General features: G+C 66.2%; 117 protein-coding genes and 4 tRNA genes (2 of these 121 running past the window's edge). 59 read left to right on the forward strand and 62 right to left on the reverse strand.

Annotated elements, in window-relative coordinates; all coding sequences use genetic code 11:
- Both ACLIMP_RS00870 and ACLIMP_RS00875 read right to left on the reverse strand, forming a co-directional pair.
- On the reverse strand, window positions 1-875 hold the 5' end (the start) of the coding sequence (locus tag ACLIMP_RS00870) for a molybdopterin cofactor-binding domain-containing protein (RefSeq protein WP_324696920.1). Its footprint begins 1,381 nt before the window's first position; 875 of the gene's 2,256 nt are visible here — the first part of the coding sequence; the start codon lies at window positions 873-875; its stop codon lies beyond the left edge, outside the window.
- Complete coding sequence (locus ACLIMP_RS00875) at window positions 875-1,843, reverse strand: Mrp/NBP35 family ATP-binding protein (protein ID WP_324696922.1); 969 nt, start codon at window positions 1,841-1,843, stop codon at window positions 875-877. Before ACLIMP_RS00875 ends, ACLIMP_RS00870 begins: the two co-directional genes overlap by 1 nt.
- A 156-nt stretch (window positions 1,844-1,999) precedes the next feature.
- Here ACLIMP_RS00875 and hflK point away from each other — a divergent pair, with 156 nt between their 5' ends.
- From hflK to ACLIMP_RS00890, 3 genes are all read left to right on the forward strand, one after another.
- Entirely contained in the window at window positions 2,000-3,244 is a 1,245-nt protein-coding gene (gene hflK / locus ACLIMP_RS00880; protein WP_443477996.1) for a protease modulator HflK, read from the forward strand.
- Window positions 3,244-4,083, forward strand: coding sequence for a protease modulator HflC (gene hflC, locus ACLIMP_RS00885; protein ID WP_054439538.1), 840 nt, complete (start codon window positions 3,244-3,246; stop codon window positions 4,081-4,083). Before hflK ends, hflC begins: the two co-directional genes overlap by 1 nt.
- 126 nt (window positions 4,084-4,209) lie before the next feature.
- Complete coding sequence (locus ACLIMP_RS00890) at window positions 4,210-5,751, forward strand: Do family serine endopeptidase (RefSeq protein WP_197283087.1); 1,542 nt, start codon at window positions 4,210-4,212, stop codon at window positions 5,749-5,751.
- Between the two features lie 84 nt (window positions 5,752-5,835).
- Here ACLIMP_RS00890 and ACLIMP_RS00895 read toward each other — a convergent pair whose 3' ends face one another.
- The 7 genes from ACLIMP_RS00895 to ACLIMP_RS00925 form a co-directional block, all read right to left on the reverse strand.
- Window positions 5,836-6,471 carry a MarC family protein gene (locus ACLIMP_RS00895; RefSeq protein WP_054439535.1) on the reverse strand — a complete coding sequence of 212 codons (636 nt, stop codon included), beginning with the start codon at window positions 6,469-6,471 and terminating at the stop codon, window positions 5,836-5,838.
- A gap of 5 nt (window positions 6,472-6,476) precedes the next feature.
- The gene (locus tag ACLIMP_RS00900) at window positions 6,477-7,199 is read right to left on the reverse strand and encodes a hypothetical protein (protein ID WP_324696926.1); all 723 of its coding nucleotides are present in this window, start codon (window positions 7,197-7,199) and stop codon (window positions 6,477-6,479) included.
- A complete protein-coding gene (gene folD, locus ACLIMP_RS00905; protein ID WP_324696927.1) occupies window positions 7,196-8,095 on the reverse strand; it encodes a bifunctional methylenetetrahydrofolate dehydrogenase/methenyltetrahydrofolate cyclohydrolase FolD in 900 nt (299 codons plus the stop codon). The genes ACLIMP_RS00900 and folD overlap by 4 nt, the downstream gene beginning before the upstream one ends.
- Window position 8,096: 1 nt before the next feature.
- Complete coding sequence (locus ACLIMP_RS00910; RefSeq protein ID WP_054439534.1) at window positions 8,097-8,378, reverse strand: YggT family protein; 282 nt, start codon at window positions 8,376-8,378, stop codon at window positions 8,097-8,099.
- Window positions 8,379-8,505: 127 nt separating this feature from the next.
- Complete coding sequence (locus ACLIMP_RS00915) at window positions 8,506-9,063, reverse strand: hypothetical protein (protein ID WP_185998633.1); 558 nt, start codon at window positions 9,061-9,063, stop codon at window positions 8,506-8,508.
- A 48-nt stretch (window positions 9,064-9,111) separates the two neighbouring features.
- Window positions 9,112-10,011: an acetylglutamate kinase gene (gene argB, locus ACLIMP_RS00920; protein WP_054439530.1), complete on the reverse strand. Its 900-nt coding sequence runs from the start codon at window positions 10,009-10,011 to the stop codon at window positions 9,112-9,114.
- Window positions 10,012-10,076: 65 nt separating this feature from the next.
- The gene (locus ACLIMP_RS00925) at window positions 10,077-10,754 is read right to left on the reverse strand and encodes a queuosine precursor transporter (protein ID WP_054439528.1); all 678 of its coding nucleotides are present in this window, start codon (window positions 10,752-10,754) and stop codon (window positions 10,077-10,079) included.
- A gap of 102 nt (window positions 10,755-10,856) precedes the next feature.
- Here ACLIMP_RS00925 and ACLIMP_RS00930 point away from each other — a divergent pair, with 102 nt between their 5' ends.
- On the forward strand, window positions 10,857-12,194 hold the full coding sequence (locus ACLIMP_RS00930) for a NupC/NupG family nucleoside CNT transporter (protein ID WP_054439526.1): 1,338 nt from the start codon (window positions 10,857-10,859) through the stop codon (window positions 12,192-12,194).
- 1 nt (window position 12,195) lies between these two features.
- Here ACLIMP_RS00930 and ACLIMP_RS00935 read toward each other — a convergent pair whose 3' ends face one another.
- A complete protein-coding gene (locus tag ACLIMP_RS00935; RefSeq protein WP_443477997.1) occupies window positions 12,196-13,656 on the reverse strand; it encodes a carboxylesterase/lipase family protein in 1,461 nt (486 codons plus the stop codon).
- Between the two features lie 218 nt (window positions 13,657-13,874).
- Between ACLIMP_RS00935 and ACLIMP_RS00940 the strand changes: the two genes are divergently transcribed.
- From ACLIMP_RS00940 to ACLIMP_RS00950, 3 genes are all read left to right on the forward strand, one after another.
- Window positions 13,875-14,237: a DUF4870 family protein gene (locus ACLIMP_RS00940; protein WP_054439523.1), complete on the forward strand. Its 363-nt coding sequence runs from the start codon at window positions 13,875-13,877 to the stop codon at window positions 14,235-14,237.
- Window positions 14,238-14,344: 107 nt separating this feature from the next.
- The gene (locus ACLIMP_RS00945; RefSeq protein WP_054439521.1) at window positions 14,345-14,698 is read left to right on the forward strand and encodes a PilZ domain-containing protein; all 354 of its coding nucleotides are present in this window, start codon (window positions 14,345-14,347) and stop codon (window positions 14,696-14,698) included.
- A 15-nt stretch (window positions 14,699-14,713) separates the two neighbouring features.
- Entirely contained in the window at window positions 14,714-15,223 is a 510-nt protein-coding gene (locus ACLIMP_RS00950; RefSeq protein WP_324696935.1) for a thermonuclease family protein, read from the forward strand.
- 96 nt (window positions 15,224-15,319) lie between these two features.
- On the opposite strand, the gene ACLIMP_RS00955 is transcribed toward ACLIMP_RS00950, so the two are convergent.
- A complete protein-coding gene (locus ACLIMP_RS00955; RefSeq protein ID WP_054439516.1) occupies window positions 15,320-16,372 on the reverse strand; it encodes a ribonucleotide-diphosphate reductase subunit beta in 1,053 nt (350 codons plus the stop codon).
- Between the two features lie 333 nt (window positions 16,373-16,705).
- Here ACLIMP_RS00955 and ACLIMP_RS00960 point away from each other — a divergent pair, with 333 nt between their 5' ends.
- From ACLIMP_RS00960 to ACLIMP_RS00970, 3 genes are all read left to right on the forward strand, one after another.
- Window positions 16,706-16,966: a DUF2171 domain-containing protein gene (locus tag ACLIMP_RS00960; RefSeq protein WP_185998630.1), complete on the forward strand. Its 261-nt coding sequence runs from the start codon at window positions 16,706-16,708 to the stop codon at window positions 16,964-16,966.
- 118 nt (window positions 16,967-17,084) lie between these two features.
- The gene (locus ACLIMP_RS00965) at window positions 17,085-17,312 is read left to right on the forward strand and encodes a DUF2171 domain-containing protein (RefSeq protein WP_054439513.1); all 228 of its coding nucleotides are present in this window, start codon (window positions 17,085-17,087) and stop codon (window positions 17,310-17,312) included.
- A 260-nt stretch (window positions 17,313-17,572) separates the two neighbouring features.
- Window positions 17,573-19,999 carry a PQQ-dependent dehydrogenase, methanol/ethanol family gene (locus ACLIMP_RS00970; RefSeq protein WP_324696939.1) on the forward strand — a complete coding sequence of 809 codons (2,427 nt, stop codon included), beginning with the start codon at window positions 17,573-17,575 and terminating at the stop codon, window positions 19,997-19,999.
- A gap of 114 nt (window positions 20,000-20,113) precedes the next feature.
- Here ACLIMP_RS00970 and ACLIMP_RS00975 read toward each other — a convergent pair.
- Window positions 20,114-20,200, reverse strand: a tRNA-Leu gene (locus tag ACLIMP_RS00975).
- A 247-nt stretch (window positions 20,201-20,447) separates the two neighbouring features.
- Between ACLIMP_RS00975 and ACLIMP_RS00980 the strand changes: the two genes are divergently transcribed.
- Window positions 20,448-21,398, forward strand: coding sequence for a complex I NDUFA9 subunit family protein (locus ACLIMP_RS00980; protein WP_185998571.1), 951 nt, complete (start codon window positions 20,448-20,450; stop codon window positions 21,396-21,398).
- Window positions 21,399-21,445: 47 nt separating this feature from the next.
- On the opposite strand, the gene ACLIMP_RS00985 is transcribed toward ACLIMP_RS00980, so the two are convergent.
- Window positions 21,446-22,117 (reverse strand): glutathione S-transferase family protein, encoded by a 672-nt coding sequence (locus ACLIMP_RS00985; RefSeq protein WP_054439511.1) that lies wholly within the window; start codon window positions 22,115-22,117, stop codon window positions 21,446-21,448.
- Window positions 22,118-22,315: 198 nt separating this feature from the next.
- On the opposite strand from ACLIMP_RS00985, the gene ACLIMP_RS00990 reads away from it, so the two are divergent.
- Window positions 22,316-22,702 carry a VOC family protein gene (locus ACLIMP_RS00990; protein WP_054439509.1) on the forward strand — a complete coding sequence of 129 codons (387 nt, stop codon included), beginning with the start codon at window positions 22,316-22,318 and terminating at the stop codon, window positions 22,700-22,702.
- A gap of 93 nt (window positions 22,703-22,795) precedes the next feature.
- Window positions 22,796-23,185, forward strand: a complete 390-nt coding sequence (locus tag ACLIMP_RS00995; protein ID WP_054439508.1) for a VOC family protein — start codon at window positions 22,796-22,798, stop codon at window positions 23,183-23,185.
- A gap of 10 nt (window positions 23,186-23,195) precedes the next feature.
- On the opposite strand, the gene metW is transcribed toward ACLIMP_RS00995, so the two are convergent.
- From metW to metX, 3 genes are read right to left on the reverse strand one after another with little or no spacing between them, the layout of a single operon-like run.
- Window positions 23,196-23,789 (reverse strand): methionine biosynthesis protein MetW, encoded by a 594-nt coding sequence (gene metW, locus ACLIMP_RS01000; protein ID WP_185998570.1) that lies wholly within the window; start codon window positions 23,787-23,789, stop codon window positions 23,196-23,198.
- Complete coding sequence (locus ACLIMP_RS01005; protein ID WP_324696945.1) at window positions 23,786-24,232, reverse strand: GNAT family N-acetyltransferase; 447 nt, start codon at window positions 24,230-24,232, stop codon at window positions 23,786-23,788. The genes metW and ACLIMP_RS01005 overlap by 4 nt, the downstream gene beginning before the upstream one ends.
- Complete coding sequence (metX, locus tag ACLIMP_RS01010) at window positions 24,229-25,344, reverse strand: homoserine O-acetyltransferase MetX (RefSeq protein WP_132469179.1); 1,116 nt, start codon at window positions 25,342-25,344, stop codon at window positions 24,229-24,231. The genes ACLIMP_RS01005 and metX overlap by 4 nt, the downstream gene beginning before the upstream one ends.
- Before the next feature lie 211 nt (window positions 25,345-25,555).
- Here metX and ACLIMP_RS01015 point away from each other — a divergent pair, with 211 nt between their 5' ends.
- The 3 genes from ACLIMP_RS01015 to ACLIMP_RS01025 all read left to right on the forward strand — a co-directional run bounded on the left by ACLIMP_RS01015 (window position 25,556) and on the right by ACLIMP_RS01025 (window position 28,472).
- Window positions 25,556-26,674, forward strand: a complete 1,119-nt coding sequence (locus tag ACLIMP_RS01015) for a pyridoxal phosphate-dependent aminotransferase (RefSeq protein ID WP_324696947.1) — start codon at window positions 25,556-25,558, stop codon at window positions 26,672-26,674.
- Complete coding sequence (locus ACLIMP_RS01020; protein WP_132469159.1) at window positions 26,671-27,597, forward strand: prephenate/arogenate dehydrogenase family protein; 927 nt, start codon at window positions 26,671-26,673, stop codon at window positions 27,595-27,597. The genes ACLIMP_RS01015 and ACLIMP_RS01020 overlap by 4 nt, the downstream gene beginning before the upstream one ends.
- 95 nt (window positions 27,598-27,692) lie before the next feature.
- Window positions 27,693-28,472, forward strand: a complete 780-nt coding sequence (locus ACLIMP_RS01025; protein ID WP_443477998.1) for a transglutaminase-like domain-containing protein — start codon at window positions 27,693-27,695, stop codon at window positions 28,470-28,472.
- 2 nt (window positions 28,473-28,474) lie between these two features.
- On the opposite strand, the gene ACLIMP_RS01030 is transcribed toward ACLIMP_RS01025, so the two are convergent.
- The 4 genes from ACLIMP_RS01030 to ftsE are packed head-to-tail and all read right to left on the reverse strand — an operon-like array spanning window position 28,475 to window position 31,399.
- Entirely contained in the window at window positions 28,475-29,170 is a 696-nt protein-coding gene (locus tag ACLIMP_RS01030; protein ID WP_054439502.1) for a lysophospholipid acyltransferase family protein, read from the reverse strand.
- A complete protein-coding gene (locus ACLIMP_RS01035; protein WP_054439500.1) occupies window positions 29,170-29,736 on the reverse strand; it encodes a YdcF family protein in 567 nt (188 codons plus the stop codon). Before ACLIMP_RS01035 ends, ACLIMP_RS01030 begins: the two co-directional genes overlap by 1 nt.
- Window positions 29,737-29,762: 26 nt before the next feature.
- Window positions 29,763-30,689, reverse strand: a complete 927-nt coding sequence (locus ACLIMP_RS01040) for a cell division protein FtsX (protein WP_292635652.1) — start codon at window positions 30,687-30,689, stop codon at window positions 29,763-29,765.
- The gene (gene ftsE / locus ACLIMP_RS01045) at window positions 30,686-31,399 is read right to left on the reverse strand and encodes a cell division ATP-binding protein FtsE (protein WP_054439499.1); all 714 of its coding nucleotides are present in this window, start codon (window positions 31,397-31,399) and stop codon (window positions 30,686-30,688) included. Before ftsE ends, ACLIMP_RS01040 begins: the two co-directional genes overlap by 4 nt.
- A gap of 156 nt (window positions 31,400-31,555) precedes the next feature.
- Between ftsE and ACLIMP_RS01050 the strand changes: the two genes are divergently transcribed.
- A complete protein-coding gene (locus tag ACLIMP_RS01050) occupies window positions 31,556-32,536 on the forward strand; it encodes a zinc-ribbon domain-containing protein (protein WP_324696954.1) in 981 nt (326 codons plus the stop codon).
- A 312-nt stretch (window positions 32,537-32,848) separates the two neighbouring features.
- Window positions 32,849-32,935, forward strand: a tRNA-Leu gene (locus tag ACLIMP_RS01055).
- A 198-nt stretch (window positions 32,936-33,133) separates the two neighbouring features.
- Here ACLIMP_RS01055 and ACLIMP_RS01060 read toward each other — a convergent pair.
- Entirely contained in the window at window positions 33,134-34,006 is an 873-nt protein-coding gene (locus ACLIMP_RS01060; RefSeq protein ID WP_324696956.1) for an NTP transferase domain-containing protein, read from the reverse strand.
- Between the two features lie 157 nt (window positions 34,007-34,163).
- Between ACLIMP_RS01060 and ACLIMP_RS01065 the strand changes: the two genes are divergently transcribed.
- The 3 genes from ACLIMP_RS01065 to ACLIMP_RS01075 are packed head-to-tail and all read left to right on the forward strand — an operon-like array spanning window position 34,164 to window position 36,049.
- Entirely contained in the window at window positions 34,164-35,642 is a 1,479-nt protein-coding gene (locus tag ACLIMP_RS01065; protein WP_443477999.1) for a helicase HerA domain-containing protein, read from the forward strand.
- A gap of 9 nt (window positions 35,643-35,651) precedes the next feature.
- Entirely contained in the window at window positions 35,652-35,843 is a 192-nt protein-coding gene (locus ACLIMP_RS01070) for a DUF4169 family protein (protein ID WP_324696959.1), read from the forward strand.
- Entirely contained in the window at window positions 35,843-36,049 is a 207-nt protein-coding gene (locus tag ACLIMP_RS01075; RefSeq protein ID WP_324696961.1) for a hypothetical protein, read from the forward strand. The genes ACLIMP_RS01070 and ACLIMP_RS01075 overlap by 1 nt, the downstream gene beginning before the upstream one ends.
- Before the next feature lie 4 nt (window positions 36,050-36,053).
- On the opposite strand, the gene ACLIMP_RS01080 is transcribed toward ACLIMP_RS01075, so the two are convergent.
- Window positions 36,054-36,545, reverse strand: a complete 492-nt coding sequence (locus ACLIMP_RS01080; RefSeq protein WP_132469162.1) for a hypothetical protein — start codon at window positions 36,543-36,545, stop codon at window positions 36,054-36,056.
- A 233-nt stretch (window positions 36,546-36,778) separates the two neighbouring features.
- On the opposite strand from ACLIMP_RS01080, the gene ACLIMP_RS01085 reads away from it, so the two are divergent.
- Entirely contained in the window at window positions 36,779-37,813 is a 1,035-nt protein-coding gene (locus ACLIMP_RS01085) for an MBL fold metallo-hydrolase (RefSeq protein WP_443478000.1), read from the forward strand.
- Here the strand turns inward: ACLIMP_RS01085 and ACLIMP_RS01090 are convergent.
- Window positions 37,804-38,883, reverse strand: a complete 1,080-nt coding sequence (locus ACLIMP_RS01090; RefSeq protein WP_443478001.1) for a L,D-transpeptidase family protein — start codon at window positions 38,881-38,883, stop codon at window positions 37,804-37,806. The genes ACLIMP_RS01085 and ACLIMP_RS01090 overlap by 10 nt on opposite strands.
- 196 nt (window positions 38,884-39,079) lie before the next feature.
- Here ACLIMP_RS01090 and ACLIMP_RS01095 point away from each other — a divergent pair, with 196 nt between their 5' ends.
- From ACLIMP_RS01095 to ACLIMP_RS01115, 5 genes are read left to right on the forward strand one after another with little or no spacing between them, the layout of a single operon-like run.
- Window positions 39,080-40,273 carry an aminotransferase class I/II-fold pyridoxal phosphate-dependent enzyme gene (locus ACLIMP_RS01095; protein WP_324696966.1) on the forward strand — a complete coding sequence of 398 codons (1,194 nt, stop codon included), beginning with the start codon at window positions 39,080-39,082 and terminating at the stop codon, window positions 40,271-40,273.
- Entirely contained in the window at window positions 40,270-40,890 is a 621-nt protein-coding gene (locus ACLIMP_RS01100; RefSeq protein WP_324696967.1) for an alpha/beta fold hydrolase, read from the forward strand. The genes ACLIMP_RS01095 and ACLIMP_RS01100 overlap by 4 nt, the downstream gene beginning before the upstream one ends.
- A complete protein-coding gene (locus ACLIMP_RS01105) occupies window positions 40,887-41,627 on the forward strand; it encodes a methyltransferase (RefSeq protein ID WP_324696969.1) in 741 nt (246 codons plus the stop codon). The genes ACLIMP_RS01100 and ACLIMP_RS01105 overlap by 4 nt, the downstream gene beginning before the upstream one ends.
- 7 nt (window positions 41,628-41,634) lie before the next feature.
- Window positions 41,635-42,279, forward strand: a complete 645-nt coding sequence (gene bioD / locus ACLIMP_RS01110) for a dethiobiotin synthase (RefSeq protein WP_197283085.1) — start codon at window positions 41,635-41,637, stop codon at window positions 42,277-42,279.
- Window positions 42,276-43,529, forward strand: a complete 1,254-nt coding sequence (locus ACLIMP_RS01115; RefSeq protein ID WP_324696973.1) for an adenosylmethionine--8-amino-7-oxononanoate transaminase — start codon at window positions 42,276-42,278, stop codon at window positions 43,527-43,529. The genes bioD and ACLIMP_RS01115 overlap by 4 nt, the downstream gene beginning before the upstream one ends.
- A gap of 99 nt (window positions 43,530-43,628) precedes the next feature.
- Here ACLIMP_RS01115 and ACLIMP_RS01120 read toward each other — a convergent pair whose 3' ends face one another.
- On the reverse strand, window positions 43,629-45,164 hold the full coding sequence (locus ACLIMP_RS01120) for a catalase (protein WP_054439486.1): 1,536 nt from the start codon (window positions 45,162-45,164) through the stop codon (window positions 43,629-43,631).
- A gap of 142 nt (window positions 45,165-45,306) precedes the next feature.
- On the reverse strand, window positions 45,307-45,783 hold the full coding sequence (locus ACLIMP_RS01125; RefSeq protein ID WP_324696975.1) for a hypothetical protein: 477 nt from the start codon (window positions 45,781-45,783) through the stop codon (window positions 45,307-45,309).
- 142 nt (window positions 45,784-45,925) lie between these two features.
- Between ACLIMP_RS01125 and ACLIMP_RS01130 the strand changes: the two genes are divergently transcribed.
- The 5 genes from ACLIMP_RS01130 (at window position 45,926) to ACLIMP_RS01150 (ending at window position 51,608) form a co-directional block, all read left to right on the forward strand.
- Window positions 45,926-46,945, forward strand: coding sequence for an NAD(P)H-dependent flavin oxidoreductase (locus tag ACLIMP_RS01130; protein WP_054439482.1), 1,020 nt, complete (start codon window positions 45,926-45,928; stop codon window positions 46,943-46,945).
- An 11-nt stretch (window positions 46,946-46,956) separates the two neighbouring features.
- Entirely contained in the window at window positions 46,957-47,811 is an 855-nt protein-coding gene (gene purU, locus ACLIMP_RS01135; RefSeq protein ID WP_054439481.1) for a formyltetrahydrofolate deformylase, read from the forward strand.
- Window positions 47,812-47,869: 58 nt separating this feature from the next.
- Complete coding sequence (locus tag ACLIMP_RS01140) at window positions 47,870-48,271, forward strand: VOC family protein (protein ID WP_324696978.1); 402 nt, start codon at window positions 47,870-47,872, stop codon at window positions 48,269-48,271.
- 95 nt (window positions 48,272-48,366) lie between these two features.
- Window positions 48,367-49,251 carry a dienelactone hydrolase family protein gene (locus ACLIMP_RS01145; RefSeq protein ID WP_324696980.1) on the forward strand — a complete coding sequence of 295 codons (885 nt, stop codon included), beginning with the start codon at window positions 48,367-48,369 and terminating at the stop codon, window positions 49,249-49,251.
- Between the two features lie 116 nt (window positions 49,252-49,367).
- Entirely contained in the window at window positions 49,368-51,608 is a 2,241-nt protein-coding gene (locus ACLIMP_RS01150; RefSeq protein ID WP_054439475.1) for a PBP1A family penicillin-binding protein, read from the forward strand.
- A 91-nt stretch (window positions 51,609-51,699) separates the two neighbouring features.
- On the opposite strand, the gene ACLIMP_RS01155 is transcribed toward ACLIMP_RS01150, so the two are convergent.
- Both ACLIMP_RS01155 and ACLIMP_RS01160 read right to left on the reverse strand, forming a co-directional pair.
- Window positions 51,700-52,314, reverse strand: coding sequence for an LON peptidase substrate-binding domain-containing protein (locus ACLIMP_RS01155; protein WP_054439473.1), 615 nt, complete (start codon window positions 52,312-52,314; stop codon window positions 51,700-51,702).
- A gap of 2 nt (window positions 52,315-52,316) precedes the next feature.
- Window positions 52,317-53,219: a tetratricopeptide repeat protein gene (locus tag ACLIMP_RS01160; RefSeq protein ID WP_324699081.1), complete on the reverse strand. Its 903-nt coding sequence runs from the start codon at window positions 53,217-53,219 to the stop codon at window positions 52,317-52,319.
- Window positions 53,220-53,443: 224 nt separating this feature from the next.
- Here ACLIMP_RS01160 and ACLIMP_RS01165 point away from each other — a divergent pair.
- The 5 genes from ACLIMP_RS01165 (at window position 53,444) to ACLIMP_RS01185 (ending at window position 57,564) form a co-directional block, all read left to right on the forward strand.
- Window positions 53,444-53,518, forward strand: a tRNA-Gly gene (locus ACLIMP_RS01165).
- A 46-nt stretch (window positions 53,519-53,564) separates the two neighbouring features.
- Window positions 53,565-53,639 (forward strand) — tRNA-Gly (locus ACLIMP_RS01170).
- A 129-nt stretch (window positions 53,640-53,768) separates the two neighbouring features.
- Window positions 53,769-55,994, forward strand: a complete 2,226-nt coding sequence (locus tag ACLIMP_RS01175; RefSeq protein ID WP_324696984.1) for an O-linked N-acetylglucosamine transferase, SPINDLY family protein — start codon at window positions 53,769-53,771, stop codon at window positions 55,992-55,994.
- A gap of 131 nt (window positions 55,995-56,125) precedes the next feature.
- Entirely contained in the window at window positions 56,126-57,421 is a 1,296-nt protein-coding gene (locus ACLIMP_RS01180; RefSeq protein WP_324696986.1) for an acetyl-CoA hydrolase/transferase family protein, read from the forward strand.
- A gap of 53 nt (window positions 57,422-57,474) precedes the next feature.
- Window positions 57,475-57,564, forward strand: coding sequence for a hypothetical protein (locus ACLIMP_RS01185; protein WP_324699082.1), 90 nt, complete (start codon window positions 57,475-57,477; stop codon window positions 57,562-57,564).
- A gap of 56 nt (window positions 57,565-57,620) precedes the next feature.
- On the opposite strand, the gene ACLIMP_RS01190 is transcribed toward ACLIMP_RS01185, so the two are convergent.
- Window positions 57,621-58,880, reverse strand: a complete 1,260-nt coding sequence (locus tag ACLIMP_RS01190) for an aspartate kinase (RefSeq protein WP_054439468.1) — start codon at window positions 58,878-58,880, stop codon at window positions 57,621-57,623.
- Between the two features lie 83 nt (window positions 58,881-58,963).
- Here ACLIMP_RS01190 and ubiG point away from each other — a divergent pair, with 83 nt between their 5' ends.
- Window positions 58,964-59,713: a bifunctional 2-polyprenyl-6-hydroxyphenol methylase/3-demethylubiquinol 3-O-methyltransferase UbiG gene (gene ubiG / locus ACLIMP_RS01195; protein ID WP_054439467.1), complete on the forward strand. Its 750-nt coding sequence runs from the start codon at window positions 58,964-58,966 to the stop codon at window positions 59,711-59,713.
- A gap of 37 nt (window positions 59,714-59,750) precedes the next feature.
- Here ubiG and ACLIMP_RS01200 read toward each other — a convergent pair whose 3' ends face one another.
- Genes ACLIMP_RS01200 through ACLIMP_RS01215 form a run of 4 tightly spaced genes read right to left on the reverse strand, consistent with a single transcriptional unit; the run spans window position 59,751 to window position 61,534 of the window.
- Window positions 59,751-60,266 carry an ATP-binding protein gene (locus ACLIMP_RS01200; RefSeq protein ID WP_324696988.1) on the reverse strand — a complete coding sequence of 172 codons (516 nt, stop codon included), beginning with the start codon at window positions 60,264-60,266 and terminating at the stop codon, window positions 59,751-59,753.
- The gene (pnuC, locus tag ACLIMP_RS01205) at window positions 60,263-60,829 is read right to left on the reverse strand and encodes a nicotinamide riboside transporter PnuC (RefSeq protein WP_054439466.1); all 567 of its coding nucleotides are present in this window, start codon (window positions 60,827-60,829) and stop codon (window positions 60,263-60,265) included. Before pnuC ends, ACLIMP_RS01200 begins: the two co-directional genes overlap by 4 nt.
- A gap of 47 nt (window positions 60,830-60,876) precedes the next feature.
- Window positions 60,877-61,224 carry an ArsC family reductase gene (locus ACLIMP_RS01210; protein WP_324696991.1) on the reverse strand — a complete coding sequence of 116 codons (348 nt, stop codon included), beginning with the start codon at window positions 61,222-61,224 and terminating at the stop codon, window positions 60,877-60,879.
- 4 nt (window positions 61,225-61,228) lie between these two features.
- Window positions 61,229-61,534 (reverse strand): antibiotic biosynthesis monooxygenase family protein, encoded by a 306-nt coding sequence (locus ACLIMP_RS01215; RefSeq protein WP_054439462.1) that lies wholly within the window; start codon window positions 61,532-61,534, stop codon window positions 61,229-61,231.
- 181 nt (window positions 61,535-61,715) lie between these two features.
- On the opposite strand from ACLIMP_RS01215, the gene aroC reads away from it, so the two are divergent.
- Window positions 61,716-62,783 (forward strand): chorismate synthase, encoded by a 1,068-nt coding sequence (aroC, locus tag ACLIMP_RS01220; RefSeq protein ID WP_054439460.1) that lies wholly within the window; start codon window positions 61,716-61,718, stop codon window positions 62,781-62,783.
- A gap of 18 nt (window positions 62,784-62,801) precedes the next feature.
- Here aroC and ACLIMP_RS01225 read toward each other — a convergent pair whose 3' ends face one another.
- Window positions 62,802-64,484, reverse strand: coding sequence for a sulfatase-like hydrolase/transferase (locus ACLIMP_RS01225; RefSeq protein WP_443478002.1), 1,683 nt, complete (start codon window positions 64,482-64,484; stop codon window positions 62,802-62,804).
- Window positions 64,485-64,612: 128 nt separating this feature from the next.
- Window positions 64,613-64,987, reverse strand: a complete 375-nt coding sequence (locus ACLIMP_RS01230) for a hypothetical protein (protein ID WP_185998549.1) — start codon at window positions 64,985-64,987, stop codon at window positions 64,613-64,615.
- A 198-nt stretch (window positions 64,988-65,185) separates the two neighbouring features.
- On the opposite strand from ACLIMP_RS01230, the gene ahpC reads away from it, so the two are divergent.
- Window positions 65,186-65,752 carry an alkyl hydroperoxide reductase subunit C gene (gene ahpC, locus ACLIMP_RS01235; RefSeq protein ID WP_054439453.1) on the forward strand — a complete coding sequence of 189 codons (567 nt, stop codon included), beginning with the start codon at window positions 65,186-65,188 and terminating at the stop codon, window positions 65,750-65,752.
- Window positions 65,753-65,899: 147 nt separating this feature from the next.
- The gene (gene ahpF / locus ACLIMP_RS01240) at window positions 65,900-67,489 is read left to right on the forward strand and encodes an alkyl hydroperoxide reductase subunit F (RefSeq protein ID WP_324696997.1); all 1,590 of its coding nucleotides are present in this window, start codon (window positions 65,900-65,902) and stop codon (window positions 67,487-67,489) included.
- 125 nt (window positions 67,490-67,614) lie between these two features.
- Here the strand turns inward: ahpF and ACLIMP_RS01245 are convergent, their stop codons facing one another.
- From ACLIMP_RS01245 to ACLIMP_RS01255, 3 genes are all read right to left on the reverse strand, one after another.
- Window positions 67,615-68,190 carry a Smr/MutS family protein gene (locus ACLIMP_RS01245; RefSeq protein ID WP_324696999.1) on the reverse strand — a complete coding sequence of 192 codons (576 nt, stop codon included), beginning with the start codon at window positions 68,188-68,190 and terminating at the stop codon, window positions 67,615-67,617.
- Window positions 68,191-68,197: 7 nt separating this feature from the next.
- A complete protein-coding gene (mltA, locus tag ACLIMP_RS01250) occupies window positions 68,198-69,448 on the reverse strand; it encodes a murein transglycosylase A (protein ID WP_324697001.1) in 1,251 nt (416 codons plus the stop codon).
- Between the two features lie 151 nt (window positions 69,449-69,599).
- Window positions 69,600-70,298: a Tim44/TimA family putative adaptor protein gene (locus ACLIMP_RS01255; RefSeq protein WP_054439449.1), complete on the reverse strand. Its 699-nt coding sequence runs from the start codon at window positions 70,296-70,298 to the stop codon at window positions 69,600-69,602.
- A 330-nt stretch (window positions 70,299-70,628) separates the two neighbouring features.
- On the opposite strand from ACLIMP_RS01255, the gene secB reads away from it, so the two are divergent.
- From secB to trpS, 3 genes are all read left to right on the forward strand, one after another.
- A complete protein-coding gene (gene secB, locus ACLIMP_RS01260; protein WP_054439447.1) occupies window positions 70,629-71,141 on the forward strand; it encodes a protein-export chaperone SecB in 513 nt (170 codons plus the stop codon).
- A gap of 159 nt (window positions 71,142-71,300) precedes the next feature.
- Entirely contained in the window at window positions 71,301-72,872 is a 1,572-nt protein-coding gene (gene murJ, locus ACLIMP_RS01265) for a murein biosynthesis integral membrane protein MurJ (RefSeq protein ID WP_054439445.1), read from the forward strand.
- Window positions 72,873-73,069: 197 nt separating this feature from the next.
- Entirely contained in the window at window positions 73,070-74,086 is a 1,017-nt protein-coding gene (gene trpS / locus ACLIMP_RS01270) for a tryptophan--tRNA ligase (RefSeq protein WP_054439443.1), read from the forward strand.
- A gap of 46 nt (window positions 74,087-74,132) precedes the next feature.
- Here trpS and ACLIMP_RS01275 read toward each other — a convergent pair whose 3' ends face one another.
- On the reverse strand, window positions 74,133-74,813 hold the full coding sequence (locus ACLIMP_RS01275; RefSeq protein WP_324697004.1) for an MOSC domain-containing protein: 681 nt from the start codon (window positions 74,811-74,813) through the stop codon (window positions 74,133-74,135).
- Window positions 74,814-75,016: 203 nt separating this feature from the next.
- Between ACLIMP_RS01275 and ACLIMP_RS01280 the strand changes: the two genes are divergently transcribed.
- From ACLIMP_RS01280 to ACLIMP_RS01290, 3 genes are all read left to right on the forward strand, one after another.
- A complete protein-coding gene (locus ACLIMP_RS01280; protein ID WP_185998544.1) occupies window positions 75,017-75,688 on the forward strand; it encodes a DUF4136 domain-containing protein in 672 nt (223 codons plus the stop codon).
- A gap of 159 nt (window positions 75,689-75,847) precedes the next feature.
- Entirely contained in the window at window positions 75,848-76,015 is a 168-nt protein-coding gene (locus tag ACLIMP_RS01285; protein WP_443478003.1) for a hypothetical protein, read from the forward strand.
- 7 nt (window positions 76,016-76,022) lie between these two features.
- Window positions 76,023-76,199 (forward strand): hypothetical protein, encoded by a 177-nt coding sequence (locus ACLIMP_RS01290; RefSeq protein WP_324697007.1) that lies wholly within the window; start codon window positions 76,023-76,025, stop codon window positions 76,197-76,199.
- A gap of 6 nt (window positions 76,200-76,205) precedes the next feature.
- Here ACLIMP_RS01290 and dut read toward each other — a convergent pair whose 3' ends face one another.
- From dut to ACLIMP_RS01320, 6 genes are read right to left on the reverse strand one after another with little or no spacing between them, the layout of a single operon-like run.
- Complete coding sequence (gene dut / locus ACLIMP_RS01295; protein WP_324697009.1) at window positions 76,206-76,676, reverse strand: dUTP diphosphatase; 471 nt, start codon at window positions 76,674-76,676, stop codon at window positions 76,206-76,208.
- Window positions 76,660-78,138 carry a bifunctional phosphopantothenoylcysteine decarboxylase/phosphopantothenate synthase gene (locus ACLIMP_RS01300; protein WP_324697011.1) on the reverse strand — a complete coding sequence of 493 codons (1,479 nt, stop codon included), beginning with the start codon at window positions 78,136-78,138 and terminating at the stop codon, window positions 76,660-76,662. Before ACLIMP_RS01300 ends, dut begins: the two co-directional genes overlap by 17 nt.
- 49 nt (window positions 78,139-78,187) lie before the next feature.
- Window positions 78,188-79,381: a hypothetical protein gene (locus ACLIMP_RS01305; RefSeq protein ID WP_324697013.1), complete on the reverse strand. Its 1,194-nt coding sequence runs from the start codon at window positions 79,379-79,381 to the stop codon at window positions 78,188-78,190.
- Entirely contained in the window at window positions 79,348-80,913 is a 1,566-nt protein-coding gene (ubiB, locus tag ACLIMP_RS01310) for a 2-polyprenylphenol 6-hydroxylase (protein WP_324697016.1), read from the reverse strand. Before ubiB ends, ACLIMP_RS01305 begins: the two co-directional genes overlap by 34 nt.
- A gap of 8 nt (window positions 80,914-80,921) precedes the next feature.
- On the reverse strand, window positions 80,922-81,653 hold the full coding sequence (locus tag ACLIMP_RS01315; RefSeq protein WP_054439431.1) for a class I SAM-dependent methyltransferase: 732 nt from the start codon (window positions 81,651-81,653) through the stop codon (window positions 80,922-80,924).
- A gap of 50 nt (window positions 81,654-81,703) precedes the next feature.
- Window positions 81,704-82,585, reverse strand: coding sequence for a DMT family transporter (locus ACLIMP_RS01320; RefSeq protein WP_443478004.1), 882 nt, complete (start codon window positions 82,583-82,585; stop codon window positions 81,704-81,706).
- A 153-nt stretch (window positions 82,586-82,738) separates the two neighbouring features.
- Here ACLIMP_RS01320 and mutM point away from each other — a divergent pair, with 153 nt between their 5' ends.
- The 6 genes from mutM to ACLIMP_RS01350 all read left to right on the forward strand — a co-directional run bounded on the left by mutM (window position 82,739) and on the right by ACLIMP_RS01350 (window position 88,576).
- Window positions 82,739-83,551 carry a bifunctional DNA-formamidopyrimidine glycosylase/DNA-(apurinic or apyrimidinic site) lyase gene (mutM, locus tag ACLIMP_RS01325; RefSeq protein WP_324697021.1) on the forward strand — a complete coding sequence of 271 codons (813 nt, stop codon included), beginning with the start codon at window positions 82,739-82,741 and terminating at the stop codon, window positions 83,549-83,551.
- Window positions 83,552-83,685: 134 nt separating this feature from the next.
- The gene (gene rpsT, locus ACLIMP_RS01330) at window positions 83,686-83,949 is read left to right on the forward strand and encodes a 30S ribosomal protein S20 (protein ID WP_054439428.1); all 264 of its coding nucleotides are present in this window, start codon (window positions 83,686-83,688) and stop codon (window positions 83,947-83,949) included.
- Between the two features lie 768 nt (window positions 83,950-84,717).
- Window positions 84,718-86,151 carry a chromosomal replication initiator protein DnaA gene (gene dnaA / locus ACLIMP_RS01335; RefSeq protein ID WP_054439426.1) on the forward strand — a complete coding sequence of 478 codons (1,434 nt, stop codon included), beginning with the start codon at window positions 84,718-84,720 and terminating at the stop codon, window positions 86,149-86,151.
- 252 nt (window positions 86,152-86,403) lie between these two features.
- Window positions 86,404-87,288, forward strand: a complete 885-nt coding sequence (locus ACLIMP_RS01340; RefSeq protein ID WP_292635606.1) for a GGDEF domain-containing protein — start codon at window positions 86,404-86,406, stop codon at window positions 87,286-87,288.
- An 83-nt stretch (window positions 87,289-87,371) separates the two neighbouring features.
- Window positions 87,372-87,794 (forward strand): DUF983 domain-containing protein, encoded by a 423-nt coding sequence (locus tag ACLIMP_RS01345; RefSeq protein ID WP_324697025.1) that lies wholly within the window; start codon window positions 87,372-87,374, stop codon window positions 87,792-87,794.
- Window positions 87,791-88,576 (forward strand): HesA/MoeB/ThiF family protein, encoded by a 786-nt coding sequence (locus ACLIMP_RS01350; RefSeq protein ID WP_324697027.1) that lies wholly within the window; start codon window positions 87,791-87,793, stop codon window positions 88,574-88,576. The genes ACLIMP_RS01345 and ACLIMP_RS01350 overlap by 4 nt, the downstream gene beginning before the upstream one ends.
- Here the strand turns inward: ACLIMP_RS01350 and ACLIMP_RS01355 are convergent.
- Complete coding sequence (locus ACLIMP_RS01355; RefSeq protein ID WP_324697029.1) at window positions 88,555-88,893, reverse strand: GFA family protein; 339 nt, start codon at window positions 88,891-88,893, stop codon at window positions 88,555-88,557. The two genes, ACLIMP_RS01350 and ACLIMP_RS01355, sit on opposite strands and share 22 nt — an antisense overlap.
- Window positions 88,890-89,591 carry an NAD-dependent deacylase gene (locus ACLIMP_RS01360; protein WP_054439576.1) on the reverse strand — a complete coding sequence of 234 codons (702 nt, stop codon included), beginning with the start codon at window positions 89,589-89,591 and terminating at the stop codon, window positions 88,890-88,892. The genes ACLIMP_RS01355 and ACLIMP_RS01360 overlap by 4 nt, the downstream gene beginning before the upstream one ends.
- 36 nt (window positions 89,592-89,627) lie before the next feature.
- On the opposite strand from ACLIMP_RS01360, the gene dapB reads away from it, so the two are divergent.
- The 3 genes from dapB to ACLIMP_RS01375 are packed head-to-tail and all read left to right on the forward strand — an operon-like array spanning window position 89,628 to window position 91,428.
- On the forward strand, window positions 89,628-90,356 hold the full coding sequence (gene dapB, locus ACLIMP_RS01365; protein WP_324697031.1) for a 4-hydroxy-tetrahydrodipicolinate reductase: 729 nt from the start codon (window positions 89,628-89,630) through the stop codon (window positions 90,354-90,356).
- Window positions 90,353-91,012 (forward strand): endonuclease III, encoded by a 660-nt coding sequence (gene nth / locus ACLIMP_RS01370; protein ID WP_054439419.1) that lies wholly within the window; start codon window positions 90,353-90,355, stop codon window positions 91,010-91,012. The genes dapB and nth overlap by 4 nt, the downstream gene beginning before the upstream one ends.
- A gap of 14 nt (window positions 91,013-91,026) precedes the next feature.
- Entirely contained in the window at window positions 91,027-91,428 is a 402-nt protein-coding gene (locus tag ACLIMP_RS01375; RefSeq protein WP_054439574.1) for a hypothetical protein, read from the forward strand.
- Between the two features lie 116 nt (window positions 91,429-91,544).
- Here the strand turns inward: ACLIMP_RS01375 and ACLIMP_RS01380 are convergent, their stop codons facing one another.
- Window positions 91,545-92,864, reverse strand: a complete 1,320-nt coding sequence (locus ACLIMP_RS01380) for a dicarboxylate/amino acid:cation symporter (RefSeq protein WP_185998531.1) — start codon at window positions 92,862-92,864, stop codon at window positions 91,545-91,547.
- 82 nt (window positions 92,865-92,946) lie between these two features.
- Window positions 92,947-94,077, reverse strand: a complete 1,131-nt coding sequence (dapE, locus tag ACLIMP_RS01385) for a succinyl-diaminopimelate desuccinylase (RefSeq protein ID WP_443478005.1) — start codon at window positions 94,075-94,077, stop codon at window positions 92,947-92,949.
- A 70-nt stretch (window positions 94,078-94,147) separates the two neighbouring features.
- On the opposite strand from dapE, the gene ACLIMP_RS01390 reads away from it, so the two are divergent.
- The gene (locus ACLIMP_RS01390) at window positions 94,148-94,609 is read left to right on the forward strand and encodes a cupin domain-containing protein (protein ID WP_324697036.1); all 462 of its coding nucleotides are present in this window, start codon (window positions 94,148-94,150) and stop codon (window positions 94,607-94,609) included.
- A 4-nt stretch (window positions 94,610-94,613) separates the two neighbouring features.
- Here the strand turns inward: ACLIMP_RS01390 and ACLIMP_RS01395 are convergent, their stop codons facing one another.
- The 8 genes from ACLIMP_RS01395 to rpmH all read right to left on the reverse strand — a co-directional run bounded on the left by ACLIMP_RS01395 (window position 94,614) and on the right by rpmH (window position 101,230).
- Window positions 94,614-95,276, reverse strand: coding sequence for a glutathione S-transferase family protein (locus ACLIMP_RS01395; RefSeq protein ID WP_324697038.1), 663 nt, complete (start codon window positions 95,274-95,276; stop codon window positions 94,614-94,616).
- A gap of 172 nt (window positions 95,277-95,448) precedes the next feature.
- Window positions 95,449-96,450, reverse strand: coding sequence for an inorganic phosphate transporter (locus ACLIMP_RS01400; protein WP_054439411.1), 1,002 nt, complete (start codon window positions 96,448-96,450; stop codon window positions 95,449-95,451).
- Window positions 96,451-96,466: 16 nt separating this feature from the next.
- The gene (locus ACLIMP_RS01405) at window positions 96,467-97,603 is read right to left on the reverse strand and encodes a DUF47 family protein (protein ID WP_082370457.1); all 1,137 of its coding nucleotides are present in this window, start codon (window positions 97,601-97,603) and stop codon (window positions 96,467-96,469) included.
- A gap of 222 nt (window positions 97,604-97,825) precedes the next feature.
- Window positions 97,826-98,467, reverse strand: a complete 642-nt coding sequence (gene yihA, locus ACLIMP_RS01410) for a ribosome biogenesis GTP-binding protein YihA/YsxC (RefSeq protein ID WP_054439408.1) — start codon at window positions 98,465-98,467, stop codon at window positions 97,826-97,828.
- Window positions 98,468-98,475: 8 nt separating this feature from the next.
- Window positions 98,476-100,245, reverse strand: coding sequence for a membrane protein insertase YidC (gene yidC / locus ACLIMP_RS01415; protein WP_324697043.1), 1,770 nt, complete (start codon window positions 100,243-100,245; stop codon window positions 98,476-98,478).
- A 59-nt stretch (window positions 100,246-100,304) separates the two neighbouring features.
- Window positions 100,305-100,550 (reverse strand): membrane protein insertion efficiency factor YidD, encoded by a 246-nt coding sequence (gene yidD, locus ACLIMP_RS01420; protein ID WP_420719849.1) that lies wholly within the window; start codon window positions 100,548-100,550, stop codon window positions 100,305-100,307.
- Complete coding sequence (gene rnpA, locus ACLIMP_RS01425; protein WP_054439403.1) at window positions 100,547-100,930, reverse strand: ribonuclease P protein component; 384 nt, start codon at window positions 100,928-100,930, stop codon at window positions 100,547-100,549. Before rnpA ends, yidD begins: the two co-directional genes overlap by 4 nt.
- Window positions 100,931-101,095: 165 nt before the next feature.
- On the reverse strand, window positions 101,096-101,230 hold the full coding sequence (gene rpmH / locus ACLIMP_RS01430) for a 50S ribosomal protein L34 (protein ID WP_021233512.1): 135 nt from the start codon (window positions 101,228-101,230) through the stop codon (window positions 101,096-101,098).
- Window positions 101,231-101,506: 276 nt separating this feature from the next.
- On the opposite strand from rpmH, the gene ACLIMP_RS01435 reads away from it, so the two are divergent.
- Window positions 101,507-101,746: a hypothetical protein gene (locus ACLIMP_RS01435; protein WP_324697047.1), complete on the forward strand. Its 240-nt coding sequence runs from the start codon at window positions 101,507-101,509 to the stop codon at window positions 101,744-101,746.
- On the opposite strand, the gene ACLIMP_RS01440 is transcribed toward ACLIMP_RS01435, so the two are convergent.
- Together ACLIMP_RS01440 and ACLIMP_RS01445 are read right to left on the reverse strand one after the other, a co-directional pair.
- Entirely contained in the window at window positions 101,743-102,837 is a 1,095-nt protein-coding gene (locus tag ACLIMP_RS01440; RefSeq protein WP_185998525.1) for an acyltransferase family protein, read from the reverse strand. The genes ACLIMP_RS01435 and ACLIMP_RS01440 overlap by 4 nt on opposite strands.
- Window positions 102,838-103,009: 172 nt before the next feature.
- Window positions 103,010-103,750 (reverse strand): alpha/beta hydrolase, encoded by a 741-nt coding sequence (locus tag ACLIMP_RS01445; protein WP_132469171.1) that lies wholly within the window; start codon window positions 103,748-103,750, stop codon window positions 103,010-103,012.
- Window positions 103,751-103,902: 152 nt separating this feature from the next.
- Here ACLIMP_RS01445 and ACLIMP_RS01450 point away from each other — a divergent pair, with 152 nt between their 5' ends.
- Entirely contained in the window at window positions 103,903-105,411 is a 1,509-nt protein-coding gene (locus ACLIMP_RS01450; protein WP_443478006.1) for a YifB family Mg chelatase-like AAA ATPase, read from the forward strand.
- Between the two features lie 139 nt (window positions 105,412-105,550).
- On the opposite strand, the gene ACLIMP_RS01455 is transcribed toward ACLIMP_RS01450, so the two are convergent.
- The 4 genes from ACLIMP_RS01455 to ACLIMP_RS01470 form a co-directional block, all read right to left on the reverse strand.
- Window positions 105,551-106,318, reverse strand: coding sequence for an enoyl-CoA hydratase/isomerase family protein (locus ACLIMP_RS01455; protein ID WP_054439395.1), 768 nt, complete (start codon window positions 106,316-106,318; stop codon window positions 105,551-105,553).
- Between the two features lies 1 nt (window position 106,319).
- Entirely contained in the window at window positions 106,320-107,591 is a 1,272-nt protein-coding gene (locus tag ACLIMP_RS01460) for an acetyl-CoA hydrolase/transferase family protein (RefSeq protein ID WP_324697050.1), read from the reverse strand.
- Between the two features lies 1 nt (window position 107,592).
- Window positions 107,593-108,483: an HpcH/HpaI aldolase/citrate lyase family protein gene (locus tag ACLIMP_RS01465; RefSeq protein ID WP_324697052.1), complete on the reverse strand. Its 891-nt coding sequence runs from the start codon at window positions 108,481-108,483 to the stop codon at window positions 107,593-107,595.
- 115 nt (window positions 108,484-108,598) lie between these two features.
- Window positions 108,599-108,884 carry the 3' end of an acyl-CoA dehydrogenase family protein gene (locus ACLIMP_RS01470; RefSeq protein WP_132469173.1) on the reverse strand. The gene runs 881 nt beyond the window's last position, so 286 of the gene's 1,167 nt are visible here — the last part of the coding sequence; its start codon lies off the right edge, out of view; its stop codon occupies window positions 108,599-108,601.

The following is a 108,884-nucleotide window of genomic DNA, read 5'->3' on the forward strand; positions in this document are numbered from 1 at the left end:
TCAGGCCCGCGCACGAAACGGCTGAAACCCTTGAGGCCCTTCCCCGCGCTTTCGTCAAAGCCCGAGAGTTCCGCCTTGCCGATGGGCGCGTGGCGGATCGCCGCGCGCAACATGTCCGGCAGGCGCACGTCTCCGGCAAAAGTCCACGATCCATCGACCTTGGACGGCAGGTCGAGGCGGGGCCAGCGCAAAGGAGCACCGGGCGGAAACTCTCCGGGCTTCTCCGCCATGGCATCCGCGCGCAGGGGCGGCGGATCGGGCGGGGAGAACCCTGCTGCCTCGGCGGCGAGCGGCCCGAAGGGCAAGCGCTTGCCCTCATGCAGGACAAGGCCGTTCGCCGCTTCGCATTGTTCCGGGGCAACGCCCCAGCGGGCAGCCGCCGCCTGCACGAGCAGCGCGCGGGCCGAAGCGGCGGCGGCGCGGGCCGGACCCTCGTATGCGGCCAGCGAGGTGCCGTCGGCTGTGACGTTGAAACGATGGTCCTGCGCAAAGCGGCGCGCGGCGAAGCCATCGGGATTCTCGGCGATCTCCGGCAACAACGGGAGCCAGAGCGGCGCCCATTTCGCGGCGAGCACGGCATTGGCGTAGATCGCGCTTACAGGCGCGGGCTCGACGGCCACCTGCCGCCAGTCGGCGCCCAGTTCGTAGGCCACCACTTGCGGCAACAGCGTGGTTATTCCCTGCCCCATTTCCACCTGGGGCACGGCCACGCTCACCACCCCGTCAGCGGCGATCTTGATCCAGGCCCCGAACGCATATTCGTCCCGGCCCGGTTCCAAGGGCATCGGAAAGCGGCGCGGGCGCAGGAGATATCCGACTGCGAGCCCGCCGCCTGCCAGCGCGCCGATCAGGACACCCCGGCGCGTGACCGCCATCAGGGGCGGTCCAGCCAATCGGCGACCTTGAGCGCAAGCCCCGCGAAAGCCTCTGCTTGCGGCCCCTGTCCGGCGGCCGGAGGCGTGCCTGCGTCGCTTTCACGCCGGATCGCGATATCGAGCGGGATACGGCCGAGGAAGGCCTTGCCCATCTCCGCGGCAGCAGCCTCGGCCCCGCCAGCGCCGAAGGGGTCGCTCACTTCGCCGCAATGGGGGCAGGCATATCCGGCCATGTTCTCCACCACGCCGACGATCGGCACCCCGCTCTTCTCGAACAGTTCGATGGCGCGGGTCGCGTCCATGAGGGCAAGGTCCTGCGGCGTGGACACGATGACCGCGCCCGCCGGCTTGAACTTCTGGAGCATGGTCAACTGGACGTCGCCGGTACCGGGGGGCAGGTCGACGACGATGATTTCGGCGTTGTCCCAGTGCCCTTCGAGCAGTTGGGTCAGCGCACCTGCAACCATCGGCCCGCGCCAGGCGATCGCCTGCCCCGGCTCCAGCAGATTGGCCATCGACAGCACCGGCACCCCAAAGGCGCTGGCGATCGGGACCAGCCGGCTTTCGTGCGCCACCGGACGCTGCCCCTCGATGCCGAGCAACCGCGCCTGCGACGGCCCGTAGATGTCCGCATCGACCAGCCCCACCTTGCGCCCCATGCGCGAAAGCGCGACCGCCAGGTTTGCGGCCAGCGTCGACTTGCCGACCCCGCCCTTGCCCGAGCCCACCGCGAGAATGCGCTGCACCGGCTTTTCGGCCGTGATCGCCACGCGCACGTCGGCGACGCCCGGCTTGCCTTCCAGCGCACCGGATACGATCTGCTCAAGCCCGGCGCGGTCCTGCACGGAAAGGCCGGTGGCATCGATCACGACGCTCGCCCTGCCGTCGGCGAGCCGCAACGACTGCACTCTGCGAGCCACCTCCGGCGGCAGGAGCGCTTTCAGTCGATCGGCATCCGGGCTTGTCATTTCGTCCTTTCACATGTCACATGATGGTGAATTTGCCGCTCAGGTGAAGCAGTCGAGGAAAAAGGGCAAGAGAGGCACTGTTTTTGTGCGAATAGCGCACCTATAGATAAGCCTATGAAAGCTATTGGTGGTGCAATCACGCGCGCAGGCCTCGCCATGACCGGACGTCAAAGCCCTTGGGGCGGCGGCGGAAATGACGGCAATGGTCCTGCGGGAGATCCCGGCGAAGGCGGCAACGAAGGCGTGCCCGAGGGTCAGGACGAAGGCCGTAACGACGAGCCTTCAGGCGAAGCCCCCGGCAGCAGGGGCGAACAGGGCAAGCCGCCGGAAAGCCGTCCCGATGATCGCAAGGGCCCTCGCAACCCGTGGCTTCCCAGCGGCAGTGAAACCCCGCCGCGCCGCTCCGCCGGCATCGAGGACATCTTCCGCCCGCGCGATCCGCGCCGCCCCGGCGGCGGAGGCGGCGGCTTCGGACCCGGCGGCGGATTCCCCAACTTGCCGCGCCGCCCCGACGGCAAGTCGTGGCTGCCGCTCGGCATCGGCATCGCGGTTGCCGCGATGCTCGGCATCTCCATGGTCCACATGCTCGGCCCCAAGGAGCAGGGCATCGTTTCGCGGCTGGGCCAGTATTCCCGCACGATCGATTCCGGCCTTTCGCTCACCCTCCCCTGGCCGATCGAACAGGTCGACGTGAAGGACGTGCGTTCGTTCACCGTCTACACGATCCCAGAGGGCGAGGGCGAAAAGCTGATGCTGACGGGCGACAAGAACCTCGTCGATCTCAGCTATCTGGTGCGCTGGAACATCAAGAACCTGAAAGACTACACCTACCGTCTCGCCGATCCTGACGAAACGGTGCGCGAAGTGGCGGAAGCGGCAATGCGCGCGTCTATCGGCCAGATCACGCTGAACGAGACGCTGTCCGGCGCCGGCCGCGCCGTGGTCGAGCAGGACGTGCGCGACCGGACCCAGCGCATTCTCGATTACTATCGCTCGGGCGTCTCGATCCAGGGCGTGGAAATCAAGAAGGCCGATCCCCCGGCCAAGACCAAGGAAGCGTTCGACCAGGTCAACGTCTCCCAGCAGGAAGCGGACCGCGATCGCTCCAAGGCTCGTGCCTGGGCGCAGCAGACGCTTGCCCGCGCCCAGGGCGAGGCCGCCTCGTTCGACAAGGTCTATGAACAGTACAAGCTCGCGCCCGAAGTGACCAAGCGCCGCATGTACTACGAAACGATGGAGCGGGTGCTGCGCGACAACGACACCGTCGTCGCCGAAGCCAAGAACATGAACACGTACCTCCCCCTTTCCGAGATGAAGCGCCGGGCCCCGGCCGCCGAGGAAACCGTGGTTGCCGCGCCCACGCCGGCCGCCACCGTCGACGCATCCAAGGGAGGCCAGTGATGAATCGCCTCTGGCAGGACTACAAGGCCGCCTGGTTCCTGGGCGGGGCCGCCGTTGTCGGGCTGATGCTCAGCATGATCGTGGTGCCGGAAACGGAGCAGGCGGTCATCGTTCGCACCGGCAGGCCCATTGCGGTGTACAACCCCTATGTGCCCAAGGCCGACTACGGCCAGACCGGCGCGGGCGTTCACTTCCGCATTCCGATGGTGGACCGCGTGATCCGCATCGACAAGCGCCTGCTGTCCGTGGACATGCAGCAGCAGCAGGTCCTCTCGACCGACCAGCTTCGCCTGAACGTCGATGCCTATGCGCGCTATCGCATCATCGATCCGGTCAAGATGGTCGAAACCGCGGGCACCAGCGAACGCGTGACCGAACAGCTCGAACCGATCCTTTCCTCGGTGCTTCGCCAGGAACTGGGCAAGCGCACGTTCCAGTCGCTGCTGACCGCCGAACGCGGCAAGGCGATGGAGAACATCCGCGACGGGCTCGACCGCGAGGCGCGCGAATATGGTGCGCAAGTCGTCGACGTGCGGATCAAGCGCGCGGATCTTCCCGAAGGCGCGCTCGAAAGCGCCTTCACCCGCATGCAGGCCTCGCGCGACGAGGAAGCCAAGACGATCACCGCGCAGGGCCAGAAGGACGCGCAGATCATTCAGGCCGACGCGGAAGCGCAGGCCTCGAAGATCTATGCGGCCGCCTTCGGCAAGGACCCGCAATTCTACGATTTCTACCGCTCCATGCAGAGCTATGGAATTTCGTTCGCCAAGGGAGAGGCCGGGAAGACCATCCTGCTTTCTCCCGACAATGCCTATCTCAACCACTTCAGGGAACCGTGACCGGCGCGAAGCGCTTGAAAGGCCGCCTATTCAAATCCGGTTAAGCTCCCAGAGCTTCAATCGGCATCAGTCGGCGGATGGTGACGCTGCACCGCCAAGACGGAGGAATCAAAGGACGTGAAGCCCGTGCGATACGCTTATGGACTGACCACAGCGCTCCTGCTGGGAGGCGCCACCGCCACGCTGGTGACCGGCTATCCCGCAGGGGCCCAGGTTGCCCAGAACGAAGCCAGCCAGATGGCCAACGTGGTGCCCCGCGCCGGCGCGCCCAGCGGCTTTGCGGACCTGACCGAGCAGCTTCAGCCTGCGGTAGTCAACATCTCGACGCGCCAGCGCGTCCAGGTGCAGGGCGGCGGCAATCCCTTCGCCGGAACCCCGTTCGAGGGTCTGTTCGGCGGCGGCGGCGGTGGCGGCGCCAGCCCGCAAACCCGCGAAGCCCAGTCGCTCGGCTCGGGCTTCATCGTCTCGGCCGACGGCTATGTGGTGACGAACAACCACGTCATCACCGCGGAAGGCAAGGGTCAGGTCGAATCGATCACCGTGACCATGCCGGACGGCACCGAGTATCCCGCCAAGCTGATCGGCAAGGACGCCGCATCCGATCTCGCGGTGCTCAAGATCACTTCCAGCAAGCCGCTGCCCTACGTGAAGTTCGGCGACAGCTCGAAGGCCCGCGTGGGTGACTGGATCATCGCCATCGGCAATCCGTTCGGCCTTGGCGGAACGGTGACGGCGGGCATCATCTCGGCCGTCTACCGCAACACCGGCTCGGGCTCGGGCGCCTATGATCGCTACCTCCAGACCGACGCGGCGATCAACCGCGGCAACTCGGGCGGGCCGATGTTCGACATGAACGGCCAGGTCATCGGCATCAACAACGCGATCTTCTCGCCCACTGGCGGCAGCGTCGGCATCGGCTTCGCGATTCCCGCCGAAACCGCCGCTCCCATCGTGCAGAAGCTGATGAAGGGCCAGGCGATCGAGCGCGGCTACCTTGGCGTGACCATCCAGGCCCTCAACGAGGATCTTGCCGATTCGATGGGCCTCGAACACAACAAGGGCGAATTCATCCAGGCCGTCGTGCCGGACGGTGCCGCGGCCAAGGCCGGAATCCAGGCGGGCGACGTCGTGGTGAAGGTTGACGGCAAGGAAGTGACGCGCGACCAGAACCTCTCGTTCCTCGTCGCCAACACCGCGCCGGGAACGCGCATCCCGATCGAGCTGATCCGCAACGGCCGCCGCATGACGCTGACCGCCACGGTCGACAAGCGCCCGAGCGAGGACGAACTCCAGCAGACCTTCGATCCCAGCACCGATCAGGACAGCGATCCGTTCAACAATCCGCCCAAGGAACAGGGCCAGAGCGTTGTCGAAAAGTCGCTGGGTCTCTCGGTAACGCCGCTGACTTCGCAGATCGCGCGGCAGCTCGGGGCCTCGGAAGGCACCAAGGGCCTCGTCATCGTCGCCGTCGATCCGAGCTCGGATGCCGGCCAGAAGGGCTTTGCCCGCGGGTTCATCATCCTCTCGGCCAACAATGCGCCGGTTTCGACGCAGGCCGACCTCGAAAACGCCATCAAGGCCGCCAAGGCCGATGGCCGCTCGGCGATCCTGCTGCGCGTGCAGCCGCGTGGTCAGCCCGCCGCCTTCGTGCCGCTGCGCCTGCGCTGAGGCTTAGGGGCTTCGACAAAAAAGGCCCGCCGGAGCGATCCGGCGGGCCTTTTCATTGCCTGCTCATGGCTTGCTGCGGGAAGGTCAGTTCAGCAGCACGGCCTTGACGCCGTCGATCACGTATTGCGCCGCGAGCGCCGCCAGCAACACGCCGAGAAGCCGCGTGATAACCGCCTCCACCTTGTCGCCCAGAATGCGCATCAGCGGGCCGGCAGCCGCCAGCGCGGCAAAGCTCAGCACCATGACCGCGACCATCGCCGCGAGGATCGCCATGGTCTGCTCCGCGCCGTGCGCGCGCGAGGTGAGCAGCATGATCGTCGCGATCGAGCCCGGCCCCGCCAGCATCGGCATGGCCATGGGGAACACCGAAACATCGTCCACCTCGGGCGTTTCGGCATTATGGGCGATGATCTTCTCCGCCCGCTCCTCGCGGCGCTGGGTGCGCTTCTCGAACACCATGTCGATGGCGATCATGAACAGCATGATGCCGCCCGCGATGCGGAAGGCATTCAGTTCGATATGCAGCGCCCCCAGAAGCCGCGCGCCGAAAAGCGCGAAGACCACCAGAATGGCGGTCGCGATCACGCAGGCACGCGCGGCCATGGAGATCGCCTGAGACCGGCTGGCATCGGCCGAGAGCCCGGCATAGATCGGTGCGCAGCCCGGCGGATCGATCACCACGAAGAGCGTGACGAAAGCACTCAGGAAAAGCTCGTACATGCCGGTTATTGTCCCTTCGGGGCCGCTACATCGCTGCGCAGAACTTCGGCCATGCCCCCATTCTTCATCAGCGAGACGACCAGCGAGCGCGAATGGTCGGCGTTCACGTGATAGCTCCAGGTCAAAGTGCCGTCCTTCGAACGCCCCTTGCCATCCATGCCCGGCGCCGCCTTGGCCGAATCCCGCTCGACCAGCAGCTCATCGCCGGGCGAGGCGCCGTTCCCGCCCCGCGCGCAGTCCGCCACGGAGGCAGACAGCATCTCCGGCTCCTGCATCGGCTGGGCGAGCGTATCGCCCTGGTCGAGCACCCAGCGAAAATCGCCCTTCTTGCGCTGCTGCCAGATCGTGGTGAAATAGCCGACCGAACCGTCTGCCTGCTGCCAGGCACCCCTGGTCACGCCCATCGTACCATCGCAGCTCATCCAGACCTGGTGAGCCTGCCACTGCACGGCGGCGGCCGGTTCCTTTCGGCCGCTCAGCCATTCTTTGGCGCGAACCGGCTGCGGCACGAACATCACTGCCGCGTCATCCGCGAATTCGTCGAAGGCCTTCCACTGGCCTTTCTCGCGCGCCATGCGCGCGAAGGCGATCTCGGACGCGATCAGTGCGCTGGGATTGGCGGTGCCTACGCCGGGTGCGCGCGGCGGGCGCCGCTCGGCCACGGCGGGAGCGGCGATCAGCAGAAGCGTCGCGACCCCGCCAAGGGCGCCGAGCAGCGCGCGGTTCAAAGCACGCTCTCGTCCAGCGACAGACCCGCATTGCGATGCGCGGCGACGATCGTGTTGCGCAGCAGGACGGCGATGGTCATGGGGCCGACCCCGCCCGGAACCGGGGTGATAGCGCCCGCAACTTGCGCGGCCGAGGCGAAGTCCACGTCGCCCACCAGCTTGCTCTTGCCCTCTTCGGCCGCCGGCACGCGATTGATGCCCACGTCGATCACGGTTGCGCCGGGCTTGAGCCAGTCGCCCTTCACCATCTCGGGGCGGCCGACGGCCGCAATCACGATATCGGCGCCGCGCACGACTTCGGGCAGGTCCCTGGTGCGGCTGTGCGCCACGGTGACGGTGCAGCTTTCCGCGATGAGGAGCTGCGCCATCGGCTTGCCGACGATGTTCGAACGGCCGATCACCACCGCGTTCAGCCCGGAAAGCGAGCCCAGCCGGTCCTTGAGCAACATCACGCAGCCCAGCGGCGTGCACGGCACGAAGCCCGGCAGCCCGGTGGCGAGGCGCCCGACGTTGACGACATGGAAGCCGTCAACGTCCTTGTCGGGGTTGATCGTGGCGATGACCTTCTGCTCGTTCATATGCGAAGGCAGGGGAAGCTGGACGAGAATGCCGTCCACGGCGGGATCGGCATTGAGCTGCTCGACAACCGCCAGCAGATCTTCCTCGGACGTGTCGGCGGGCAGCTTGTGCTCGAAGCTCTCCATGCCGCAGGCCACGGTCTGCTTGCCCTTGTTGCGGACATAGACCTGGCTTGCCGGGTCTTCGCCCACCAGCACGACCGCGAGGCCTGCCTTGCGGGCGGCCTGCCGTTCGAATGCCGCGGCGGCAACCGCGATGCGGCTGCGCAGGCCCTCGGCAAACGCCTTGCCGTCGATGATCTGGTTCTCGGTGGTCATGTCAGTAGGCCATCGGCTGGAGGATCATGATGAGCACGTTCAGGCCGATGATCAGCACCATCGGCGAGAAGTCGATCCCGCCCGTATTGGGCATGATCCGCCGGATCGGGCTGAGGATCGGATCGAGCAACGCATTGAGCGCCCGCCAGATCGCCTCGACGAACCGGTTATGCAGGTTCACCACGTTGAAGGAGATCAGCAGACCCAGCACGAACTGGACAAGCACCAGCGTGGTAAGGATCTGTACGAGATAGATAAGGGCGTTGATCACACCGCCGAGCATGGGCGTGGGGCCTTTCTGAGGAATGAAGCGCCCGCCTGATAGCCGAGGCAGGGCAGGCGGGGCAAGCGCGGCCCGCTTTCGAGCAACGCGCGGTTACACACCGTGCGCTCTCAGGTCGTGAGCTGCCTTATTGAGGCAGCGTGGAGGTCCGCTCGATCCGCCAGTTGAGCTGCTGCTGGCTGGCGCCCGGCACATCGTTGACGCGCCGCAGGACAATGGTGCCCCGGCGTGACGGACGGCCATCGGCAAAGTCGATCACCAGCGGGGCCTCGTAATAGAGCGAACCGGCCGCATTGGCCAAGTCGCCCTTGCCGACCGCGATCTTTGGACCGGCATCGCCGCCGAATTCCCTCGCCAGTCGCTCCGAGGTCATCTGCGCGTCCAGGGTCCAGGCCTTCACAGCCTCGTCCCATGCACCCATGCGCAGCGCGTTGGTGTAGTAACGCAGCAGGCGTTCCGGATCGCGCCGTTCGGTGAGCGCGCCCTGATCGAGCGGGCTGGCGACACCGGCACCTGCACTGGCAGCGCCCGTGGCTTCCGCCGAAGGTCCGTCAGTCGTGACGGCTGCCTCGCTCGCTTCCATCGTCGCGCCATTGCCGGGCTCGGCTGCAGGCTCCTTGTTGCACGCGGCAAGCAGGAGCGTGATGGCCGAAACGGCACTGGCGAGAACGAGGGTATTACGCATGTGGGTCGAATTGCCTTTCAGCAGGAAAGTTCCCCCGGGCAGTTCGGCTTAGCCGGCGCGGATCAGCGTGCCGGCACCTTCCTGCGTGAATATTTCCAGCAACATGGCATGGGAAACCCGCCCGTCAAGCACCACTGCGGCTTCGCAGCCTGCTTCTACCGCGTGAATGCAGGTTTCGAGCTTGGGGATCATGCCGCCCGAAATCGTGCCATCCTGCTGGAGCTTCACGATGTCGGAAGGGGTGAGGTCCGTCAGCAGTTCGCCCTGCTTGTCCAGCACGCCGCGCACGTCGGTCAGCAGGAACAGGCGCGAGGCACCCAGCGCGGCGGCAACGGCGCCGGCCATGGTGTCTGCGTTGATATTGTAGGTCTGCCCGTCCTCTCCCGGTGCGATCGGCGCGATCACCGGGATCATGCCCGCAGACGAGATCGTCTCGATCACGCCGATATCGATCGTCGCAGGCTCGCCCACGAAGCCGAGGTCGACGACGCGCTCGATATTGCTGTCCGGGTCCTTGGCGGTGCGCTGCACCTTGGCGGCGGTGACGAGACCGCCGTCCTTGCCGGAAATCCCCATGGCCTTGCCGCCCGCCTGCGCGATCCAGCCGACGATTTCCTTGTTGATGACGCCCGACAGCACCATCTCGGCGACTTGCGCGGTCTGCTTGTCGGTTACGCGCAGCCCGTCGATGAAGCGCGATTCGACGCCCATGGTCTTGAGCATGGCGCCGATCTGCGGACCGCCGCCATGGACGACCACCGGATTGATGCCCACGGCCTTGAGCAGGACCACGTCTTCCGCGAAATCTCGCGCCAGTTCGGGATCGCCCATCGCGTGGCCGCCGTATTTTACGACGAACGTGCGACCGGCATAACGCTGCAGGTAGGGCAGCGCATCGACGAGCGTCTCGGCCTTCGAGAGCATGGCGGGATCGTGCGGAATCGGCATGGGCGCGCTTTAGACCCCTTGCGCAGAATTAAAACCCAGTTTTCGGCCCCTGACGGCCGAATATTTCATTCGCCGTCCAGTTTGCGACCGAGCTTCACGAAAAGCCAGATGAACGGCGGCACCATGATCGTGGAAAGCAGCAGCTTAGAGATGATCTGGCCCTCCATGATGCCCCAGAGCGGCAGCACACCGGCAAACGAGATCGTGATGAAGATCAGCGTGTCCACCACTTGCGAAAGCAGGCTGGCGATCCATGCGCGCAGCAGCAGCATTCCGCCCTCGCGCCCGGCGGCAAGCCGCGAGAACACGGTGACGTTGAGCGTCTGCGACACGCCATAGGAGACAAGACCGGCGAACTGCATCCGCGCGCCCTGACCGAGGAGGCGGGCGAAGGCCTCCTGATCCTGCCAGAACGGCGCCGGCGGCACGGCGTGGATCACCAGTGTCAGCAGGCTCATCGAAACGATGAGCGGGATGAAGCCGAAGCGCACCAGCCGGTTGGCCACGGCGGTTCCGTGCAGTTCGGCCACCGCGCTCGACAGGACGACGAGCAGCAGGAAAGCGAAGATTCCCGACTCGACGGCAAGATTGCCGACGACGGGCCACTCGCCCAGCGAGGCGATCTTGATGCCCAGCACGCCCGCCAGCACGACCAGCCCGCCATAGAGCGTCGAGAACACGAACATCGAGCGGGGAATGGCGACGGCGCGGGATTGCGCGCTTGCAGGGGCTTGCGGTTCCATGACGATGCTCTAACGGGCGCGAAACAATTGCACTAGCCGTCACGAATGCGCGCCTCTAGGTTTGCGCACAGATTCAGCACGTTTTTCGGAGAAATGGGGACGATGCACGTCGCCTACAGCCTGCTCGGCATCGTCCTCATCATGGCTGCCGCCTTTCTTCTGTCCACCAATCGCCGCGCGATCCGCCTGCGCGTGGTGGGAGCGGCATTCGCGCTGCAGGCCGGTCTGGCTGCGCTCGTGCTCTATGTGCCTTTCGGAAAAGACCTGCTCGGCGGGGCCGCTTCGGGCGTCGAAAGCCTGCTCGGCTATGCCCATGCCGGTGTCGATTTCCTGTTCGGCCCCCTCGCCAGCCCGGAAATCGGCGGACACAGCTTCGCGATCTCGGCCCTGCCGGTCATCATCTTCTTCGCCTCGCTGATCTCGATCCTCTATTACCTGAAGATCATGCCGCTGGTGGTCCGCTGGATCGGCGGCGGGCTGGAAAAGCTCACGGGGATCAGCAAGGTCGAAAGCCTTTGCGCCGCCTCGAACATCTTCGTCGGCCAGAGCGAGGCACCGCTGGTGATCCGCCCCTACCTCGCCTCGCTCAACCCCTCGCAGCTGTTCTGCGTGATGAGCGTGGGCCTTGCCGGCGTGGCAGGCACGATCCTGGCCGCCTATGCCTCGATGGGCATCCGCATCGACTATCTCGTCGCCGCTGCCTTCATGTCGGCGCCGGGGGGCATCTTCATGGCCAAGATGATCATGCCCGACCCGCGCCCCGCCCCGGTCGACCCCGCATCCGGCGAAGTTGAAGTCCACGAGGGCACGCTGCCACCCGCCGGCGCCGCCGCCGCCGCGCTCAACCGCGCCGACGTGACTCACCTGCCGGGCGTCCACGTCGACGAACCCGAAGCGGTCGAGCACGACGAGGAAAAGCCCGCCAACATCATCATGGCCGCCTCGCAGGGCGCGCAGACCGGCGTGAAGCTGGCCGTGGCCGTCGGCGCCATGGTGCTGGCCTTCGTCGCCCTGATCGCGCTCGCCAACGGCATCGTCGGCTGGATCGGCGCGCTGTTCGGTTTCTCCGGCGTGACCTTCCAGGGCCTGCTGGGCTACCTCTTCGCGCCGATCTTCTACCTGCTCGCCACGCCCGACTGGCATGAGGCGATGCAGGCCGGCAGCCTGTTCGGCAGCAAGATCGTCCTCAACGAATTCGTCGCCTTCATCGACCTCGGACAGATGTCGGCGCTCAGCCCGCGCACCGTGGCCGTCGTCACTTTCGCGCTCTGCGGCTTCGCCAACTTCTCCTCGATCGCCATCCAGATGGCGGTGACCGGCGGACTCGCCCCCAACCAGCGCCCGATCATCGCCCGCCTCGGCGTGCGCGCGCTCTGCGCGGGCAGCCTGTCAAACCTGATGAGCGCCGCGCTGGCCGGCCTGTTCCTCGGGCTGGGCTGATCTACTTCCCGAGCCCCGGCTGCACGTCCCGTCCTTCCCAGGCGGCGTAGCGCGCGGCCAGGGGGTCGGCTTCGATCCGGTCGGCCAGATCGTAGACCCGCAGTTTCCGGCTCGCGCGGTCATAGCGCGGCCAGATGTCGCCCGGATCGCCATGGCGCACGAAATGGGCGACATGCGCGCGCATCCGGCGGCCCAGTTCCGCCCGGCGCCCGGCATCCGGCCCGCCGCGGGCAAGCGCCATCTTGAAGCCCTTGAACGGCCAGAACACCGTCAGGTCCAATCCGTGCGTGGCCCCGACGATCGGGTGCGCATAGTCGAAACGATAGAACCAGGTCGGCTGGGCGGCGGAATGACGCTCGGCGAAATGCCGCGTCGGCATGATGAAAGTCAGGTCCGATCCCAGCGCGATCCGCCCCTTGCGGTTGCGCGGATAGGCCGCAAGCACGCGGGCGGCATGGGCCTCGCCCAGTTGCTCGCGCAGCAGGGCTTCGAGATCGGGCCACTTCGACGGCAGGATATTGCCGGGCATGAGATCGAACAGGCGAATCTCGTCCCGCGCGGCGCCCGCAAGCAGCGGCACCGGCGCGGTGGGGGCCGACAGGGTCTCCTCGAAGGAGGCCGGCAGCACGTCGCCGTCGTACCAGGGCGCCGCCGGAATGGCATTGCTGAGTTGCCCGCTCACGGCAGCCTGCGCGCCGATCAGTTCCGCAAGGTCCATCGTCCGCAAACGTTCGAGGCTCGACTGGTCCAGCCCGAGAACTGCCGCGAAACGCTGCGCGTCGCGGATCGAACGCGCGCGATCGTGAATGAGGCTCACGGCGCCCGATTGCATCACCGCGCCGTGGAACAGCCCCCTCGCCCGCGGTGAGACCATCAGCAGCGAGACCGACATCGACCCCGCCGACTGTCCGCAGATCGTAACCCGCCCGGGGTCGCCGCCGAACGCCGCAATATTGTCCCGCACCCATTCGAGCGCCGCGATCTGGTCACGCAGGCCGAGGTTCGACGGAATGGCCGGAAGCCCGAGGGCATCGCCGAAGTTGACGAAACCGAGCACCCCTACGCGGTAATTGATGGTGACGACGACGATGTCACCCTCCTGCGCAAGCCGGGAGGCATCGTAGGCATTCGAGCCCCCCGCCATGAACGCTCCGCCGTGGATCCACACCATGACGGGCTTCGGCCCGGCCGCGCCGCCATCGGGACGGTAGACGTTGAGGTGGAGGCAATCCTCGCCGTAGTCCGGGCCTTCCAGCACATCGCGGCGCACCTTGCCGCCGTACTGCTGCGGGCATTGCCGCCCGAAGCGGTTGGCCGGATGCGCGCCGGACCAGGGCGCGACCGCCTCCGGCTCGCCGAAACGCTCCGCGCGGGCATAAGGTATGCCGAGAAATCGCGTGAATCCGGCCCCTTCGAGGCCGGAAACCCGCCCCGCGCGCGTCTGGACGATCGTTTCCGTCATCGCTTGCGTCCTCTCCCCCGTTTTGCCGCAGCCTAGCTCCCCGGCGGAGCAGCGCCAGCGCAATTGCAGCCATCCGGCAATCATCGCCCGGGTGTGGGCCCGCGAACCTTTCCCGCGCCGCTGAAATCCCTCCGGAAACGCCCGAGAATCCAATGCTTGCGCCAAAGTCGCAAAGCGGGCAGCATCAAGGGCCTGGGGTACATCATGGAGAGAAAGCCATGGACGACCTGAACCGCTCGACTACGAATTCGGGATTCGAGTTCAATCAACCGACGATAATCAGCCTGCTGTATCTCGCGTCCTGCGTTACCGGGATTACCGCCATCGTCGGCGTGGTGCTCGCCTACGTCTGGCGGGGAGAGCCCAAGGCGGACTGGGAACAGTCCCACTACCAGTACCTCATCAACACCTTCTGGCTGGGCCTGGCGGGAAGCATCCTGGGCATATTGCTGATGATCGTGCTGATCGGCGTGTTCGTGCTGGCGGCCGTTGGCATATTGGTGATCGTGCGCTGCGTGATGAGCCTGCTCAATGCCCAGAAGCATGCGCCGATGCCCAATCCCGGCAGCTGGCTGGTCTGAAGGCACGGGAATTCGGGATCGGGAGCGGAAGCGCCCGGTAACCGGATCATAAGAACATGGCGTCAGACCACAGTTCCAGGGAATCGGATGGCCGGGGGGCCTTGCCTGTGAATACGCTCAGAATACGCGCCCATCAGCGCTATGCCGTGCGCCGGAGGGCATCGATCCTGCGCGACGGAAATCTTGTCGGCACGGGGCTGCTGGTGGAAGTCTCGCAGCAGGGTTGCCGGCTAGGCTGCGTCATGCCCGTCGATCTCGTTCCTGCCGACATCGCCAATGGCGACCTGCTGGTCGTGGCAGCGGATGGGGCCGAGCCGCTCGACGCCTGCGTGCGCTGGACCGGCAACGGCACGCTCGGCTTCCGGCTCCTGCAAGCACTCCACCACCACGAGCTGGACTTGCTGATCCGCACTTGCCGGGGCGAATTCGACACGCCAGAGGCACGCGACTACGGAACCTGAGGACAGCTCTCCATAATGCCAAGATCATATCGTCGGCGGGGCCGCTGGAGCCTGACGCCGATCGGCTTCGTGCTCCCGCTCGCGGCTCTCGCGGGTCTCTACTACTGGCACGGCCATCGTTCGGCAGCCCCCGGCCTTGGCGAGACGCCCTTCTCCACCGCTGCCGATACCGAAACGGGGCAGTTCGCGCGCTGCTCGGGGCCCGTTCGCCGGACCTGCGTGGTCGACGGGGACACCTTCTGGTACGAAGGCGAGAAGATCCGCATCGCCGACATCAATACGCCGGAGACCAGCAAGCCGGAGTGCGCGGAGGAAGCCCGGCTTGGCGCCATGGCGACCAAACGCCTCACCGCACTGCTCAACGAAGGGCCGTTCTCGCTCCAGCCCGGCGGCGACGGTCGCGACAAGGATCGCTACGGCCGGGCCCTGCGCGTGGTGACGCGGCAGGGCCGCAGCCTGGGCGCCGCGCTGGTGGAAGAGGGGCTGGCGGAACAGTGGCAGGGCTATCGCCGGGACTGGTGCTGACGCGGGTTCTACAAACCGATCCCGCATGAAAAAGGGCTCCCGGACACAGCGTCCGGGAGCCCTTTTTCGTTACCTTGGCAAAAGGCCGCCGCGCGATTACTCGGCAGCCTCGGTCGCGCCGAACATGTCGGGCTCGGAACCGTCCTCGACCAGGACTTCGTCGTTGGCCTTCACGTTGCGGCGCGAATCGAAGTTCGACCACACATCGTTCCAGTTCCCGCGCGTCGCACCCTTCGAATACTCGGTCGAACGGGTCTCGAAGAAGTTCGCGTGTTCCACGCCGTTGAGCAGCGGCTGCAGCCACGGCAGGGGGTGATCCTCGATCAGGTAGATCGGGTTGAGGCCGAGCTGGCCCATGCGCCAGTCAGCGATGTAGCGGATGTACTTCTTGATGTCCTTGGCGGTCATGCCGGGAACAGGGCCCATCTCGAAGGCGAGGTCGATGAAGGCGTCTTCCAGGCGGACCGTGGTCTGGCACTGGTCGGCAATGTCGTCCTTCACGGCCTTGCTGAGGCAATCGCGCTCCTTCACGAAGGCGTGGAACAGGCGGGTGATGCCCTCGCAGTGCAGCGATTCGTCACGCACGGACCACGAGACGATCTGCCCCATGCCCTTCATCTTGTTGAAGCGCGGGAAGTTCATCAGCATCGCGAAGCTCGCGAAAAGCTGAACGCCCTCGGTGAAGCCGCCGAACATGGCCAGCGTGCGCGCGATGTCCTCGTCATTGTCGACGCCGAACTTCTGGAGGTAGTCGTGCTTGGCCTTCAGCTCCTCGTATTCAAGGAACATGCCGTATTCGCTCTCTGGCATGCCGATGGTGTCGAGCAGGTGCGAATAGGCGGCGATGTGCACCGTCTCCATGTTGGAGAAGGCGGTGAGCATCATCTTGATCTCGGTCGGCTTGAAGACCCGCGCATACTTCTCGTGGTAGCAGTCCTGCACTTCCACGTCGGCCTGGGTGAAGAAGCGGAAGATCTGCGTGAGCAGGTTGCGCTCATGCTCGGAGATGTTCTGCGCCCAGTCACGGCAGTCCTCGCCCAGCGGCACTTCCTCGGGCAGCCAGTGGATCTGCTGCTGCGTCTTCCAGAAGTCGTAGGCCCAAGGATATTCGAAGGGCTTGTAGGTCTTGCGGGCTTCGAGAAGGGACATGGGCGGACAACTCCGGGTGTTCGATTCAAATGGCGCGCCGGGCGATTCGCAGAGCCGAAGCGCGGCTCTCCGCGCCTTTCCCGACGCATGATCTCTGGGGCGCGGGGCAAGCCCCGGTGCCGACACCAGCCACGATACTCAAATTTGATCGTTTTTGGAGCGGGTTTGGTAAAACTTCCCACAGCTTAAACAGGCATATCTAGCGCCTTCGTCATTATGGGAACGCTAGGGCTTGTAGGCCACCCCTTTCGCGGCGAATCGTGGAACCGGGCCGGTTTGCCGGGTATTCTTCCTCTACCAAGGCCAGTTCAGGCCCCTGACGGAGGACTTGCGATGCCCCCTTCCCCATCCCCTTTCGACCCTGTCCAGACCGCCTGGTCCACCGAATCGGGCATCGTGCGCAAAGGCATGACGGTGATCGACGCCGACGGCACAGTGCTCGGCACGGTCGACCATGTGGACGGCGAGGAAGTCATTCTCGAAGGCGAGGGTTCGTCCTTCGTCGCGACGACCCAGATCGACGGCGTAGACGGCGAGAGGATACTGCTCTCCCCACGCGGAGACGAAACTTTCGGCCTCGGCGCCCAGCCCTGAGCAAGCGCGGATCGCCTCTTTCCATGAAGCGTGGCGGCCATGGGACCAATGCCGGAACGAAGATCACGCACCTCCGTTTAGTCATCATCAAGTCCTGAACGACACTGGAGGAATCCCTATGTTCGAGAAACTTCGCGTCCGTGAACACATGGAAGTCACTGATTACAATGGCACCCATGTCGGTACTATCGATTCGGTGAAGGACGACCAGATCAAGCTTACGCGTTCGGACAGTTCCGATGGCGCGCACCATTTCATTGCTTTTGACAATGTCGATCGCATCGAAGACAATCGCGTATACCTGAAGCAAGGCACCCCGATTCCCATGGGCGCCGGCGCCAACTGACACCCCCTGCAGGGCCATCGCCCGCAAGCGATGACCCGTCAGGAACCGGCCCCAACAGTGGGCGATTCGCACAGGGATCGCCCCAATGCAGAACCCCGGCTCCTTTGCGGGAGGCCGGGGTTCTCGCATCTGGCGGGTCGCCATTCGCTCAGGCGAAGGGCTGGCGAGATATGATACACCAAGGCTAGTAAATCTTCCCAAGCCCCTGCCGGGCTGATAGCGCTGTTTCACAACGAGAAGACAGTACGGGGAAGGAAGCCGTGATCGCACGCCCATGCTCAGCCGCCTTGCGGCTATTCCTCGCGGCATTCTCGCCGCTCGTGGTCACCGCTTGCGACAAGCCCGCCCAGCCGATCGAACAGGCCATGGTCGCCGATCCCGACGAATGGCCCAGTTGGGGCCGCACCGGCACCGAAACGCACTATTCCCCGCTCGACGAGATAGACACCGGCAACGTCGGCAAACTCAAGCTCGCCTGGCATTTCGACCTTGAGCCCGGCTACACCGCCAGCACCCCGCTCATGGCGGAGGGCAAGGTCTTCCTCACCACCGGCCACTCGCACATCCGCGCGCTGGATGCCGTCACCGGACGGCAGATCTGGGAATATGACGGCGGCACCCGCGAACGCGCGACCTCGGCGCTCCAGATGTCGTGGGGCAACAAGGGCATCGCCTACGATGCCGGACACGTCTTCCTCGTCACTACCGACGGCTACGTGATATCGCTCGATGCGAAGACCGGCAGGGAAGCCTGGAAGACCTACGACTATCCGGACGCAGCCCCGCGCAATTCGAATGGCGCGCCCCGTGTCTTCGGCGGCAAGGTGATCGTCGGTTTCGGCGGGGCGGACATCAGCCCGGCGCGCGGCTTCGTCACCGCCTATGACGAAAAGACCGGCAAGCTCGCCTGGCGCTTCTATACCACCCCCGGCGATCCGGCCTCACCCGGCAACGAGAAAGCCGAGGCCATCATGCGCAAGACATGGCCCAGCGGCTGGACCAACCCCGACGGCACGCGCCGGGGCGGCGGCGGCACGGCATGGAACGCGTTCAGCTACGATCCGGAACTCAATCTCGTCTATCTCGGCATCGGCAACGGATTCCCCTACAATCAGGCCAGGCGCAGCCCCGGCGGGGGCGACAACCTGTTCCTCTCCTCGATCGTCGCGGTGGACGTGAACACCGGTGCCTACAAGTGGCACTATCAGGTGTGCCCGGCCGAGCAGTGGGACTGTACCGCCACCACCGACATGACGCTCGCCACGCTCAAGATCGACGGCAAGGACCGCAAGGTCCTGATGCAGGCGCCCAAGAACGGGTTCTTCTACGTGATCGACCGGGCGACCGGCGCCTTCATCTCCGCGGAAAAGATCGCCAAGGTCACCTGGGCCGATCATATCGACGGCAAGACCGGTCGTCCGGTCGAGAATCCCGGAATTCGCTATGCCGGGAAACCCGGCTTGTTCGAAGTCTGGCCGGGGCCGACCGGCGCCCACTCGTGGATGCCGCAGGCCTACAGCCCGCTGACCGGCCTCGTCTACATCCCGGTCATCGAACAAGGCGCCCTCATCGGCGACGGCCAGAAGGGCGGCGGCGAGATCACGGCCGGAATGGGCGTCACGCTGATCCCCGAGGTCGAACTGCCCGGCAGCCACAGGAGCTTCCTCAAGGCCTGGAACCCGGTCACGCAGTCGGTCGCCTGGGAAGTCGAACTGCCCGGCAACTGGCCCGGCGGCGTCATGGCCAGCGCTGGCGGCCTGGTGTTCCAGGGCCAGATCGACGGCAAGTTCGTGGCTCGCGATGCGCAGACCGGCAAGGCTCTCTGGTCGTTCAAGACCGAAAGCCCGATCGTCGGCGCTCCGATAACCTACCGGATGAACGGGCGCCAATATGTCACCGTCATCACCGGAAGCGGTGGTAACGGTGCCGGAATCAACTCGCCCGGCAACGCCGCCTTCCGCACCGACTACCGCCTGCCGCGCCGGGTACTGACTTTCGCGTTGGACGGAAAAGACACCATTCCCCCGTTCCAGCTTCCCGAACTCGCCGCCCCGGCCGACCCGGACTTCAAGCCCGATCTCGCCCGGGCCCAGGCCGGCGCGATGCTCTTTGGAACCCGCGCCTGCCTCGTCTGCCACGGCTGGAACGCGATCGGCGGCGGCGCCGCACCAGACCTGCGCTATTCGCCGATGATCACCGACGCCGCCACGTTCCGGCAGGTGGTGAAGGGCGGCGCACTGAAGATGAACGGCATGCCGCCCTTCCCCGACTTTACTGACGAGGAACTGGAAACCCTGCGCTTCTACCTCCGCGCCCGGGCACAAGCCGCCCCGGCCGAGCAGAAGGCGCTCCTGGACAAAACCAGGGCCGCACAGGCCAGCAACGCCAAACCGCAGGACTTCGTGGGTAAATGGAACATCGTGATCCAGACCCCGGTCGGTCCCCAGAAGGCCGTGATGAACCTCCAGGTCGCAGGCAACGTGGTGACCGGAAAGGTGACCGCAGAACAAGGCACGGTGGACGTCGCGGGCGGCGTGAAGAATGGCCGTGCGAAATTCCAGGGCAAGGCCTCGATGCCGATGCCCATCACCATTAGCTACGACATCACCGTTCGCGACGGCAAGATGAGCGGCGAGAATGCAAACGGCCCCTTCGGCAGCTTCCCGCTGACCGGCACTCGCCCCTGACCGCCCATTCGAAGCATAGCCGGCGTATCTTCGATTGGCTGAAGACTGATAGTGCAGAAACGCCAAAGGGACCGCCTTGCGACGGTCCCTTTGCATTCTCAATCGCTTGAGAAATGGTGCCCAGAAGAGGACTCGAACCTCCACGCCCTTGCGAGCGCCAGCACCTGAAGCTGGTGCGTCTACCAATTCCGCCATCTGGGCACGGAAGCGAGGGGGCCTTTGGTGCCGTCCTCGCCGGGTAGGAGGGCGCCTCTAAGGGGCTGCCGGAATGTTGTCAACGCTCCTCATCGAACTTTTTTCAAATCGCGCGAAAAAAGGCGAAATCTCCGTCGGAGAGCTGCCGCCGGTTGCTCCGGAACCGGCCTTGTGCAATGGCGCAGGTCATGCGCGAAACCTGAGCGCAGGCGGCCTTTCCTTCATGCGCCTGCGCCCGCTGAAGGACCTGACCATGAGCCAAGCCACCGACCCCCTCTACGGCAAGATCGTCACGCTGCTGGGCGGCAGCGGCTTTCTCGGAAAGCATGTGGCCCAGGCCCTGCTCGCACGCGGCGCGCGTCTGCGCATCGCCAGCCGCAGCCCCAAGAAATCCTACGCCCTCAAGCTGCTCGGCAACCTTGGGCAGGTCCAGTTTGCGGGCGTGGACGTGACCAAGCCCGATTCGCTGGCCGCCGTGCTGGCCGGATCGGACGCCGTGGTGAACCTGGTGGGCGCGTTCAACGGCAATCTCGACGCCGTGCAGGGTGAAGGCGCGGGCCGCATCGCCGCTGCCGCCAGCGCCGCCGGCGCCGCTGCGTTCGTCCACGTCTCGGCCATCGGCGCCGAAGCCTCGTCGAGCGTCGCCTATGCGCGGACCAAGGCAGAAGGCGAACGGGCCGTGCTTGCCGCCTTCCCGACCGCCACGATCCTGCGCCCCTCGGTCATGTTCGGCCCGGACGACAACTTCGTCATGATGTTCGGCAATCTCGTTTCGCGCCTGCCGGTGCTGCCGGTCTTCGCACCGCAGGCGAAGCTCCAGCCGGTCTTCGTGGACGACGTGGCCGAGGCGATCGCCGAAACCCTCTCCGCCCCGGAAACACATGGCGGCAAGACCTTCGAGCTCGCCGGCCCGGAAGTGGTCTCGATGCTCGACCTCAACCAGCGCATCGCCAGGGCTGCCGAGCGTGATCGCACCTTCATCGAACTGCCCGACGGCATTTCCGGACTGATTGCCGCCCTGCCCGGCACCCCGATCAGCACCGACCAGCTCAAGCTGCTCCAGGCCGGCAATACCGCAAGCGGCACGTTGCCCGGCCTTGCCCAGCTCGGCATCACGCCGCGCCCGCTGGAGCTGTTCCTCGACCGCTGGATGGTGCCGTTCCGCAACCACGGCCGCTTCGGCACCAAGACCGCCGCAGCCTGATCGACCGGCGCAGGGAGCTTCTCGCTTCCTGCGCCGCCTCTATCCGTTCAGGCGTCCACTTCGGCGTAGTGGCTGGGCGGCTGGATCACTTCCATGCGCTCGCTGAGCAGCGGCCGGAACGAAGGCCGCGACTTCATCACCAGATACCAGCCCCGCGCCTGCTCGTGGCTCGACCAGTCGAGACCGCCGAGGTAATCGGCCACCGAGATCTGCGCCGCCGCGGCAAGATCCGCCAGTGTCATCGTCGCGCCCGCCAGCCAGGGACGGTTGTCGATCAGGTAATCGATATAGTCGAGATAGTCGTGAGCGAGCTTCATCGATTCGCGCAGCACCTTGGCATCGGGTGACTGGCGCAGGACGAGGCGCTTCTTCATCCGCTCATGCAGGAGCGGACCGGATACGTCGTGATAGAAATTCTCGTCGAACATGGCGATCAAGCGGCGGATTTCCGCGCGCTGCACGGCAGTGCCGCTGATCTGCGGGTTGCGATCGACGGTTTCCTCGAAATATTCGCAGATGGCGCGGCTATCGACGATGACGGTGCCGCGTTCGGTTTCCTTGACCACGGGGGTGCGCCCTGCCGGGTTCATCTCGAACAGCCGGTCCTCACCCTCCCACGGGCGCGCGGTCTGGAGTTCGTAGGCGATGCCCTTTTCGGCCATGAGAAGCCGAACCTTGCGGCTGAAGGGGCAGAGCGGAAACTGGAAGATGTGCCACATGGCAATTTCGAATGCCAAACCTGCCTTCCAGCGTCCACCCGGAGCCAAATGGCCATGCCGCCACGGGGGGCGAAACGCGTGGATAAGTCCCGTTTTCGCCGCATCGCCGGCAATCATCGTCGCAGCGGACCGCCTGCGATTGACCGGCCTGCGGCAGCCCGCCAAACCCCGTGCATTCACCACCCACGGAGCCCAAGCATGTTCAGCCACATCTGCGTCGGCAGCAACGACCTCGTCGCCGCGAAGACCTTCTACGACGCGATCTTCGCCGCGATGGGCGCCACCCCGCTGATGGCCGACCCTGCGGCAGGCCGCCTCGCCTATACCCACAACGGCTCGAACTTCATGATCGTCACCCCGATCGACGGCAACGAGGCCACTTTCGCCAATGGCGGCACGGTTGGCTTCTCGATGGACAGCACCGCCGCGGTGGATGCCTGGCATGCAGCCGGGTGCGCGGCCGGCGGACAGAGCTGCGAGGATGCGCCGGGCCTGCGCGAATTCCCGTTCGGCAAGCTTTATCTCGCCTATCTGCGCGATCCGCAGAACAACAAGCTCTGCGCGATGCATCACGTCCAGGCCTGATCCCACCGCGCCTCACCGTGCTGCCGGTGGCAGCATGGCGAGGCGCCCTCAGAACATCTTCGACCCTGACGACAAAAAACTGGAGAGAGAACGATGATCCTGAAAAGCCTGCGCCTCGGCACCAACGACCTTGAGAAGGCCCGCGCCTTCTATGACGCCACTTTCGCCGCGCTCGGCGTGGAACCCTGCGCGATCTCGAACGAATATCCGATGGTGATGTGGGATCTCGACGGCCTGAAGTTCCTGCTCGGCCCGGCGCGTGACGGCGAGCCCGCCACCCATGCCAACGGCGGAACGATCATCTTCGGCGCGAACGACGAGGCCACCGTGCGCGCCTGGCATGCCGCCGGTCTCGCCAACGGCGGCACTTGCGAGGGCCAGCCCGAGGCCAAGCCGCAGGCGCGCGGCGCCTTCGGTGCCTATATGCGCGACCCGGACGGCCACAAGCTGGGCATCTACAGCGGGCTCACCATGGGCGGCTGAAACGCCGCGCCTATCCGCGCGACAGCAGGAACACCGCATGTTCGGCGCGGAAATTCGCGGCGGCGGCGCTGCACTGCTGGTCGCCGGAGAGGAACCAGGCGCCTTCCACCTTGATGCCGCGTTCGCGCAGCAGTTCGCGGAAATCGTCCACGGTAAGGTGGTGGATGTTGGGCGTCTCGTACCAGGCGACCGGCAGCAGGCGCGTAACCGGCATCCGCCCGCCCCACAGCAGCGACAGCCGCACGCGCCAGTGCGCGAAGTTGGGGAAACTCACGAAGGCGCGGCGGCCGATGCGGAGAAGCTGCTCCAGCACCATGTCCGGGCGCATCGTCGTCTGCAGGGTCTGCGACAGGATCGCGTAGTCCACCGACTGGTCCGGGTAGAAGGCCAGGTCCTTGTCGGCATCGCCCTGGATCACCGACAGGCCCTTGGCGACGCAAAGGCCGACATTGGCGGAATCGAGCTCCATGCCGCGCGCGTCGCACCGCTTGTCTTCGCGAAGGGCCTGCATCAGCGTGCCGTCGCCGCAGCCCACGTCGAGCACCCGCGCGGCGGGATCGACATTGGCGGCGATCACCGCGAGATCGGGACGCAGGCCGTTCATTCGCCTGCCTCCATTATCGCCGCAAAGGCGGGGGAAAGCCGCTCCATCAGCCGGTCCGGGCGCGCCAGCGGCTTGAAGCCGAGCGCCGCATAGACCCCGTGGGCATCGGCCGTGGTAAGGCCGAAACGGCGAATGCCTGCATAGTCGGGATGCTCCACGAACCAGCCGGCAAGGCGCCGGCCGATCCCCTGCCCGCGCACGCTTTCATCCACCCACACGTCCGCCAGCCAGGCGAAACTGGCGCGGTCGGAAATGACGCGGGCGAAGCCGATCTGGGCCCCGTCCTCGCGATAGGCGCCAAGGCAGTGCGAGCCCGCGATCTGCTTCTCGACTTGCGCGCGCTCGATGCCGGGGCACCAGTAGCTGGTGGCCAGCCAGCCGTGGATGCGGGCCACATCCAGCCGGGCGGGATCGTCTGACAGTTCGATATGCGATGCCGTCACCGGCCTTCTCCCAGGAATCCCTCGACCACGCGATCGAGCGCGGGAACGTCGAGCAGGAAGCTGTCATGACCGTAAGGCGCGGACAGTTCGACGAAGCTCACCGGCAGGCCCGCCGCATTCAGCGCGTGGACGACGCCGCGCGAATCCGCGGTGGGGTAGAGCCAGTCGGTGTCGAAGCTGACGAGGCAGTAGCGCGCCTTGGACTGCGCGAAGGCATTGGCCAGCAAGCCGCCATGCTCCTCGGCCAGGTCGAAATAGTCCATGGCGCGGGTGATGTAGAGGTAGGAGTTCGCATCGAAGCGGTCCGTGAAGGCCAGGCCCTGATAGCGCAGGTAGGACTCGATCTGGAAATCGGCGTCGAACCCGAAGGTCTTCTCCTCGCGGTTCTGGAGGCGGCGGCCGAACTTCTCGGTCAGGCCCGCTTCCGAGAGATAGGTGATGTGCGCGGCCATGCGCGCCACCGAGAGGCCCTTTTCCGGGCCCTTGCCGTGATCGTAATAGTCGCCCTCGCGCCACTCCGGGTCCGCCATGATCGACTGGCGGCCCACTTCGTGGAAAGCGATGTTCTGCGCCGAATGGCGCGCGGTGGAGGCGATCACCAGCGCTGCGCGGATCCGGTCGGGGAAGTTCGAGGCGAGGCTGAGCGCCTGCATTCCGCCCATCGACCCGCCGACGACGGCATAGAGGCAATCGATCTCCAGCGCATCGAGCAGGGCGACGTGGCCGCGCACCATGTCGCGGATGGTGATGACCGGGAAGCGCATACCCCACGGCTTGCCGTCCGGCGCGAGGCTGGCCGGGCCGGTGGAGCCCATGCAGGAGCCGATCACATTGGCGCAGATCACGAAGAACCGGTCCGTGTCGATCGGCTTGCCCGGTCCGACCATGCGCACCCACCATCCGGGCTTGCCGGTCTTGGGATGATCCGAGACCACGTGATGGTCGCCGGTCAGCGCATGGGTGATGAGAATCGCGTTGTCGCGCGCGGCATTGAGCGTGCCGTGCGTCTCATAGGCGATGCGGACGCCCGGCAGGCTCTGTCCGCCGTCGAGCGGGAGCGGCTGGGCCAGTTCGAGAACCCGACTGGAGTCGATGATGGGCGTGGTGGACATGATGAACTGTGCCAAGTGGGGGACCGCCCGCGCCCTGTCAATTACTCGCTCGGTTGCCGGCGCCGGTTTGAAAAGTGCGCGGCTGGGTATTTTCGTTACACCGCGCGAATCCCGCTCGGGCTGAGCCGGCCGCCGCCCCTGCGGCGCGGCACCGATCGCCCAAATCGCCCCCTGTCCTTCACGCCGCCGCTAAGCTAATAGGCCGCGCATCATGACTGACAGCCAGACCATCAGCACCCGCCAAGCCCCGCAGCCCAAGCCGTGGATCGACGCGATCCATGCCTATGTGCCCGGCAAGTCCAAGGGCAAGGACGGCAAGCCGCTGATCAAGCTGTCGGCCAACGAGAACCCGCTCGGCACCAGCCGCCATGCGCTGGAAGCGCGCGCGCAGGCGCCGGCGCTCTATCCCGATCCCGACAGTACCGCCCTGCGCGAGGCGATTGCCGCCAGGCACGGCCTCGATGCGGCACGCGTCGTCATGGGCACCGGCTCGGACGAACTGCTCAACCTTGCCGCGCAGGGCTATGCGGGCCTTGGCGACGAAGTGATCTACGTGCGCTACGGCTTCTCGGTCTACGACATCGCCGCGCGGCGCTGCGGCGCAACCCCGGTCATCGCGCCCGACGCCGACTACGGCACCGACGTCGACGCCCTGCTCGCGCTGGTGACGGACCGGACCCGCGTGGTCTTCGTCGCCAACCCCAACAACCCGACCGGCTCCTACCTGCCAAAGGGCGAGATCGCGCGGCTTCACGCCGGGCTTCCCGCCGACGTGCTGCTGGTGCTCGACCAGGCTTACGGCGAATATGTCGCGCCCGAGGACGACGATGGATCGCTGGCATTGGCCCGGGCGCATGACAATGTGCTGGTGACGCGCACTTTCTCGAAGATCTTCGGCCTTGCCGGGGAACGGATCGGCTGGGCCACCGGCGCGCCGGGGATCGTCGCCACGCTCAACCGTATTCGCGGACCGTTCAACGTCTCCGCCACCGGCCAGGCCATGGCGCTGGCCGCGCTGGGCGATGCCGATTTCGTGGAGGCCAGCCGCGTCCACAACCGCGACGAACGCGCGCGCTTCGTGGGCAAGCTCGAAGCGCTGGGCAACCACGGTCTGCGTGCCCTGCCCACCCAGGCGAACTTCGTGCTGGTCCTGTTCGAAGGCGCGCTGACCGCCGAAGCCGCTTTCGACGGCCTCGCCGACCGGGGCTACATCGTGCGCTGGCTGCCGGGACAGGGCCTGCCGCAGGCCCTGCGCTTCACCATCGGCAAGCCCGAGGACATGGACGCGATCGCCGTCGCGCTGCGCGAAATGGCGGAAGCCGCGCAATGAGCATAAACAGCGTCGCGATCATCGGCCTCGGCCTTCAGGGCGGATCGATCGGCCTTGCCGTGCAGGAATACCTGCCCGGCGTGGCCACCACCGGCTACGACCTCAGCCCCGCCCACCGCGCCCGCGCGGCCGAGCGCGGCCTCGTCGGCACGGTCTGCGAGACGCCGGCCGAAGCCGTCGCGAATGCCGACCTCGTGATCTTCTGCGTGCCCCCCGGCGTGATGGGCATGGCGGCCGAGCAAGTGCGCGAGGCGCTGCCCGCGCATTGCCTCGTCAGCGATGTCGGCTCCAGCAAGGAAGCGATCTCCAGGGCGCTGGGCGATGCCCTGCCCGATCACCTGGTGATCCCCGCGCACCCGGTTGCCGGCACCGAGAATTCCGGCCCCGACGCGGGCTTTGCGCACCTGTTCCGCAATCGCTGGTGCATCGTCACCCCGCCCGCACGGACGGACATGGTGAAGCTCAGCGAGCTGGTCGGCTTCTGGGAAGGGCTCGGCGCCAATGTCGAGATCATGACCCCCGGCCATCACGACCTCGTGCTCGCCGTCACCAGCCACCTGCCGCACCTCATCGCCTATACCATCGTCGGCACCGCCTCCGACCTCGAGGACGTGACGCAGGGCGAGGTCATCAAGTATTCGGCCGGCGGCTTCCGCGACTTCACGCGCATCGCCGCCTCGGACCCCACGATGTGGCGCGACGTGTTCCTGTCGAACAAGGACGCGGTGCTGACCATGCTGCAGCGCTTCACCGAGGACCTGACCGCGCTGCAGCGCTCGATCCGGGTGGGTGACGGCGATGCCCTGTTCGAGCATTTCGCCCGCACCCGCGCAATCCGCCGCTCCATCATCGAGGAAGGGCAGGACGATTCCCGCCCCGACTTCGGACGCGGCGATCACGAGAACGGCCAAAAGAATCGCTGATCCCGCGGGAGCCGGCACGCTTCTCGGGCTTTGAGCGGGTAAGACCTCCCGAAGCTCTTCCCAAGGACACTGCCCATGGACAAGCCGCGCGTCCCATGAAACTCTCGATTCTGGCCCAACTTGATTACGCGCTGCCCGCGCCCACCGACGTGCTGCTCCAGCTCGAGGCGGCGATCCTTCCCGAGCAGCTGGTCCACAGCGCCCATATTTCGCTGCCTCCGGTCGAGCATTTCGCCCGCCTGCCCGGGCATGACCAGATCGGCGACCGGATCTGGCTCCATGTCGCCAATGCGCTGACCGTGCGCTACGAGGCCGTCGTGGAACCGCAGCGGATCGTGACCCCGATCGAGGGGCTGCCCGCCGTGCCGCCGCACATGCTCCCTGCCGAGACGGTCGATTACCTGCTGCCCTCGCGCTTCTGCCCTTCCGACACCTTCCAGGACTTTGCTCTAACGCAGTTCGGCATGTTCGAAGGCGGAAACAAGGTGGCCGCGATCCGCGACTGGGTGGCCGGCCACCTGGCTTACATCCCCGGCTCCAGCAATGCGCAGACGAGCGCGGCCGACAGCTTCAATTCGGGCGAGGGCGTATGCCGTGACTATGCCCACCTCGTCATCAGCCTGTGCCGCGCCTCGGCCATTCCGGCGCGCTTCGCCAGCGTCTACGGCCTGGGCGTCAAGCCGCAGGACTTTCATGCCGTGGCCGAAGTCTTCCTCGACGATACCTGGCATCTGGTGGATGCCACCGGCATGAGCCGCCCCGAGGCGATGGCGAAGATCGGGGTCGGCGTCGATGCGGCGGCGGTTTCGTTCCTCACCAGCTACGGGCCGGTGGAACTGCGGAGCCAGTCCGTGGAAGTCCGCGAGATCGGCTGACCTCAGGGGTTCAGCGCATTGATCGCGGTCTGGACCCTGGCCTCGATCTCGTCACGCGCCAGGCCGGGCTCGATCCGCTCGCCCACGCGCAGGGTGATGGTGCCCGGCTTCTTCCAGCGGCGATGATAGAGCCTGCCGCTGTCCACCGCGACGGGGACCACGGGCAGGCCGAGCAGCTTGTAGAGCCCGGCGAATCCCGCTTGCAGCGGCGCGCGCTGGCCATGGGGAACCCGCGTTCCTTCGGGGAAGATCGCCAGCGGCCGCCCCTGCGACGCAAAGCCCCGCGCCGAGGCCACCATCGCCCGCAAGGCCCGGGCGCCCTGGTCCCGCTGCACCACGACCGCGCCGTACTGGCGCGCGGCCCAGCCCCAGCCCGGAATGTCGATCAGTTCGGCCTTGGGAAACGGTGCGGGAAACTGCATCTGCGCCGGCAGGTCGATCGCCTCGAAGAAGCTCTCGTGCTTCATCGCCACCAGCACGCCTTCCTCCGGCATCTCGCCCTCGATCACCAGCCGGATGCCCAGCAGCCAGCGGCAGCACAGGCGGTGGAACCTGGCCCAGCCCCGGACCGAGCGGCGCATCGGCTCCTGCCCGAACAGCGAAGCCACCCAGACCATCGTGACGAACACCAGCGTGCCCGGATAGAACACCAGGTAGAACAGCAGGCTGCGGATGACGTCGATCGCATTCGTGCGCATTATTTCGAGGTTCCAGTATGACGTTTCCAGGGCGGCCTGTTCCAGAAGTCCAGCGCCATGCGGCCCACGAACTTGTGGTATTCGAGGAACAACGTGCCGAGGCTGGGATGCGAAGGCACCGCATCCTCAAGAACGGTGACGCCCTGCGGTAATTCGCGTGCAAGCTCGTAGGCGGCGCGGCGCATATGCCAGTCCGCCGTCACCAGCCGCACCGTGCGGGCCTTGCGGCGCCCCACCCAGTCCGCCGCCTCAAGCGCGTTGGAGCGGGTGTCGTAAGCTTCGTAGCCGAGCGTGATGCAGCACTTCATCAGCCGGTCGGGAATCTTGAATTCGGCAGCGAGTTCGCCGGGCCTCACTTCGCGGTCGACGCCGGAGATCAGCACGCGCGGGGCACGTCCGGCCTCCAGCACGGCCATGGCCCGTTCGATCCTTCCCCGGCTGCCGGTCAGCACGATCACCGCGTCGGTCTTTACCGCATCGTCCAGCGGCCCCGGAAGCGCGATGGCAAACCAGAGGAAACCGAACAGCCAGATCAGCAGCAGGAAGGCGGCGGTGCGACGGAACATGAGATGCCTATAGCGTCTTGTGCGTACTATAGCATCTTGCGAAGTGCATGGAGCACGGTCAGCCGCGCGGTCAGCATCGCCAGCAGGGTGGAGAGCACCGGGACCAGCGCCAGCAGCAGCCAGTCGGTCCAGACCAGCGCGCCGCTGTCCACCAGTCCAGCCCCGAGCCCCGCGAAACGGCGGCCGAGCGACAGGATCACCACCAGCGCAAGCGCCAGCCCGACCGTTCCGCCGCCCGCCGCGTCATAGCCGATCGAACGCTGGAATACCTGCGCGACCTGGGTATCGGTTCCGCCCAGGAGATGGACTATCTCGATCGTGTCGCGATTGGCGCCCAGTGCAGAGCGCGCGGCCAGCAGGACCGCCGCGGCCAGCGCGCCTGCCAGCAGAACGACCAGCGAGATCGAGAGCACCTGCAGCGACAGCATCGCGTCGAATACCGGCTTCAGCCATGTCGACTGCGCATCCACCCGGGCGGAAGGCGCGGCGCGGACGAGAACCCGCTCGATCGCCGCAAGCCGGTCCGGGCTCGCCGCACCGTCGAGGCGCACGTCGATCAGCGCGGGAACCGGGATCGCCGCGCCGGTGGCAGCGGCGATCCCGCTGCCCAGCCAGGGTTCGATCAGGGCATCGAGTTCGGCCTGCGGAACCTGGCGAAGCCCGGCGACATGCGGCACGCGCTTGATCGCTTCGACCGCCGCCGCCGCTTCCCGGGCGCGAACGTCGTCACGCGGTTCGAGCACCTGCACCGTCACGCCGCCCTCGATTTCCGCGCGCGCGGAAGAGATGGCGTTGCCGAGCGCGAGCCCGGCGGCAAGCGCGATCGCCGTCATCGCCACCATGATCGCGATGACCCAGGGCATCGGCCCGGACATGCGGATCTGCGGGATCAGTTCGGCCCCGCGCGCACCAAGGCGGCGCCATGCCATGCGCGGCATTCCTTCTGCGCTCATGTCAGTTGCCGCGGCGGGTAGCGCAGGGCCCCGGTGGGATCGGCCAGACGCCCGCGATCGAGCCGCATGATAAGGCTCTCGGGCACCTTGCGCAGCAGGTCCAGATCGTGCGTGGCGACCACCACGGTCGTGCCCTGCCGGTTGAGCATCTCGAACAGGCGCATCAACTTGAGCGCCATCTCGGGGTCGACGTTGCCGGTCGGCTCGTCCGCCACCAGCATCGCCGGACGCGCGATCACGGCGCGGGCGATGGCGACGCGCTGCTGCTCACCGCCCGAAAGCGTGGCGGGACGCGCATCCATCCGCTCGGTCAGGCCGACCCATTCGAGAATGTCGCGGACCGGGCCGGCGATATCCTTCTCCTGGTGCCCCGCAACCCGCAGCGGCAAGGCCACGTTGTCGAACGCGGACAAGTGCGGGATCAGCCGGAAGTCCTGGAACACCACGCCGATCCGGCGGCGCAACATCGGCAACCGGCTGCGCGGCAGGGTGATGGCGTCCGTTCCGAACATGCGGATAGCGCCGCGCGAGGGGCGCTGGGCAAGATAGAGCAGCCGCAGCAGCGAAGTCTTGCCCGCGCCGCTGGCCCCGGTGAGAAAGTAAAACCGCCCCGGAAACAACGTGAAGGTCAGGTCGGACAGGATCTCCCGATCCGTGCCGTAACGCAGCCCGACATTGTCGAAATGGATGATTTCCCCGTCCGCGGTCATACTCGTCTAATCGGTTTACGGCCTGGCATGTTCGGGTCCGAACGGGCGACGAGACGCTATAGCGAGCATTGAATGTGGAAAAAAGGGCGTTCCGGCGTGTGCCCACAAGTCCATGTCTTGTCGCATGAGAGTCACTCGTGCTTATAGATTGCGATCATGATAATCGCCTGCCCCGCCTGCTCTACGCGATATGCGGTCCCGGACAGCGCGCTGGGCGTGGACGGGCGCACGGTACGCTGCGCCAAGTGCCGCCACAGCTGGTTCCAGGAAGGCCCCGAAGCCGCAGCGGAAGAAGCCCCGGTTGCGCAAGGGGCAGCAGGCACAGTTGCCGCACCGCCTCCTCCTCCCCCCGCGCAGCAAGCGCCGGTAGCGCCGCCACGGCCTGCCGCGCCGCCGCCGGTCCAGCCGGCTCCCGCGCAGGCCGCCCCCATTCAGGCACCCCCCGTGCAGGCCGCCCCGGTGCAGGCCCCGCCGCCGCGCGAAGCCATTCGCGTGCCCGGCCGCGCCCCCGGCCGCGAAGCGAGCGCTGCCGACATTCCCGGCACCCGCCCCGCAAGCACGCCGACCGATGAGGCCGGCCCGCTTTCCGCGCCCACGCAGGCGCCGCAGCCCGCGCGCAAGCCCGCGCCGATCTACGACGATACGACAAGCGTCCATTATGCGGACGAAAACGCGTCGAACTTCGATTTCTCGCCGCCGTTCCGCCCGCGCCGCAACTGGACGCGGATCGCGACGCTCGGCTCGGCGATCTTCGCGGTCGTGACCCTAGGCCTTACCGGCGCCGTCGCCTGGGGCGGCCTGCCGGACTGGCTGCCGATCCCGCGCCAGACCTTCTCTCCCGCCCAGCCCGACCTCCAGCTCGATTTCCCGCGCAAGCGGCAGGACCGCAAGCCCCTGCCCGACGGCACCGAATTCTTCTCGGTCAGCGGCACCATCAGCAATATCGGCAGCGAGGCCCGCTACGTGCCCTCGCTACTGGTCGTGCTGCGCGACAAGCGCGACCGCATCGTCTACGAAAAGGAAGTCGTCCCCTCGAAGCGCAAGCTCGCGCCGGGAGAGGCGATCACCGTCAACGAAGCGCTGACCGACATTCCCAAGGCAGCATCGGCCGCAGAGATCGGCTGGAAGCCCGACTGAGGCGGGCCGGCTCACCCCGCGTGAGCCCGGGCTCCTTTGCAGCGCCGCACCGGCCCTGCACTTTTTGCAGGATTTCGCTTACCTGTTCGCCGCCATGCGCGGCCCGCTTCACCATGCCGTGACGCGGCCCGATCCGGCCATGCACCCGCATCAAATCGGCCGAGCCACGCAAATCCGCCATAAATTCCGTGCGGTGCAAAAAAATTCGCTCTTTTTGAAAATAATTGGCCGAAGCCACTTGCCGGGTCAGGAACCCTTTGCTAGTGGCGCGCTCCTGCCACGGGGCGGCTTCGAAGCCCCCCCGGTGATTTAGCGGTCATGGCGGAATTGGTAGACGCGCAACGTTGAGGTCGTTGTGGGCGAAAGCCCGTGGAAGTTCGAGTCTTCTTGACCGCACCATCACTCTCGCAAGAGATCTGGTAAAGCCTTCGGGCCCCCGCAAGGGGGCCCGAAAGTCGTTTGGGGCCTTGAAAATACGGTCCGGGAAAAAACGGTCCGGGAAAAAACGGATCCGCACGACCCGGCCTCCGCCGATCGGCCACTGCCATCCCGCACTTCGATCAGGCGCCTGAAATCCAGGCTACCCGAGCACCCTTTTCAGGCTACGGCGCGCGCTGTCGGCCTGGCGGTCTTGCCGGGCGTTTCCGGCGGCAGTTCGCCCAGCAGGTCCCGCACCACTGCATATGTCCGGTCATTGTCCACGTCGATCGCCTGGGTGCCGTCGGCCATGACCACGGCGCGCACGCGCAGCCGCAGGCGGCGCGAAGCCCGCACCACCGCACCCGAAAGCGTCTCCAGCCGCAGCTTGACCATGAGCAGCCCGGCAAGGCCCAGTGCCCGCCAGATCCGGGCGCCCTCGCGGTCGGAGGCGCCCCGGCCGCGAAACACGTCAACCGCGTGGACGAAACGCGTCCCCGCCATGCCATAAAGGTCGCACGCCGCGAACTCGCCGTCGCGCAAGGCTATATAGCTGCGCAGCGCATTGGGATGCGCGGCTTCCACCGCCTCGCGCCGGGCCAGCGCGAAAGTGACATCGCAGCTTTCCAGCGCATCGGCCATGGCGTCGATCGATTCCGCGCTGAGCAGGGCGTGGTCGGCGGTGGTGACGAGCAGCGGGCCATCCCAGTCCTCCGCCGCCGCGCGCACGCTTGCCGCGATATCCTGCCGCGCTTCCACCAGCGCCACGCTGCCGCGCCCCGGCAGCCGCGTCAGCACGTCCCACACCGGGTCGAACGCCTCCCGCTCCACGCAGACCGCAAGGCTGGCGACGCGGGGATGCTGCGCCGCCGTCTGCAGCACATGGGCGATGAGCGGCCGCCCCGCCAGCGGCACGAGGCAGCGGTGCCTTTCGCCGAAACGCTCTGCCAGTGGATCGATTCCGCCGGGGCCGAGGCCATGCCCCGCCAGCACCACCAGCCGCAGGGGCAGGCGCTCGATACCGTCGCTATCAGGAGAAACCGGTGAAGCCATAATCTGCGTCGCTATGCCGCGCGCGTGTGACAGCCCCGTGACCGGCGCGGAAATCCGCGATTTTCGCATGACGCGCCGCAAGCCGATGCGCACAAGCTATGGATAAAGCCGCAGCATTGCCTTGCCTCTCGCGCCCGGCTTGCGCAAGGCATGCGGCGTGAGCGCGAATATCGTGATCGGCCAGACCCCGCAGGGCGAGTCGATCGAAATCGACATCAAGGAACTTCTGGCGACCCGCCTGCTGGTGCAGGGCAATTCCGGGTCCGGCAAGTCGCACCTGCTGCGCCGCCTGCTCGAGGAGAGCGCCTCCATCGTGCAACAGGTGGTGATCGACCCCGAGGGAGACTTCGTCAGCCTGGCCGAGGAATTCGGCCATGTCGTGATCGACGGCGCCGCCTATGCGGAAGGCGAGATCGTCCGGCTGGGCGCGCGCATCCGCGAACACCGCGCCTCGGTCGTCCTCGCGCTCGACGAGCTTGAGATCGACCAGCAGATGAAATGCGCCGCGCAGTTCCTCAACGCCATGTTCGATGCCCCGCGCGAACAGTGGTATCCCGCGCTGGTCGTGGTGGACGAGGCGCAGATGTTCGCCCCCGCCGCCGCCGGCGAAGTGTCCGAGGAGGCGCGCCGCGTCAGCCTCGCGGCGATGACGAACCTGATGTGCCGGGGCCGCAAGCGCGGCCTTGCCGGGGTCATCGCCACCCAGCGCCTCGCCAAGCTGGCCAAGAACGTGGCGGCCGAAGCCTCGAACTTCCTGATGGGCCGCACCTTCCTCGACATCGACATGATCCGCGCCGCCGACCTGCTGGGCATGGAGCGCCGCCAGGCGGAACAGATCCGCGACCTGGCGCGCGGCCAGTTCCTCGGCCTCGGCCCGGCGATCAGCCGCCGCCCGGTGGCGGTGAACATCGGCACGGTCCTGACCGGTGCCAAGTCGGTCACCCCCGGCCTCACCCCGTTGCCCACGGCGACCACCGAGGAACTGCGCGAACTGCTGCACGACAATCTCCACGTCGAGCCGGAACGCCCCGATTTTCCGCGTCCCGCCCCGCGCCCCGCGATCGACGTCGAGGAACTGAGCGAATCGATCGCGCACGGCCCCTCCGCCGGCCCGTCTTCCGCACCGCCGCCGCGCCCCGAACGGCCCGAGCCGGAGCCGGAAGAAAACCGGGCGGCCATGCTCGAAATCCTGAACACCATGGCGCAGGACCCGGATTGCACGTTCCAGTCCGCGACCACGCTGTTCCAGGACTTCACCATTCGCTGCCGCATGAAGGGCATCTCGGTGCGCGGGCTCGATGCGACGATGTTCCGCCGCGGTTTCGCCGCCGCCATCGCCGGTATCGAGGACCCCGACGACGAACGCTGGTTCGATCTGGTCAACCTTGCCAAGCACGTTCCCGACGATGCGCTGGCGCCGTTCTACATGATCGCGCGCGCCGCCATGAACGACGAGCCCTGCCCAGACGACATGGTCCTGGCCCGCGTCTACGGCACCAGCAGCCCCCGCCGCGTGCAGCGCCTGCTGGACTATCTGGAAAAGGACGGGCTCATCGTCGTGCGCACGGACTTTTCGGGCAAGCGTTCGGTCGGACTGCCCGATCTCGGGGTTACAACCGCGCCCGTCGAGGAGTAAAAGGCCGTCATGGCCGAGATCATCAACCTTCGCATGGCCCGCAAGGCCAAGGCGCGCGACGCCGCCCGGACCCAGGCGGACACCGCCCGCGCGCAGCATGGCCGCACCAAGCACGAACGCCGGGCGACCGAGGCGGAAATCACGCGTCTGGGCCGCATCGTGGACGGTGCCAGGCGAACCCCGGAACAAGGCGAAGACTGATGCGCACGACTTATCTCGACGCCACGGTGCGCCTGTACCACCTCGATTCCGGCCCGGACGGCGGCGCCGCCAGCACGCTGTTCTACGGCACCCTGGCCGAGGCCATGGACATGGCCGCCCGGCAACCCGAAGAGGTGCAGGACGGCCTGTTCATCGCCACCGACAATGACGTGGTGGCCTATGTCGATCTGATCGAGGGCTGGTAGAAACTCAGAACCGCGCCTGAAGGCCGGCCGCCAGATAGTGGTCGCCGATATTGCCCTTCACGTCGATGCGCGGAAGGATCGGCATGGAGACCGTGCCGTAGGCCCGCAGGTCGTCACCGATCAGCCGCGCGCCGACACCCAGGCCGAGCGACATCGGCAGGCGGTACATCGCCTCTACCTTTCCAAAGAACCTGGTGCCGGAATTGTCGCACTTGCCGTCGGAAACCTGCGCGCCGCTGCTGCGGTTGAAGCACTGCGAATCGTCCGTGAAGTAGCCGGGATGGTCGCGGTGGTGGAAGAACACGCCCGCGCCGGGCGTGATGCTGAAGCCGCCGTCCTGGATCACCGGCACGCCGATCGCCAGTTCGCCGCCCCAGTCCCCTTCCGCGCGGGCCACGTTGGCCTCGGCCGTCACTTTCGCGGCGGCGGGCGTGGCAGCGGCGAACAGCGCGGCCGGAGCGACGACGGCGGCAAGCGCGGCAAGACGGATTTTCATGATATGTCCTTGAATTGCGATATCTGGAATTCTCTGCCGAGGCGTAGGATTCCGGCAGGGTAAAGCGCAAGACGGGCCGATTCGTTCCAACCCGGACAGGGCTCGATCCATCCCGCGCCGCCGGGCCGGAACGGTGCGGTTACTCCAAAGAGACGTACCCGAAACGGATCGCGGCGCTTGCGGCGACAGGTGGCGGCAGGCAGACTTTCCCGGTCACACCGCAAGGAAACGGCATGATCTTCGAGCAAATCGCCACGGGCGGCTGCCAGTCATACCTGCTCGGCTGCGAAGCCAGCCGCGCCGCGATCCTGATCGACCCGGAACAGTCCCAGATCGATCGCTATGTCGGCCTGGCGAGCCAGCTCGGCGTCCATATCCGCTACGTGCTCGACACGCACACGCATGCCGATCACTTCTCCGCCAGCCGCGAACTGGGCAGGCTGCTGCGCGCGCCGGTGGTGATGAACCGCCTGAGCCCTGCCCCTTATGCCGGGATGCGACTGGACGATGGGGACATGCTGATCGTCGGCGAGTTGCGCCTGCGCGCCCTGCACACGCCGGGGCATACGCGCGATTCGATGTGCATCCTTGCCGCGGACCGGGTCTTCACCGGAGACACGCTGCTGATCGGCGGCACCGGGCGCACCGATCTTCCCACCGGCGATCCCGCCGCCCTTCATGACAGCCTGTTCGGCAAGCTGCTGAAACTTCCGCCAGAAACGCTGGTCTATCCCGCGCATGACTACAAGGGCCGCAGCCATTCCACCATCGGCGCCGAAATCGCCGAAAATCCGCGCCTGCAAAAGACCGACCGGGATGAATTCGTGGCGATGATGCAGCATCTGGACCTGGCCGCGCCCACCCATCTCACCGAAGCGCTGCTCACCAACATGAACGGCGGCAGGACCGTTGCCCAGCTTCTCGCCGAAGCCGCCGCGCGCGTTCCCTTCATCGCGCTGGAGGAATTGAACGCGCGGATCGGCACCCTAGCCGGCGACATGATCGTGCTCGACGTGCGCGAGAAGGAAGCGTTCGAGGCCGGCCATATTCCCGGCGCCGTCCACCTGCCGCGCGGCCAGCTCGAACTGCGGGTCAACGCGATGCTCTGCGATCCCACCGCCCGGCTGGTGACATGCTGCGAATTCGGCAAGATCTCCACGCTGGCCGCCGCGACCTTGCGCGAACTGGGGTTCCTACGCGCGGTCGCGCTGGACGGCGGCGTCAAGGCATGGGCAGAGGCGGGCTATCCGGTCGAACGTCAGGCCTGAAACACCACTTTCGTTCCCGCCGAAACCATCTGCGCCAGCCGCGCGGCGTCCCAATTGGTCAGGCGCACGCAGCCATGGCTTTCGGTGCGGCCGATGTTCTGGGGTTCGGGCGTGCCGTGAATGCCGTAGTGCGCCTTGGACAAGTCCAGCCAGACCACGCCGACAGGCCCGTTCGGCCCCGGCGGCAGGAGCTTGTCCTTCGCGCTTTTCTTGGCATCCCAGAACAGGTCCGGGTTGAAGTGATAGTCCGGATTGCGCGCCTCTCCCACGATCTTCCAGGTGCCGAGCGGCAGGGGATCGTGGCCGCTGCCGGTGGTCACCGGGAACTGCGCGATCAGCTTGTTCGCACCGTCATAGACCCGCAGCGCGCCATCGGACTTGTCGACCACGACGTGATCGGCCCTGGGTTGCTCCGCCGCGACGCCAAGGCGCTGGAGGGTATCGGCCCAGCCGCTCTCGTCCCCCTCGATGGTCGCAAGTCCGGCATCGCGAACGTCGGGCACCCGGATCGTCCGCCCCGCGCCCAGCACCGTGCCTGCGCCGTTGAGCGCCAGCAGCGTTTCGGGCGTGGTGTGGAACCGTTCGGCCAGCGCCTCGGCCATGCTGCGGTATCCCAGGTGCTTGAACCGCGCCTGCCCGGCCATGTCCTTGGGCAGGTCCGGCACGAACGGGCCTCTCGCGAAGTCCGCCGGGATCACCACGTTGCGCGTTCCGGCGCTGTCGCTGCCCGAAAGCAGCGCCTGCTGGGTCGCCGGGTCCAGCCTGCCGCTTGCCGGCAGGCCCCGTGCTTGCTGGAACCCGCTGAGGGCGAGGCGGTAGGACTGGCCTTTCTTGCCGTCTATCACGCCGGAGGAGAAGCCGAGCCGGTCGAGCGCGACTTGCGCGCGCAGCACGAGGCTGTCGGCCGATTCGGTGGCGGCGCCGCCCGGCGCGTCGGCAAAGGCCAGTCCCTGCCCCGGCGATGTCGCGCCGGTGCGCTCACCGGAAGGGGCACGCTCGGAATGGCAGGCGGAGAGCAGCAGGGCCGCGGCGACGGAGACAAGCGGCAGGGTTCGCAACACGCGGGGCATCCTTCTTTTTTCCTCTTTCCCCATCAACGCGCGAAGCCGCGCCCGGCTTCACGGCGGCGCGCGTTTTTGTGCCGCACGCCGCCACCTGCTCACGCCGCGCCTGCCGCCCAACCTGCCGGAAGCGCGCGTCCCACCGTGCCGGAGGCGCGCCCACCCCCATTGTGCCGGAGGCCCGCTTGCCATACCGGCTGGCGCGATGAGCAGGTTCGATTCCTTCTTCGCGGCGGCACTCGGCCGGATCGAGAGCGCCGGACAGCGCCGCATCTTGCGTCCCGCCGCGCTGGAGCCCGGCGGCCGCATCCGGCGCGGCGGCCGCGAGCTGATCGACTTTTCCAGCAACGACTATCTCGGCCTTGCCCGGCATCCGCTGCTGGTCGAACGCGCCCGCGCATGGACCGAGGCCCTGGGCACCGGCTCCGGCGCCTCCCGGCTGGTAACCGGCACGAGCGAGGCGCATCTCGCGCTCGAAGCCCGGATCGCCGCGTTCAAACATGCCGAGGCGGCGCTGATCTTCGCCAGCGGCTGGCAGGCCAATGCCGCGGTGATCCCCGCCCTGCTCGCCGCCGCGCCCGGCGCCATGGTCTTCACCGACCGGCTGGTCCACGCCTCCATGCACGCCGGCATCGCCATTTCCGGCACGCGCCAGCACCGTTTCCGCCACAACGACCTCGATCACCTGGAGGAGCTGCTGGCCGGCAAGGGCCGTGACGCGCCCGCCCGGCTGATCCTTACCGAAAGCGTGTTCTCGATGGACGGGGACCGCGCCGATATCGCCCGCCTGGCCGATATCGCCGCCCGGCACGACGCCTTCCTGTTCGCCGACGAAGCCCATGCCACCGGCGTGCTCGGCCCCGGCGGCGCGGGGCTTTCGGCGCAAGTGCCCGGCGGGATCGACCTCGTGATGGGCACCTTCAGCAAGGCGCTCGGCGGATTCGGCGCCTATGTCGCGGGATCGCGGGTGATGATCGACTACCTCGTCAACGCGGCGAGCGGCTTCGTCTTCACCACCGCCCCGCCGCCCGCCGTGCTTGGCGCGATCGACGCCGCGCTCGACCTCGTGCCGGCCATGGACGAGGAGCGCGCCCACCTCGCCGCGCTGGGCGAACGCCTGCGCCGCGGGCTCGCCGCGCTCGGCATCGACCATGGCGCGTCCAGCACGCAGATCGTCCCCGCCGTGATCGGCGCGGAAGAAGCGGCGCTGGGCCTCTCGCGCCAGCTGGAGGAACGCGGCCTGCTCGCCTCGGCGATCCGCCCGCCAACGGTGCCGCCGGGCACCAGCCGCCTGCGCCTTGCGCTGCGGGCAACTCATTCCAAAGCCGATATCGATGTCCTGCTGGAAGCCATCGGCGATGCGGTGGGCCCGATTTCGCAGGCCGGGGAACGGCGATGAAGCTGCTCTTCGCCCATGGCTGGGGTTTCGGCAGCGCATTCTGGGAACCGCTCGCGAACCTGCTGGCGGACATGCCGCAGGCGATCGACGATTGCGGCTACTTCGGCACGCCGCGCGCCTGCCGCGTGGAAGGCCCGTGCCTTGCGATAACCCACTCCTACGGCACGATGCGCGTGCTGGCCGATCCGCCGCCGGGGCTCGTCGGCATCGTGGCGATCAACGGGTTCGAGCGCTTCACCGCCCGTCCCGACCGCGCGGGCGTCCCGGTGCGCGTGGTGGACCGGATGCTGCGCCGTTTCGGCGAGGACCCGCGCGCCGTGCTCGCCGAGTTCCGCCGCCAGTGCGGTGCAGGCGATGGCTTCGGCGAAATCGACGCGGACCTGCTCCGCACCGACTTGCTGCGCCTGCGCGATGCCCAGCCGCCGCTGCCGGCGGTGCCGGTACTTTCGCTGCAAGGCGCGCGCGACCCGCTTTTGCCCGAGGCGATGCGGGCCGCCGTTTTCGCGGGCGCGGCCGTGAGCCGGATCGAAAGCGCCGCGGGCGGACACCTCCTGCCGCTGGAAGCGCCGGAGCTTTGCGCCGGGGCGGTGCGCGGCATGATCGGGCACGGAGCATGAACGTTCCACGTGAAAGCATCGCCCGCGCCTTCGCCGGGGCTGCCGACTATGACGGCAACGCACGCATCCAGCGCGACATCGCGCAGGCCCTCGCCGCGCGGATCGCCGCGCTTGCCCTGCCCCGGCGCCCCCGCGTGCTGGAAATCGGCTGCGGCACCGGATTCCTCACGCAGGCACTGGCGGGCCTTGGCGGGGACTGGCTCGTCACCGACCTCTCGCCCGAGATGCTGGAGCGTTGCCGGGCGCGGCTGGGCGAAGACGCGCACCGCCGCTTCGCCGTGCTCGACGGTGAGTACGGCGATCCCGGCGGCGGCCCGTTCGACCTGATCTGCTCCAGCCTCGCCGTGCAGTGGTTCGACGATGCCCCGCGAGCGCTCGCCCGCATGGGCGGCTGGCTTGCACCCGGCGGCCACCTGATGGTGACGACGCTCGGCCCCGGCAGTTTCGCGCAGTGGCGGGAAGCGCACGCGGCGGAGGGCCTCGCGGCCGGAACGCCCCGCTTCGCCCCGGTCGCGGCCTTCGGCGACTTCTCCGTCACGGCCGAGAACCGCATCGAGCGCCATGACGATCCGCTCGCCTTCCTGCGCGCGCTCAAGGCCATAGGCGCGCACGCCGCCGATGCCGGGCACCGCCCGCTTTCTCCCGGCCAGTTGCGCCGGACGCTGGCTCGTTTTGCCCAAAGCGGATGCGAAGTCACTTACGAGGTCGTGACCTGTCACTTACACCGCGCTAGGTGAGCGCCCCATGAGACCCCAGATCGCCAGACCCCTGATCGTCACCGGAACCGATACCGAAATCGGCAAGACCGTGTTCGCCGCCGCGCTCGCCGGGGCGCTGGGCGCGCATTACTGGAAGCCGGTACAGGCCGGGCTCGAGGAAGACGGCGGCGATGGAGACCGCGTGGGGCGGCTGTCCGGCCTGCCCGCCGGCCACATCCTGCCCGAAGCCTACCGCCTCGCCACCCCCTGCTCCCCGCACCTCGCCGCCGAGATCGACGGGGTGGAGATCGATCCCGAACGGCTCGCCCTGCCGCAGGTAGAAGGGCCGCTGGTGGTCGAGGGGGCGGGCGGCGTCATGGTCCCGCTCACCCGCACCATGACTTATGCCGACCAGTTCGCGCGGTGGCAGGCGCCGGTGGTGCTGGTGGCGCGCACCGTGCTGGGCACGATCAACCATTCGCTGCTCTCGATCGAGGCGCTGCGTTCGCGCGGCGTCGAGGTGCTGGGCGTGGCTTTCGTGGGCGATGCCGTGGAAGACAGCGAGGCCACTATCTGCGCCATGGGCAATGTCCGCCGCCTCGGCCGCCTGCCCCGCCTCGCATCCCTGACCCCCGAGGCCCTGGCCCGCGCCTTTGCAGCAAACTTCCGCATCGAGGACTTCAGGGCATGACATCATCGGTCTGGCATCCCTTCACGCAGCACGGGCTTGGCGAGCCGGTGCCGCTCGTCACCCATGCCGAGGGCGCGCTGCTGCACACGGCCGACGGCAAGGCGGTGGTGGACGCGGTTTCCTCGTGGTGGGTGACGACGCACGGCCATTCCCATCCGCGCATCCGCGCCGCCATCGCGGAGCAGGCGCAGAAACTCGACCAGATCATCTTCGCCGGATGGACGCACGAACCGGCCGAACAGGTCGCCGCCGGCCTGCGCGAGATCATGCCGGAAAGCCTGACGCGGGTGTTCTTCTCCGATTCGGGTTCGACCAGTGTCGAAGTCGCGCTGAAGATGGCGCTCGGCTACTGGCACTGGCGGGGCGAGAACCGCCACCGGATCGTGGTGATGGAGAATTCCTACCACGGCGACACCATCGGCGCGATGTCGGTGGGGGAGCGCGGCGTGTTCAACCAGCCCTACGAGCCGCTGCTGTTCGGCGTCGGCCGCATTCCCTTCCCCGCAGCGGGCGCGGAACAGCAGACGCTGGACGCGCTGGAGGCGCTCTGCCGCCAGCCGGACACCGCCGCCCTGATCGTGGAACCGCTGATCCTCGGCGCGGGCGGGATGCTGGTATACGGCCCGGAAACGCTTGCCGCGATGCGCGATATCTGCGCGCGGCACGGGGTCCTGTTCATCGCCGACGAAGTGATGACGGCATGGGGCCGCACCGGCACCCTGCTCGCCTGCGAACAGGCCGGCATCGTCCCCGACATCCTCTGCCTTTCCAAGGGGCTGACCGGGGGCGCCGTCCCGCTCGCCGTCACCATGGCCAGCGAGCCGATCTTCGAGGCGCATTACTCCGCCGACCGCGCGCGGATGTTCTTCCACTCGTCAAGCTACACGGCAAACCCGATCGCCTGCGCCGCCGCCGCCGCCAACCTGGCGATCTGGCGCGAGGAGCCGGTGCGCGAAAGGATCGCCGCGCTGGCGGAAAAGCAGGCGGGCTGGATCGCGAAGCTCGGCCAGTTCTGCCATTTCGACAATCCCCGCACGATCGGCACGATCGCCGCGCTGGACCTCAGGACCGCCGGCACCAGCGGCTACATGAGCGACCTCGCTCCGCGCCTCATGGCCTTCTTCCGGGAACGCGACGTGCTGCTGCGCCCGCTCGGGAACACGGTCTACGTCATGCCGCCCTACTGCATGACCGACGATCAGCTCGCACAGGTGTGGGATGCCATCGGCGAAGCGGTGATATCGTTCTGAAAAACGGATAATCCCGCCTCCCCGGCGCGGCATTCGCGAAACGGGGAGGCGGGACCGTGGCCGCCGCATGGGGGGTAACGGCGGCCGGGGTAGCTCTGGTCAGTCTGCCGTCTCGGGCACGGGCGAGAGCGCGGGGTTCACGCTCATGCCCAGTGCGCTGGCCACGCCCTGGCCGTAAGCCGGATGGCAGCGGGTGCAGTTGTCGATGTGCCGCTGCTTGATGAAGTCCGGCGCATCGCCCATGGCGCGGGCCGTATTCTCGAACAGACGCTGCTTCTGGTCGGCGTCGATCAGTTCGAACAGGGCGCGCGGCTGGCTGTAGTAGTCGTCATCATCCTCGCGGAAGTTCCAGAAATCGGCGTTTCCATCGATCTTCATCGGCGGTTCGCGGTACTCGCCCTGGCCCTGCCACTGCCCGAACGAGTTCGGGTGGTAGTGCGGCAGGCCGCCGTAGTTGCCGTCCACCCGGCCCTGGCCGTCGCGGTGGTTGGTGAAGACCGGGCAGCGCGCGGCGTTCACCGGGATCTGGTGGTGGTTCACGCCAAGGCGGTAACGCTGCGCATCCGAATAGGCGAAGAGACGCGCCTGCAGCATCTTGTCGGGAGAGACGCCGATGCCGGGAACGAGGTTGGAAGGGCTGAAGGCGCTCTGCTCCACATCGGCGAAGAAGTTCTCCGGATTGCGGTTCAGCTCCATCATGCCGACCTCGATCAGCGGGTAGGTCTTCTGCGACCAGACCTTGGTGAGGTCGAAGGGGTGGAACCCGCAGGTCGCCGCTTCTTCCTCGGCCATGATCTGCACCATGACCTTCCACTTCGGGAAATCGCCGCGCTCGATGGCGTCGTAGAGATCGCGCTGGTGCGATTCGCGGTCACCTGCCACGATTGCCGCCGCTTCGGCGTCGGTCAGGTGGGCGTGGCCCTGCTGGGTCTTGAAGTGGAACTTCACCCAGAACCGCTCGCCCGCCTCGTTGTAGAACGAGTAGGTGTGGCTGGAGAAGCCGTCCATGTGGCGGTAGCTCCTGGGGATGCCGCGATCGCCCATGACATAAGTGACCTGGTGGAACGCCTCCGGCAGCAGGGTCCAGAAGTCCCAGTTGTTGGTGGCGCTGCGCATGTTGGTGCGGGGATCGCGCTTCACCGCCTTGTTGAGATCGGGGAACTTGCGGGGATCGCGCACGAAGAAGACCGGCGTGTTGTTGCCGACCATGTCCCAGTTGCCTTCCTCGGTGTAGAACTTCACCGCGAAGCCGCGAATGTCGCGTTCGGCATCGGCGGCGCCGCGCTCGCCCGCAACCGTGGTGAAGCGCGCGAAGATCTCGGTCTGCTTGCCCGCCTCGCCCAGGAACTTCGCGCGGGTATAGCGGCTGACGTCACCGGTGACGGTGAAAGTGCCGAACGCGCCCGAACCCTTGGCATGCATGCGCCGCTCGGGGATGACTTCGCGGTTGAGGTTGGCCAGCTTCTCCAGCAGCCACACGTCCTGCATCAGCAGCGGCCCGCGCGGCCCGGCAGTCAGCGAATTGGAATTGTCGACCACCGGCGCGCCGAAGGCGGTGGTGAGAGGGGTAGGAGTGAGCGAAGTCTCGCCGTGGGCGTAGGGGCACTTTCCGCCGCCGGGTGTGGTTTCGGTCATGGTCTCACTCCTTGTCTTGTCCGTCCCGCTAAGGGCTTGCGAGACGGTTCTAACCGAAGGAGACTGATTGAATAAGCTATACGAAGGCGTAAGTGTAATCGCTTCAGGCGATTAGTTGCACAGGGCCAGCTGCAGACGGCCCTTACAGCGTCCTGCTGATCGCGAGCCGGGCCTGGAGCGAAATCAGCGTCGAACTGGCGTCCGCCACGTCGCCGCGCCGCACCGCATCGCGCGCGCGCCTGATTTCGGCGGCCAGGAACTTGCGCACGTCCCCGGGCGTGCCTGCGCCGAGCGCGCCAGCCTTGGCGGACAGCGTGGCCAGCCCGGCAAGCGCATTGGCATTGGCATTGGCGGTGCCGGTATCGCCGTTACCCAGTTCGGTCGCCAGGTTGCCCGCGCCGATCTCGATCTGCATCAGGGTGGCCTGGTCCTGTTCGCCCAGCCGCGAGGTGCCCGTCATCGGGGCCTGCTGCGCGGGCGCGGCGGCCAGCGCCTCGGGGAGATCAGAGGTCATCTTCTCGAACGCCAGCGTGCCGAGCAGCGCCGCGGCGGCCAGCACGATGACGAGGATGACGATGCTGGAGGGCTGACGGAGGGTGGAAGTCAGCGTCTTGGTCATGGGAAAGGCAGTTCCATTCGGGAGTATCGTCAATCGCATTATAGAACGATGCGGCGCAGGAAGGTGGCCGCGCCAGCTTGTGCGCGGCGCTGCAGCATCCTATGGGCTCGCTCATTCATGAATGCGGGCTATGGGAGCATCAATGGCCGCCAACTCCAAGACCTCGGCGCTGATGGCGCGGGGATGCGAATTTCTCGGCAGCGAATATGCCATCCTGTGCGGCGCCATGTCCTGGGTATCCGAACGCAATCTCGTCTCGGCCATCAGCAATGCCGGCGGCTTTGGCGTCATTGCATGTGGTGCGATGAACCCCGAGCTCCTCGACAAGGAGATCGAAGGGACGCGCGCCCTGACCGACAAGCCTTTCGGTGTCAACCTCATCACCATGCATCCGCAGCTCTTCGAGCTGATCGCGGTCTGCGCGAAGCACAAGGTCGGCCATGTCGTGCTGGCCGGCGGCATTCCGCCCAAGGGCAGCGTCGAGGCGATCAAGGAATCGGGCGCCAAGGTGATCTGCTTCGCGCCCACGCTGGCGCTGGGCAAGAAGCTGCTGCGCTCCGGCGCCGACGCGCTGGTGATCGAGGGCATGGAAGCCGGCGGCCACATCGGCCCGGTTTCCACTTCGGTGCTGGCCCAGGAAATCCTGCCCGCGCTCGCCGCCGACAACCTCGTCTTCGTGGCGGGCGGTATCGGCCGGGGCGAGGCCATGGCCGGATACCTGGAAATGGGCGCGGCGGGCGTGCAGCTCGGCACCCGTTTTGCCTGCGCAAGCGAATCCATCGCTCACGCCGATTTCAAGAAGGCGTTCTTCCGGGCCTCGGCACGCGATGCGGTTGCCTCGGTGCAGGTCGATCCGCGCCTGCCGGTGATCCCGGTGCGCGCGCTCAAGAACAAGGGCACCGAGGAATTCACCGCCAAGCAGATCGAAGTCGCCAAGCGCCTCGATTCCGGTGAACTGGACATGGGCCAGGCGCAGCTTTCGATCGAGCACTTCTGGGCAGGCGCGCTGCGCCGCGCGGTGATCGACGGCGACGTCGAGAGCGGCTCGGTCATGGCCGGCCAGTCGGTGGGCATGGTCAGCAAGGAAGAGCCGGTCGCGGACATCATCGCCGCCCTCCTGGCCGAATCCGAAGCGGCGCTTTCCAACCGCTCCGCTGCCTGAGGCCCGAACCAATGGCTGAACCGCTGATCCTCGCGCTGTCCTGCACCGACCGTCCCGGCATCGTCGCCCGCGTTACCGGCTACCTCGCGCAGGCGGGCGGCAACATCATCGAGGCGCAGCAGTTCAACGACCTCGAGGAAGACAAGTTCTTCATGCGCGTGGCCTTCGATCCGGGCTCCGCGGATCGCGAGGCGTTCAGCGAAGGGTTCGGCGCGATCGCGCACGAATACGGCATGGCCTGGTCGATGACCCGGCGCGACCGCCCGCGCCGGGTGCTGCTGCTGGTCAGCAAGTTCGACCACTGCCTCGCCGACCTGCTCTACCGCCAGCGCATCGGCGAAATGGCGATGGAAGTGGTGGGGATCGTCTCCAACCACCCGCGCGAGGCGATCAACTCGCTGATGATCGGCGATATCCCGTTCCATCATCTGCCCGTCACGCGGGACACCAAAGCCCATCAGGAAGCGCAGATCCGTGCGCTGGTGAACGAGACCCGGGCCGAACTGGTGGTGCTGGCGCGCTACATGCAGATCCTCTCGGACGAGATGGCGGCCTTCCTTTCGGGGCGCTGCATCAATATCCACCACTCGTTCCTGCCGGGCTTCAAGGGCGCCAAGCCCTATCACCAGGCCCATGCGCGCGGCGTGAAGATGATCGGCGCCACCGCGCACTACGTCACCGCCGACCTCGACGAAGGCCCGATCATCCACCAGGACGTGGAAACCGTGACTCACGCCGATACGCCCGAGGACATGGTCCGCAAGGGCCGCGACATCGAGCGCCGCGTGCTGGCAGAGGCCGTGCGCCTGCATCTTGAGGACCGCGTGCTCCTGAACGGTTCGCGCACGGTGGTCTTCCGAAGCTGACACTTGCAGGGCGGCGATCATCGTTCGATGGTGCCGCCTCTGCCAAGGGAGAGAGCCCATGCCCGTCAACGGTGTCGATCACGTCAATATCCTTACCGACGATCTTGAGGCGACCGCCTCGTTCTACGAACGGGTGCTCGGCCTCACCCGCAGCGACAATCCCACGATCGCCAAAGGCATCGCCGGCTACTGGATGCGCGATGCGGCGGGCCATGCGATCGTCCACCTCGTGGACCGCACCACCGCGCCGGGCCGCTACGACGAATACCGGCCCGGACAGCCGACCAACGCGCTCCACCATTTCGCCCTGCGCTGCTCGGGCTTTGCCGAAACGGTGGCCACGATCGAGCAGCTCGGCCTTGCGCACCGGGTGATGGAACACCCCGGCCTCGGCCTGCGGCAGGTGTTCCTGGTGGACCCCAATGCGGTGAACCTCGAACTCAACTTCCCCGGAGACTGAAATCCGGCATTCCGGCAAGCAGGCCCTCGCCATGGCCTTCGCGGTTGGGTAGCCTTGGCGGCAACCACCTGATTTCAAGACCGGAGCGCTTTTCGATGTGTGACGATTTCACCGCCGAGGCCGAAGACGCCAACCTTGCCCGGCGCGGGCTCAATCGCCGGCAGTTCGCCGCGATCGGCGCCGGCGCGGCGGCCGGAGCCGCCCTTACCGGCTGCACCAACGTGATGAAGCTGCGCGGCGCCAATGCGCTGAACGAGCGGATGGTCTCGATCACCACGGCGGACGGCGTGGCCGACGCCTTCTTCGTCCACCCGGCCAAGGGCAGCCATCCCGCCGTCATCCTCTGGCCCGATATCGCCGGCCTGCGCGAGGCGAAGAAGATCATGGCCCGCACGCTCGCCGCCGAAGGCCACGCCGTGCTTGTCGTGAACCCCTATTATCGCGGCGAGCCCGCCCCCGTGTTCGAAAGCTTCGCCGCCTTCCGCACGCCGGAAGGGCAGGCCAAGGTCGCTCCGCTGCGCGCCGCGCTCACGCCCGACGCCATCACCCGCGATGCCCGTGCCTATGTCGCCTTCCTCGATGCCCAGAAGGCCGTGGATACGAAGCGCGGGATCGGCAGCAACGGCTATTGCATGGGCGGCCCCTTCACCGTCCGTACGGCGGCGGCAGTACCGGGACGGGTCCGCGCGGCGGCTTCCTTCCACGGCGCCGGCCTCGTCACCGACCAGGACGACAGCCCCCACCGCCTTCTGGCGCGCACGCAGGCCTCCTATCTCTTCGCCATCGCCCGCAACGACGATGCGAAGCAGCCGGACCAGAAGACCGACCTGAAGCAGGCCGCCTCCGCCGCCGGACGCCCCGCCGAAGTCGAGGTCTACCCCGCCGATCACGGCTGGTGCGTGCCTGATTCGCCGGCATGGGACCCGGATGCGGCGGACAAGGCATGGCAGCGGATGCTCGCGCTCTACGCCGCGCTCTAGCCGCCGAACGTCGCCCGATCGTCACTTGCCCGTTAACGCCGGGTTACAATAGGCGCGTCCACGGTGTAGGAAGCGCTCGGGCCGCCTGGTCCGCTTAAGGGATTTATACCTCGAAAATGGCCAATGATTCCGGCCGGCGCCGCTCCTCCAGCGGGCCTTCCTCCCCTGCCAAGAAGAAACCCCTCTGGCGCCGAATCGTTCGCGGCGTCCTGATCTGGGGCTCTGCACTTGCCATTCTGGGCGTGATCTTCCTGGGCACCGCCGTCGTCTTCACGATGAGCGAGCTGCCGGAATACGATTCGCTCAAGAGCAGCCAGAACGGCCAGATGATCGTGGTCCGCGCGCGGGACGGGACGGAACTCGTCTCGCTCGGGCCGAGCTACGGCAAGTGGCTGAGCTACGACCAGATTCCCGCCGTCATGAAGGGCGCGATGGTCTCGGTCGAGGATCGCCGCTTCCGCGAGCATATCGGCGTTGACGCGCTGGGCCTGCTGCGCGCCGTCTACGTCTCGACGACGACGGGCGGCCGCGCCAAGGCAACCTCGACGATCACGCAGCAGCTTGCCCGCAACGTATTCCTCAACAACAGCCGCTCCTTCACGCGCAAGGCGCGCGAAGCGGTGCTGGCGCTGGCGCTGGAACGCAAGTTCACCAAGGACCAGATCCTCGAACTCTACCTCAACAAGGTCTATTTCGGCGGCGGCGCCTATGGCATCGACGCGGCCAGCCGCAAGTTCTTCGGCCATCCCGCCACCGAACTCTCCACCGCCGAGGCCGCGATCATCGCCGGCCTGGTGAAGGCCCCTTCGAACTATTCGCCCACCGCCGACGTCGCGGCCGCCAAGGACCGCGGCGAAGTGGTGCTGGGCCTGATGGTCAAGAACGGCGCGATCACGCAGCAGGAAGCCGATCAGGCCGACATCGCCGACGTGAACGTGGTCCATGAAAAGGGCCAGAACGCGGTCCGTTATTTCACCGACTGGGCCCTGCCCCAGCTCGACACGCTGCTGCCCGACACGAACGAGCCGATCGAGGTCTGGACCACGCTCGATCCGAAGATGCAGCAGGCGGCCACCAGTTCGATCGTCGCCAACGTGCCCAAGGGCGCGCAGGGCGCGCTCGTCAGCCTCGACCGCGACGGCGCCGTGCTGGCGATGGTCGGCGGCACGGACTACGTGAATTCGAACTATAACCGCGCCACCACCGCGATGCGCCAGCCCGGCTCGGCGTGGAAGCTGTTCGTCTACCTCTCCGCGCTCGAAGCCGGCTACACGCCGGACGACCGCGTGGTGGACGAACCGGTGACGATCGACGGCTGGAGCCCGCAGAACGACGGCCGCAACTTCGCCGGCCAGATCGATATCCGCACCGCCTTCGCCTATTCGAAGAACACCGTCGCCGCGCAGCTCGGCAACGAGGTGGGCTTCGGCACCGTGGCCTCGATGGCGCGGCGCTTCGGCATCACCACCCCGATCAACACCAAGCCCGCCATGGTGCTGGGCACCTCCGAAGTGCGCGTGATCGACATGACCCGCGCCTTCGCCGCGGTTTCCGCCGGCGGCACCTCGGTGGAGCCCTATGGCATCGTCAAGGTGACGACGTCCTCGGGCGAAGTGCTCTACGAACACAAGTCGGTGCGCGGACAGGTTCTGGTGCCGCCCAACGTGGCCGCCGGGATCACCGACCTGCTGCAGACGACCGTGGCCACCGGCACCGGCCGCGCCGCGCAGATCGGGCGCCCCGTGGCGGGCAAGACCGGCACCACCAGTTCGAACAAGGACGGCTGGTTCCTCGGCTTCTCCAGCGGCATCACCACCGGAGTCTGGATGGGCCGCGACGATGCCCGCCCGGTCGGCGGCCTTTCCGGCGGCCATGCCCCGGCACGCGCCTTCTCCGATTACATGAAGGTCGCGGTGGCCAAGCGCCCGGTCGAACAGTTCGACACCGAGGTGAAGCTGCCCGAATGGCAGCTCGAACCCGACGACGAGGCGATGCAGGGCAACCCGAACGACTATTACTACGTCGACGAGAACGGCAATATCGTCCAGCCCGGCCCGGATGGCCAGGGCGCGGGTCAGGGCCCGGACGGCCAGCCGCGCTACGAGGATGGTTCGGTCGGTCCCGGCCCCGGCCCCGGCCAGCCGCAGATGCCCGACTATGGCCCCGCACAGTCGCCGCCGCCGGCCGCCAACAGCGACTTCCTCGACCGCGCCACCGGGCGCGGCCAGCAGGACGATCCGGGCCTTCGCGCCGGACAGGGACTGGGGACGGGCGCGCCCCGCCCAACCGCCGGCACTCCCCGCCCCGCCGCCACGCGCAGCCCCGCCCCGGTCGCCACCCGCACGCCGGGCAACTGACCCTGGCGACAGGAAAACAAAAAGGCCCGGAGACAGCTCCGGGCCTTTTTCGTTGGAAGACGCCGCACACTTCCATGTGCAGGGCGTGGCCTTACTGAAGCGTCACGCCTTCATCGTCGCCGTCGTCGCTGCGGCGGCCGAAGAACTGCATGAGCTGGACCAGCAGTTCGCAGCGCAGCGGCAGGCTGTCCGCTTCGAGCAGGGCCTGCTTGGCGGCGGCATCGAACGGCGCGATCTGCGAGACGCCGTTGATGAGCGACTGGTCGTCCAGCCGGCCGACCTGGTCCCAGTCCACCGCATAACCCTGCGCATCGGCGAAGCGCTTGGCCTCGCGCTCGAAGCTGGCGCGTTCGATCGGGGCCAGCACTTCGTCCTCGCGGTCAGGCAGGAGCTCGGCTTCGACCTGCCGGAACGGGGTCGTCACATCGAGTTCGCGCAGCACGCGGAACCGCGATTCGCCGGTGAGCAGGATATTGAACCGCCCATCCTCCAGCGCCTCGACATCGCCGATCCGCCCGAGGCAGCCCACCGCGTAAAGCGGCGCGCCTTCCTGCGGGCGTTGCGGCTGGATCATGCCGATTCGCCGATCCCGCGCGAGCGCGTCGCTCACCATCGCCCGGTAGCGGGGCTCGAAGATGTGGAGCGGCAGTTGCAGCCCCGGATAGAGCACCGCGCCCGGCAGCGGGAAGATGGTGATCCGCGCCACCGTCAACCGAACAGTACGGTGGAGAGCTTGCGGCGCGTGGCGGAGACCCAGGGGTCCTCAAGGCCGGTCACCTCGAAGATCTGGAGCAGCTTGGCGCGGGCGGCGCCTTCGTTCCACTCGCGGTCGGCGGCGACCATGCGCAGCAGCACCTCCGCCGCGGCATCGCGTTCGCCGGCGGCGAATGCGGCATTGGCGAAAGCGAACTGCGCCTCCATGTCGGCGGGACGCTCGGCAGCGGCGGCGCGCAATGCGGCAAGCTCGCTGTCCTCGGGCTTGTCCTTCGCCAGCGCCAGCGCGGTGCGGGCGCGTTCCAGCAGCGGATCGGCGGCAAGTTCGCCTTCGAGACTGTCGAGCACCTGCCCGGCCTCGTCGATGCGGCCCGCCAGCACCAGCGCGCGCACGAACCCGGCCAGCACTTCGGCATTCTCAGGCGCGAGTTCGAGGATCTGCATGAAGGTCGCGGCGGCACGCTCGCCGTCACCCTCCGCCAGCGCTTCCTCGCCCATGGCGATCAGCGGCGCGATATCGTGCTGCGGCTCGGCCCCGCCCGGCTGGACCGGCAACTGCGACAGCAGCTGGTCGAGGGTGGCCTTCAGCTGCGATTCGGTGCGCGCACTGGTAAGGTCCGCCACCGGTTGCCCCTGGAAGATCGCATAGACCGTCGGGATCGAACGCACCTGGAACTGCGATGCGATGAACTGCTCTTCATCGACATTCACCTTGGCAAGGATCACGCCCTTGTCGGCATAGTCCGCCGCCACTTTTTCCAGCACCGGGGTGAGCGCCTTGCACGGCCCGCACCATTCGGCCCAGAAATCGAGAATCACCAGCTGCGTCATCGACGGTTCGGCCACTGTCTTGCGGAACCGGTCGACCGCCTTCTGTTCGTCGAGGTTGAGACCCATGCTGGCCAAGGTATGTGCTCCCGTGAAAATCGAATGGCCCCCTAGATCGTCTCTCGGGACAGATTTGTGAAGGGTTCATGTCCGGTTAGGTGCCGTTTAGGTGTCGTTCTGTCATGCTTCGAAAAATTCTTTCGATTTTCCTCTTGCGGCCTCCAAAAGGCACTGCTAGTGGCGCGCCTCCACCCCGGACCTGCCGGACACTCCAGCAGGTCTTGAACGTCAGAGCGGGCGTAGCTCAGGGGTAGAGCACAACCTTGCCAAGGTTGGGGTCGAGGGTTCGAATCCCTTCGCCCGCTCCAGTTCACATAGGGATTTCCGGTTCGCCGGACGTCTCCAAACGCCAGAGCGGGCGTAGCTCAGGGGTAGAGCACAACCTTGCCAAGGTTGGGGTCGAGGGTTCGAATCCCTTCGCCCGCTCCAGTTTCCTTCGGTGGAAAATCCAGACATTCCAGGAACCTGCATCCACACCTCGTGGATGTCCTGATTCGCCTGCTCATACGCCGTGAACCCTGTTCGCCTAATCTCGCCGTGGCTTTCGCGGAGGGGAACGTGAGCGGACTGGAAGCGCTGCTGATCAAGGCAAGAGGCGCGGCGAAAAGAGGCGAGACGGAAGCGGCGCGGGCGTTCTACCGCGAGGCGCTGGACCGTTTTCCCCGCAACGGCCGGGCAAGGTCGGCGCTCCTTGCGCTCGAAGCTGCCAACACCGATCCGCCGCCCGCCGAAATCGACCAGATGGTATCCGCCTATCGCTCCGGCCGCCTCGAAGATGCGGTGCGTGAGGGTGCCCGGCTCGCCGCGGCCTTTCCGCAGAGCTTCACCGTCCACAACCTGCAAGGCGCGGCGCTGCTCGCGCTCGGCGTGCTTCCGGCCGCCGAAGCCGCATTCCGCCGCGCCATCGCGGCCGATCCCGAAGCGGCAGCCTGCTGGAACAACCTTGCCATCACCTTGCGCCGCCAGAACCGGTTCTCCGAAGCCGAGGACATCTACCGCAAGCTGATCGCCCGCCACCCCCGCTATGCCGACGCGCGCTTCAATCTCGCGAACCTGCTGGACGCGCAGGAACGCCCGGCGGAAGCCGAAGCGGAGTTCGCCGAAACCGTCGCCCTCGATCCGGGCTATACCGAGGCCCATTACAACCTCGGCAACCTGCTCGCAAAGCGCGGCGCCCGCGCCGAGGCCGTCTCGGCCTACCGGCGCGCCGTGGCGCTGCGGCCCGGCCATGCCCTAGCCTATAACAACATGGGCGGCGAACTCCTGCTGCTGGGCCGCCTGGACGATGCCCTGGGCGCCTATGACAGCGCGCTGGAGGCCGACCCCGGCAATACGCAGGCCATCGTCAATCGCGGCAAGGCGCTCGTGCTGAAAGGCGACCTGCCTGCCGCCATCGCCGCCTTCCGCAAGGGCTGGGACCTCGATCCTGCCGACCGCTCCGCGCTGCTCCAGGCCCTGTTCGAGGAAGCCCACATCTGCGACTGGAGCAACCGCACCGAATTCGCGCTGACCGACGCCCCCTCGGCCGCAGCCGTCCAGCCGTTCGCGGCACTGCCCTTCGTGGACGACCCCGCGCACCAGTACCGCCGCTCGCTCGCCTGCGCGGCCGTGAAGTTCGCACCGCCCCCGGCGACACTGCCCGAACCGCCCCCTGCGGCGGACGGCCGAATCCGCGTCGGCTACTTCTCCGCGGACTTTCACGACCATGCAACGATGTACCTGATGAGCGGCCTGTTCCGCGAGCATGACCGGGCGCGCTTCGATATCCGCCTCTACAGCTACGGCCCCCGCTGCGATGGCGACGCCTCGCGGATAGCCCTGCGCGGCCATGCCGACGCCTTCACCGAGATCGGCGACCTGACCGACGCCGAGGTCACGGCGCTGGCAAGAGCGGACGGGCTGGACATCGCCGTCGACCTCAAGGGCTACACGCGCGGCACCCGCACCGCGATGTTCGGCGGGCGCCTCGCCCCTGTGCAGGTCAGCTACATGGGCTATCCCGGCACCATCGGCCACCCTTGCATGGACTACTTCATCGCCGATGCCGCAACCGTGCCTCCGGGCGGCGAAGCGTGGTTCACGGAGAAGATCGTGCGCCTGGCCCATTGCTATCAAGCCAACGACGAGCGCCGCTCGATCGTGGCGGACAGCAGAGGCCGCGCCGGCTGGGGCCTGCCGGAGCGCGGCTTCGTGTTCTGCTGCTTCAACCACACCTACAAGATCGGGCCGGGCGAGTTCGATATCTGGATGCGCCTTCTCGATCAGGTCGAAGGCAGCGTGCTCTGGCTGCTGCGCTCCAACCGCTGGGCCGAGGAAAACCTGCGCCGCGAAGCCGGGCTGCGCGGCATCGATGCGACGCGGCTGGTGTTCTCCGCCGGAGTGCCGCATGGCGAACATCTGGGCCGCCTCGCCCTGGCCGACCTGTTCCTCGATACCTTCGCCGTCAACGCCCATACGACCGCAAGCGATGCGCTCTGGGGCGGATTGCCGGTGCTGACGATGCCCGGCCGCCAGTTCGCCGCGCGGGTTGCCGGAAGCCTCGTGCGGGCGGTGGGCCTGCCCGAACTGGCCGTGCCGGACCGCGACGCCTACGAAGCCACGGCCCTCGCGCTCGCGCACGATCCGCGCGGGATGCGGCACTTGCGCCAGCGCCTTGCCGCGAACCGGCTCACAAGTCCGCTGTTCCGCACCGTTTCCTATACCCGGCGGGTGGAGGCGGCCTTCGAGGAGATGCACAGGCGAAGACTGGCAGGGCTTGCACCGGATCATTTCGAAGTGCCGTGAAGGGAAGGCCCGCGCTTCGGCCATTTCGGAAAATCTCCGCCTGGCGCGCGCGCCAAGCTCCCCCCTTCCCCTTCGGCGAGCCGAATGGCACACCCGATCCTGCAAGCATAATATCAAAAAAGAGTGGGATCATGGACGCTGGGCAAATCTACGCGGCGAAGCTGACGACGGCCGACCGGGCAGTCATGGCCATCGAAAGCGACAGCGACCTGGCGATGGGCATGGCGGTGGGCGAACCACCCGCGATCCTCGCCGCCCTTGCACGCCGGGCCGAGGCGGGAAAGCTGAGCGACTTGCGCGTCTGGTATCTGCTTTCGCAGGTCCATTCCGGATCGACGATCCTGCGCCGCGAACTGCTTGCCCGCATCCGCCCCCGGTGCCTGTTCATGAGCGGTGTCGAGCGGGCGCTGATCAAGGCCGATCCCGCCGCCGAAGCGCTGATAGACTTCGTGCCATGCGCCTTCAGCGGCTCGCCCCGGCTGCTGCGTGACGAGATCGAACTCGATGCCTGCGTGCTTGCCGTATCGCCGATGGACGAGAACGGCTTCTTCAGCTTCGGCGCCGCGAACGATTACACCTCGGTCGCCGCGCATTGCGCCAGGACGGTGATCGTGGAGGTGAACCCGGCGATGCCGCGCGTCGCCTGCTCGACCCCGCTCCATGTCTCGCAAGTCTCGGCCATCGTCGAGAATCACGTGCCGCTGCTTTCGTTCGGCGCGGCGGCCGGCTCCCCCGAAGACGAGGCCATCGCCGCCCTGATCGCCGAGATGATCGACGACGGTGCCTGCCTGCAGATGGGCATCGGCAATCTCCCCGCCGCCGTCTGTCGCCGTATCGAGGACCGCCGCGATCTTGGCATCCACACCGAGCTGCTCACCCCCGCCATGGCCGGACTGGTCCACTCCGGCGCGGTCTCCAACCGCCTCAAGACGACGCATCCGGGCCGCAGCGTCTATTCCTTCGCGATGGGCGACGAGCCGTTCTACCGCTGGATGGACGGCAATCCGCAAGTCTACTCGCTGCCGGTGGACGTGGTGAACGACGCTTCGGAGATCGCCCGCAACGACAATGTCGTCTCCGTCAATGCAACGATCCAGGTCGACCTGCACGGCGCCTGCAATTCGGAATTCATGGGCGGCCGCCAATATTCCGCCGCAGGTGGCCAGCTGGACTTCGTGCGCGGTGCAAGCGCATCGAAAGGCGGCGTCTCGATCATCGCCTGCCGCTCCACCGCCCAAGGCGGCACGGTCAGCCGCATCGTGCCGAAGCTGGACGGCCCTGTCACGACACCGCGCAACGATGTGCACTGGATCGTCACCGAACACGGCGCCGCCAACTTGCGGGGCAAGACCCTGCGCGAACGGGCGGAATTGCTGATCGGACTGGCGGACCCGAAGTTCCGCGACGAATTGGCGAGAGGACTCTAGGCGGCGATCTTCCCGGTTTCGAGGAAGCCTCGCGGCTGCTCTTTGCTGGCAAGCTGGCGGAACTGGCCGCAGCGCTCGCCCCATGGCCAGCCGACTTGCGCGATCATCTGCTGGAGCTGGCCCAGCTCCGCGCCGAGGACTGATACGAAAAAGGCGGCGCTCGCCGCGCCGCCTTTTCCTGTTCGATCTGTGCGGCCGGTCAGGCGGCAGCGTCGAGCCCGTATGCGGTGTGCAGCACGCGCACCGCCAGTTCGGTCTCGTCCGTGTCGATCAGGACCGAAACCTTGATCTCGCTGGTCGAGATGGCGATGATGTTGATCCCGCGATCGGCCAGCGTCTTGAACATGGTCGAGGCGACACCGGCGTGGCTGCGCATGCCTACACCGACGACGCTGATCTTCGCGACATTGCTGTCGGCGATCATGCGGTAGTAGCCGATCGTCTCCTTGCGCTCTTCCAGCAGCGCCTGCGCACGAACGAGGTCGGCCTGCGGCACCGTGAAGGTGACGTCGGTCTCGCCCTTGTCCTTGGCGACGTTCTGGATGATCATGTCGACGTTGATGTTCGATTCCGCGAGCGGCGCGAAGATTGCCGCCACGGCGCCGGGACGGTCGGGCACGCGGGTCAGCGTGACCTTGGCTTCGTTCTTGTCGGCGGCGATGCCGGTGATCAGCTGGCGTTCCATGTCGCTTCCTTCCAGTTCTTCGTCGCTCACGATCATCGTGCCGGGCAGGGTATCGGCGGCGGGCGCGTTCTCGTCGATGAACGAGGACAGCACCTGGACGCGCACCTTTTCCTTCATGGCCAGCGAGACGGAGCGGGTCTGCAGGACCTTCGAACCGACAGAGGCCAGTTCGAGCATTTCTTCATAAGTGACCAGCGGCAGCTTGCGCGCCTTGGCCACGATACGCGGGTCGGTGGTGTAGACGCCGTCGACATCGGTGTAGATGTCGCAGCGGTCGGCCTTGACCGCCGCCGCCACGGCAACCGCCGAGGTATCCGAACCGCCGCGGCCGAGCGTGGTGATGCGGCCATCGGGCGAAACGCCCTGGAAACCGGGGATCACCGCAATCTCGCCGGCAGCCATCGAGGCCAGCAGGGCGTCGGAATCGAAGTCCTCGATGCGCGCCTTGGCGTGGGCATCGTCGGTCTTGATCGGCAGTTGCCAGCCGAGCCACGAACGCGCCTTGCAGCCCATCGCCTGAAGCGTGAGCGCCAACAGGCCCGAAGTGACCTGTTCACCCGCGGCGACGACCACGTCATATTCCGCCGGATCGTAGAGGGCATTGGCTTCGCGGCAGAAGTTCACGAGGCGGTCGGTCTCGCCGGCCATGGCCGATACGACGACGGCGACTTCGTGGCCCGCTTCCTGCTGGCGTTTTACAATGCCCGCCACGCGCCGGATTCGCTCGGTTCCGGCCATCGAAGTGCCGCCGAATTTCATCACGATACGTGCCAAGGTGCCACTGCTCCCCGTCGGTTTGTGCGCAGAGAAAGGATGCGCGTGTGGATAAGAGTCGGGCGCGCTGTTAGGAGGGAGCGATGAACAATGCAACTGCTTCGAACACGCCTTCTCGCGCAACAATCGATCCGAAAGAGGCTGCTCACTTCGGTTCGCTGGCGGCGGAATGGTGGGATCCCAAGGGTTCCTCGGCCATGCTGCACAAGCTGAACCCGGTGCGCCTTGGCTTTATCCGCGCCGAGATCGACCGGCACTTCTCCACCGACTCGCGCATGCTGCGCCCGCTTTCGGGCAAACGCGCGCTCGACGCGGGCTGCGGCGCGGGCCTGCTGTGCGAACCCCTTGCCCGTCTGGGCGCGGCGGTGACGGGTGTGGATGCGGCCGCCGAAAACATCGCGGCGGCCAGCGCCCACGCCGCGGCGATGGGGCTTCCCATCGATTATCGCCACGGTGAACTGGGCGCGCTCGGCCTCTCCGGCTTCGACCTCGTCTGCTCGCTGGAAGTGATCGAGCACGTTACCGACAAGGCACTGTTCATCGGCCAGCTCGCAGATGCGCTGGCGGACGACGGGCTGATGTTCCTTTCCTGCCCCAACCGCACCCCGGCCTCGCGCCTGCTGCTGGTCGAGGCGGCGGAACGGCTGGGCAAAGTCCCGCGCGGCACGCACGACTGGAAGGAATTCGCCACGCCCGACGAATTGCGCGATCTTGCGGATGGCGCCGGGCTGGTGCTCGGCGAGCCGAGAGGCATCGCCTGGTCGCCGACGGCGGGGCTGCACCTGTCGGACGATCTGTCGCTGAATTTCATTGCCACAGCGCGGAAGAAATAAGGAATCAGGCAGGGGCCATCGCCCCTGCACCCTGTTGCTACCAAGGGCGCGCGTCAGGCTTTCCTATGCCCTCGATAACCGCCCGGGCCTGCGCCTCGCGCTCCTGCCACGAACCGCCGATCCGCGAGAACGGCACCCCGGCCCGCACCAGCATCTCCTCCGCCAGGGCGGCAAAATGCGCGCGCCTCTCGTCCGAGCCGAAGAACCGCGTGCCATCGTCCCGCCACGGAACGTCCGGCGCGAACAGAAGGTAATGGTCCGCCTTGGGATAGCGAAAAAGCACATCCGGCACTTCCCCGAACAACATCTGCGCCCATGCGGCGGTCATGAGCTGATCGGTGTCGAACAGGAGCACAGGAGGGCGGGCCGCCATGGCCTTTCGGTTTGCCTCGGCCTGTCCCTCGGCAATGGCGAAAAGGTCCGCCATCGTCAGGTCCGTGCCGTTTTCCTCGCAATACATGCGGCCGTATTCCGGCACCCAGGGATAGCCCAGCCGCTCGGCCAGCACCGACTTGCCGGTGCTTTCCGCGCCGTGGAGGCAAACGGTGATCATGCGGCTTCGGCTTTCTCCGCCGCGATCCATTCGCGCAGGCCCAGCACCGACATCGCCAGCAACACCACGTAGAGCGCGGCTGTCGGCCACAATTCCTTGTAGAGGTAGACCCCGATCGAAGCCACGTCGATCGCGATCCACAGCACCCAGTTCTCGATACGGCGGAAACCGAGCAGGATCTGCGCGGCGATGCTGGCTCCGGCAATGGCGGAATCCGCATAAGGCAGCGAGGCGTCGGTGAACTTGTGCATCACCCAGCCGAGGTTGAGCGCGAGCGCGGCCGTTCCCATCACCCAGAGCAGCCGCGCAAAATTCCCCAGGCGGCGCACCGGCACCCGGCTTTCACCGCCGCCCGCGCGCACCCACAGCACCCAGCCCCAGATCTGCGCGGCAAAGAAGAAGACCTGCAGCCCTGCCTCGCCGTAAAGTTTCGCATCCCAGAACACCAGGAAGTAGAGCGCGACCATGGCCATGCCGAACGGGTAATTCCACACGCTGCGCCGCACGAGGAGCGCGATATTGGCAAGGCCCAGTGCCGCCGCCGCCCATTCGATCGGATTCATCGCGATGCTTCAGCCGTTCTGCCTGATGGTCATGAGCGCCGGCGCCGTCAGCCGAGCGCCGCTTCCCATTCGGATTCCTTGAAGCCGACCAGCAACCCGCCGGAAAGCTCGACCACCGGCCGCTTGATGCAGCTGGGATTGGCGGCCATGATCGCAACCGCCCTGGCCGCATCGATATCGGCCTTGTCGGCATCAGGCAGCTTCCGGAAAGTAGTCCCGGCCCGATTCAGCAGCTTTTCCCAACCGACCTGAGCCACCCACTTCTGAAGCAGGGCCGCATCCGCGCCTTCCTTCTTGTAGTCATGGAAGGTGTAGTCTGCGCCTCGTGCCTCAAGCCACTTCCGCGCTTTCTTGACGGTGTCGCAGTTGGGGATGCCGTAGAATTCGAGGCTCACGTCGTCACGTCCTTCGGAAGTGGGATACCCGCGGCGAATCGCAGGTGAACAGGGTGTAGCTCTCGTAGTAGCCTTCCCGCCCGCGCTTTTGCACGACGATATGTTCGGCATGGCGGGCCCAGCCGCGCGCGGAAGGTTCGTCATCCCATTCGGACATCGCGATCACTTCGCCGTCGTCGCTCACGTAGCTCTTGAAGGAGATGAAGCCCGGCTGCTGCCGTGCAAGCACTTCCATATGGTCGGCGTCGGCCACATAGGCCTCCGCGTCGATGTCGGTGCGTTTGCGGTTACGGAAAACGACAAGAAACATGGCAGACCCTGTTGTTCAATTTTGACCGCTCCTAGCGCCGACCGTTCGCGCCGGACAAGCGCAGGAACAACCGCTTCCGCTGAAATTCCGGTCATGCACCCATAACGGGACGATCCGCGCGCATGCTTCTGTCGCGCGCGCGAGGCTGGACAAACCGATGCTTGCGCGACAAAGCGCCCGGATGAGCGTGAACACCTTCGGACGCCTGCTGCGTTTCACCACCTGGGGCGAAAGCCATGGGCCGGCCATCGGCGCCGTCGTCGACGGGTGCCCGCCGGGCCTCGCCATCGACGAGAGCGTGATCCAGCCCTTCCTCGACGCGCGGCGCCCCGGCCAGTCGAAATTCACCACGCAGCGACAGGAGCCGGACCAGGTCCGCATCCTTTCCGGCGTGTTCGAAGGCAAGACCACCGGCACTCCGATCTCGCTGATGATCGAGAACGTGGACCAGCGCTCGAAGGACTATTCCGAGGTCGCCAAGGCCTATCGCCCCGGCCATGCCGACTACGCCTATGACGCCAAGTACGGTTTCCGCGATTATCGCGGCGGCGGCCGCAGCTCCGCGCGCGAAACCGCCAGCCGCGTGGCGGCGGGCGGCGTGGCACGGCTGGTGATCCCGGAAGCGACGATCCTTGCCTATGTCTCCGAGATCGGCGGCGATGCCATCGATATGGCGAACTTCGACGCGGCCGAGATCGGCAACAACCCGTTCTTCTGCCCCGACGCGGAGGCTGCGAAGCGCTGGGAGAAGATCGTCGACGATGCGCGCCTTGCCGGTTCCTCGGTGGGCGCGGTGGTGGAATGTGTCGCCACCGGCGTTCCCGCCGGCTGGGGCGCGCCGCTCTACGGCAAGCTCGATGCAGACCTTGCCGCCGCCATGATGGGCATCAACGCGGTAAAGGGCGTGGAAATCGGCGACGGTTTCGCCGCCGCGCGCCTCACCGGCGAGCAGAACGCCGACCCGATGCACCCCGGCGCGAATGGCCCCGAATTCAGCGCCAATCACGCGGGCGGCATTGCCGGCGGGATTTCCACCGGCCAGCCGGTGCTGGTGCGCGTGGCCTTCAAGCCGACCAGTTCGATCCTGACGCCGCAGCCCACGATCAACCGCGAAGGCGAAGCGACCGAGCTGTTCACCAAGGGGCGTCACGACCCCTGCGTCGGCATTCGCGGGGTTCCCGTGGTCGAGGCGATGATGGCGCTGGTGCTGGCGGACCACAAGCTTCTGCACCGCGGACAGTGTGGCTGAAGCCGGGCTGTCCGCCCGTCACTTCGCCGCCGTGTAGTCGGACTGCGGCGGCGCAATCACGCTGGCCACGTCCATGTCGCGAAAGCCGGGCGGCTTTCCCAGCAGCGGGGCGAAGTCGACATTGTAGGCGAAGCGGTCGTGCCCGGCCTCGTCCAGCGGCAGGCCATAGCGGGGGCGAAGCGCATCGCGATCGTAGCCCATCAGCACGAGCAGCGTGGGAAAGATGCGGAACGCGCTCGACCGGTTGCGGTTGGCGGCCAGATGGCGTGACCAGTCCAGCCGGGAAGGCCCGGACTTTCCGATAATCACGAGCGGCACCAGCCCCTCTTCCTGCGCTGCATTTTCGGCGCCGCAATGGGTGTTGTTTCCGGGGTTGCCCCGTTCGTGCAGGTCCTGCCCATGGTCGGACGTATAGACGATCGCGGCATTCCCCACCCCCGGCGCCGCCAGCAGCCGGTCGAAGAATGTGCCCACGTTCCAGTCCACGGTGTTGCGATAGGAATTGCGGTAGCGGACCCATTCGCCGGGCGTGCCGCCGAACCCTGCACGGTCGCTGGTCCAGGACAGCAGCGTCCCGCCTCCTTGCGGCAGGATCGGACGGTATCGGGCTTTCCCCGCCGGAAACTTGTCGGCAATCGGGAAATGCGCGCCGACCTTGTTCACATAGATGAATTCCCGGAGCCCGTTATTGACGTGAGCGGCCAGAACCTGGGCTATCCGCATGTCCCGGTCCGCCGCCGGCACCCCGTCGAACTGCACGAATTCGGCAATTTCCCGCCGCTCCTTCGCCGTCATCATGTTCTGGAGGTGGCCGCCGTTCGACTGGCCGTCGATGTAGACGGTGCGAAGACCGGCCGCTTTCGCATAGCTCCAGATCGAGGGCCAGCTGGCCAGCGCTTCCCGGTAGGTGTCGGGCGTTCCCCCGAAGCGCAGCACGGCATTGGAATTGGCGCTGCACTTGTGGATCGCGGCGGCATAGCCGAAATTGGTGATGCGCAGGCCCGCCCGCTCCTCGGCAAGGCCGCTGCGCACGCCTGACGGGTTGTCGATATCGAGGTAATTGCCCGCGATGCTCTCGTCCACGATCAGCACGATGTCCTGCGCAAGCGGCGCATCGGGACGCGGCAAGGCCGGCGCCGCGCGGGGCTTGGGCACGGAAGCGATCGCTTCCCCGGCCATCAGCCCCGCGAACGCGATCGAGGGATAGGCAGGCGGCAAGGCCCTGGAACCCTCGCCGCCGCGAACGAACAGCAAGGTCGCCAGCACGCAGAGCGCCAGCAGCGGAACCGGAACGCCCCAGCGCAGCGGCACCCGCCACCGCCTGGGCGGCAGGGCCACGCCCAGGAACAGCAGCAAGGCCGCCCCCATCGCCCGCGCCATCGTCGCACTGTGCTGGGCAACGGCGTGGTCGATCTGTCCGGCGGCGTTGTAGAGGTTGACGAAGGACTGGTAGGTCATCGGCCCCGCCGTCGTCCATTCGAACGAAAGCTGGAAGTGCGATGCCGCTGCAAACAGCGCCGCCAGCGCTATCCGCACCGAGTGCCGTCCGATGAAAGCCGAAGCCAGCAGGCCCACCGCAAGCATTGCATAGAGCGCCGCAAAAACGAACAGCAACGCGGCCCCGGGCGCGGAACTGAAACGCTCTACCACAGACTCATAATCGCAGAGCAGATAGACGATTATAAGAAAGACCTTGAACATTCCGCCCTACGTATTCCCCCACTTGGGGGTTCGTAACATCCTGTTCAAAGTTGTGGAATTGGTAAACTCCGGACTTTTCGCGCAAAATCCCTGAATATCGCCTTTGCGAACGCCCGGCGACCCACCGTTTACTGGAACTGGCTGTCCGTCAGCGGTTTTGTCCGCGCTTCCAGCCTGCCTTCGCCCCGATAGACGAGCGAACAGCTCGCAGATCCGGCACAGAACCGGTGTACCGGGGCCAGCGCGTTTTCGGCGTAGCGATAGGTCAGCCCGCCTTGCGTGATTTCCAGACCGGAAATGTCGCGCATGCGGTGCTCGCGGGCGAGCAGCACCGCGCGGTCATGCGAGACGGGCGCCCAGACCGACCACTGATCGTAAAGGCGATGGTGATAGCGGAACGTCACATCCTCGGGCGCGCGGTTATCCAGCGAAGTGGGCCATGAGTCGCAGGCGCCCAGCGACGCGCAGGCCGCCAGGAGCAGCGCAAGTCGTATCGTTTTCATGGCCTGCTGTTGCCCGATTTGCCGCAGCGCCGCACGGGTTTTCGCAGTGCCGCGCGCTTTATCGGCAGAAACGTTCAGTCCACCGCAACTGATCGGTCATTCCGATCAAGGCAATCGGATCAACGCCCTACACAACGTCACACGGGCAGCCTATCTCCCTCCTCGAACTTCAACACCCAATCGAGGGAGATCATATCCATGGGTATCGTCGGCAGCCAGATCAAGCCGTTCAAGAACACCGCTTTCCAGGCAGGCAAGGACTTCTTCGACGTCACCGAAGCAGACATCGCCGGCAAGTGGGCTGTGTTCTTCTTCTACCCCGCTGACTTCACCTTCGTCTGCCCCACCGAACTGGAAGACCTCGGCGAGCAGTACGAAACCCTCCAGGGCCTCGGCGTCGAAGTCTACGGCGTTTCGACCGACACGCACTTCAGCCACAAGGCCTGGCACGACACCTCGGACAAGATCGGCAAGATCAAGTACGCGTTCCTCGGTGACCAGAACCACGCGCTGACCAACAACTTCGGCGTTCTGCGCGAAGGCGTTGGCCTGGCCGACCGCGCCACCTTCGTCGTCGATCCGGACGGCGTGATCCAGCTGGTCGAAATCACCCCCGAGGGCGTGGGCCGCAACGCGGTCGAACTCGTCCGCAAGATCAAGGCTGCCAAGTACTGGCGCGAGCACCCCGGCCAGGTCTGCCCGGCCAAGTGGGAAGAAGGCGCTGAAACGCTTGCTCCCTCGCTCGACCTCGTCGGCAAGCTCTAAGACACCCCGCGACACCCTTAGGGTCGCGTGAAGGTGCGCGGCCCGGGGCTTTCCCTCTCCCGGTGCCGCGCCCTCACGGCGCGGCCTCGCGGAACCGAAGCCCCGGCCGCCCCTTTTCCCAACGCATTTCCAAAGGACGCAAAGACCATGCTCGACGCCAACCTGAAGCAACAGCTCTCGCAATATCTCGCCATGCTGCGCGAGCCGATCGAGCTCGTCGCCTCTTTGGGCGACGATGCGAAATCCACCGAGACCCGCGAGCTGCTGACCGTGATCGCCTCGCTCTCGGACAAGGTCACCGCCACTTTCGACGGCGACGACAAGCGTCGCCCCAGCTTCATCATCCGCCGCGCGAGCGACGCCAGCGCCTGGGTGCGCTTCGCAGGGCTCCCGCTCGGCCATGAATTCACCTCGCTGGTCCTGGCCCTGCTCTGGGCCGGCGGCCATCCGCCCAAGGTTTCCGACGAGGCGCTCGAAATCGCCCGCGCCATCGAGGGCGAGCACGAGTTCGAGATGTACTTCTCGCTCTCCTGCCACAACTGCCCCGACGTCGTGCAGGCGCTGACCCTGCTCGCGCTCAACAACCCGCATGTGAACGCCACCCTGATCGAGGGCGGCACGTTCCAGGCGGAAGTCGAGGAACGCGGCGTCATGGCCGTTCCCGCCGTCTTCCTGAACGGGAAGATGTGGGGTTCGGGCAAGATGAGCATCGAGGAAATCCTCGCCAAGCTCGACACCGGCGCCGATGCCAAGGCCGCTGCCGTGCTCGCGGGCAAGAAGCCTTTCGAAGTGCTGGTCGTCGGCGGCGGCCCCGCCGGAGCCTCGGCCGCGATCTACACCGCGCGCAAGGGCTTCTCGACCGGCGTGGTCGCCGAACGTTTCGGCGGTCAGGTGCAGGACACCATGGGCATCGAGAACTTCATCTCGGTTCCCTATACCGAGGGCCCCAAGCTGGCGGCCGCACTGGAATCGCACGTCGCCGAATACGACATCGACGTGATGAACCTCCAGCGCGCCGAAAAGCTGATCCCCGCGAAGGAACTGGGCGGCTATCACGAGGTCGTCTTCGCCAATGGCGCCTCGCTCAAGGCCCGCAGCCTCGTGCTGACCACCGGCGCCCGCTGGCGGAACCTGGGCGTGCCGGGTGAGGCCGAGTACAAGAACAAGGGCGTGGCCTATTGCCCGCACTGCGACGGCCCGCTGTTCAAGGGCAAGCGCGTGGCGGTGATCGGCGGCGGCAACTCCGGCGTCGAAGCGGCGATCGACCTGGCCAACATCGTCGGCCACGTCACCCTGATCGAATTCGACAGCAAGCTGCGCGCCGACCAGGTCCTGGTCGACAAGCTCAGGTCGATGAAGAACGTGGTGATCCTCACCAGCGCCCAGACCATCGAGGTCGAAGGCGACGGGGACAAGGTCAATGCGCTGGTCTACAAGGATCGCGAAACCGGCGAGGAGCACAAGGTCGAGCTGGAGGGCGTGTTCGTCCAGATCGGACTGGTGCCCAACACCGAATGGCTCAAGGACTCCGGTGTCGAACTCACGAGCCGCGGCGAGATCGTGATCGACGACAAGGCGGCCACCAACCTGCCCGGTATCTTCGCGGCGGGTGACGTGACCACGGTGCCCTACAAGCAGATCATCATCGCCATGGGCGAAGGTTCGAAGGCGGCGCTTTCCGCGTTCGACTATCTGATCCGCAACGAGGCTCCCGCAGAGATCGCCCAGGCTGCCTGAGCTTTCCCGAGCGCGAAAAATGAAACGGGCGGAAAGTCGCAGGACTTCCGCCCGTTTTCATGTGCCCGGCGTCCCGAGCAGTCGGCATCGGCGCGGAGATGAACCCGCGAATCGATGGATCGCCGCTACTTGCGCTTCTTCAGCACCACGTAGATCGCACCCTGCCCGCCGTGCCGGCGATGCGCCCCCCGGATCGCCACGATGTCGTGCGCGTGTTCGCATGCGGCCAGCCAGTCGGTGATCTTGGCACGGATGGCACCCCGCGCGGTGCCGCGATCCGCCGCATCCACCGGACGCGGCTTGCCGGTGACGATCAGCACCACCCGCGCGCCCATCGCCTTGGCCTGGATGAGGCCGTGCATCAGCCGCACATAGGCCTGATCGAGGTTCGATCCGTGAAGGTCGAGGCTGAAATCAGGCGCAAGCGTGCCCTTGGAAATGCGCTTTTCCCACGAACCGTCCAGATTGACGGGTACATCGGGTTTCGCCTTCACCGGCGCGGGGCGCGGCGGCAATGGCGCGGGAATACGGCCCTTCACCTTCTTCGCAGGCGCCCCCACCGTCACCGCGACGACCGGCTTGGGCACGGAAACGGGCACCACGGGCACGGGCCTGCGTTTTTCGAGCGGCGTCACCGTCCGCGCGACTTGCGCCCAGATTTCCGCTTCTTCCGCCGTGAGGCGCCGTCCCGGCCGTCTCATGCCGGTGTCACCGCGCGCCGAGCCTCGCCAGCGTGCCATTGGGAACGAGGATCAGGGCCTCCCCACGTCCGCTCATGCCGCCGGCGGTCAGGCGCGCCTGCTCACCCGATCCCCAGAAGGTATCGAAGCGATTGGCGCCCTTGATTGCGCCGCCGGTATCCTGCGCGACCCACAATCCCGTCGCCTCGCGCCGGTCAAGCCGCAGCCACACAGGCGCACCCAGCGGCACGAATCGCGGATCGGTGGCCACCGAGGCATGGGCCCGAACCGGCACGCCCAGCGCGCCGAGCGGTCCATCGCCCTTGAGCTCCTTGAAGAACACCCAGGATTTGTTCTCGCGCATCAGCGCCTGACCGTCGCGCGGGTTGTCATGGATGTACTGGATGATGCCCTGCATCGAACCGGAATACTGCCCCGGCGCGGAGCCGACCAGCCCCCGGTCACGCATGACGCCGCCGATCCCGGTGTAGGGGAGGCCGTTCTGCCCCGCATAGCCGATGCGCATCACGCTGCCGTCAGGCGCGCGCAATCGGCCGGAACCCTGAACCTGGAGGAAGAAGAATTCGACCGGATCGGCGACCCAGGCAATCTCCAGCCCCTTGCCCGCCAGCACGCCCTGCTCGATCGCCGCGCGTTCGTAATAGGGCACGAACAGTCCGTTCCCGTCGTAGCGCCCCAGCGGCATGCGCCCGTTTGACGTCGGCGCCGCGTCACCCGCCTTGGCCCGCACGAGATCGCCCGGCATCGCATAGACAGGCACCGCATATCCCGGAACCGGCAGCCGCGATCCGGCGATTTCGGGTTCGTAATAACCGGTGGCGAAGCTTTTGCCGTCTCCGATGCGCGCGGTTTCGAAATAGCTCGCGAAGAACTGCGCGGCGGGCTTCGCGCCCCAGCTTGCGGCGGCGGCGCAGGCCTGCCGCCAGTCGGCCGGGCGGGTCAGCCCGCTGGCATCCTGACGCACGGTGACGCGCGGGCAGCTTTCACGGAACGAGGCAAGCGCGGCGGCGGCATCGGCAGCGCCGAGCGGCAGCGAGGAGACCGAAGGGCCTGCCTTCACCCCGGCCAGGATCGCACTGCCAGGTTGCGGCGGCGCGGGAGGCTTCGGAGCCGGGCGATGGACCGGCGGCTTTACCGGCGGACGCGAAGCGCCCTTGGGGCCTTCACCGGGGATCACCTGCACGCAGGCCGCCAGCAGTGCCGGCAGGACAAGTGCAGAAAAACGGCGCACCCGAAAACGCGGCTCCCGCCGCGACATGCTCCCTTCCTGCAAGATCGACCTCCCGAAAATCTTTGCGGCCCCGCGAATAACGACCGCCAACAGCACCGCCAAAAACAAGGCCGGACCTTTCGGCCCGGCCTTCCGATCCTTGAGAGATCATGCGTTGGAAATCAACCAGGTGGGTCGATCAACCCGCGTCGGTTTCGTCGAGCAGCCAGTCCGGACCGGACGAGTTGAGTGCGCGGCTGAACGTCCAGACGTCCACCGCCTCGATCGCATCGTCAAGCGAACCGGCGATGACATGGCCTTCGGCGTCCCGCGTCACGGCGGCGATATCCGAACGGAACCGCAGGGCGATCCGGGCATAGCCGTTATCGACACCTGCCGAGATGATCGCCACGTCCTCGATACGGATCAGGCGATTGTCCATGGTTTCGCCGGCGGCGAGGCGCGCGTCGATCGCGGCTGCGAAGCTGTCATAGACGTCACCGTCGCAAAGTGCACGAAGCTCGGCCTTGTCGCCCTTCCAGAACGATTCGAGAATCAGGCGATAGGCACCGCGTGCACCTTCGAGGAAGGCATAGGCATCGAAGCGGCGATCCACGTTCGAAATCTCGGCGAGGCCGCGTTCCACCGAAGGCGGAGCCAGCGGCATTTCGCGCAGGCGCTGGGGCTGACCGGCCCGACCGCGTTCGTCCGCCTTGGCATCGGGCTTGCCGTCTGCCTTGGGGGCGGAAACGCGCGGCGCACCGGGCTGGCCCTGGCGGCCTTCGAAGCGCCCCTGGATCGGCTCTTCCTCATGCTCGGCGCGGCGGCCGAGTACCGAATAGAGCCGCAGGCCAAGAAAGGCTGCGATCATGGCCAGGATCACGATTTCCGGTGTCACGTTCCTTTGTCCATCCTTGTGTTGGACGCTTCGGGGAGTGCGGCTGGAGGCTGGCTGCCTCTTCCGCCCAGGAGCGTCATCATAGACCCAGATAGGTACAGTTTACAAATGAACAACGCGTGAGCACGCGGATCTGGGCTTTTTTCGCCGATATGTTCGCCGTCACCGATCAACGCCCGCATGGCGAATCGGTTCCGTTCCTTCGCCGGGCCGTTTCGCCCGCCGTTATTTCGAACAATTTACGGCGGCTCGGGTGTTCCACCGGCCGCCAAAATGCTTTAGGCGCGCGGCCAGACTTTCATCCGTATTCTTTGCACGGGAACGAACCAAATGGCCGACGAAGGCAACGTCATCTCCGACATCAACCTCGGCAACGGCGAGGATTCCGCGCCCGCCGCCGGTATCATCTCGCAGTACGTCAAGGATCTCTCGGTCGAGAATCCGAACGCGCCGCAGAGCTTCACCTGGCAGGACCAGCCGCAGATCGACGTGCAGTTCAACATCGGCGCACGCCCGATCGACGCCGAAGTGCACGAAGTCGAACTGAAGATCACCTGCGCCTCGAAGGGCCCGCAGGGCACCGCATTCGCCGTCGAGCTGAGCTACTGCGCGCTGCTCGGCATGCGCAACCTCGACGAGGGCCAGGCGCACGCGTTCCTCTACGCCGAAGCCCCGCGCATCCTGTTCCCCTTCGCCCGCCGCGTCATCGCCGACGCCGTGCGCGATGCCGGCTTCCCGCCGCTGATGCTTGAGCCGATCGATTTCAACGGTCTCTACATCCAGCAGCTCCAGGCCCAGCAGCAGGCCGATGCCACCCAGGGCGAGCCTGTCGGCCACGCCTGACGGCCGGCCTGAACACCGGCAATCTGAAATGCGCATGGCGCGCATTCCTGCGACATCGGCCCGCGCCCCCCAAGGGGGACGTGGGCCGTTGGCGTATCTGACGGCCGCTTCATTCCCGATCGACGGGTCCGGCGGCACCTTCATGAAGGGTTCGAGGGCATGAACCTCACAAAGGCGCTGGCCAGTGTCGGCGGTCTCACTCTGGCCAGCCGCATACTCGGACTGGTGCGCGACAGCCTGTTCGCCCGCTTCGTCGGTGCGGGCTTCGCCTCCGATGCCTTCCTGATCGCCTTCCGCCTGCCCAACATGTTCCGCGCGCTGTTCGCCGAAGGCGCCTTCGCATCGGCCTTCATCCCGATGTTCAACCAGAAAGTCGCCGACAAGGAAGGGCCGGGCCTGCCCGCCGGGATCACTTTTGCCGAGCAGGCGCTGTCCGTGCTGCTGCCGGTGCTGCTGGCGATGACGCTGGTGCTGGAAGTCTTCGCCTGGCCGGTGACTTTCCTGCTTTCGGGCAAGTTCAACGGCGTCAGTCACGACCAGTTCGCCTTCGCCGTGCAGCTGAGCCGGCTCACGATCCCCTATCTCGCGCTCATCAGCCTCGTCTCGCTGCTGGGCGGCATCCTCAATTCGCTGAACAAGTTCTGGGTCAACGCCGCCGCGCCGATCCTGCTGAACCTGACGCTGATCGTCGCGCTGCTCGGCTTTCACTCCGCAGATGCGCTGGTGACCGCGCGCAACCAGGCGATCGGCGTCTCGGTTTCGGGCGCCTTGCAGCTGCTGTGGCTGGTCTGGGCCTGCCGCGCCAACGGCGTGTCGATGCGCCTGCGCATGCCGGTGTGGAATGCCGACGTGAAGCAGTTGATGAAACTGATCCTGCCGGCCGCCGCCGGAGCAGGCGCGGTGCAGATCAACCTCGTGATCTCGACCGCGCTGGCGGCCTCGCTGCTGGCGCACGGCTCGGTAACCTACATCTACATGGCGGACCGGCTGAACCAGCTTCCGCTCGGCCTGATCGGCATCGGCCTTGGCACCGTGCTGCTGCCCACGATCTCGCGCCAGCTCGGCGGCGGCGAGCATGCCGCGGCGATGGACACGCAGAACCGCGGCATGGAACTCGCCCTGCTGCTCACCCTGCCTGCCGCAGTCGCGCTGATCGTCTGCGGCCAGCCGATCGCCGCCGCCCTGTTCGGCTACGGCAAGTTCGATGCGAACGACGTCGCCCGCACCGCCGAGGCGCTTGCCGCCTTCTCGGTCGGCCTGCCCAGCTACATCCTCGTCAAAGTGCTGACCCCCGGCTTCTACGCCCGGCAGGACACGCGGACCCCGGTGCGCTACGCGATGATGTCGATGGTGGTGAACCTCGTCCTCAACCTCGCGCTGATCGTGCCGCTCCAGCACATGGGCCCGCCGCTGGCGACCGCCATCGCCTCCACCGCCAATGTCGCCATGCTTTACTGGACCCTGGTGAAGCGCGGCCATTTCCAGTCCGACGCCCGCCTCAAGCGCCGCGCCCCGCGCCTTGCGCTGGCCGCCGTGGCGATGGGCGTGGTGCTGTGGTTCGGACAGGACCTGCTGACCCCATACCTCCACGGGACATGGCTGGTGCGGGGTCTCGCCCTTGCCGCGCTCGTTTCGGCCGGCGGCGTGGTCTATGCGCTCGCAACCGTGGTGACCGGCGCCTTCACCCGCGACGATCTCGCGCTCCTGCGCCGCCGCCGCCCGGCTTCCTGAGGCTTCCATCCGTGTGCGACTATGCTATGAGCCCGGCCCATGCAGGACCTTTCGCACCCGAAGTCTGCCGAAACCCGTCGCCGTTCGTGGCGATGGCGGGCGACCACGCGCACCGCGCGCTGACCCCACCTGCATCCGCGCCTTACCCGGCGCACCCACGACATCCCTGAAAACTCACAATCGCGAAGGACGCGTCCATGCGTATCGTCTCCGGCATCCAGCCAACCGGCAACCTGCATCTCGGCAACTATCTCGGTGCGATCCGCAATTGGGTGAAGATGCAGGACGATGTCGCCGCGCAGGGCGGTGACAGCCTCTATTTCCTGGCCGACCTCCACGCCATCTCGATGCCGCACGATCCGGCCACGCTTTCGGCCAACACGCGCGAGATGGTGGCCGCGCTGGTCGCCTGCGGCGTCGATCCCGATCGCTCGATCCTGTTCAACCAGACCCAGGTGCCCCAGCACGCCGAACTGCAATGGCTGCTCAACGGCACCGCCCGCATGGGCTGGCTGAACCGCATGACCCAGTGGAAGGACAAGGCCGGCAAGAACCGCGAAGGCGCCTCGGTCGCCCTGTTCACCTACCCGGTGCTCCAGGCCGCCGACGTGCTGCTCTACCAGGCCACTCACGTTCCCGTGGGCGAAGACCAGAAGCAGCACCTCGAACTCGCCCGCGACATCGCGCAGAAGTTCAACAACGACTTCGCGGCCGAGGACGCGCCGGTGTTCACCCTGCCCGAACCGATCATCCCGCCCGAAGCGGCACGTATCATGAGCCTGCGCGACGGTTCGTCGAAGATGAGCAAGTCGGACCCTTCGGACATGGCGCGCATCAACCTTACCGACGATGCCGACACGATCATGCAGAAGGTCAAGAAGGCCAAGACCGACCCCGAGCCGCTGCCTTCTGAGAAGGAAGGCCTCGAAGGCCGCGCCGAGGCCCGCAACCTCGTGGGCATCTATGCGGTGATGGCCGGCACCACGGTCGAGGCGGTTCTCTCGGACTTCGGCGGCGAGGGCTTCGGCAAGTTCAAGCCGGCGCTGGGCGAACTGCTGGTCGAGAAGCTGGCGCCGATCAACGCCCGCTTCGTCGAACTGCGCGGCGACCGGGACTCGCTGGACGCGATCCTGCGCAAGGGTTCGGAAAAGGCCCGCGCCCTGGCGGTGCCGACGCTGGAGAAGGCTTACGAGGCGCTCGGCCTGGTGCGCTGAGCGGCGAACATCATGCCGTCGTCCCGCATCGCGGACGACGGCATGTTCACGCGTCCAGTCCCAGCAACTTCGCCCGCCGCCGGATCCACGGCGCGGCAAGCGTGGCAACCTCGCCCAGCGCTTCCAGGCTTTCGCGATCCTTCTTGTGATCGCCCGCGATCAGCAGCCCGAACACGCGGCGTACCGTCCATTCGGGCCAGGGCCGCTCTTCCAGCACCATCCGGTCCCCGGCGGCAACCTCACCCTCTTCCAGCACCCGATAGTACCACCCGGCCCGGCGCGACCTCACCACCCCGGCGTTGACCGGCGCGCCGTCAAACCGATGGTCCAGCTTCCAGCACGGCTGGCGGCCCTGGCTGACTTCGACGAGCGCCGTGCCCAGCCGCCAGCGGTCGCCCACGCAGATCATGTCCTCGGTCAGCCCCTCGGTCGCGATATTCTCGCCGAACGCGCCGAAATCCGAAAGCAGCGGATGCGCCCCGATCGAGTCGCGCCAGAAGGCATAGTGATCGTGAGGATAGTGATGAATCGCCTTGTCCGGCCCGCCGTGAACGGAAAGATCGGCCTGCTCGTCACCCTCCAGCCCGAGCCGGTGGACCCTCACCGCACCGTCCGCAGGCACCTTGCCGATCGCGCTGGGCTCTTCAGGGCCGCGAAATGGCTGCACTTTTCCGCGCTGAACCGATAGAATCGCAAAGGATTCTGCTGCGAGGGAACTGGTCAACATCCTGGGGACTTCCTACATGACGAATCTGATCTCAGGCCATGACTCACGACTGAATGGCGCAGCCCCGCGGCAAACACTTCATCGCCGCCCTGCCTCCATTCAACCGCTATTCAGGGCATTGATATTAAGGCAGAGTCGCAAGGAATCACAGGCCACGCTTGGGAAGGGCGTTTCGGGCCTGTCAGGTTCGTGGAGTGAAACCGATGACAGATAATCCCGGAACCCATCTCGGAAGGCTGAGGCTCGCTGCCGTAGCCGTCCTGCTGATGGCCCTCGCCGCCTGCGCAACGCCCTTCAAGGCGGACGTTTCGCGCTTCCAGACCCAGCTTCCGGCGCCTGCCGGACAATCGTTCGTGGTCGTGGCCGACGATCCCAAGCTCGCGGGCGGGCTTGAATTCGCGACCTATTCCCGCCTCGTGGCGGACCGCATGCAGAAGCTGGGCTATGCTCCGGCTTCCGATCCTGCTTCGGCAACCCTTATCGTGCGCTTCGATTACGGCGTGGACAACGGCCGCGAACGCGTGCGCTCGACCATGGGCGCCGGCGGCGCATGGGGTCCGTGGTACGGCGGCGGCTTCTATGGCCGCGGCTTCTACGGCCGTGGAATGGGCTGGGGCGGGCCGTGGCGCTATGGCTGGTATGATCCGTTCTTCGACGGCGGCGTGGATTCCTACACCATCTACACCAGCGGCATCACCCTCAAGATCGACCGCGCGGTAGACAACCAGCGCCTCTTCGAAGGCAAGGCCGAAGCCGTGTCGACGTCCAACCGCCTGCAATATCTCGTCCCGAACCTGGTCGAATCGATGTTTACCGATTTCCCCGGCAACTCCGGCGAGACCGTGCGCATCACCGTAGCGCCCGAAAAGAAGTGAACTGACAGGCTCCCCCTGCAAAGAGGGAGGCACCGAGGGACGGGTCCGCTGAAATATTGCGGGCCCGTCCTTTCTTTATACCGGGGCGGCTCGTAATTGCCTCCAGGCGGTTGACCCGCGCAATCCCCACAAGGATGCCTGCCCCCGATGAACACCTTCATGGCCATCATGTCACAGCTCTTCTGGGGCGTGACCGTGGGCGCGCTCTCGGCGGCTTTCTCGGCCGTCGCGAAAGCTCTCGCGGCGCTCGTCGGGATCGGGGGCGTGGGCTGGTATTCGCTCAGGCGCCGCCGCGAGAAACGCGCCCGCATCGACCGCAAGGACTGAAGCCGTCATGCTCCATGACATACTCGCCGATCTGGCGGGCGGCGCCGTCGAAGGCGCGGCAGACCTCGCCTCCGACGAGATAAGGCGCCGATCCGGCTGGAAGGGCTGCCTCACCGTGGCTCTGGTCGCTCTCGGTGTCGTTCTGGTGCTGCTCTGGTGGCTTGGCGCCTTCCGGGCCGGCTGAGCCTCCTCAACTCCCCAGGGCAACAACTCCGCCGGTGGAACCGAAGCCGCCCTCGCCGCGCTCGGTCGCTTCCAGTTCATCCACCGTCAGCCATGCCGCCCGCGTGACCGGCGCGAGAACGAGCTGCGCCACGCGGTCTCCCCGCCGGATCTCGAATGCCTGCGCACCGTGGTTGATGAGGATGACCTTGAGTTCACCACGATAGTCGGAATCAATCGTGCCGGGCGAATTCGGCACCGAAATCCCGTGCTTGAGCGCAAGGCCGGAACGCGGCCGGACCTGAATCTCGAAGCCCGGCGGGATCGCCATCGCAAGGCCCGTGGCAACCGCATGGCGCCCGCCCGGAGCCAGCGTCACGTCCTCGGCCGAAACCACATCCATGCCCGCCGCACCGTCGGTGGCATAGGCGGGCAAGGCCAGCCCTTCGCCGTGGGGCAGGATCTTGACGGGAACCGGGACGTCATTGGGGGAGTGCATCGGCGAACCTTTCGACGAGGATGCGCGCGACATCCTCCTTGGGCATTTCCGGAAGGCTTATCACATCGTCGGCGCGCACGATGTGGACCGCATTGGCATCGCCGCCCATGACATCGCCCGACACGTCGTTGGCGATGATCCAGTCGGCACCCTTGCGTTTGCGCTTTTCGGTGGCGTAGCGAATGACATCCTGCGTTTCCGCGGCAAAGCCGATCACCAGCGGCGGCCGGTTCGGCCCGGTCGCGACAGTGGCAAGGATGTCGGGATTTTCGGTGAGCAGCAGCGCCGGCGGCGCCGAGCCGCGCTTCTTGAGCTTCTGGTCCGCACTGTGGGCGACCCGCCAGTCCGCCACCGCTGCGACCATCACCGCGATATCGGCGGGCAATGCATGCTTCACCGCCTCGGCCATCTGCAAGGCGCTTTCCACGTCGATGCGATCGACTCCGGCGGGCGTCGGCAGGTGCACCGGCCCGGCAACGAGCGTGACGCGCGCACCCGCCTCCGCCGCGGCGGCGGCAATGGCAAAACCCTGCTTCCCGGAAGAGCGATTGGCAATGTAGCGCACCGGATCGATCGGCTCCCAGGTGGGGCCGGCGGTGATGAGAACGTGCTTTCCGGTCAGCGGGCCGGGAGCCGGCGAAGACGGGGCAGCCTGCTCGTCCAGCGCATCGGGATCAGTCGCGGGTGCGGCGCGCGCCTCGCCCTTGCGGGCGGCCAGAGCGGCTTCTTCGGGCGTGAAGCCAAGATCCTCGTGGCCGAAGGTGATCGCCTGCCTTGCGCCGGAACGCCCCCGCGAGATCATCCCGCCGGTAAGGCCGCCGAGGCGGTTCCCTTCGGCGTCATCCTCCGGTTCCGGCGTACCGAATTGCGGCTGCCACGCGGAAAAATCCGCACCGGGCAGCGGTGCCACTTCGACGGGGCCAAGGCCGAGCGCCCAGGCGATCCGCTGCCAGATCGCAAGCGGGTCCGGCAGACGGCCGGGGCCATATTCGCCGCAGGCCATGGTGCCTTCGTCGGGCTCCATCACGTCCACCCCGGCATCGCGCAGGACTTGCACGTTGCGGGTCGTGGCGGCGTGCTGCCACATCCGCACGTTCATGGCCGGGACCGCCATGACCGGCTTGTCGGTGGCAAGGAGCATCGTCGTCGCCAGATCGTCGGCAATGCCGGCCGCCATCCTTGCCATGAGGTCCGCCGTTGCCGGACAGACGACCACGAGGTCCGCTTCGCGGCTGAGCTGGATATGGCCCATCTCGGCCTCGTTCCTGAGATCCCAGAGCGTCGTGTAGACCGGTTTCTCGGACAGCGCGGCAAGCGCCATCGGGGTGACGAAGTGCGCCCCGCCCTCGGTGAGGACGCAGGTCACTTCGCCGCCTTCCTTGCGGATGTGCCGAACGAGTTCGCAGGATTTGTAGGCCGCGATACCGCCGCCGACGACCAGAAGGATACGGGGTCCACTCATGCCCCGGGCTTTTGCAACAGGGCGCGGAAGCGCGCAATCGGTTTGCGGTCTAAGCCGGGGATTGCACGCCTTTCGCCGCCCCGGCGAGATCGCGCAAAGCCGACGGCGCGAAGACGATTCCGGCGAAAAGGGTCGGCGCGATCATCGCGCCCCAGTAGAAGTTGTCCCAGCGCCCTGCCATCATGAACGCCGCGGCATAGCCTGCACTCAGGAGAAAGCCGAACAGCCCGGCGCGGCTGTTCCAGCCGAGCCAGCCGAAAGTCATGAGCACCACCGCCGGCCCCGCCAGCCAGTGCGGCAGCCAGCGCAAGTTGCTGGACTGCACGATATTGCCGAGCCAGCCGGAAAGGCCCCGAAACACCAGCCAGGGGGCGCTATGCGGGTCGCCAGGCAGAACGTCGCGCGCGACGAGCGAGAGATGCCAGGCAAGCCCCGCTGCGAACAGAACGATGAGCGCGCTCCATGCGCCGGCCTCGCGCCAATTACGCTGCCACAGCGCCGTAGCCGCCATGAGCAGCACGAAAGGCAGGCTGTGTTCGCGGATGGCCAGGGCGAGCGCCGCAGCAAGGAATGCAGCGATCCAGCGCCCTCCCCGCCCATCCTCGCCGATACGGTGCAGGCCGAAGGACAGTGCGATCAACCCGCCCGCCCAGAGCTCGTGAAGTGCGAAGTAAGGCCGGTTGAGAGCCAGCGAGGCCCCCACGAATACCAGCGCCGCGCCGATCCGCCGGAGGCGCGGCGCTTCGCCTGCCAGCTTGCGCCACCATACCGCGACGATGCCGAGCATGAGCGCGATGGCAGCCGCGATCTGGCCACCGTCGCCCAGCATGGCGTCCAGATAGGCCAGCGTCGGCAGGCGCACCGCAAGGCCGGGATTGACCGGATATCGGTGACGGCGCTGCTCGGGAACGATGAAGTCGTAGTAATGCTCACCCTTGGCGATGCGCGCGATCACGGCTTCGTAAAGGGCGATATCGGCGTTGTAGGGCTCAGCTTCGGCAACACCGGCAGCATGGCCCTGCAAGGACGTAGCGGGGCCCTCGACCGGCCCTTCCCACGGCGACCGAGTGCCCGCCTTGCCCACGGGGACCAGCGCGGAAGCCACGATCAGCGCCGCCAGCACGGCCAGCACAAGACGCGCGCCCCAAGGCGAGATGTGGCCGAGACGACCTGCCGGAGCCGGCGCGGCAAGCGCCGTGCCCGCAGCGTTCAGCTCATCAATGTCCAGTACGTCAGCCCCCATGCCGCGGCGCCCCCAAGCAATGCGGCCAGACCATAGCGGGTCCACTGGTTACTTTCGGGTTTACGCCCCCGGCCCCGTTCCCAGATAAGGTCGACTTCGGGCAAGGGCGCCTGCTCGGGAGCGCCACCCTTTGGCGGGAACTTCTCCTCGATCCGCCGCACCAGCGCGGGCAGGCGGAACAGCGTGCCGAGATCTTCGCGCAGACGGTCGGCAATGATCGCCTCGGGGCCAAGCTCGTCGCGCAGCCAGTTCTTCACGAAAGGCGCCGAGACATCCCACATGTTGATGTCGGGATCGAGCGCCGTCGCCAGACCCTCGACCATGACCATGGTCTTCTGCAGGAGCAGGAGGTGCGGCTGGACCGCCATGTCGAAATCGCGGGTGATCGCGAAGAGCCCGTCGAGCATCTGGCCGACAGAAAGCTCGGACACCGGCTTGCCGCGCATCGGCTCGCCCACTGCACGCAGTGCCGTCGCGAACTCCTCCACGGTGTGGTAGCTCGGGACGTACTGCGCCTCGAAATGGATCTCGGCGACGCGGCGATAGTTGCCGGTGGTAAGGCCGTAGAGGATTTCCGCCAGCCAGAGCCGCGCCTGCCGGTTGATCCGGCCCATGATGCCGAAATCGATGGCAACGATGGTGCCATCCGCCTCCACGAACAGGTTGCCCTGGTGCATGTCGGCATGAAAGAATCCGGAGGAGATCGCCTGCGTCAGGAAGGTGTTCACCAGCTTGTGCGCCAGGCGGGGCAGGTTGTGCCCTGCCGCCTTGAGCCCGGCGATATCGCTCATCTTGGTGGCGCCGATCCACTCGACGGTGAGGACCTGCCCATTGGTACGGTCCCAGTCGATATGCGGAACGCGGTAACCGGCGATGCCCTTCATCGCATCGGACAGCTCCGAAGCGGAAGCCGCTTCGCGCCGCAGGTCCAGCTCGCGCAGGGTCCAGCGCTTGAGATTGGCAACGACTGCGCGCGGACGCAGGCGCGATGCTTCCCCGCCAAGCGCTTCGAGGTGCGCGGCCGCCCACTCATAAGTCTCTACATCGCGCGCGAACTGTTCGCGAATGCCCGGGCGCAGCACCTTGACGGCCACGTTGCGGCCATCGGGCGTCACCGCCCGGTGGACCTGCGCGATCGACGCGGCGCCCACCGGCTCTTCCTCGATCGAGACGAAGATGCCGTCCAGCGTCCGGCCGAAACTGCCTTCGATCGCATGACGGATTTCGGAGAAAGGAACCGGCGGCAGGCTGTCCTGCAAGGTCAGAAGGTTGCGCGCGGGGCCTTCGCCGACGAGGTCGGGCCGGGTCGCCAGCGCCTGGCCGAGCTTGATCGCCGCCGGGCCGATCTCCTGGAAGGCGCCGGCATAGTCCGGCTCCGCAGGCTGGCGCGTGCCCAGCCGCGCGATCCGGCACAGGCGCTTGACCTGGGCCGGCGCGTTACGGTCGTTCTCGATCCCGCGCAGCGCTCCGTGGCGCGCGAGGACACGGCCCCACTTGAGGAGCCGCAGGATATAGGTCGCCGAACTTGTCACGTGAAGGACTAAACTTTCCAGCCCGAATGAATCGCGACGAGGCCGCCCATGATCGGCTCGACCTTGGTGTGCTTGAAACCGGCATTGCGAATCATCCGCTCGAACTCCGGCATCGGCGGGAAGCGGCGGATCGATTCGATCAGGTAGCGGTAAGATTCGGCGTCACCGGCGATAGCCTGCCCGATCCTGGGCACCAGACGGTGCGAATAGGCGTCGTAGACTTCCTTGAAGCCCGGCCATTCGGTGGTCGAGAATTCGAGGCAGAAGAACCGGCCGCCATACTTGAGCACGCGATTCGCCTCGGCCAGCGCCTTGTCGATATGCGTCACGTTGCGGATGCCGAAAGCGATCGTGTAGGCGTCGAAGAAGCGATCGCCGAACGACAGTTCCTCCGCGTTCTGGCGTGACCAGACCAGGCCATCGATACCGCGTTCGATCGCACGCTCGATACCGACGTCCAGCATGTCCTGATTGATGTCGGAAACCGTGACCGAGGCGCCGTGCGCGGCCATGCGGAAGGCGATGTCGCCCGTGCCGCCGGCCATGTCGAGGATCTGCTCGCCCTCGCGCGGCTTCACCCGGCGCACGAACTTGTCCTTCCAGAGCCGGTGCATGCCCACGGACATGGCATCGTTCATCACGTCGTACTTGCGTGCAACGCTGGAGAAGACGGCGCCGACGCGCCCTTCCTTCTCCTCGGGGCTGACCTCTTCGTAGCCGAAGGAAACCGTTTCGCTCATGGCGCTGTCCTCTAGCCTCCCGGCCGCGCCTGCGCCACCCGGTGATTTGGTTATTTTGCCCGCCGCATGGCAAGCGCGGAAACCACGATCCCGCCGAGAATCAGCGCCATCCCCGCCAGATGGTAGCCATGCAGCGGCTCACCGAGCAGAAGCGACGAAAGCAGTGCTCCGAACAAAGGCATCAGCGTGATCGCCTGCCCTGCCCGCGCCGCGCCGAGTTCGTGAGTCGCACGGTTGTAGATGAAGTAGGCCAGCACCGAGGGGAACACCCCGATATAGGCATAGGCGGCAAGGATTTTCGGGCTCCATGCCACCGTCTGCCCCTGCAGGGCCTCCAAAGCCGCCAGCGGCGCCATCGCCAAAGCCCCGAGGCCAAAGGTCAGCAGGAGAAGACTGGCGGCCGAAATCGGCGGCCGCTTCCTGAGGAACACCGTATAGAGCGACCATGCCGCAACGGCGCAGAAGATCAGGACGTCGCCGGCGCCCAGCCGCAACTGCATCAAGGCCGCCGGATCGCCGCGAAACACGATCGAAACGACGCCCAGCGTGGAAACCAGCACGCCCATGACGTGCAGCCGCCCCGGCCGCCCCCCGAAGATCGCGAAGTCCAGCACCATGACGACTGCGGGAATCGCCGCCTGCAGCAGCAGCGCATTGGCCGCGGTGGTGTAGTGCAGCCCTTTATAGAGGAACCCGTTGAAGCACACGACGCCCAGGAACCCGAGCGCCAGTACCCAGCGCCATCCGGCCAGAGCCTGCGCCCGCTCTTTCCAGAGCTGCCGTGCCGAGAAAGGCAGCAGGACCATCACCGCGATCAGCCATCGGCCGAGCGCGAGCGTGAAGGGCGGAACATCCGCGCGCACGGCCCGTCCAACGATCGAATTGCCGGCCCAGAACAGCATGACCAGCCCCAGCATGAGAAATGCACGCATCTGCGGCCGGTTGTTTTCCATGCCGCTGCCTTAGCCACCGCCTCGCAGCCTGACGAGACGGGTAGCGTCCCAATTCTTGATTATCGGATGGAGGATCGCTTTTCGCTGCGGTTCCTTCCCTTGCCGGGACACAGCACCTATCTCTGCGCGGCGATGCCAGAACTTCCAGAAGTAGAAACCACCGTCCGCGGCCTTGCCCGATACCTGGAGGGTGAGCGGATAGCCCGCGTCACGCTGAACCGGCCGGACCTGCGCCGCCCGTTTCCGCCCGAGCTGGTGCAGGTGCTCACCGGCGCCCGGGTCACGACGATGGGCCGGCGGGCCAAGTATGGCCTCATCCATACCGACCGCGACCAGACCATGGTGTTTCACCTGGGCATGTCGGGCCGCTGGCGAATCGAGCCGGAAAAGCCCGAAAAGCATGACCACCTCGTGATCGAGACCGGCTCGGGCCACGTGCTTGCACTGAACGACGCCCGGCGATTCGGCTCGGTCGACCTCGTTGAGACCGGCGCGCTCGATTCGTGGGGACCTTTCGCGGCGCTCGGGCCGGAGCCTCTCGGCGAAGGCCTGAACGCCGCGCACCTGAAGTCCGCACTCGCCGGACGAATCGCCCCGATCAAGCAGATGCTGCTCGACCAGTCGGTGGTGGCAGGTCTCGGCAACATCTATGTCTGCGAGGCCCTGTTCCGGGCCGGCATCCGTCCCGACAGGGAAGCCGGGCTGGTAACGCTTCCCGCCCTGCGCAAACTGGTCCCCGCAATCCGGGACGTGCTGTCCGAATCGATCGCGGCGGGAGGCTCGACGATCCGCGACTATGCGCAGCCGAACGGCGAACTGGGATATTTTGCTACCGCCTGGCAGGTTTATGGGCGAGAGGGGCAGGACTGTGCCTGCGGCGAGCAGGTCCGGCGATTCGTACAGGGCGGACGCAGCACCTTCTGGTGCTCGAAATGCCAGAAATAGGCCGTTTCCTGCGGCCCTCACGGGTTGACGGAACAGCGCTCCACCGCTAAGGGGCGCGCTTTCCGGCGAGTCCGCTCGCCAAATCAGATTCGATCAGGCAATTGGGCCGCCCGGCGGCCAGACAGAGGAACGACATGGCCAATACGCCGCAAGCCCGCAAGCGCATCCGCCGTAATGAGCGCCGCGCGGAGATCAATACGAACCGCATCAGCCGCATCCGCACCTTCATCAAGAAGGTCGAATCGGCCATCGCCGGCGGCGACAAGGGTGCTGCTTCGGAAGCTCTCAAGGAAGCCCAGCCCGAACTGGCTCGCGGCGTTGCTCGCGGCGTGCTTCACAAGAACACCGCTTCGCGCAAGCTTTCGCGCCTCACCAAGCGCGTCGCCGCGCTCGGCTGATCTTTCCCGGTAGGCACGCCTCCAGGGCGCGCCTGACCGTGCGGCACCGGCCCGCGCTGCCATCTGAACTTCCGTCATCACGGCGGGAAATCAGATAGCAGCGCGGGCCGAGCCTTTTTCAGCCTGCCGAAAGGTCGCAGGACGCGCGCCCGGCGCGATTCTCCCGAGACCGATTCTGAGTCGCCTCGCGCGATTCGCACCCCCAGCGGCAAGGCTCGCCATCACGCCTGAGTACGGAACGGGAACGGTGCCGGAGAGTCATTCTCCGGTTCCGCGAGCGCGTTCGCGCGCCCCTTGAACGCACCTTCAGGCAAACTCGCGGAAATGTTGCGATTCGCACAGATCGCTTCCGGACCCACGCACCATCTATATGATTTTAAACGATAAATCATTTCATGACGGAAATTGGGCACTCAAGGCGAGTCAACAGCCATAATTTTTTTTATTTGGGGAGTGCCGTATTGCACCGCGGCCAAACCCGTTTCTAAAAGGGTCCTCGGCCGTAGCGGAACTGGCCGGGGAACATCGACAGCGACGAAACACCTGCTGCAGGCATGCACCTGCAGTTGAGGGACGTTTTGTCCGCGAACGCATGGAAGCCAGCTCCGCCAAGGTTATTAATTTTCGCGGCCCACAGTGGGGCCACATTTCGGGGTAGCTGCCAACAAAGGGGAGTTGGTCCAGGTGTCAGGTTCAACAGTGGGTCGGTCTCCGGCAGGTCAAGGCGCAAACGGCGTGAACAAGAAATCGAAGGCGGTACGAGTGGCGATGGAAGAGGATCAGGAAGCCGTAAATCTGGCGGCAGACTGGGCTGACATCAGCCAGGGCCTGCGCAAGGATCTCGGCCAGCAGGCGCACAGCCAGTGGATCAAGCCGATCCAGCCGGGCAACTACTGCAAGGAAACGGGTACCCTCGATCTGTACCTGCCGACCGAGTTCTCGGCGAACTGGGTGGCGGATCGTTTCGCGGACCGTCTCTCGCTGGCCTGGAAGATCGCCCGTCCCGACGTGCGCCACGTCCGCATCCTCGTTCACCCCGGCCGTCGCCAGCTGCCCGAACTGCGTCTCGGCAGCGGCGGCCGCCCGAGCAGCGCCCCGGCGAACGATTCGGCACAGGGCACCGCCGATTCGATGGCAGCCGTGCTTCAGGGCGAAGCCTTCGCCGCGCTTGGCCAGGGTCCGGCCGGGATCGACGCCTCGCAGACCTTCACCTCGTTCGTGACCGGCCAGAGCAACGTGCTCGCCTGCAATGCCGCACAGCGCATGTCGGCCACCGAAACGCCGCAGTTCTCGCCGCTCTACCTCAAGGGCGCGACGGGTCAGGGCAAGACGCACCTTCTTCACGCGATCGGCCATGCCTATCTCGCGAATCATCCGCACGCCCGGATCTTCTACTGCTCGGCCGAGCGCTTCATGGTCGAGTTCGTCCAGGCGCTGCGCCAGAACCAGATGATCGAGTTCAAGTCGCGCCTGCGCGGCTTCGACCTTCTGCTGGTGGACGATATCCAGTTCATCATCGGCAAGGCATCGGCGCAGGAAGAACTGCTCTACACGATCGATGCGCTGCTTCAGGAAGGCAAGCGCCTGGTCTTCGCCGCCGACCGTGCGCCGCAGGCGCTCGACGGCGTGGAACCTCGCCTGCTCTCGCGTCTGTCGATGGGCCTCGTCGCCGATATCCAGCCGGCCGACATCGAACTGCGCCGTTCGATTCTCGAAAACCGACTCGGCCGCTTTGCTTCTGTGGACGTGCCTTCGGACGTGATCGAGTTCCTGGCGCGCACCATCAATCGCAACGTGCGTGAACTGGTCGGCGGCTTGAACAAGCTGATCGCCTATGCCCAGCTCACCGGACAGGCCGTCTCGCTCCAGCTGGCAGAAGAACAGCTTACCGACATCCTCTCGGCCAATCGCCGCCGCATCACGATCGACGAGATCCAGCGCACGGTCTGCCAGTTCTACCGGATCGACCGGACAGAGATGAGCTCCAAGCGCCGCGCCCGCGCCGTCGTGCGCCCGCGCCAGGTGGCCATGTACCTCGCCAAGGTGCTGACCCCGCGCTCCTATCCGGAAATCGGCCGCAAGTTCGGCGGCCGCGATCACTCCACGGTAATCCATGCCGTGCGCCTGATCGAGGAACTGCGCAGCCGCGACGCCGACATGGACGGCGACGTGCGTTCGCTTCTGCGCCAGCTCGAATCCTGAGGTTTTCGGAGCTTTCCTCCGAAAACCCACAGCCTTCACACAGACTTGTCCACAAGCCTGCACTGCAGGCTAACGACATGGAAAGAGCCCGAAAGACGCGCCGGTCGAGCGCGTTTTTCGGGCTCTTTTCTTATCCGGGCGAAGCACCCGAGAAGCCTCGGAACCCCTTCCGGCAACATCGCGGATACCGAAGAGTGTAAAATTTTAACCATTGAATAAGCGAGATGCGCTAGCCTGCTGGAAACCGGGCCCATGCCCGCTGGCGAAGAAGAGGCATTCTCCATGCGCTTCTATCAGGCGACGACATTCGTGTTTCCCCGGCGCTATGAATGGCGAATCCTCCTCGCCTGCCTTGGCGCGGCAGGCCTGCCCTTGGTGGCCGCCGCCGGCTTCCAGGCCGTGACCGGCATCTGGCGCACGGACCTGCTGGGCTTCATGGCCGCAGCAACCGCGATCGGCGCGATCATCGCGCTATCCGTCATCCATGCCCTGCTCGCCCCGATCCGCGAGGCAACCGCGATGCTGCGCGCAGCGCAGGCCGGAGAGCATGTCGGCCCGGTGCCGACCGGAGGCGACGACCTTGCCGGCCGGCTTCTCCACGGCGTGGCCCTTGCCGTCCAGCAATCGGCGGCACGGACCGAGCCGAGACTCGAGACCGCCGAACGAGACGCGCTGACGGGGCTGCGCAACCGCTTCGGCTTCCTCGATTCGGCGGAACGCGTGCTCATCGACGGTGGCAACGCCGTGCTCGCGCTGATCGATATCGACCGTTTTGCGACCATCAACGACCGGTTCGGCCGCGCCACCGGCGATTCGCTGCTGCGCGAGGTCGCGCGCCGACTGGAGCACGGCGTCCGCCGCTCCGATCTGCCCAGCCGCAGGAACGGCGGCGAATTCGCCATTCTCTTTCCCGATACCATGCTGGACGAGGCTCGATTGGTGATGGAACGCCTTCAGGCCAGCATCGCGCTCGACCCCACGCTTCGGGGGGACGAATGGCCGGTCACTCTCTCCTGCGGGCTCGCCCCGGTCCGCAGCTTTGCGCAGCTCGAAGACGCCACCCGGATCGCGGGCAATGCGCTCATGGCCGCCAGGAATGGCGGGCGCAACAATGTGCGGATTTCGCGAAACGAATGACGCCCGGCGGCAGCGAACGCTGTTCGCCCGGCCGGTATTCCGCTCCCTTGCCCCGCGCGCCTTCGATGCTGTAGGCCCCGGGCATGACTCCCGCCCTCCCCGCCAGCTATTCGCAAGCCGCGCTACGCGGCATTCGCTGCCGCTGTCCGCGCTGCGGCGAGGGCAGGTTGTTCCGCAAGTGGTTGAAACCGCTAGATCGCTGCGCCCTGTGCACGCTGGACCTCACGCCCCAGCGCTCGGACGACTTTCCGGCATATATCGCGATGATCGTGACCGGGCACCTGATGGCCCCGCTTATCATCGCCTTGTCCAAGGACTTTCACCTGGGCCCGGCCGCTATGTTCGCGATCCTGATCCCGCTTGCGGTGGCGATGATGATCGGCATGCTCCAGCCTGCCAAGGGCGCGGTCATCGCCACGCAGTGGTGGTTCGGAATGCACGGCTTCCGCAAGGAACGCATTCCCGAACGCGAGGCCCCCACTTCCGAAGATACAGGCGCCCCATGATCCTTTCTCCCGAACGACTGCAGCGCTTCGCCCGCCATATCGTGCTGCCCGAAGTCGGCGGTGCAGGCCAGGTTGCACTGGCCGAAGCTCATGTGGTGCTTGTCGGCTGCGGCGGGATCGGCAGTCCTGCCCTTCAGTATCTCGCCGCAGCCGGCATAGGACGGCTGACGCTGATCGACGACGACACGGTGGACGTCAGCAATCTGCAACGCCAGACGGTTTATTCGCCATCGGATATCGGCAAGCCCAAGGCGGAAGCGGCGGCCGAATGGGTGCGGCGCTTTGATCTTGGCCTTGAGATCCTGCCGTGCGTTACGCGTCTCGGGGGTGACAACGCTGCAGGGATTCTCTCCGGCGCGAGCGTGGTACTGGACGGGTGTGACAACTTCGCGACTCGGCTGCTGGTGTCGGATACCTGTGTCGAATTGGGCATTCCGCTGACGAGTGCGGCAGTCGGCCGCTTCCAGGGACAAGTCGCCAATTTCGCCGGACACCGGACCGACCAGGCCTGCTATCGGTGCTTCGTGGGTGACGCCTTCGACGCCCAGGACTGCGACACTTGCGCAGCGGACGGGGTGCTGGGAGCAATGGTCGGCATGGTCGGCACTTTCGCGGCGATGCATGCCATGCGCGTGCTGCTCGCCGGCAAGGCCGCGCTGGGCGATCCGCAGTTCGGCACGCTCCACCTGATCGACGGCATGGCCCCGTCGATGCGCGCGCTCAGGATCGCCAAGGATCCCGGCTGCCGCGCCTGCGGTGTTCAGGCACTCGCGCCGTCGTGATGATAGACCGATAACCGCGCGAGCAGTTCGGGGGCAAACAGCCGCATGTTCACGCCCATGCGGTCCTTTGCAAGGTCAACCGGGCTCCAGTGCGTGGTGCAGCCGCATTGCGGGCAGTGCCAGAAGGTCAACACTTCCTCCCCCCTCCGATAGCCGGTGAGCGCTCCCTCGATCCGCACTTTCGAAAGGCTGTGATAGGACCACAGGGCTCCCAGCCGGCGGCAGACCGAGCAATTGCAGTCGCAAACGTCATGCGGATCGCCCGTGAGCTCCACAGTGACCGCGCCGCAGTGACAGCTGCCGCGAAGAAGGCTCATGCCGCAAGCATCTCATCGACCCATGCCGCCACCAGCTCGGTTGCGGGGCCATGGCGCGCCTCGTCGAACCAGAGCGTCCCTTGCGAGGGCTCCAGGTTCAGTTCGAGGGTCGCCGCGCCGAATTCGCGGGCGTTGCGCACGAAACCGGCGGCCGGATAGACCGCGCCGGAAGTGCCGATCGAGACGAACAGGTCCGCCCGCTCCAGCGCTTCGAATATCTCCTCCATGCGGTAGGGCATCTCGCCGAACCAGACGATGTCGGGCCGGAGCGCCGCCTCGCCGCATTCCGGGCACTGCGGGCGATCGATCAGCGGGCCCCTCCAGGGCGAACGCAGGTCGCAGGCCGTGCACCATGCGTTGAGATGCTCTCCATGCATGTGCAGCACCCGCCGCGCGCCCGCCCGCTCGTGAAGATCGTCGACATTCTGGGTGACGATCAGCAGTTCGCCCTCCCACTCCCGGTCCAGCTTCGCCAAAGCGAGGTGAGCGGCATTGGGCGCCTTGGTCTGGATCGCTTCGCGCCGCATGTCATAGAAGCGCAGGACAAGATCGGGATCACGCGCGAAGGCCTCGGGCGTCGCCACATCCTCCACCCTGTGCTGCTCCCACAGCCCTCCTCCGTCACGAAAGGTATCGATGCCGCTTTCGGCCGAAACGCCTGCTCCGGTAAGGATGACGATGTTGCGGATGTCCTTCATCCCGGCCATGAGACCAGCCTTCAACGGAGACGGCAAGTGGCACGAATCGGAATTATCGGCAGCGAAGGACGCATGGGACGCGCAATCGCGGAGGCTATCGCCGCTGCAGGCGAGGAAGTTGCGGGCGGGATCGACCGCGATGGCGACGTGACAGCGCTGGCCGCCAAATCCGACGTGCTGATCGATTTTTCCAGCCCCGGCGCGCTTGAGGGCAACCTCGATGCCGCCATGGCTGCCGGCAAGCCGATCGTCATCGGCACCACCGGCCTTGAAGAACGCCATCACTGGCTGGTCGACACCGCCGCCGAAACGATCCCCGTGCTCCAGACCGGCAATACCTCGCTCGGCGTCACCCTGCTCGCTCATCTCGTGCGCGAAGCCGCGAGCCGCCTTGGCGAGGACTGGGATATCGAGATCGTCGAGACTCACCACCGCATGAAGGTCGACGCCCCCTCCGGCACCGCACTGCTGCTTGGCGAGGCGGCAGCCAAGGGCCGCGAAGTCAGCCTGCCCGAGGCGGCCGTGCGTGGCCGCGACGGCATAACCGGCAAGCGCGAGAGCGGGACCATCGGCTTCGCGGCGCTGCGCGGCGGCACCGTTGCGGGCGATCACACCGTACATTTCCTGGCCGACAGCGAGCGCCTGTCGTTCTCGCACCTCGCCGAAAACCGCACGATCTTCGCGCGTGGAGCGGTCAAGGCGGCACAGTGGCTGCTCGGCAGGAAAGCAGGCCGCTATACCATGCCCGAGGTGCTGGACCTTTGAACAAGGCCGAGATTTTCGAATTCTTCCGCCGTCTCGCCGAGCTTAATCCCTCGCCCGAGACGGAGCTGGAATTCGGCAACAACTACCAGCTTCTCGTCGCCGTGGTGCTTTCAGCGCAGTCGACCGACGTCGGCGTCAACAAGGCGACGCGCGCACTGTTCCGCGAGGTGAAGACCCCGGCGCAAATGGTCGAGCTGGGCGAGGAAGGTCTGAAACAGCATATCAAGACGATCGGGCTGTTCAATTCCAAGGCCAAAAACGTCATCGCGCTCTCCGAAATCCTCGTCGATCGCTATGACGGCGAAGTGCCGGAAGACCGCGATGCGCTGGTCGAACTGCCCGGCGTGGGTCGCAAGACCGCCAACGTGGTCATGAACTGCGCCTTCGGGGCCGAGACCTTTGCGGTCGACACGCATATCTTCCGCGTCGGCAACCGTACGGGGATTGCCAAGGGCAAGACCCCGCTGGCAGTCGAAAAGCAGCTCGAAAAGCGCGTGCCGCAGCCTTTCCGGGTGGGATCGCACCACTGGATGATCCTGCACGGCCGCTACATCTGCAAGGCGCGCACGCCCGAGTGCTGGCGTTGCCCGGTGATTGACTTGTGCGACTACAAGGACAAGGTTCTGGAGAAGGGAGCCGCTCGCAAGGCTGCCTGATCGGGAGGATGTCCATGCTCCGCCGTCACATCGCCTTCGTGCCCTTCGCCCCTGCCGTGCTTCTCGCCAGCGCCTGCTCCCAGCAGGAGGCAAAGCCGCCACCACCTGCAAGCCCCGCCGCGCAGGCAATCGGCGCTGCGCAGGACTGCCTGCCGCTGGCGCAGTTCTCGAACACGCGCATCCGCGACGACTGGACGATCGATTTCATCGGCGGCGCTGGAAACCGGGTCTGGCGGGTAACGCTGCCGAACCGCTGCTCTGGGCTGAAATCCGCCGACAGCTTTACATACGCGACCTCGCTTTCGCAGCTCTGCCGGAACGATATCATCTATCCGCTCAACCGCGTGGGGAACGGTTTCCAGCGCGGCGGCGGCTGCGGACTGGCGCCGTTCACGCCCGTAAAGCTGGAGCAATAAGCGGGAGATTCCCGGCCGCTTCGAATAGAAGCGCGCGCAGTTACGGCGTGCGCTCCTTGCCGCGCGGCCTGGCATTATTGGGGCGCAGGGAAGCGTTGCTCCCCTGCGCTATCGCTTCAGGCCTCGTACTGCTCGGGATCGACGTTCAGCCCTCTGCGGCCGTCCGAAGAAGTCCGGGTCGGTGCGTGAGGCATTTCCTCGTCCGGATCGACCAGCGGCTGGAGCATGCCCTCGCTGCGGGTGATGACAGCTGTCGCCACCGCATTTCCCACGACGTTCGTCGCCGAGCGGCCCATGTCGAGGAAGGTGTCGATGCCGAGCAGCAGCGCGATGCCTTCCACCGGCAGGCCGAACTGCGTCAGCGTTGCCGCGATTACCACGAGGCTGGCGCGCGGCACGCCGGCGATGCCCTTCGAACTGACCATCAGAGTCAGCAGCATCAGGATCTGCGTGCCGATGGGAACGTGGATGCCATAGGCCTGCGCGATGAAGATCGACGCGAAGCTCATATAGATCATCGAGCCGTCGAGATTGAAGCTGTAGCCCAGCGGCAGGATGAAGCCCGAGATGCGGCGCGGCACGCCGAAACGGTCAAGCTGCTCGAACAGCTTCGGCAGGCTGGCTTCGGAGGATGCGGTTGAGAACGAGAGCAGCAGCGGCTCGCGGATGTAGCGGAACAGGGTGACGATCCGCCCGCGCAGGAAGATCCCGCCCACGAGGAACAGCAGCAGCCAGAGCAGAAGCATTGCGAAGTAGAATTCGCTGACAAGCACGCCGTAAGTAACGATGATGCCAAGCCCGCGCACCGCGATCACGCTGGCAAGCGCGCCGAACACCGCGAAAGGCGCAAAGCGCATCACATAGTCGGTGACCTGCAGCATCAGTTCGGACAGTGCCTCGCTCACCTTGACGATGATCGCGCCGCGTTCGCCGATCGCGGTGAGCCCGACCCCGACGAAGAGCGAGAAGACGAGGATTTGCAGGATGTTGTTTTCCGCCATCGCATCGACGGCGCTGCTCGGGAAGATTTCGAGGATGAAATGGCGAAGCGTCAGTTCGCCCATTTCCAGCTTGCCGAGATCGGACGCCGTGGTGAGGCCGGCGCCGACACCCGGCTTGAACAGGTTCACCAGCACCAGACCGAGACCGAGCGAGATCAGGCTGGCGGTTATGAACCAGCCCAGCGCCTTGCCGCCGATGCGGCCGAGCGCCGCGCTGTCGCCCATGCCGGAAATGCCCGTGACGATCGTCGCGAAGACCAGCGGCGCGATGATCATCTTGATGAGCTTCAGGAAGACGTCGGGCAGCAGCTTGAAATAGTCGGCCCATTCCGCAAGCCGCGGATCGTCCGCCGGCAGGCTCGCGTGCAGTACCCAGCCCACGGCGATGCCCAGCACCATGCCGATAATGATATAAAGCGTCAGGCGCCTGCCCATTCCCACCTCGCAACAAAATTGCTGGCGACACTAACAGCGTGACCCGGCGGGTCAACGCCGGGCCGGACAGTTTCCGTCAGGTTCAGGGCCTCGCGAGCGCCGCCTCGGTCACGCGGCGATAGATGCGCACGAGCATGTCGAGATCGGGGATCGCCACCGCTTCATCGCGCTTGTGCATCGTCGCGTTCGACAGGCCGAACTCGATCACCGGCGAAAGGTCCTTGAGGAAGCGGGCGTCCGAAGTTCCGCCGCTGGTGGAAAGCTCCGGCTCCACCCCGGTCTCGGCGCGGATCGCTTCCGCCAGCATGGCGGAGAACGCGCCGGGCTCGGTAAGGAACGCCTCGCCCGAAATCACCGGGCGCGCGGTCCCGCCGTGGCGCTCGGCAATCTCGGTGACGCGGCGCGACAGGCTTTCGCCGGTGTGCAGGTCGTTGAAGCGGATCGAGATGCGCGCCGAGGCCCGGGCCGGAATCACATTGGTGGCCGGATTGCCGACAGTGAGGTCGGTCACTTCAAGATTGCTGGCCTGGAACCAGTCGGTCCCTTCGTCCAGCACGATGGCGTCGAGTTCGGACAGCATCGCCACCAGCCCGGTGATCGGATTGTTGGCCAGATGCGGATAGGCGACGTGGCCCTGCACGCCTTCCACCTCAAGCCAGATGTTGACCGAGCCGCGACGGCCGATCTTCATCATGTCGCCCAGGCGGTGCACCGAAGTAGGCTCTCCGACGAGGCAGAGGTCAGGGATTTCGCCCACTTCGCGCATGTGATCGATCAGGGCGAGCGTACCGAAGCGCGCCGGGCCTTCCTCGTCGCCGGTGATGACGAAGCTGATCGTACCCGCTTCCGCCGGGATCTGCGCGGCGGCGGCAACCATGCAGGCGATGGAGCCCTTCATGTCCACCGCACCGCGGCCGTAAAGCAGCTCGCCGCGCACTTCCGGCGCGAAGGGAGCGCTGCTCCAGCCATCGCCCGGAGGCACAACGTCGAGGTGGCCGGCGAAGGCGAAGTGGCGCGAACCCACGGGGCCCTTGCGGATCGCGAAAAGGTTCTCGACCGGGCCGTCTGGTGCCTTACCCGCGAGGAAGCGATGGACCGCGAAGCCGAGCGGGGCGAGCTGGCTTTCCAGGCAATCGAACACCGCGCCGGTTGCGGGCGTGACGCTGGGGCAGGCAAGCAGGGCTTCGGCGAGCGCGAGTACGGGTTCGGTCATGGCCCGGGCCATTGCACAGGAGCGCGCCCAAGACCATAGCCGAAGCACAGCGTTTCGCGGGAGAGCGACCATGCCCAAACTGGATATCGAAGCCATCCCACCCTCGAACGGCACCGGCTACCCGGCGCCTTTCGATACGGCGGTCGAGGGTCGCTGGTGGCGCCGCCTCGCACCCGTGGGCGGGTTGACCGAAATGGGCGCCAGCCATGTCGTGCTGAAGCCCGGAGCATGGTCCAGCCAGCGCCACTGGCACGAGGGCGAGGACGAATTGCTGGTGATGCTCTCGGGTGAGGCGGTACTGGTCGAGGATGACAGCCGCACCGTGCTGCGCCCCGGCGACATATGCGCCTGGGCCAGGGGCGTGCGGCTAGGCCATCACCTGCGCAACGAAAGCGATGCCGACTGCGTGTTCATCGCGGTCAGCGCAGGCCGGGACGCGGGCGGTTCCTATCCCGACATCGACATGATGTGGAACGAGCAGGGCTACCTCCACAAGGACGGCACTCCCTACCCCGCCAGACGCCTGCGATAGCGTGCTACTGGACCGGGGTCTCGTATTGCTCGATGACCCAGTCCTCGGCCTCGGCGGCGTTGATCCACTGCTGCATCCACTCGTGCTCCCACATGGCCTGCATATAGGCCTGCGCGAAGCCGGGAACGCCGACGCCGTAAGTGAGGAAGCGGCTGACCACCGGCGCGTAGATCACGTCTGCCGCGCTGAAGGTGCCGAACAGGAACGGCCCGCCCTTGCCGAAACGGGCACGCGCTTCCGCCCAGAGCGTGAGGATGCGCACGACATCCGCGCGGACATCCTCACCCAGCGACACGCCCTGGACACGGGTGCGGATGTTCATCGGACAGGCGCGGCGCAGCGCCATGTAGCTGGAGTGCATCTCGGCCACCATCGAACGGGCCATCGCGCGCGCGGCATCGTCCTTCGGCCAGAAACGGTCACGGCCGACCTTGTCCGCCAGATAATCAATGATGGCGAGACTGTCCCACACCACCGCTTCGCCGTCCCAGAGAATCGGCACCTTGCCGTGGCTCGGTGCGAGATCGTCGGAACTGCGCTTGGCTTCCCAGTCGTCGCCGAACAGCGGGACCGTGATTTCTTCGAAGGCAAGGCCCGACTGCTTGCAGGCCAGCCAGCCGCGGAGCGACCAGCTCGAATAGTTCTTGTTGCCGATAATAAGCTTCACTGCGCAGTTCCCCGTAGGCTGACCAAGGGAACTATCGGTTCAGCCTGGCAAAGTCGAGGATGAACGCCGTAGCAACGTGTCGCAGGAGGGGAAGGAGGAAAGCAGGAGAGAAACGCCCCCCTGCTCCGCCATGACTGCCAAGGTCAGGCATTCACCGATCCGCTGCGTGCCTTTAGAAAAGGCGCGTGAGATAGAAGAACAGCGCGCCCACGACCGCGCTCGCCGGGATGGTCACGAACCATGCGACGATGACGCGGCTTGCCACCGACCAGCGCACCGCGCTGGCGCGGCGGGCGGCGCCGGTGCCCACGACGGCGCCGGTAATGGCGTGCGTGGTCGAGACAGGAATGCCCATGGCGCTGGCCCCGAAGACCACGATCGAGCCGGCCGTGGAGGCGCAGAAGCCCGAGTGATGGTTGAGCTTGGTGAGCTTCGAGCCCATCGTCTTGATGATCTTCCACCCGCCCGAGAGCGTGCCGATCGAGATCGCCGTGTAGCAGGCGAGCACGACCCATTCGGGCACATGGAAGCCGCCTTCGAGGTGCCCGGTGGAATAGAGCAGCACCGCGATGATGCCCATGGTCTTCTGCGCGTCGTTGCCGCCGTGGCTGATCGAGTAGGCCGCCGAGGAGAACAGATGCAGCGTCTTGAAGACGCCGTTGGACGCACGCGGGGTGGAGCCCTTGAACAGCCACGAGGTCAGCAGCATCATGCCCATCGCCAGGATGAAGCCCAGCACCGGCGAGGCGACGATGGCGATCACCGTCTTCACGGTGCCTTCCGATTCGACGACACCCGGCCCGGCCGCCGCGATGCCGGCGCCCAGCAGGCCGCCGATCAGCGCATGGCTGGAGGACGAGGGGATGCCCTTGATCCAGGTCAGCACGTTCCAGAACATCGCGCCCACGAGCGCGCCGAACACCACAGCAGGCGTCACCGCGTCCTTGTCGATGATGCCCTTGCCCACCGTCTCGGCGACGTGGAGGCCCATGATCCAGTAGGCGGCGAAATTGCCGAATGCGGCGAACAGCACGGCCACGACCGGCGAGAGCAGGCGCGTGGCCACCACGGTCGCAATGGCGTTGGCAGCGTCATGCAGCCCGTTCAGGAAGTCGAAGGCGAGCGCCAGCGCGACGAGGCCGAACAGCAGCGGCAGGGCGAGGGTATGCTCCATGTCGAGTGTCCGCCGGTCAGGCGTGATCGATCACGAGACCGTCGATCTCGTTCGCGACGTCCTCGAAACGGTCGACCACGCGTTCGAGGCGCTTGAACATTTCCTGGCGCACGATGAAGTGCAGAGCGTCTTTTCCGCTATCCGCCTTGAACACGCGCTTGAGGCCGGCGGCATGGATCTCGTCGGCATGGCCTTCCATGCGCACGAGGCGCTCGGTCAGTTCATGCAGGCGATGGCCATTGTCGGCGATCTTGCGCAGCAGCGGCATGATCTCGGCCGTGAGGCGCGCGGCGTCGACGATGATCGCCGCCATGTCGATCATTTCCGGCTCGAACTCGGCCACTTCGTAAAGGTTCACGGCAGTCGCCACCTGCTGCATCTCGTCGATGGCATCGTCCATCGTCGTGATGAGGCTGGTGATCGACGAACGATCGAACGGCGTCAGGAAGGTGCGGCGCACCGTCTGGAGCACTTCGCGGGTGATATTGTCCGCGTCATGCTCGCGTTCCTCGATCTCGCGAATGTGCTGTCCGCGACCCGGACCGCCCTGCGCGAGTCGCGCCAGCGCATCCGCGCCGGCAACCAGCGTGGCAGCCTGCTGCTCGAACAGCTCGAAGAAATTGCCCTGCTGCGGAAGCAGCTTCTGGAACCAGGCAAACATCGTATTGACCCCTGTCTTTTCGGCCATCCTGTCGGCCACCGCGCCGAGCAGGCGCGCGGGACTGGCGGCGGCGCGGAACTCGCGCGCGCCGAACGAACGGATCAGCGCGCGAAGATCCTCTTCGTCGACCGCCTTAGCGGCGTCGGACAGAGAGAACCAGCGCCGTTCGCGCTGATGTTGTTCGTCCCAGGTATCGAGTTCCTCGGTTACCGAGAACGGGAAGACGTCAACGTCCGCCCAGACCGACGCGCCCGAGGCGCGCTGCTTGCGATAGCGATACGACCCCAGCGGAACCGGACAGGCCGCGCCGAGCACGCCCGCCTCTTCCTCTGCCTCCGCTGCAGCAGCGGCGTGAGGGAGCAGGCCCTTCATCAACCCGCCCTTGGGAATTACCCAGCGGCGGGTGCTGCGCGACGTGATCAGCAGGATCTGGATAGGCGCATCCACGGCAGGGCCGACGGTACGATAGGGAAGAACGGCGATCTGGCGCATGGCGAGACTCCTTTCTTCTCATTGGTGCGACCGAGCGCCTCTAGGGGAACTGCGTCCGTCACGCAATCGTCACATTCGCAGTTTTGCCGGCAAGACGTTCTTCGCGGCGAGGATGATCGCGAATTACGAACGCAGCGTTACAGGTTTCGCATCCCTGAAAAGCAATCGGCGCGCCAACCGCGGGTGCGGGGCGCGCCGGAAAGCTGTTGAAGGACGGGAGTATCAGGTCAGCGAATCGCCGAAGACCGCACCGCGCAGTTCAGCAATGCCAAGCCCCTTTTCCGACGACGTGATGTGCACTTCCGGATAGGCCGCCGGATGCTTGCGCGCTTCAGCCACGGTTTCCGCGTGGACCTTTTCCAGTTCGCTTGCCTTGATCTTGTCCGACTTGGTCAGGACGATGCGGTAGCCGACAGCGGCTTCGTCCAGCATCTTCATCATCTCGGCATCCACGGTCTTCACGCCGTGACGGGCATCGACCAGCAGCAGCGTGCGCTTCAGCACGACGCGGCCACGCAGATAATCCCGTACCAGGCGCCGCCACGTCTCGACGACGGCGGGCGGAGCCTTGGCGAAGCCGTAACCCGGCATGTCGACGAGGCGGAACTGCATCGGCTCCCCCACCTCGAAGAAGTTGAGTTCCTGCGTGCGGCCCGGCGTCACCGAAGTGCGCGCGATCGACTTGCGGCCGGTCAGCGCATTGAGCAGCGACGACTTGCCGACGTTCGAGCGACCGCAGAAGGCGATCTCCGGAGCGTCGGGGTCTGGCAGGAACTTGAGCGCAGGCGCGCTCTTCAGGAACGTCACCGGTCCTGAAAAGAGCTTGCGCGCCTGTTCGATCAGTTCTGCCTGTTCTTCGTTCATGATGTGTCTCAGGCCTTGCTCTTGCCGCGCTCTGAGGCGCGCGCCTTGTCCTGCGCTTCCTTCTCGGCCATCGCCTTGAGCTGCGGATGGCGGCTGTAAAGGAACTTCTGCTGGGCGATGGTCAGCAGGTTCGAGGTAATCCAGTAGACCAGCAGGCCCGAGGCGAACGGCGCCATCACGAACATCATGAACCAGGGCATGAGCGCGAAGACCTGCTGCTGCGCCGGGTCCATCTGGGCCGGGTTCAGCTTGAACTGCAGGTACATCGTCACGCCGAGCAGCAGGGCGAGCACGCCGATCGCCAGGAAGCTCGGCGGATCGAACGGCAGCAGGCCGAACAGGTTGAGGATGTGGAGCGGATCGGGCGCCGAAAGGTCCTTGATCCAGAACACAAAGGGCTGGTGGCGCATCTCGATCGCGAGGATCAGCGTCTTGTAGAGCGCGAAGAACACCGGGATCTGGAGGAACATCGGCAGGCAGCCGGCGAGCGGGTTCACCTTCTCCTGCTTGTAGAGCGCCATGATCTCAAGCTGCTGCTTCTGCTTATCGTCCTTGTAGCGCTCCTGGATCGCCTTCATCTTCGGCTGGATCGCGCGCATCGCGGCCATCGAGGCGAAGCCGCGCTGGGCGACCGGGAACATGATGCCGCGCACGATGGCGGTCAGCAGGATGATGGCGACGCCAAAGTTGCCGACGAGCTTGAACAGCGAGGTGAGCAGCCAGAAGATCGGCTTCTCGAACCAGCGGAACCAGCCCCAGTCGATCGACAGGCCGAAGTTGGGGATGCCCGCCTTTTCATAGGCGTCGAGCACATTGTGCTCCTTGGCGCCCGCGAAGAGCTTGGTCGTCACCGCCAGGCGCTGGCCGGGCTGGACGATCTTCTGGTCGTAGACGAGATCGGCGCGGAAAATCTGATTGCCGAGCGAGCGGAAAGTGCCCTTTGCGGCGGTGTTGACCGGGGCGAGTGCCGACATCCAGTAGACGTCGGTGAAGCCGAGCCAGTCGGCCTTGCCCGCCTGATCGATATTGCCGGCGCTGACGACATCCTTGTAATTGGTGCCGAACGTCACGGAGCCGTCGAACGCGCCGATCGGGCCGGAATGGACGTTCCAGGTATCGAGGCTGGCCGTACGGTCAGTGCGGTTGACGACGCCAAAGGCCTGAAGCGTAACGGGCGCCGGGCCCTTGTTCGCCACCGCCTGATCGACGGTGATGAGATAGTTGTCGTCGATCCTGTACGTCAGCGTGAAGAGCTGGCCCGCACCGTTATCCCACGTCAGGGTTACGGGCGTGGCCGGCGTCAGCCGTGCGCCGGCAGGCGCCGTCCACACGATCGGAGTGTCGAGACCCGGCGCCTTCACGCCCTGCCCAACCCAGCCGAAACGCGCAAACTGCTGCGCGGGAGTGCCGGCGGGCGAATAGATGCGGACGGGGCCCGAATCCTTCTTCACCGTTTCCCGGTGACGGTTGATGACCAGGTCATCGACAACGCCGCCGTTGAGATTGATCGAACCCGACAGGCCGGGCGCCGCGATCGGCACGCGGTTGCCGCCGGTCAGCGCGGTCTTGAGGTCCTGCTGCTCCAGCGCGACTTCGCCCGAATCGGTGAGGCCGCCTTCGCGGGTCGGCTTGCCGGTGCTGCCCGCGGTCGGAGTGGCCTGCTCGACCGGCTGGGGCTTGTTCGCCTGCGGGTAGAAATACCCGACCCCGGCCTCCCAGCCGAAGAGCACGAGCGCGGTCAGGACGACCGCCAGGATGATGTTGCGCTGCTTATCCACGAAGGCTTTTCCTGTCGTATTCGCGTCGGCGGCAGCGCCTGTGGCTGCCTCGATTTCATTCAGTCGGGGACGGGATCGTAGCCGTGCCCACCCCACGGTTGGCAGCGCAATAGACGCTTGAACGCCAGCCAGCCACCCTTAATCGCACCATGCTTGCCCACGGCCTCGATCGCATACTGCGAGCATGACGGAGCATAGCGGCAGGTCGGCGGCATGACGCGGGAAGGGCCGAGCTGCCAGGCGCGTGCGATGAAAATCAGCACGATTCCCGGCAGGGAAAAGAGGAAGGCCAGAGCGCGCTTCACCGCTTGCCCCTGCGAGGTCCGCCCTTGCGGCGAGGCGGATCGCCCTTGCCGGCTTCGGCCCGCGTCAATGCAGCAAGCAGTTCCTCGCGAAGCAACGAAAAATCGCGCTCCACGCCGTTGTCGCGGCCGATCAGTACATGGTCGGTGTCGGCAAGGCCATGTTCGGGCAACATCTCGCGCAGCAGCGCCCGGAAGCGCCGCTTCATGCGGTTGCGCACGACGGCATTGCCGATCTTCTTGGTGACGGTGATACCCGCCCGCATACCCTGCCCGCCATTCGGCTTGGCAAGAAGCACGAATCCCGGCCGAGCGACTCGCAGGCCTGCATTGGCCGCAACAAAGTCGGCCCGCCTGGTCATCGTGGAGTAGGCACTGGTCATCGCGGTCACAGATAGGGTCGGCGATCGACGATCACAAACTACGCGCTGAAAAAAGCGCTGATTTGCAAACGGCGGCGGCCCGTGCCGCCATCCGAATCCCCGAAAGGTACGGGAACTCGGATGGCGACACGGGCCGTGCCGCATCCAGCCGTGAGGCTGAAAGACTTAGGCCGAAAGCTTCGAACGGCCGCGAGCGCGGCGCGCACGAAGCACCTTGCGGCCGCCGGCGGTCGCCGTGCGGGCGCGGAAGCCGTGACGGCGGGCGCGAACAAGGCGGCTGGGCTGGAAAGTGCGCTTCATGACGGTCCTCGAAATTCCAGTTACGGTCCCGAAGGACCTGAACAAAAGGCCACCCAGTGATGGATGACCACAAAACAGAAGGGCGCCGTTACTGGAGCGTGCCAGGAGAGTCAAGGCTAAGGCGCTTTCGGGCCCTGCCGGGAAGATGTCTGCGGCGATCTACTTGTACGATACTACCGATGGCCATGCCCGCCAATCCCGCGTCGAGCACGACAACCCGGCGGGACATGCTAGCATCAAGGCCCGGGAGAGGCCGAAAGAGGCAGGAGCAGAACGATGGCACAGGAAGACCGAATCGGCGCACTCGTAGGATGGTCGTCACGCAACCTCGGCCCGAACATCCTGCTGGAATTGCAGACCTTCGAAAAATCCGGCTGGGAATCGCACGAAGACCCCGAACATTCGCGAATCCTCATGACACGAAGCCAGGCCGCGGTACTCGCCAATCACCTGCTTCAGGTCAGCGGCACTCAGCAGCCCCGGCGCAAAGGCTGGCTTGGCTCTCTGTTCGACTAGGTAGCCACTTCCGATTCGGAACGTCGGGCTGCTTTCCCCAGCGTGCCGAACCTGGGCAGCCGCCGGGCCATTTCCAACAAGGGACGCTCCAAGGCGAAATGACTCGCCACGCCGAACAGGCATGCCAGCAGGACCACCGGCGGGACGAGGAGATATTGCGGGATAGCCGCCAGCGCCTCATGGCGGAGAGCCAGGCCATATCCCATCAGCACGAAGGTATGCGTAAGGTAGAGCGCATAAGATGCGTTCCCCATCGTCAGGAGAGCCTGGCCAAGCCCCCCTTTCACATGCCGCAAGGCAAGAAAGCCGGTAACGATCGCCAGCCCCGCCCCGCCCCAGGCCAGGACTCGCGGCAGTCCCTGCAATCCGTGCGTCGTCGCGTGCGATACGAACAGCGGCGCGGAATGCATGAGCGCGAATCCCGCACAGACGAGGATTGCCGGTGCGGCCCATCCCTGCCACCGGATCGCCGCATGGAATCGGGCGAGCCCGAGGCCGAACAGGAACTCGAGGGGAATCGGGTCCGTCAGGAACGCTCGCAGCGGACCGCCCGGCAAGGCATGCCCCACGCCCCAGAACACCACGATGAGGCCGCCCGTTCCGAACAACGCCAACCTGCGGGAACGCAGGGACAGGCAGGCGGCGAAGACCAGGTAGAAATAGACTTCATAGACAAGCGTCCAGGCCACGCCGATGATCGGCCGCCCGCCGGGCAGCAGGGCCAGAGCCATGGCGATATCGCCGCCGGTCAGGAATCGCTTCTGGAAGAAACCCATCGCCATGAGCGAAAGCATTGCCAGGCAAACCAGCCAGTAAAGCGGATAGATGCGGGTTGCGCGCCTTTGCAGGAAGTCCAGCGGGGAAGGTATCGCCTTGCCTGTCTGGAAGCTCGTATGAGCCATGATGAAGCCGCTGATGACGAAGAACACGTCGACTCCGCCCGCGCCGCCGGTCGTCAGCCAGTCCGGACTGAACGAGCCGGCCACGCCGTTGGACATTTCCAGTGCATGGTGCACCGTCACGGCAAGCGCTGCCAACGCCCTGGCGACCTGTAGACCGGCCAGCGTGTCCTGCGGCCGGTTCGTGGACACCGGGTTTCGTGTGCCCGGCACAACCCTGCCGACAATACTCATAAGATCGATCCGGCCACCGCGCTCGCCTCCCCGCCCGCGAAATCGGCCCGATCATGCTGTGAACTTCGCTTCTTCCTCAAAGGGAAGCAGGTCCATTATCGTTGCATCGCCCGAAAGCCTGCGCGCGGCGTCAGCTCTCGACGTGGTCCAGCCTGATCCAGCGGCCCATCTCCTCGGCGCCGAACCAGTGGGCGGATTCGAAAGGCACTGCATTGGTCATCGCGTAGAAGGCCTGAGCCTCGCCCATGCTCATGCCCATCTGCCGGTAATAGTCGAGGTAGCGCCGGTTTTCCGGCGCATCGGCGGCATAGTCCCCCGCCTCCCGGCCAGAATCGTCGATCCACGAGTGAACCGCGAACTCGGAGCCCGGATCGGCATAGCGCTGTACACCGGCCAGGAAGAGTTCGACTCCGCCCGAACGGACCGACCCGCCCGTCGGGACATGCGTGGCGATCCCCCGCTCCCGAATCATCCTTCCGAGCCTCAGGTTGGCGAGATCGTCCTCGGTTCCGGGGCATTCGATCATCTCGATTTCGGAGATGGCCGGATAATCGCGCAGAAGTGCGGCGAACTGCTGGGGGCTGCGAGAATCGGTGGCATCTATAAGCGCGACGTGCCTGCCGTCGATGACACGGAACGGGCCATATGCCGCAATGCCGGCAGGAATCGGGGCCGGCCCCACCTGCCAGAACTGGGACTCGCCGATTTCCACATCGTTGCCGCCCGGCTGGACCAGACGCTCACCGCCCGTGACGAATGCGTCCGCTCCGGTTTCAACCTGTTCGTAAGAAATCGTTGCCGCTTCCTGAGCCAGCAGGGGAGTGGCGGGAATCACGGAAGCCAGGGCAAGGATTACGGCCAGCAAGCGCATCCGGAATGAATGACGGCGAGGTACTTACGCAAGTCGTGAGGAATTAGGTTAAAACGCTGTAAGTCATGAATTACGCGCCGATCCATGGTCGACAGGACAGTCATGCAAGGCCATGAACGGGGGAACAGAAATAACGCTAAGGGCCCCTTCCATTGGTCGCACTCGTTTCGACCGTCGCGTACCTCGGACTTGAGGCTCGCGCGGTCGAAGTTCAATGTCAGGTAGCACCGGGAATGCCCGGGTTCGCCTTGGTTGGACTACCGGACAAGGCAGTGGGCGAAAGTCGCCAGCGTGTAAGCGCCGCGTTGACCGCGATGGGCCTTGCATTGCCGCCCAAGCGCATAACGATCAATCTTTCGCCCGCCGATCTGCCGAAGGAAGGCTCGCATTACGACCTGCCTATCGCGATGGCTCTGCTGGCCTCCATGGGCATCGTCGACAGCGAACAATTGGCAGACTTCGTCGCGGTCGGCGAACTCGCACTCGATGGCCGCGTGATCCCCTCACCCGGCGTATTGCTCGCCGCGCTCCACGCCAGCGAGCGGGACCTCGGCCTGATCTGCCCCGCCGCGCAGGGCAGCGAGGCGAGCTGGGCAAGTGGGGTGCACGTCGTGGCCACGCCGAACCTCATCAGCCTGCTCAATCACCTGAAGGGAACGCAGGTCCTGCCGCCGCCAGAACCCGGGCGTGCCGAGCCCCCCGTGCGCGGCCCCGATCTCAGGCAGGTAAAAGGGCAGGAGGTCGCCCGCCGCGCACTGGAAATCGCCGCTGCCGGCTCTCACAACCTGCTCATGAGCGGCCCTCCCGGCGCGGGCAAGTCACTGCTCGCCTCGTGTTTGCCCGGCATCCTCCCCGAACTGACAGCACCCGAGGCACTGGAAGTCTCGATGATCGCCTCGGTCGCCGGTATGCTGGAAGAAGGGCGGATCAGCCGTGCCCGCCCGTTCCGCTCGCCGCACCACTCCGCATCGATGGCGGCCTTGACCGGCGGCGGCCTCAAGGTCCGGCCCGGCGAGGTATCGATGGCACACCTGGGGGTGCTGTTCCTCGACGAACTACCAGAATTTCAGCGCGCGGTGCTGGATTCGCTTCGCCAGCCGCTCGAAACCGGCGAGGTTACCGTCGCGCGTGCCAACGCCCACGTAACCTACCCGGCCCGGGTCCAGCTCATCGCCGCCATGAACCCCTGCCGCTGCGGCTACCTCAGCGATCCATCGCTGGCCTGTTCACGCGTGCCCAAATGCGCCGCCGACTACCAGAGCAAGGTCTCCGGTCCGCTGCTGGACCGTATCGACCTCCATGTCGAAGTCGACCCGGTGCGCGCGGTGGATCTCGCCCTGCCTCCGCCGAAGGAAGGCAGCGCCGAAGTGGCCGCGCGCGTGGCCCGCGCCCGCGCCGTCCAGACCGCGCGGCTCGAAGGCACCGGACTCCGCACCAATGCCGAACTCGACGGCGCGTTTCTCGAAACCCATGCCACGCCGGACGAACCGGGCCGCAAGCTGCTGATGCAGGCCGCCGAGGCCATGCGCCTTTCCGCGCGAGGCTACACGCGCATTCTGCGAGTGGCGCGAACCATCGCCGACCTCGACAGTGCAACTGAGGTTCAACGTGTTCATGTGGCGGAGGCGCTGAGCTACCGGAGGCGCCCTCCCGCCGGCTAGCATGATCGATGGGTTCCGGCGATCTGGCTGCGCAACACCGCGATGATCGTCGCACCCTCGGCGATAACCTAAGCTCGCGCCGCCCCGGTGCGGGAATTCTCCGCAAGGATGTGCGCCATCACGGCCGCAGCACCCTGATTCAGCGCCCCTGCCAGACCGGCTTGCGCTTTTCCGCGAAGGCGCGCGGGCCTTCCTGCGCATCGCGGGAATTATAGGTCTGCTCGTGCGCTGCGCGGGCGGCTTGCAAGGCAGCGGAGCGGCCCATCTCGGTCGCCAGCATGACCGTCTCGCGCGCAGCCTTTACCGACAGCGGCGCGCCTTCGAGCACCTCCCGCGCCAGTTCGATGGCGGCATCCAGTACCGTGCCCGGTTCGGCAAGGCGGTTGACGAGGCCGATCTCGTAAGCGCGCTGGGCAGTAATGGGCTTTCCGGTCAGCATGATCTCCATCATGATCCGCTGGGGGATCATGTGGATCAGCGGCGAGGCCCAGGGGCTGCCGCGTCCGACCTTCACCTCGGTAATCGCGAACTTCGCGTTCGTGCCGGCGACACACAGATCACAGGCCTGAGCGATCATCCAGCCGCCCGCGAAGGCATGGCCATTGACAGCGGCAATGGTCGGCTTGGTCAGTTCGATGGTGTCGTAAGGCAGCGCGTAAAGATCGCGCGGCGGCACCGCCATGCCGGTTTCGACCATCTCCTTCAGGTCGCCGCCCGCGCAGAAAGCCTTGTCGCCGCTGCCGGTGAGCACGGCGATGCGGGCGGAGGGATCGGCCTCGAACCTCGCCCACGCCTCTCGCAGCCCCTCGCGCACTTCGCGGCTTAGGCAATTGCGCTGTTCGGGGCGGTTGATGGTGATGACCGCGATACCGTCATCATGGACATCGTAGAGGACTGCTTGAGTCATGTTAGAAGCCCCTTTTCTCGATCTCGTGGGCGGTGCGCGACAGGTCTTCGCGGAAGTCGGGATGGGCGATGGCGACCAGCCGCTTCGCGCGTTCGGCCAGGGTCTGGCCCTTGAGCTGCGCCGCGCCGTATTCGGTGACGATGACGTCAACCTCGGTCCGTGCGGTGGTGACGGGGCCAGAGAGGGCGGGGACGATCTTGCTCAGCGTGCCGCCCTTCGCGGTGGAGGCCAGCACGATCAGCGAGGCGCCGCCCGGCACGCGCGATCCGGCGCGCACGAAATCGACCTGCCCGCCGGTTCCACCGAGATAGGTCGCGCCCGATTGCTCGGCATTGACCTGCCCGGTGATGTCCACTTCCAGCGCGGAGTTAATCGTCACCAGCCGGGTAAGCTGGATGATCGGCTTCACCCCGTGGGTATAGCTGCTGGGGGCCATGCGGATCGCCGGATTGTGCGCAGCCCAGTCATAGAGCCGCCGCGTTCCGATCAGTGCGCCGTTGATCGAGACGCCCCGGTCGATCTCCTTGCGGGCATTGGTCAGCACGCCGGCTTCGGCAAGGTCGACAAGGCCATCGCCTAGCATGCCCGAATGAACGCCAAGGTCGCGGCGGTCGTGCAGCAGGCGCAGGATCGCGTCCGGCACCGCGCCCACGCCCGTCTGCAGCACCGCGCCGTCACCGATGAATTCGGCGCAGTGGCGGGCGATGGCTTCGTCGGTGGGGCCGATCTTCGCGGGGGCGACTTCCACGGGCGCACGACTGACGTGGACGGCCACGTCGATCAACGCGCCGGGGATCGTCTCGCCCGGAACGTAAGGCACCTGCTCGTTGACTTCGGCGATCACGAGGCGCGCCTTGTCCACCGCCGCGCGCACGTAGTCGGAGATCAGGCCGCAGCTGTGATTGCCTTGCCCATCGGCGGGGCTGACCTGGATCATCGCCACGTCGCAGGGCATGATTCCCGCCTCGATCAGGCAGGCGACCTGGCTGACGTGGACGGGGATGACGTCCAGCGCATTTGCCTTGGTCATGCTCCGCAGCGCGCCGATCGCGCCCATGCTGGAGAGGCGGAAGGCGCGCGCGCTTTCGGGGGTGAACAGGCCGGAAAAGCTGGTGGCGATGAAGGCGTGGAGGCCGCCAATGGCCTCGCCCTGTTCGATCAGCGCCTGCACCAGCGCGGTCGGCTCGCCGCAGGCCTGGCCGAACACCACGCGGTCGCCCGGTTTCAGGAACCGCGAGAGGTCGAGCTGGGATGCGGCAAGCCGAAGCGTCATCTTACAGCTTCCCTGCCTGCCGCAGCAGCCGCTGCGCACGGGCGAGGTATGGGCGGTCAAGCATTCCGCCTTTCCAGCCGATGGCGCCGACACCCGGATTGGCGGCGAACACATCGACGATTTCCTGCGCCTCGGCGATCTCGGCCTCGGTGGGGGTGAATGCCTCGTTGATCACGGGTACCTGTGCCGGGTGGATCGCCATCATCCCGCGATAGCCGTCGCGGCGGACCTTCTCGGCGCGAGCCTTGAGCGCTTCCAGATCCTTGAAGTCGGCGCTGATCGTCTCGATCGCGGTGACGCCCGCGGTCGCCGCGCCCAGCACGGTCAGGCTACGGGCCAGTTCGTAGGTAAAGGAATACGATCCGTCCGCATTGCGGTTGGAGGATGCGCCGATGGAATCGGCCAGATCTTCAGCGCCCCAGGTCAGCGCCACCACGCGCGGAGCGCCCTTGTAGTCGCCGGTGTGGAACATCGCCTCGGCCGTTTCGGTGATCAGCACGATTACCGGGGTCGATCCCTGTTCGATGCCGCTGGCCACTTCCAGCGCTTCGAGATAGCGGTCCAGCGTCTCCACATCCTGCCGCCCGTAGACCTTGGGCAGCATGATCCCGCCGGGACGCGCAGGCATGACCGCCACGAGGTCCGCCAGCGTGTGCGGGCCGTCCATCGGGTTCACACGCACCCAGAGGCGGCCGCGCTGGCCGGGGTTGGCGGCGATGAAGTCATGCACCATCACCCGCGCGGCGGCCTTTGCATCGGTCGCGACGGCGTCTTCCAGGTCGATCAGGACGATGTCGGCCTCACCCTCCATGGCCTTGGTCATCTTCTTCTCGCTGTCGCCCGGCGCGAAGAGCCAGGAGCGGGCGGCGATAGGTTCGTGGGTTACGGGCATGTTCTCTCCAGTCGTCATCCCGGTGAAAGCCGGGATCGCGGGCGGCCATGCCCCGCGCTGCCGATTACGATCCCAGCTTTCGCTGGGATGACGGGCGTTCTCAAGTGGGCTTGCCTCAATAACTCTTGGGCAGTTCCAAAACCCTCTCGGCGATGAAGTTCATGATCTGGTGCGGGCTGACCGGGGCGATGCGCGGGATCATGACTTCGCGGAAGTAGCGCTCGACGTGATATTCCTGCGCATAGCCCATGCCGCCCATGCTCATCATCGCGGTCTGGCATGCCTCGTAACCGGCCTCGGCGGCGAGGTACTTGGCGCTGTTCGCCTCAACGCCGCAGTCGAGCCCCTTGTCGAACAGGGTCGCGGCCTTGAACACCATCAGGCTTGCCGCCTCCACCTGC

Origin of the sequence: Novosphingobium aeonii, assembly GCF_052279045.1 — a bacterium.
GTDB lineage: Bacteria > Pseudomonadota > Alphaproteobacteria > Sphingomonadales > Sphingomonadaceae > Novosphingobium.

Coding starts and splice junctions, on each gene's coding strand:
- ACLIMP_RS01015 (WP_324696947.1), top strand. CDS start 25,556: ATGACTGACAGCCAGACCATCAGCACCCGCCAAGCCCCGCAGCCCAAG.
- ACLIMP_RS01460 (WP_324697050.1), bottom strand. CDS start 107,591: ATGACGCTTCGGCTTGCCGCATCCCAGCTCGACCTCTCGCGGTTCCTG.
- ACLIMP_RS01130 (WP_054439482.1), top strand. CDS start 45,926: ATGGCCGCCAACTCCAAGACCTCGGCGCTGATGGCGCGGGGATGCGAA.
- ACLIMP_RS00965 (WP_054439513.1), top strand. CDS start 17,085: ATGTTCGAGAAACTTCGCGTCCGTGAACACATGGAAGTCACTGATTAC.
- ACLIMP_RS01180 (WP_324696986.1), top strand. CDS start 56,126: ATGGACGCTGGGCAAATCTACGCGGCGAAGCTGACGACGGCCGACCGG.
- ACLIMP_RS01100 (WP_324696967.1), top strand. CDS start 40,270: ATGAAGCTGCTCTTCGCCCATGGCTGGGGTTTCGGCAGCGCATTCTGG.
- ACLIMP_RS00985 (WP_054439511.1), bottom strand. CDS start 22,117: ATGTGGCACATCTTCCAGTTTCCGCTCTGCCCCTTCAGCCGCAAGGTT.
- ACLIMP_RS01115 (WP_324696973.1), top strand. CDS start 42,276: ATGACATCATCGGTCTGGCATCCCTTCACGCAGCACGGGCTTGGCGAG.
- ACLIMP_RS01435 (WP_324697047.1), top strand. CDS start 101,507: ATGGCACAGGAAGACCGAATCGGCGCACTCGTAGGATGGTCGTCACGC.
- ACLIMP_RS01375 (WP_054439574.1), top strand. CDS start 91,027: ATGCTCCGCCGTCACATCGCCTTCGTGCCCTTCGCCCCTGCCGTGCTT.
- ACLIMP_RS00940 (WP_054439523.1), top strand. CDS start 13,875: ATGGACGACCTGAACCGCTCGACTACGAATTCGGGATTCGAGTTCAAT.
- ACLIMP_RS01215 (WP_054439462.1), bottom strand. CDS start 61,534: ATGTTTCTTGTCGTTTTCCGTAACCGCAAACGCACCGACATCGACGCG.
- ACLIMP_RS01355 (WP_324697029.1), bottom strand. CDS start 88,893: ATGAGCCTTCTTCGCGGCAGCTGTCACTGCGGCGCGGTCACTGTGGAG.
- ACLIMP_RS01320 (WP_443478004.1), bottom strand. CDS start 82,585: ATGCGTGCATTTCTCATGCTGGGGCTGGTCATGCTGTTCTGGGCCGGC.
- aroC (WP_054439460.1), top strand. CDS start 61,716: ATGAGCGTGAACACCTTCGGACGCCTGCTGCGTTTCACCACCTGGGGC.
- ACLIMP_RS01300 (WP_324697011.1), bottom strand. CDS start 78,138: ATGAGTGGACCCCGTATCCTTCTGGTCGTCGGCGGCGGTATCGCGGCC.
- ACLIMP_RS01070 (WP_324696959.1), top strand. CDS start 35,652: ATGGCCGAGATCATCAACCTTCGCATGGCCCGCAAGGCCAAGGCGCGC.
- secB (WP_054439447.1), top strand. CDS start 70,629: ATGGCCGACGAAGGCAACGTCATCTCCGACATCAACCTCGGCAACGGC.
- ACLIMP_RS01030 (WP_054439502.1), bottom strand. CDS start 29,170: ATGCGCACGAATGCGATCGACGTCATCCGCAGCCTGCTGTTCTACCTG.
- purU (WP_054439481.1), top strand. CDS start 46,957: ATGGCTGAACCGCTGATCCTCGCGCTGTCCTGCACCGACCGTCCCGGC.
- ACLIMP_RS00955 (WP_054439516.1), bottom strand. CDS start 16,372: ATGTCCCTTCTCGAAGCCCGCAAGACCTACAAGCCCTTCGAATATCCT.
- ACLIMP_RS00995 (WP_054439508.1), top strand. CDS start 22,796: ATGATCCTGAAAAGCCTGCGCCTCGGCACCAACGACCTTGAGAAGGCC.
- ACLIMP_RS00925 (WP_054439528.1), bottom strand. CDS start 10,754: ATGGAACCGCAAGCCCCTGCAAGCGCGCAATCCCGCGCCGTCGCCATT.
- folD (WP_324696927.1), bottom strand. CDS start 8,095: ATGACCACCGAGAACCAGATCATCGACGGCAAGGCGTTTGCCGAGGGC.
- ACLIMP_RS01120 (WP_054439486.1), bottom strand. CDS start 45,164: ATGACCGAAACCACACCCGGCGGCGGAAAGTGCCCCTACGCCCACGGC.
- dnaA (WP_054439426.1), top strand. CDS start 84,718: ATGGAAGAGGATCAGGAAGCCGTAAATCTGGCGGCAGACTGGGCTGAC.
- ACLIMP_RS01105 (WP_324696969.1), top strand. CDS start 40,887: ATGAACGTTCCACGTGAAAGCATCGCCCGCGCCTTCGCCGGGGCTGCC.
- ACLIMP_RS01350 (WP_324697027.1), top strand. CDS start 87,791: ATGATCCTTTCTCCCGAACGACTGCAGCGCTTCGCCCGCCATATCGTG.
- ACLIMP_RS01060 (WP_324696956.1), bottom strand. CDS start 34,006: ATGGCTTCACCGGTTTCTCCTGATAGCGACGGTATCGAGCGCCTGCCC.
- ubiG (WP_054439467.1), top strand. CDS start 58,964: ATGAACAATGCAACTGCTTCGAACACGCCTTCTCGCGCAACAATCGAT.
- ACLIMP_RS01025 (WP_443477998.1), top strand. CDS start 27,693: ATGAAACTCTCGATTCTGGCCCAACTTGATTACGCGCTGCCCGCGCCC.
- ACLIMP_RS01245 (WP_324696999.1), bottom strand. CDS start 68,190: ATGAGACGGCCGGGACGGCGCCTCACGGCGGAAGAAGCGGAAATCTGG.
- ACLIMP_RS01315 (WP_054439431.1), bottom strand. CDS start 81,653: ATGAGCGAAACGGTTTCCTTCGGCTACGAAGAGGTCAGCCCCGAGGAG.
- ACLIMP_RS01040 (WP_292635652.1), bottom strand. CDS start 30,689: ATGAGCGCAGAAGGAATGCCGCGCATGGCATGGCGCCGCCTTGGTGCG.
- murJ (WP_054439445.1), top strand. CDS start 71,301: ATGAACCTCACAAAGGCGCTGGCCAGTGTCGGCGGTCTCACTCTGGCC.
- ACLIMP_RS01125 (WP_324696975.1), bottom strand. CDS start 45,783: ATGACCAAGACGCTGACTTCCACCCTCCGTCAGCCCTCCAGCATCGTC.
- ACLIMP_RS01280 (WP_185998544.1), top strand. CDS start 75,017: ATGACAGATAATCCCGGAACCCATCTCGGAAGGCTGAGGCTCGCTGCC.
- ACLIMP_RS01090 (WP_443478001.1), bottom strand. CDS start 38,883: ATGCCCCGCGTGTTGCGAACCCTGCCGCTTGTCTCCGTCGCCGCGGCC.
- ACLIMP_RS01305 (WP_324697013.1), bottom strand. CDS start 79,381: ATGGGGGCTGACGTACTGGACATTGATGAGCTGAACGCTGCGGGCACG.
- ACLIMP_RS01230 (WP_185998549.1), bottom strand. CDS start 64,987: ATGAAAACGATACGACTTGCGCTGCTCCTGGCGGCCTGCGCGTCGCTG.
- ACLIMP_RS01225 (WP_443478002.1), bottom strand. CDS start 64,484: ATGTTCAAGGTCTTTCTTATAATCGTCTATCTGCTCTGCGATTATGAG.
- ACLIMP_RS00960 (WP_185998630.1), top strand. CDS start 16,706: ATGCCCCCTTCCCCATCCCCTTTCGACCCTGTCCAGACCGCCTGGTCC.
- ACLIMP_RS01075 (WP_324696961.1), top strand. CDS start 35,843: ATGCGCACGACTTATCTCGACGCCACGGTGCGCCTGTACCACCTCGAT.
- dapE (WP_443478005.1), bottom strand. CDS start 94,077: ATGACCGAACCCGTACTCGCGCTCGCCGAAGCCCTGCTTGCCTGCCCC.
- bioD (WP_197283085.1), top strand. CDS start 41,635: ATGAGACCCCAGATCGCCAGACCCCTGATCGTCACCGGAACCGATACC.
- ACLIMP_RS01080 (WP_132469162.1), bottom strand. CDS start 36,545: ATGAAAATCCGTCTTGCCGCGCTTGCCGCCGTCGTCGCTCCGGCCGCG.
- ACLIMP_RS01160 (WP_324699081.1), bottom strand. CDS start 53,219: ATGGGTCTCAACCTCGACGAACAGAAGGCGGTCGACCGGTTCCGCAAG.
- ACLIMP_RS00990 (WP_054439509.1), top strand. CDS start 22,316: ATGTTCAGCCACATCTGCGTCGGCAGCAACGACCTCGTCGCCGCGAAG.
- metW (WP_185998570.1), bottom strand. CDS start 23,789: ATGAACGGCCTGCGTCCCGATCTCGCGGTGATCGCCGCCAATGTCGAT.
- ACLIMP_RS01095 (WP_324696966.1), top strand. CDS start 39,080: ATGAGCAGGTTCGATTCCTTCTTCGCGGCGGCACTCGGCCGGATCGAG.
- ACLIMP_RS01405 (WP_082370457.1), bottom strand. CDS start 97,603: ATGCGCCAGATCGCCGTTCTTCCCTATCGTACCGTCGGCCCTGCCGTG.
- ACLIMP_RS01445 (WP_132469171.1), bottom strand. CDS start 103,750: ATGCGCTTGCTGGCCGTAATCCTTGCCCTGGCTTCCGTGATTCCCGCC.
- ACLIMP_RS00935 (WP_443477997.1), bottom strand. CDS start 13,656: ATGACGGAAACGATCGTCCAGACGCGCGCGGGGCGGGTTTCCGGCCTC.
- ACLIMP_RS00895 (WP_054439535.1), bottom strand. CDS start 6,471: ATGTACGAGCTTTTCCTGAGTGCTTTCGTCACGCTCTTCGTGGTGATC.
- ACLIMP_RS01150 (WP_054439475.1), top strand. CDS start 49,368: ATGGCCAATGATTCCGGCCGGCGCCGCTCCTCCAGCGGGCCTTCCTCC.
- metX (WP_132469179.1), bottom strand. CDS start 25,344: ATGTCCACCACGCCCATCATCGACTCCAGTCGGGTTCTCGAACTGGCC.
- ACLIMP_RS01285 (WP_443478003.1), top strand. CDS start 75,848: ATGGCCATCATGTCACAGCTCTTCTGGGGCGTGACCGTGGGCGCGCTC.
- ACLIMP_RS00930 (WP_054439526.1), top strand. CDS start 10,857: ATGCACGTCGCCTACAGCCTGCTCGGCATCGTCCTCATCATGGCTGCC.
- ACLIMP_RS01380 (WP_185998531.1), bottom strand. CDS start 92,864: ATGGGCAGGCGCCTGACGCTTTATATCATTATCGGCATGGTGCTGGGC.
- ACLIMP_RS01465 (WP_324697052.1), bottom strand. CDS start 108,483: ATGCCCGTAACCCACGAACCTATCGCCGCCCGCTCCTGGCTCTTCGCG.
- hflK (WP_443477996.1), top strand. CDS start 2,000: ATGACCGGACGTCAAAGCCCTTGGGGCGGCGGCGGAAATGACGGCAAT.
- rnpA (WP_054439403.1), bottom strand. CDS start 100,930: ATGACCAGTGCCTACTCCACGATGACCAGGCGGGCCGACTTTGTTGCG.
- ahpF (WP_324696997.1), top strand. CDS start 65,900: ATGCTCGACGCCAACCTGAAGCAACAGCTCTCGCAATATCTCGCCATG.
- ACLIMP_RS01400 (WP_054439411.1), bottom strand. CDS start 96,450: ATGGAGCATACCCTCGCCCTGCCGCTGCTGTTCGGCCTCGTCGCGCTG.
- ACLIMP_RS00915 (WP_185998633.1), bottom strand. CDS start 9,063: ATGCGTAATACCCTCGTTCTCGCCAGTGCCGTTTCGGCCATCACGCTC.
- ACLIMP_RS00875 (WP_324696922.1), bottom strand. CDS start 1,843: ATGACAAGCCCGGATGCCGATCGACTGAAAGCGCTCCTGCCGCCGGAG.
- ACLIMP_RS00980 (WP_185998571.1), top strand. CDS start 20,448: ATGAGCCAAGCCACCGACCCCCTCTACGGCAAGATCGTCACGCTGCTG.
- ACLIMP_RS01200 (WP_324696988.1), bottom strand. CDS start 60,266: ATGATCACCGTTTGCCTCCACGGCGCGGAAAGCACCGGCAAGTCGGTG.
- ACLIMP_RS01360 (WP_054439576.1), bottom strand. CDS start 89,591: ATGAAGGACATCCGCAACATCGTCATCCTTACCGGAGCAGGCGTTTCG.
- yihA (WP_054439408.1), bottom strand. CDS start 98,467: ATGAACGAAGAACAGGCAGAACTGATCGAACAGGCGCGCAAGCTCTTT.
- ACLIMP_RS01340 (WP_292635606.1), top strand. CDS start 86,404: ATGCCCGCTGGCGAAGAAGAGGCATTCTCCATGCGCTTCTATCAGGCG.
- mutM (WP_324697021.1), top strand. CDS start 82,739: ATGCCAGAACTTCCAGAAGTAGAAACCACCGTCCGCGGCCTTGCCCGA.
- mltA (WP_324697001.1), bottom strand. CDS start 69,448: ATGTCGCGGCGGGAGCCGCGTTTTCGGGTGCGCCGTTTTTCTGCACTT.
- ACLIMP_RS01145 (WP_324696980.1), top strand. CDS start 48,367: ATGTGTGACGATTTCACCGCCGAGGCCGAAGACGCCAACCTTGCCCGG.
- ACLIMP_RS01345 (WP_324697025.1), top strand. CDS start 87,372: ATGACTCCCGCCCTCCCCGCCAGCTATTCGCAAGCCGCGCTACGCGGC.
- rpmH (WP_021233512.1), bottom strand. CDS start 101,230: ATGAAGCGCACTTTCCAGCCCAGCCGCCTTGTTCGCGCCCGCCGTCAC.
- hflC (WP_054439538.1), top strand. CDS start 3,244: ATGAATCGCCTCTGGCAGGACTACAAGGCCGCCTGGTTCCTGGGCGGG.
- dut (WP_324697009.1), bottom strand. CDS start 76,676: ATGCACTCCCCCAATGACGTCCCGGTTCCCGTCAAGATCCTGCCCCAC.
- ACLIMP_RS01035 (WP_054439500.1), bottom strand. CDS start 29,736: ATGTTCCGTCGCACCGCCGCCTTCCTGCTGCTGATCTGGCTGTTCGGT.
- ACLIMP_RS01390 (WP_324697036.1), top strand. CDS start 94,148: ATGCCCAAACTGGATATCGAAGCCATCCCACCCTCGAACGGCACCGGC.
- ACLIMP_RS00950 (WP_324696935.1), top strand. CDS start 14,714: ATGCCAAGATCATATCGTCGGCGGGGCCGCTGGAGCCTGACGCCGATC.
- ACLIMP_RS00910 (WP_054439534.1), bottom strand. CDS start 8,378: ATGCTCGGCGGTGTGATCAACGCCCTTATCTATCTCGTACAGATCCTT.
- argB (WP_054439530.1), bottom strand. CDS start 10,011: ATGCCGATTCCGCACGATCCCGCCATGCTCTCGAAGGCCGAGACGCTC.
- ACLIMP_RS01455 (WP_054439395.1), bottom strand. CDS start 106,318: ATGACTCAAGCAGTCCTCTACGATGTCCATGATGACGGTATCGCGGTC.
- ACLIMP_RS01290 (WP_324697007.1), top strand. CDS start 76,023: ATGCTCCATGACATACTCGCCGATCTGGCGGGCGGCGCCGTCGAAGGC.
- pnuC (WP_054439466.1), bottom strand. CDS start 60,829: ATGAATCCGATCGAATGGGCGGCGGCGGCACTGGGCCTTGCCAATATC.
- ahpC (WP_054439453.1), top strand. CDS start 65,186: ATGGGTATCGTCGGCAGCCAGATCAAGCCGTTCAAGAACACCGCTTTC.
- rpsT (WP_054439428.1), top strand. CDS start 83,686: ATGGCCAATACGCCGCAAGCCCGCAAGCGCATCCGCCGTAATGAGCGC.
- ACLIMP_RS01275 (WP_324697004.1), bottom strand. CDS start 74,813: ATGTTGACCAGTTCCCTCGCAGCAGAATCCTTTGCGATTCTATCGGTT.
- ACLIMP_RS01050 (WP_324696954.1), top strand. CDS start 31,556: ATGATAATCGCCTGCCCCGCCTGCTCTACGCGATATGCGGTCCCGGAC.
- ACLIMP_RS01085 (WP_443478000.1), top strand. CDS start 36,779: ATGATCTTCGAGCAAATCGCCACGGGCGGCTGCCAGTCATACCTGCTC.
- ftsE (WP_054439499.1), bottom strand. CDS start 31,399: ATGACCGCGGACGGGGAAATCATCCATTTCGACAATGTCGGGCTGCGT.
- ACLIMP_RS01020 (WP_132469159.1), top strand. CDS start 26,671: ATGAGCATAAACAGCGTCGCGATCATCGGCCTCGGCCTTCAGGGCGGA.
- ACLIMP_RS01140 (WP_324696978.1), top strand. CDS start 47,870: ATGCCCGTCAACGGTGTCGATCACGTCAATATCCTTACCGACGATCTT.
- trpS (WP_054439443.1), top strand. CDS start 73,070: ATGCGTATCGTCTCCGGCATCCAGCCAACCGGCAACCTGCATCTCGGC.